Origin of the sequence: Arthrobacter sp. MMS18-M83, from assembly GCF_026683955.1 — a bacterium.
Classification (GTDB): Bacteria; Actinomycetota; Actinomycetes; order Actinomycetales; family Micrococcaceae; genus Arthrobacter.
Window position 1 is genome coordinate 3,787,413 of the sequence record NZ_CP113343.1, and the last position, 115,343, is coordinate 3,902,755.

Here is a 115,343-nt window from a genome sequence, read left to right on the forward strand (position 1 = left end):
GTCGACGAGGACCAAAGCAAAGAGGATGCATCCGATGGCGATGAGGACGAATGCAGATCGGAATGCTGGCGCCCGCATGCTTGGGAGATTGTCATGGCAAACCCGTGCGATATCGAGGCAGATCCACATGATGAACGCGGACCCGCTCCAGAGGAACACGGCCATCCCTGGTTGGTCGCCGTAGGTCAGAGGCAAGTTGGAATCAGTGGCATCGGCGCGGCTCGTGAGAAATCCTGCTGTCACTGCCGAGCAGACGGTGACCGCAGCCCACCTGCCGAAGCTGAGTCGGTGACGTCGTGCTTCAATGCCTTCAACTGCCGCTAGCAGGATGGCCGTCCGGAATTGCCAGAATCCCAGGAGCAGAGACAAAAGAGTGACCAGACCGACGTGGTTCTGGCCGCCGAGCAATGGATCGACCGCGTAGTAGACCGCCGGGACGTACAGGGTGCAGGCGATTGCAGCGAGGATAGTCGCGCGGAAGACGCTCCCGCGGTGTGGATCGAGCGCGGCGGGCAGCCGGAGGATGGTCAATACCCAGAGAGTGGCTGCCGGGACGTACTCCATCAGCCGAACACTTTGCGGAACGCCAACGGCTCCGACTGGGCGCCGGCGTCGCTGTTGATGATGCGTGTTGCGAGCTGATCGGCGAGGGCTTCGGCGGCGAGCTCTGCGTCGTCCGTGTAACTGCTGCGGGCGAGGGTGCGCAGCACCTGTGCGGGGTCGAGGTCGGGGAGGAGGCTTTTGACGAGCGCGCTGTTTTGGCTATCAAGATCGTGTTCGAGGATCATGTGGCTGAATTCGTGGAGGATGATCTGTTGCCGGTGCCAGTCTGATTTGGTCGGTGCGTGGAGGACGATGTCTTGGTCCTCGCAGATGAGCCAGACTCCGCACAGTTTTTCTTTAGCTAGCTCGGGAAGTTCCGTTACCGTGATGGTTCTTCCGCGTTTTCGCTCGAGTTTCTTGTGGATGAGCTCAAGCGTGGCGTCATCGGGCAAGCTGAACGCATGTTCTGCTTTCCGCGCTATTTTGCGGGCTTCACGGTAGTTCATTGCCGGACGGGACAGGGGAGGACGGAACGTTGACCGGGCCGATCTGGTCCAGTGTGTACCCGCTGGGGTACAGGGTCGAGCCGGCGTGCCCAGGGGTGAAATGTGGTTTGGTTTTCAGCGGACGACTGCGGTGGATCGCGTTGCGTGCGGCGAGTCCGGTTTTGAGGGCTGTTCGGGAGATCCGGCCCGCTCGGGGGAAGCCGAGCGCGTCGGTGAGGCGGTCGTCGTCGAGCATCGTGCTGATGAGCTGTTTCGCCAGGGGGCGCAGGGGCGCTGGTAGTCGGCTCTGGAAAACTCGGACCGTGCTATCCATGAGAAGTTGGCCTTCGGCCGACGGAGCGACGTGGGTGGCCTCGTAATGGTCGAAGAAATCCTCGGCTTCCGCGTAGGAGGCGGGCATGCCGATGATATTCATGCGGGTGCCCAGTTCGGTGAAGAAGCGTGAGGCTGCCGCCAGCTCTGCTGGTGTGGGTTGGCGCCAGGCATGTTTTTGGTTCCATCGGATCGGTACGACCAGCAGCGTGAGGAGGACGTAGAGGAAGTCGTCCTTGCTTCCGGGTACCTTGCGGTGCACGCGGTTGAGCAACTCGACCATGGTGCGGCCGCGGTCGCTGTCCAGCCCGCCGGAGATGAGCTCATAGATGACGATGGCCGTGTCGTACGAGCGCTTCATGGGGCGCTGCTGGATTTCGGCGTTTGCGTGAAGGGTCGCTGCGATGCTTGGGATGGCGAAGTTGCGGTAGTACGCGAGGAAGAACCCGAGCTCCATGTCCGCAGCGAGATCGAAGAGCACCATCTGGCGGAATGTGGCCTCCCAGTCATCCGGCGATGCGGTTTCCTGGCGGTGGAGGCTCGCACTGAGGGTGGCGTTGATGTTCAAGGTTCCCCCGTTCGCCGTGCTGAAATGTCCGCGCTGAATGTGGGGCTCGCAGCCCCCAGTCCGGCTGACTTCTTCCATGGTAGGACCGTTGCGATCAAGTGGCTAGTTAACCTGTAGACGGGTCTACTTTGGTTGTTTGGCGGTGCCCTCGGCCAAGGCTCGTCGGAGGCCTGTTTCACCCCGGCGCATCATTAGGGTGTGGGCTGCGGTGAAGGCCCGAGCTGCGATCGGTGTAAGGACGTTCATCCAACGTTGAGTGGGTCGAATCCGCCATTCGATGTCCATACGGGTGGCTGAGCCATGTGCTTCTGGACTGAGGGTGACCTTGCCGTTGCCTTCGAGATGGCCGCCGGCGTCGAACTCAATTTCCTTTGGGGTGACGACCATTGTTGGGTGGATGCTGATCGTGAGGGTGTAGCCCAGGACAGCTTTGAAATTGAGATACGAAGTGGTGGCCTTCAGGATGTCCTCTTGGGAGTTGCTCTCCGGCTCGGTGCGGACGAGCGGTGCGGCAAAACTGCAGTCTGGCCACCAGTTGGGCCAGCTCATATTGACGTCGGCGATGATCGCCCACACTTCTTCCGGGGTGGCGGGGAGGTGCCATGTGGAGCTGAGGTCGAAAAGGCGTGGAGTCATGGGTGACATTTTGGCACGATGCGCAATTCAAGCTCAGAAAGGTTCGTCCCCGTCCACTCCTCAAACTTGAACAGAAATGGTCGTGGTTAGAACACTGGGGCTGGGCGCCGCTATGGCTTATCGTTCAAGTGGCCAAACTCGCCTGTTGTTTTAGGGCCGGACATGCTGAACTAGTCCCCATGGGGGCATACACAGATTCCTACACCAACGCGACGATAATCTTGCGCCCGGCGCGTGTTGCGGTCCTCTTCCGAGGGGACGATCGTTGGCGTTCGTGGGCGCGGCTGGCTATTGCCGTTGCTGGAAAATACTGGGGTGGCGGAGGCTTTATTCTGGTCCCGTATCGCGAGGACGGATCTGTCGTGTCTCGGATGCTCGACGTTGTCGCAGCGTACGACCCCGACCATGTGGTGACGGTGCCGCTGACGCCGCATACACGAGAACGAATTGCGCCCGGGCACGACAGGTTCACCGACGCCAACGGTCGCTCTCTTGTCGATCCAAACGAGCGTCAAGAGTTCCTTGCTGACCTTGTCGCGCTACCCCAGCCCGAACCAGTCGCGATGAAAGCCCGGAAAGCCGTCGCGGCGGTCTGCACTCCTCTTCGGAACGCGCACGATCCGAGCGGGGAGGTCGAAGGTGAGAGCGTCGAGATCTTGGAATTCGAACCTAGTCGAGCGGGCGGCTGGCTTGCCCCGGCAGCCAGGGTGGCGCAAGACGGCGCCGTATTGGCTGGCTCGGAGGTATGGACTAATGATGCTTCATTGTCTGCTTCGATCCGCACGGGAATCTTCCCGTATGAGCTGGACCAGGAACTCAGAGCCGCTCGACCGGAGCCTGACGGAGGACAGGCGCTTAAGTTTGCTCTGAATCCGGAACGTTGGAAACGCGAGGTTCCGGCCGTTCTGACATCGAGTATGAACGTCGGTACGGATGCACTCATTGGGAATCAATCGTTCTGGTTTGACGAGCCAGGTAGCGGACTTGTTTCCATGAGGAACCGATGGGGATCGGATGGCGGCGCAATCGTCATCGGTGGAACTGCTGAGGACTTCGCTCTCGCATACGCACATGAACGTCTTTTCGGTTATGGCGTATGGCTGACCAGCGAAATGCTGGGAAATGAGGCGCTGCTCCCCGTGATTCGAACAGCGGCAGACTGGGCGGGCCAAGTGATCAACGGGGAGAGTAAGCGTCTTTCGATCACCTCATGCTCGTTGAACCCAGAGGAATTGGCCGCTGCGGCGATGTCCTTGAATAAACGGATCCTCAACACCAACCCGATTGCTGCCGCTGAAACGGGGACCCTCAGTGTCGCCATGCGTTTGCCTGATGGGCTGGAGATACGAGAACCCGCACTCAGACTTGGCCTGACCGGACTCGCGGTCCACGATCCCTTCGTGACGTCAGTTTCCGTCCCCGTCGAGGTCGGTCAGGATGGAACGACGACTATGCGCGCGCCAGTTCCAACGCCTATGCCCGCCGAACCACTATCGGTGGACGGTCGAATCAGGCCTTATTGGTACGTCGAAGTTGACCTCTCTGAGACCGCGATGCCGAAGTCTCGTGGGGTGCCGCAGAGCTTTGTAGTAATGGACCGGCAACACTATGCGAATCAGGCGGTGAGGAGCAGCCGGATCGGACTAACATTCCATTCACAATTAGGTGGCCTGATCCCATCAGGCACCCCTTTGAACAGCCAGATCTTTAAGCCCACGCTTAGAGTTCTGGGGATGCAGCCTTGGATTCAGTCCATGGCAGGAAAGTCCGGCTTGGACGCAGTCCCTTCACTTCCCGGTCGACATGCCCAACTGTTGGCCCGTCTCCTCGGTGGGCGAAACGAGCTCACCTCTATGGTGGCAGGCGTCTTCCACCCCGCACTGCACCTGTTCACCAAACCGGAATCGAACAAAAGGAAAGACATCAGGCCTCGTGATGTTTTTCCGGACGGCGACGGCGTGCTCATAGACAAAGAGTTGCCATACCCAAGATTCGACGCTTTTCGCCGAGTACTGCCAGGAATCTCCGTCAGGGGCATCCAGGCTTGGATTGACAGATTAGCCGCCTCCAACCTGTTGCGTCGGGGCTTTATCTTGGACTGCTCTGATTGTTCCCGACCGTCATTCGTTAGCCTCGAGAAAATAGGACAGCGATTCGAATGCGTCAGGTGCGGTGCCGCGAACGACCTTTCGGTAGCGAGGTGGAAGCATTGCTCGGACGAACTCGAGTGGCATTACGACCTTCACGCAACGTTTCGTGAGCTGCTGGGCTCGCACGGCGACGTTGGCCTTATTGCAGCCGAACGCCTGCGTCGGCAAGCCTGGGAGTACGCCGATACAACTGAGCTCGAGTTCCTTGAGCAGAGGACAGGGAAGCGTGTCGCTGAAATCGATCTGATCGCCAACATTGACGGTGACGTCGTTGTAGTTGAAGCCAAGTCAAACGGGCGACTCGGCAACTCAAAGAGGGAAAAGGCGTCGACTGCAGCCAAGAAGATCCAGGTCGCCGAAGCGCTGCGCGCTGACCGAGTCTTAATTGTCACATCCGCGGACAAGCTGGCAGACGATGCGCTCGAGATTCTCCGCGAAGCGGCTGACTTTAGGCGGCTGCGATCGCTGCAAATTGAAGGCCTTGCGGGCCTCGGACCTGACACTATCGACCTACCTGACCCGACACCAGACGAGACTCATGTGTGGCAACCGACATAGTGAATGCAATCGGTTTGGGCGGAAGCCTTGGTTCGCTCCGACAGCGCCAAGGTTCCACGGACCGGCCCGCCCGAACGGGACGGCCGCCCTCACCTGCACTCCGTGTTTCGGCGTCCAAAACAGGCCCAAAGCCCCCTACCGATTGTGTCCTTAATCGATGCTGACCGTTTCAGCGACCCTGGTAACCTAAGGCCGCTAAAACATACGACGGCGTGTATTTTGATGAAGCCTGTTGCTGAAGGCTCGACCGTCGACCTTGGCCTCGATCTTTGATGAGGGCGGGGCTTTAGGTGGGGCCAACCTTATTGGTTGTCCCCACGCCAAGGTCTCCGGGCTAATTGTTCGCCACACGTTTACCCCACGGAAACGTTGAAAAACGCTGACACGCCCCCAGTGAGACGTCGGCCTCATAGCGCAGCAGGCTCCTGAGCAGCATCACCGGGGCCGCTGACGCCCATGCCTGTGGAGAACATGCTGTGGGATAGGGGACGGGTTCAGGGTAATCGGACCGGCTGAATCCACAGAATAGTTCGGGTAGCCGGTTGTCCGTGTATTCGGCGGCCTCGATGAGCACTGAGGACAGCAGTTGGGCTTGCCTGACGAAGCCGTAGCGCATGAGACCGGCAACTATCAGTGCATTGTCATGGGGCCAGACGGATCCGTTGTGGTAGCTGACCGGGTTGTACGCTCCCATGTCTGTTGCCAGGGTTCGTACGCCCCAGCCGCTAAACATCTCCGGGGACATTAGTCGGTCCACAACGTGTGGTGCCTTATCTTGGTCAACGATGCCGGACCACAGGCAGTGGCCCATGTTGGAGGCGCAAGCGTCAACCGGCCGCTTGTTCCGGTCAAGCGCAATTGCGTAGTATCCGCGGTCCGGCAGCCAGAATTGCTCGTTGAACCGTTTTTTCAGCTGTTTCGCACGGTCCCGAAACTCGTGTGCTAGACCGAGGTCGCCGGCATCGCGGGCTATCCATTGAATACTGGCTTCCAAGGGAGCCACTTGTCGTGCGCTTCAGAGCCACCTGGCCAGATCACGGATAGTGTCGTTCAGAGCCATGATTGGCGTGGTTGAGAGCCACCTGAAAAGCTCCTCCCACGATGTGATGGCCACGTGGTGGGAGGAGTACCGGTAATGGTACGGAAGATCAAGGCGAAACTTGTCTTGCAGTTACGAAATCAGGGTTTATCAGGCAGGTCGATCGCCTCGGCGCAGGGCATCGCGCGCAATAGCGTCCAGGCGGTGCTCGATGCAGCGGACCGGCTCGGCGTCGTCTGGGATGACGTCGCGGAGCTGTCGGAAGCCGAGGTGTATGCGGCCGTGTTCCCCGGCCGCGGCGTTCATGAGAGCGTCTTCGCGCAGCCGGACTGGCCCCGGGTTCACACTGAGTTGGCCCGGGTCGGGGTGACGTTGAAGCTGTTGCACCAGGAGTATGTCGACGCAGCGTCCGTGGCGCAGGCAACGATGAGCTATGACCGGTTCTGCCGCCTCTATGGCGAACACGCCGCCGTCTCGGGGGCGACGTCAAGGGTCGGGCACCAGGCCGGCCGCAGTATCGAGGTCCACTGGTCCGGACCCACGATGCAGCTGTTGGATCCGACGACGGGTGAGCTGTCGAGGGTGTATTTGTTCCTCGTGTGCTTGCCGTTCAGCCGGTATGCGTTCGTGGAAGCGAGCCTGGACATGAAGCAGGAGTCGTGGCTGCGCGCCCACACGGCGATGTTCGCGTTCTTCGGTGGCAGCGTCCCGCGCCTGGTCCCGGACAATTTGAAGACCGGGGTGATTTCCCACCCGAAGGAGGGCGAGGTCGTGCTCAACGACGCTTACCGGGAGATGGCGGCGCACTACTGGGCCGCGGTCCTCCCGGGCAGAGTTCGCCACCCTCGAGACAAGAGTGGTGCCGAGAACACGGTCTCCCATGTCGCGACCTGGGTCATCGCCGGTCTCCGGCACGAGCAGTTTACGTCGCTGGCGCAGCTGCGCCTGCGGATCCGGGAACAGATCGATGCCTATAACCGGGAGCCGTTCCAGAAACGTGACGGGTCACGCCTCAGTGTGTTCACCGCGGAGGAGAAGCCGTTGTTGCAGGCGCTGCCGGCGGCCCCATTCGAGATCAGCACGTGGGTCTATAAACGCAAGGTGAACGCCAACGCTCACGTGGTTTGGGCGAAGAACTTTTATTCCGTCCCTTTCAGCCATATCGGCGCCCTCGTTGACTTGCGCGTGACGGAGACGATGATGGAGGTTTACCGGCGTGACGAGCGCCTGACCAGCCATTTGCTGCTGCCGGCCACGGCCAGCAACCAGTATCGGACGAACGAGGCGGACCTGCCCGAGGGGCGCAGCTTCCAGGCCTGGGACCGGGGCCGGATCCAGGAGTGGGCGGCGCGGGTCGGACCTGCGACGGCGGCAGTGACAGCCAAGATCTTCGAGACCGTGTTCATCGATGAGGCCGGCTTCGACGCGGCGCTGGCGGTGCTGAAACTGTCGCGCCGATTCTCCCCGGCACGCCTCGAAGCGGCCTGCGCGCTGGCGCTGCGGGGCCCGATCCGCTCACCCCGCTATGCGCACCTGCGGCCGATCCTCGACACCGGACAGGACAAAACCGGACACACCCCCGAGCCCGAGCCGGATGATGGCGGTTATGTTCGTGGCGGCGCCTACTACGCCGGAGGCACCCGATGAGCGTCCTGGATGGGGAGACCAAACGCAAGCTCCGCGAGATGAACGCCGGCGAGCTGGTGGAGGCCATCGACCTCCAAGACGACACCCTCAGCATCAGCTTGTCGTTCGAGGAACGGGTCCGCCTGGTCGTCGACGACGCCTACTCCACCTTCATGCACTCGAAAGTGGACGGGCTGATCCGACGGGCGGGGCTTCGTTACCCCAACGCGGACCTGCGGCGCGTCGACCTGCTCGACGAGCGCGGCCTCAACCGGCAGCTCCTGACCCAACTCGGGACCTGCTTGTTCGTCACTCGGCAGCAGAACGTCGTCTTCCAGGGGTTCACCGGGTCGGGGAAGTCGTATCTGGGCTGCGCGATCGCGAAACGCGCCTGCGAACATCGGATCCGCGCCCATTATGTTCGGATGCCCGACCTCGAAGAGGCCTGGGTCGCAGCTCAAGACACCCCCGGCGGCGCCGGCAAGTTCCTCCGGAAATACGCTGCCTTCACCCTGCTCGTCATCGACGAGTGGTTACTTGATCGGCCGACGGAATCGATGCGGACGATGTTGCTGGAGTTGATGGAGCGCCGTTACGGCGAGACGTCGACGGTGTTCTGCACCCAGTACCAGCAGAAGGACTGGCATCACCGCCTCGGCGCCGGCGTCCACGCCGACGCCATCATGGACCGCATCATCCACAACACCACCTGGGTCGACACCGGCACCTACAACATGAGGGAGCAGACCGCCCTGGCCAGCGCCTAACGATGAGGTCGAGGGCCAGTGGCTCCCAAGCACACCACCACTGGCTCTCTTCCGCACGATCGGTGGCTCTGAAGCGCAAGATTGGGTGGCTCTCAAGGAATCAAATACTCAATCCATGCACGGGCGATATAGGCGCTATAGACGTAGCCTTGGACCTCGCATAGCGCGATGGGCGTCTCTGCGATGCGGCCATCGGCAAAATTGATTCCGTCCCAGGAGTCTTTCTATCCCTGGTTGATAAGGCCTTGGTCGTTGAGTCGTTCGTACTCGACAAACCCGTCGCCGTCGCGGTCTCCATAATCTCGAATCCAGTCCAAGGCGCGGTCTGCATGGGGGGCAAGCGTAGCGATGTCTGCCGAAGCAAGTCCCCAGCGGCTCGCTTCACCGAGCAGGGTCACGAACAGGGGAGTGGCATCTGCAGTGCCGTAATAGGCTGATTTCCCGCCGAGAGCCAGGCCCGTTCCGACGCCAAGGCGCACCTCATGGAGGATCCGCCCGGGTTGTTCCTCCGTCAATGGGTCAACAGCAGTCCCTTGCCGGTCGGCCAGGGTCTGCAGCGTGCCTAGTGCCAGCGTTGGGTCCAACGGCACGATCATAATAGAGGCCAGTAATGAGTCTCGCCCGAAAAGTGCCATGAACCATGGTGCCCCGGCAGCGACGACCATACGGTCCGGATGTGCCGGGTCGACGATTCGGAGCGCGCCCAGATCCTGATGACTGCGAAGCAGGGTTTTGTCGACGGATGGATTGCTCAATCGGGTTGATGGAATGCCGGCATCCCAAGCCTTCAGGCGCTGTTCTTGCGGCGAGACGGTCACCAGTGGGGCGTGGAGAAGCGGCGCCAGTGACTCGGTATCGCCTGCGACAGGGACGGCGCTCACCCGGACGCTCCACTCCGCGTGGGCAGGGATCGTTGTGCGGAAGAGAAGACCTTCAGTACCTGCTTCCGCGCCCGGCGCATGCACGAGAATGTTCTTCTTCGTCCCCTGCCAGAGTGCGTCTATACGTAAGGAGTCGCCCTGGGGCCGCCTTATCTGTTCCCACTGTCGACGGACCCGCCCATCCTTGACCTCAAAGAGGTCCGCGAAGTCAGCATCTACCGAGAGCATCAGCTCGCAGAATGCCGGTTCGAGGCCGTAATTGTGGATTGTGATGCATTCTTGGATGCCGGTGCCCAGTTCGCGCTTGCGTTCCACCGTTAGTGGACTGTCAGCCCCGCCGTCGGCTTGTGCCGCCCTGCCAATGTGGGTTCCTTGGTACGGCGCGGGCGTCCACGCGCCCAGTGGTTCCAGCGGTCTGCCGTTGATGGCCAGAGACCAAAGAGAAAGAATTCTGGTGTCCTCGTAGAACACACCATGGGGGTGAGCGGGGAGAATGTCCCCGTTTGCTTGGGAGATGCAGAACGATGATCCCTCCACTAAGGTGACGGCGCCTTGCCCGGTAGGTCCCGCTGCGTTATCTGCATTCCATCCAGTCACCGCTGGCTCCTTTGAAGCAACCCGCCATGCTGAATCGAATTTACGCCTGTGGAAAGGTGGTGGCCATACCTGTTTAGCGGACCGAAGCAGGGGTCTCCTCAAATTCGTTCTCAGCTGCTCCTCGATAGCCGGGCAGCTCCGTTCTGATGCGACTGCAGCGAGACTTCACCGCCCTAGACCCATCACCCTCAAACCGCTAGAATATAAATGGTTCGACCAATAGCCCTTTATGAAACTCTCGGTCGGTGACAGTGGAGTCCCGCCCGTTGGAAGGTGAAGCCATGAGATCTGTTGTCTTGGTCAAGCAGGTGCCCGATGCATACGGTCGCCTCGAGCTCGATTCCTTGACCGGCCTTCTCGACCGGAACTCCGGCGAGCAGGCTTTTGATGAAATTACCGAGCGCGCGCTTGAGGTAGCCCTGCAGCAGAGGGAAGCGCACGGAGGGGACGTCGTCGTTCTCTCCATGGGTCCCGCGCAGGCGACGGATGCCCTCCGCAAGGCCCTCGCAATGGGGGCAGACAGCGGTGTGCATGTTCTTGACGACGCCCTATCCGGCTCGGACGCGATCCGTACTTCCGAGGTCCTGGCAGCGGCCCTGCGTCGGATCGGTTTTGATCTCGCCATAGCGGGCGACCGTTCCAGTGACGGGCAGGGCGGCGTGGTGCCCGCCATGATCGCCGAGCACTTGGGCGTTGCGCAAGCCACATATCTGTCCTCGCTGGACACGGACGGCCAGTCGCTAACGGGGGAGCGCATCACCGAATCGGGCACCCAAGCGGTCAGGGCCGTGCTTCCAGCAATGGTCTCAGTTACCGAAAAGATAGCCGAGCCGCGCTACCCCAACTTCCTCGGGATCATGAAGGCCAAGAAGAAGCCTGTGCAGGTCTGGACCACCGTTGAGCTGGGCATGGATGAGGGCACCCCGGCAGGCTCGAGGATCACGAGCGTGGCCGAGCGTCCTCCCCGGGAGGCTGGCGTGCGCATTGTCGACGACGGTACCGCCGGGCGCCAGTTGGCCCGGTTTCTGTCTAAATCAGGTCTCGTCTAGGAGGAGAAACCATGCGTGAAGTCATAGTCCATATCGAAATGATTGATGGTCGCGTTGCCAATTCCGCGAGTGAGCTTCTCGCCTTCGCGGCAAGGTTGGGCGAGCCGGTCGCCGTCGTCACGTCGGCAACTCCGGCACCGGCCGAATCCGTCGCCCAATTAGCCACGTGGGGCGCGGCCAGGGTGGTGTTGGTCACGACGCCCGACGCCGGACGCGTGCTGGTGACGCGCGCCGTCGATGCGCTCGAGGCCGTTCGAGGGAGGTGCCCAAACGTGGCAGCAGTCGTGTCACCGGACACTGCGGAGGGTCGGGAGGTAGCGGCGCGGCTCGCGGTTCGCTGCGGGCTGCCATATCTCGGTGACGTCGTCGGCGCAGAATGGGCCGACGATCGGTTGCTTGTGGCCAAGTCGGTGTTCGGGGGCAACTACAGGGTGGAATCCGCCGCCAATGCCGCAATCCTGGCCATCCGTCCGGGCCTCGGCTACGACAGCCCGGCGCCCCGCGAGACCGTGGTGGATGTGTTCGAGGTGGGCGCCAGCGTGGCTGAGCGGACCGAGATCCTGGACTTCAGGCCCGCTTCGGGCTCGGGCTCCCGTCCCCGGCTGGTCGAGGCCGACGTTGTGGTCTCGGGTGGCCGTGGGCTGGGGTCTCGTGAGCGCTTCTCCGTGGTGGAATCGTTGGCCGACGCGGTCGGCGGTGCCATCGGGGCCTCCCGTGCAGCCGTCGACGCCGACTACTGCGATCCGCAACTGCAAGTGGGGCAAACCGGCGCCAAAGTATCGCCCAAGCTGTACATCGCCCTCGGCATCTCCGGTGCAACCCAGCACCTGGCGGGCATGCAGGGAGCAAAGACCATCGTGGCGATAAATAGCGACGCCGATGCCCCGATCTTCGAGATTGCCGACTTTGGCGTGGTCGGTGATGTGTTCGACGTCGTGCCCCAACTGCTTGAGGAGCTGGCCGCGCAACGCTAACTTTGTAGGTCTAACGGTTAGACCAAAACGTTGAAGAAGCAGTTAGCATAGTGACGAGCGGTAACAGTAATTGCTACGCGGCCTGGTCCGCAACAATTCAGGAGGAATGACGGATGGCTGAAGTCGAGCAGATTGCAGCACGGGAGGGTGCGGATCCATTCACTGCCAAGAAGGACGCGGATCAACCAATGTTCACCCGTGTCCGTCCCCGGCGGGGTTTCGAGTATGTCTCTGAGCAGATTCGTGACGCCGTGAGTGAAGGTCGGTTGAAGCCGGGCGGGCGGCTCCCTGCAGAGCGCGAGATGGCGCAGATCTTCGGCGTCAGCCGCCAGGGTGTGCGCGAAGCCCTCCGTGGCCTTGAAATGAGCGGCCTGGTCGAGTCCAAGCCCGGGGTCAACGGCGGTGTCTTCATCTTGCCTGGCGACCCGGGCGTGGTAACGCGCGCGGTCAACGACCTTGCGTCGCTTGGCGTGCTTTCTGCGGAAAGCCTGCTCGAAGCCCGGATCCTCCTGACCTCGGACGTGCTTCGCCTGGTGTGCGAGCGCGCCACGGAGGAGGACTTCAAGCGGCTCGAGGACGATATCGCCACGGTGGAACAGTTCGAAGACTCGATCGACGAGGTGGGGGCAGTGCGCACCATCCGCATCACCCACTTCTACAGCCTGCTTGCCGAGGCTACGCACAACGAGGTCCTGGTGATGCTGATGAACTCGCTGACGCACGTTGTACAGCTTCGCCTCAACCGCGTGGGTCCGCGGCCGCTGACGAATGTCGGAGCGGTACGCCGGAAGCTGCTCAAGCATCTTCGCAACGGTGAGGCCGAGGCCGCCGTAAAGGAGCTGACGGCCCACCTCAAGCGCTTGGAGGCCCGGCTCGAGGAGCGCGAAGGTCAACTAGCTTCTGCTGCCAGTTAGGTAGAGCGAGCAAAGCAGGAGGGACGCCACCGGTAACTGGTGGCGTCCCTCCTGCTTTCTGGTTTGTGAGCCGATCTCAGCGGGCCACGAGGCCGCCATCGACCGGCAGCGCGACTCCGGTGACGTATGAAGCGTCGTCGGAGGCAAGCCACAGCGCCGCGTGCGCGATCTCGATCGGCTGCGCGGGCCGACCCAGCGGGATCCCGGCGACGAAACGGGCTTCGGTCTCTTCCTTGGTGAATCGCGGGTCCGACTTCATGAAGTCGTTGAACAGCATCGGCGTGGTCACCATGGATGGGCAGATGGCGTTGACTCTGATGCCGTCCGCGGCGTAGCGCACCGCCAATCCCTTTGTCAGTCCCACCAGGCTCGCCTTCACCGAGGAGTAAATGGGGCTCTGCGCGGAGCCTACCAAGGCCACGGCGGAGGACGTGAAGACGATGGATCCGCCCCCGTCTTGCTTCATCTGGGTTACCGCGCGGCCCGCCAGGATGACCGACTGCGTCACGTTGACGTCGGCAACGGTGTGGTAGTGGTCCAGGTCGAAATTCTCGATGTCGCTCGGGGCCGGCATGCCTGCGTGGCTCCACATGGCATCCAGGCCGCCGAGCCATGCTACCGAACGGTCAAACACGTCATTGGTCGCAGCGTGGTCGGATAGGTCCGCGAAGAAGCCCTCAACCTTTCCGCCGCGCTCGCTGACTTCCTTGACGAGCGTTTCCAGCGCGTCGCCGTCTCGGTCAATGGCGGCTACGGTGGCGCCCTCTTGCGTGAAGAGTTCGACGCCGGCACGTCCCATTCCGGAGGCCGCGGCGGTAATAATGATTCTCTTGTTTGCCAGACGCATTGCTTCGACTCCCTTGTCGGTTTAGATTAGTTATAACGGTCCTACCATTAGAACTTTAGCAGGAGTGACGTCCGGCTCAAATGGGCCAAGCTGAGAAGATCAAGGAGATCCAAACATGAGCGTTGCGGTACACAATGAGGTGGAGGCGCTCTCCACAGTTCCCAAGGAACTACTGATCGGCGGGCAATGGCGGCCCGCCGCGGGCGGTGCGACATTCGACGTCGTCGATCCCTCAACGGGCGAGGCGCTTTGTGCGGTGGCCGACGCGGCCGTTGAGGACGGCCTGGCGGCCCTCGACGCGGCCGCGGCCGCGCAGGCATCCTTCGCCGCGAAAACACCCCGCCAGCGCGCCCAGATACTGCGCCGAACCTGGGAACTCCTGGGGGAGCGCAAGGACGAATTGGCCGTCCTGATGACCCTCGAGGCGGGCAAACCGGTAGATGAGTCCAAAGCCGAAATCGAGCTTGCGCGCGAGTTCGTGCTCCACTTTGCCGAGGAGGCCGTCCGTATTTCGGGCAACTACCAGGAGAACCCCAATGGAGGGGGTCGCATGCTGGTGCTGCGCCAGCCGGTTGGCCCGACCATCTTGATTACCCCCTGGAATTTCCCGATGTCCATGGGCTGCCGCAAAGTGGCCCCGGCCATCGCCGCGGGCTGCGCAGTGGTGGTGAAACCCGCCAAGGAGACGCCGTTGACCATGCTGGCACTTGCGGAGATCTTCCGAGAGGCGGGCGTGCCTGAAGGTGCCCTCAACGTCGTAACCACCAGCTCGTCATCGTCAGTCATTGAAGCCATGATTGCCTCCGGTAAGGCGCGCAAGCTCTCATTCACCGGCTCAACAGGCGTGGGAAAGAAGCTTCTCGCCCAGGCCGCAGACCAGGTCATGAAGACCTCGATGGAGCTGGGCGGCAACGCGCCGTTCATCGTATTCGAGGACGCGGATGTGGACAACGCACTCAACGCGCTCATGCTGACCAAAATGCGGAACGCAGGTGAGACCTGCACCGCCGCAAACCGGGTGTTCGTGCACCGCTCGATGATCGACGACTTCTCCACCCGCCTGGCGCAGCGCATGGAGGGCTTTACGCTCGGCCGCGGCGTTGACGAGGGCGTGACTCTCGGTCCGCTGATCAATGCCCGCCAGCAGGACACCGTCGATTCATTGGTCCAGGACGCCTTGGCCAAAGGGGCAGAATTGGTGACCGGCGGACACAAAGTGGACCGTCCCGGCTTCTTCTTCGAGCCGACCGTGTTGAAGAACGTCCCCGCCGACGCACGGATCCTCCGTGAGGAGATCTTTGGCCCCGTGGCTCCCTTGGTCGCCTTCGACACCGACGACGAAGTCATCGCCCGGGCCAACGACACCGAGTACGGGCTGGTCTCGTACCTGTTCACCGAAAACCTTCGCCGCGCCATCCGAGTCTCTGAGGCCATGGAATCCGGCATGGTGGGCCTGAATCAAGGCAGCGTCTCCAACGCGGCGGCGCCGTTCGGCGGAACCAAGCTGTCGGGACTCGGCCGTGAAGGCGGTCCGCAGGGCATCGACGAGTTCCTAGAGACCAAGTTCATCGCCATGCAGTTGTAGTCGCCTGCAGCGTTACGGGCTCAAAAGCAGGGGGGCTCGGGCACAAGGGGAAGGGCGGGAACCTTTGGTTCCCGCCCTTCCCTTAGCCGTTTGGCTGAGCCGCCCGCTTCGGGTGCCTCAGCCCACCGGAGCCGCGATGCTCTGTCCGGCCAAGCGGCGGATAAAGCCCACAGCATCCGACGTGGGCTCATCGCCCCGCCAGGCCACCTGTCCGTCCGGACGGACAATGGCGAGCCTGGCCCCGTACAGCTCGAGCGCTTCCGCATTGTCAATGTCCGCCACGCGCATCGGCACTTCCGCCTGCTCCGCCGCGGCAAGCAGCGAACTTACGTCGACGCGCGGATCGAAGCGAAGAATCACGAATTCCCGGCCGAACTCATCGAGGATCGAGCGGTCTGCATCGAGCCACACGTGCGGAGCCCGGGATCCGGGGCGGGCGGTCGGAACGTACGTGGAGACCGTGAGCGGCGGCAGGGGAGTGCCGTCCGGAATGATCACAGGGGAGCCCTCGTAAACGTAGCCCAGATGGATGCCGATGCTGAACCACTCGCGCTTCATGGCTTCGGTGTAGGCGTCGCCGTACTCGCGGCGGGCGGCCTCGGTCTCCGAGCTGTCATCATTGAAGACCTCCGGGCGGGGTTGGGCAACACGGGGGCCCAGCATACGCCTCAGGTTGTCCCCTGCTTCGGTGACGTTGCGGATAGCAACCGGCCGCTGCTCGAACTCATAGCTGTCCAACAATGTCTCGCCACCCCAGCCCTGAACGCTGGCCGCGAGCTTCCACGACAGGTTCACGGCATCCAGGACGCCGGTGTTCATGCCAAAACCGCCGGTAGGCGAGGTCAGGTGCGCAGCATCCCCGGCAAGGAATACCTTGCCCTTGCGGTAGCTGTCGGCCACCAACTGGCGCCGCACCCAGGGCAGCATGGAGAGGATCTCGAAGTCGAATTCACGGCCGACGGCGCGCACGATCGCCGCACGCATCTCCTCCTCGCCCACCTCGTGCTGAGTCTCGTCGCCGATGAGGGAGAATCGCCACTGGTCCCGGCCATTGATGGCTACGAGGGTGGCCCATGTGCCTTCAGGACCAATGAAGATATAACGGTAGGCTGGCTTTGTGGTGTGCAGCTCTTCCAGTCCGTCGCAGCGGAAGATCGCGTTTGAAGTGTAGGTGAGGGCACCCTCGCCGCTCATGCCGACCCCGAGGATTTCCCGCACTGTACTTTGGCCGCCGTCGGCGCCCACCAGGAAGTCCGCCTCCACCTGGTACTCCGTACCGTCGTCGCGATTGCGGAGCGTCGCCGTGACCTTGTCGCCGTTATCCACTATGGACACCAATTCCGTCCGATACCGGACCTCCGACTCCCCGGTTGAGGCTGCGAAGCGGGTCAGCACGGGGTCGAAGAAGTTCTGCGGGCAGCGCTCGCGGTGCTGCGGGCTCTGCGGGGGAGTCTTCTCGTCCTTGGGGGACGCGAACTCCTCGCGACCGAACTCGTAGCCGTTGAGGTGCGTCACCCAGGCGCAGTCCTGGATGTATTCGCGGTTATAGCCGGCGGCCTCGACGTCAGCCGTGATGCCCCACCGCCTGCAGAACTCCATGGTGCGGATTCCCACCATGTCCATTTTGGGCTGGAAGACCGCGCCGTTGCGAGCTTCCACGAGCACGGACTTTACCCCCCGCCAGCCGAGATCACCAGCAAGGGCCAGGCCAACTGGCCCTCCGCCGACGATGAGTACGGGAACTTGTTCCACCATGGTCTTCACCTTTCCTTATGGTCTACTGCTATCTTATGGTCGAACCATTAGACCGTGTCAAGGATTTTACCAATTCGACCTCCGCTCTTGACCACGGAATGACGCGGGTTTAGTGTCGATTGTGAATGGTTCGACCATTTGATGAAAGTACACCTCAAGGAGAGGAGAAGACGATGTCTGAGAGCACGTTGGTGGAGAGCGACGTCGAAGTGCGGCGCCAGCTGCGCGAGAGGCTGGGCAAAGATGGCCTGAAGATTGCGCAGCCGGATGAGCCGCCGCTCTTCACGCGCACTCCTGAATCCCCAATGGTCCCCATGCATTGGCGCTGGGAGGACCTGCACGCATACCTCGAAGAACTGGGCCAGGTGCTGAGCCTGGAACCCGGAGGTGACCGCCGAACCCTGCGGCTGGCCAACCCCGGGTTGGAGTATGGAACAACTCCCACGTTCTGGGCATCCATTCAGTACATTAATCCCGGCGAAGTGGCCACGGCACACAGGCATACGCCGGACGCATTCCGCTTCATCATGCACGGCAACGGCTGCACCACGAATGTGGAGGGCGAGAAATACGACATGAACGAGGGCGATCTGGTCCTCACCCCGAACTGGATGTGGCATGACCATGTCCACGAGGGCAAGGAGCCCATGATCTGGCTGGACGTGCTGGACGTGTCCGTCATGAAGAAGCTCCACAACATCTATTTCGACCCGTACGAGCAGGGCACCCAGCCGGTCAATGACTACCCGGAGACGTCATGGCGGGAGTTTGGATCAGGCTTGATGCGGCCCGTGGGCCCGGCTCCCCGACCGGAACGCAACCCGCTTCTCGTCTACAGCAAGGCGCAGGCGGATTCCGCCATGGAACTTGCCAAGGGCCTGCGCCCAGATCCGCTGGATGATGTGATCCTTGAGTACCAGAACCCGGCCGGCGGCGGTTCAGCGTTGCCCTCAATGTCCATGAAGTCCCAGATCATCCGCCCCGGCTTCCAGGGCAAAGCCCACCGGCATGGCGGAAGCAAGGTCTACTACGTGCAGGAAGGCTCGGGGACCACCATTGTCAACGGCCGCCGGTTCGACTGGAACAAAGGGGACTTTATGTCCATCCCGCCATGGGCAACGCATCGCCACCTCAATGAGGGAACGGTCGAGGGCCGCCTGTTCCGCGTGGATGACAGCCCCATCCTGCGGTACCTGAACACGTACCACGAGGAAGTCTTGGCAGACGCGAGCGAAGCCGAGAAGCAGCGGTGAGGCTCGCAGTCTTTGATGACTACTGTGTTGGCCTCGTTGAGGGTGATTCCGTTCGCGACGTCACTTCCGTGGTGCCGGTGGAGTTCGACGATTGGCCGGAACAGCGTGTCAATTGGATCATCCGTCACTGGTCGACCGTGGGGGCCCGGCTGCAAGGCGTAGACGGGGCCATCCGCCCGCTGGCGGAGGTGGCGCTGCGAGCCGTGAACCCGGCACCGCCCCAGGTATTTGCCATTCCGGCCAACTACCGCGCCCACTTGGGCGAGATCGGCGAACGCTCCATCACGAAGGGTGGCCGAACCGCCCGGGAGGTGGGGTTCTTCCTCAAGGCCGCGGGCTCGGTTTCCGGACCTGCCGACGGGATTGAGCTGCCCGCGGGCTCGGCCCGGCGTTTCGACCACGAATGCGAGCTCGCCGTGATCATGGGTTCAGGCGGTCGGAACATACCGCGTGCCCACGCCATGGAGCACGTCTTCGGGTACTCGTGCTTGGTGGACCTCACGATGCGGATCGAACCGGGTGAGCACGAGGAGGACCGTTCGCTGCGGAAGTCCTTTGCAACCTTCACTCCGGTGGGGCCATGGCTCGTGACGGCAGACGAGATCGACGATGTCGACGCGCTCCAGTCCCGGCTGTCGGTGAATGGGGAGGTCCGGCAAAAAGCCAGGATCGAGGACATGATCGTGGGCATTGCGGAGGCGATCGAGTTGATTTCCTCCGTCGTGGAGATCAAACCCGGTGACATCATTGCTTCCGGGACCCCCAAGGGCGTCGGTCCCGTGGTCCCCGGCGACGAGCTGGAGATCGAGATCGACGGGATCGGCTGCATGAAACTAGACATCATGGAAGCGGCCCCGGCGCCGCGGCCTTTTAAGGACAAACGCCGCGGCCTTCCTGTTGGGGGAGGCCGCGGCGTTTCACGGAAGGAATGTGAGCGTATGCGTCGCAGGATCAGGGCGGCATTCATTCGCGGCGGCACAAGCAAGGCGTTGGTGTTCCGTCTTGAGGACCTGCCCGGAGATTGCTCCGAATGGGATGAGCTGTTCCTGCGCGCCATGGGCAGCCCCGATCCCTACGGGCGGCAGCTGGACGGGATGGGCGGCGGGATCTCCTCCCTGTCCAAGGTCTGCGTGGTGGGCCCGCCTACCCATCGAGAGGCCGACGTCGACTATTTGTTCGCACAGGTCCAAGTGGACCAAGCCTCGGTGGACTACGGAGGTAACTGCGGCAATATGTCCTCCGCCATCGGGCCGTTTGCAGTGGACGAAGGCCTGATCCAGCTTCCCGACGGCGACGCGCGTGTACGGATCCACAACGTGAACACGGGCAAGATCATCGCCGCGACGTTCGCGGTACGCGGCGGGCGCAGCGTCGAGGACGGCGACTATGTCATCAAGGGCGTGGCCGGCTCAGGAGCACCCGTGCGCCTGGACTTCCTGGATCCGGGAGGGGCCGGGACTGGCAGCCTTCTGCCGACCGGCAGGGAGCTGGATGGGTTCGCGCTCACGGAAGGGTTCGACGGCGGCAACGGGCACGTTCTGCAGGCTTCCTTTATTGACGCCGCGAATCCGTGCGTCTTCCTTCGCGCGGAGGACATCGGCATCCGCGGGGATGAGCTACCTGATGAGCTCGAGGCCGACGCCGGGCTCCTGGCTCGATTGGAGGATGCCCGGAGGCACGCTTCTGTCGCTATGGGTATCGCAGAGTCGTTGGAGGCCGCCGGGAAGAATCGCCTTGTTCCCTTCATCGCCCTCGTAGCCCCTCCGGTGGCGTACACCACACTTTCGGGGGAACGCGTGGAGGAGGGCGAGGTGGACTTGCTGGTCCGTTTCCTATCCAGCGGGCGTCCGCACCGCGCCGTGCCCGTTACAGGGGGCCTGTGCACAGCGATCGCCTCCCGGATCGAAGGCACCATCGTCAACTCCGTCACCCGGCGGTCCGCTGCCGGTGCCCCCATTCGGCTCGGCACGCCGTCGGGAGTTCTTGATGCCAACGCCTCAGTGAAAACGGACGGCGGCGCCGGTGGCTACAGCGCTGAGTACGCCTCGACCTACCGCACCACCCGCCGTCTGTTAGACGGCTTCGTCTACGCCTGAAACCCAAAAAGGTGGCCCGGCTTCCCAAAGGAGCCGGGCCACTTCTGATTATTCGGGGCTGCTTTTTGCCTTCAGGTTGATCAGACCGGCGTCGCCGAACGATCCTCGGTGGCCTGTCGCTCACCAGTGATCGAGTCGCCGATGACGGGGTCGCCGAACTTGGGTACGCGCCGCTCGTTGTAGGCGGCGATCCCTTCCTGGAAATCCGGCTGGCGCATGAAGTGGCCGATGATTTCCTTAGAGCCGTCGATTGCCTGCCGGGGGTGCAGGTGCAGCAGTTCGCCGTACATCTGGCGTTTGGCCGACGTCACGGAAGCGGGGGAGACCTGGGATGCGATCATTCGGGCCACCTTGTAGACCTCGTCCATAAAGGTTTCGCGCGGGAACAGGCCGTTGAGGAAGCCCATGTGCTGCAATTCCTCCGAGTAGACGATTCGGCCCGTGAACAGAATGTCGGCCGCATGGGTGGTCCCGACGATCCGGGGCAGGATCCAGGACAGGCCATACTCAGCAGGCAGGCCAAGACGCGGAGTCGACGTGGTGAACTTGATGCCCTCTGCCGCGTAACGGAGGTCGCAGAAGCTTGCGATGGCGGCGGCTATTCCTGCGCAGGCGCCGTTGATGGCCGCGATCACCGGGAGGCGGAGGCCCCAGTGCCAGATCACGTCGGTTTCGAACTCCGGATTCACGCCGGTACCCGGCTGGGCGGCTTCGCTGGCGTCGACGGTGTCGGCGTAGTTTTCGTCCGTCTTCGTGTAGAAGTTCAGTGCCTTGGTGTCGGCGCCGACGCAGAACTGGTTGCCCGTGCCGGTAAGCACCACGACGCGTACTTTGGGGTCCTTGTCCAAGGTATCCATGATCCAGCGGTACTCGGAGTTCATGAGGTTGGTCCACGAGTTTCCCCGGCCGGGGCGGTGGAACCATACAGTGGCGACGCCGTCGTCGTCGATCTGGTACTTGGTGACTTTCAATTCCATGTCTTGTCCTTTAGGCGGTAGTGGCTGATATGAACGCGAGGGCCTGCGGCCACGAAAGCTGGAACGCGGTGGCGTTCACTTCCTCGTCATGCCGGCGTTTGTCGCTGAAACCGTGCTTGGCTTCCGGATACAGGTGGATGAGCGTGGGGGCCGTTGTGCGGGCCTGGAGGGCTTCCTGAAGGCGCAGGAAATTCTCACGGGGAACGATTGAGTCCTTGCCCGGGTACGCCATGAAGGTCGGCGCCTCTACCGCGCCGGCGAGGTCGACGACATCGTACGTGTGGGTCGCGGCGGGTTCACTAGGGACGGTGGGGTGAAAGGCCAGGACATTGACCAACTTGTTGTCCAGTCCGCCGAGGATGAAGGCGAAGCGCCCGCCAAGGCACCAGCCAATGACCCCCACGCGCTCCAGGCCGAGACCCTCGCGCAAATGGTTCAGCAGGGTGCGCTGCTCCGCGACGGCGGTCTCGTCCTTGAGTTCGTCGAGCATTCCATGCAGCACGTCGAACTCTGCGTCATCGGAGCTCGTGCCGTGCCAGGGGTCCCAGCTCAACGCCACTGCTCCCGTTTGGGCGGCGATGGTTTCTGCGAATTCGCGCACTTGTGCGCCGATCCCCGTGATCATGGGCAGCAGCAGCATCCCGGCCTTCGGGGCATGGCCTCCATCAATCGCGGGCGTGGACTGATAGGCCCGAAGGCCCTCGATGGTGACGAACTCTGAATCGATGGCAAATGGCACTTGCGGAGTCTCCCTGTCTTCTCGACGGTACCGGGCTGGGTCCGTGGCAGGCACGAGCGAGCAACGGTGCCTGCATGGTAATTCTCACGATAGGCGAAGAATCCAACTATAGGAAGGTCATACCATTTGCCTTTTTGGGAAAGTTGCCTGAAACAACGTTGACAAGCCCTCCAAGCCCGTTGTCAAATGGTTAGACCGATTGCAAAGACACCGGATTGCAAAGACGCAGTGTAGAGGGGTTTATCGTGACGACAGCAGGATTCGAGCAAGCAGCCCAAGGGGGAGTCCTCCCCCTGAGTGGGGTGAAGATCGTCGACCTCTCCCAAATCGGAGCAGGGCCCTACGGAACCTCCATGCTGGGTGACCTGGGTGCCGACGTCGTCAAAGTGGAGCCGCTCCAAGGCGACAGCTTCCGCTACGTGGACAACGCCTACGGCCCGGGCGAGAGCGCCTACTTCTACGGTGTGAACCGCAGCAAGCGGTCCATTGCGCTGAACCTCAAGGACCCTGCCGGATACGACGTGCTGCTGCGCCTGGTGCGCGAGGCCGACGTGTTCGTGGTCGCCTTCCGGCCTGACGCCGTCGAACGCATGGGCATCGATTATGCCACGCTCAGCAAGATCAACCCGCGGCTGGTTTACGCCTCCATCACCGCTTTCGGCGAGGACGGCCCCCGCGCACACCAGCCCGGCATGGACATCCTGGCCCAGGCCCTCAGCGGAATGATGGGAGTCACGGGCGAGGTGGGCGGCGGACCAGTTAAGGTGGGCGTTCCAATCGCCGACTTTGTGGGTTCCTTCTTCCTGGGCTTCGGAGTGTGCGCCGCCCTGCGCCAGCGTGACCAGACCGGCCGTGGCGACAAAATCAGCATCAACCTGCTCGACGGCCAGGTGGCGGCTTTCGCCAACTACATCACGGCCTACGACAAGACCCGCGTCGCATTCCGGCCGCAGGGAGGCGGGCACCCGCAGCTGGTGCCGTACCAACCATTCCTCGGTTCAGATGAGAAATACTTCATCCTTGCGTGCCTGAACGACCGCTTCTGGGAAAGGCTCGTGCTTTTCCTGGCCGAGTTCGATGACTTCAGCGACCCCCGCTTCGCAACCAACACGGACCGCATCGCGCATCGCGACGAACTCTGCGGCCGGCTTCAAGACCTCTTCGGCACCCGCCCGGCGGACTTCTGGCTGCAGAAACTCGAGGACGCCAGCATCCCCTGCAGCCCGATCCACCGTATGGAGGAAGCCCTCGAGGATCCACAGGTGGTGCACAACCAGTCCGTCGTCGAACTGGAACACCCGGTCTTCGGCCCCTACAAGGTGCCCAACAATCCAATCCGTTTCGAGCACGCAGCCACAGGCCCGCGTGGCTACGCACCTGGCCTTGGCGAGCACACAGACCAGATCCTCGCGGAGGCCGGCCTCGGCCCGGAGGAAATCCAGGACCTGAGGTCCCGGGGAATCGTCAACAGCACGTTTGTCCCCCAGACGGCCTAGCAGCATGCATTCAGAACACACAAAGACTCAGAGCAAGGAGCCCGAATTGACCACCAGCCCTGAACTGACCACGACCCCCGAGACGCCGATGCCTCTCCGGTGGGGCCGCGACGTCGTCGAATCAACCGTCAACGGCTACCCGGTCCGCGTTTACCGTGACCGGCCGCACTCCGTCGGCCAGCTGCTGCTGGACGCCCGCCGCTGGGGTGACCGGGAGTTCCTGGTCCAGGGCACGCGCCGGCTCAGCTACGCCGATCACGAACAGGCGGTTGCAGCCGTCGCCAACCGGCTTGCTGCCTACGGGATTGCGACCGGCGACCGGGTCCTCATTCTGGGCTTCAACAGCATCGAATGGTTCGTCAGCTTCTGGGCCATCGAAAGCCTTGGAGCCGTGGCCGTGCTGGGAAACCCATGGTGGGGGGCCCACGAGCTGGAGGTCATCCTCGGCCGGATCCAACCGAAACTGGCAATTAGCGACGTCGAAATGAGCCAGGTCTCGCGCGTTTCCATCGCCGAGATCCGGCAAATCGTGGACGCCAAGGAGCCCGCCACCCTGCGCCTGGCAGAAGTCGATGAGGACGACCCGGCCCTGGTGATGTTCAGCTCCGGTACTACGGGCATTCCCAAGGGAATCCTCGTGTCGCAGCGCTCCGTGGTCGGCAACCTGCAGAATCTGCTCAGCATGACAAGGCGGCTGCCGAGCGAGCTCGAAGACTCCCACCCTGGCACTGCCAGCCTGCAGACCGTGCCGCTGTTCCACTTGGCTGGGGTGCAGGTCAGCTGCGGGACTATCCTGCAGGGTGGCAAGCTCGTCATGCTGGACGGCAAATTTGATCCGGCCGAAGTGCTGCGCCTCATCGAGGTGGAGCAGGTTAAGTCTTGGGGCGCGATCCCCACCATGGTGTCCCGTGTCCTGGACCATCCGGACCTGCAGACGAGGGACGTTTCCTCGCTTGGCTCCATCCCGTTGGGCGGCGCCGCCGTCCCCGATGAACTGCGTGCCCGGATTGCGGCGACCTTCCCGAAGGTCAACAAACGCGTGGGCAGCCTGTACGGCCTCACTGAAACAGGTGGACTCCTTGCGGCTGCGGCCGGCAGCGAAATCAACGGTCACCCCGGCCGCGTTGGCAAGCCGCTACCCGTGGTCGATATCAAGATCGTGGGCGCAGGTGAGGATGGCGTCGGCGAAATCTACGGCCGGACTCCTAATGTTCCCCTTGAAATCGTGGGGGAGGGTCCGGTAGCGGACGGCGAAGGATGGGTGGCAACCGGTGACCTTGGCCGGATCGACGACGAGGGTTACCTCTATGTCACGGGCCGGGCCAAGGAGATCATCATCCGCGGTGGAGAGAACATCGCAGCCGCGCATATCGAGAACACGCTCCAGCGCCACCCTGACCTGTCGGATGCCGGCGTGCTTGCCCTGCCGGATGCGGACCTGGGCGAAATCGTGGGCGCCATCGTGGTTCTGGCACCCGGGGCGGACTTCGACCGGGACAGCATCCTGGCCTTGTGCCGCGAGTACTTGGGCAAGTTCGAGATACCCGAGCGCTGGTGGATCCGCCGCGACAAGCTGCCCATGACTGCCGTAGGAAAAATGGACAAGAAGCTCCTCAAGGCGCAGTGGATCGAGCGCGGAATCGTCGATCTTGACGACTCCGGCCCCGCCGACGCGTAAGGACCATCGAGAGGAAAGGGACGGCATGGGCGGCGTTCTTGAAGGACTGACAGTGGTGGAGTTCGCAGGACTGGGGCCTGCGCCCTTCTGCTGCATGTTGTTGGCCGACATGGGAGCGGAGGTAATCCGCGTCGAACGGCCCCAAAGGCCGGAACGTTTGGCGCAGGCCCGCGCGCGTGACACCTTCGGCCGAGGCCGGCAGTCTGTCGTCGCGGACCTGAAGGACGACGCCGGCAAGCGCCTGGCGCGGGAACTGGCAGTCCGCGCCGATGTGCTCGTGGAAAGCTTTCGTCCCGGTGTGATGGAGCGGCTCGGGCTTGGGCCCGAGGACTTGATGCCGCACAACCCGGCCCTGGTCTATGCGCGGATGACGGGGTGGGGCCAAGATGGGCCCCTGGCCGCCACGGCAGGGCACGACATCAACTACATCGCCATGGCCGGGGCCCTGGAACCGATGGGCCGGGCGGGCCAGGCGCCGGTAGTGCCGCTCTCCCTCGTTGGTGACTTCGGCGGCGGCGGAATGTTCCTGGCCCTGGGTATCGTTTCCGCGCTCTACGAGCGCTCACGCTCAGGCAAGGGCCAAATTGTGGATGCGTCCTGCGTGGACGGCGCTTCAATGCTCATGTCCGTTGTGCACCACATGCGCTCCCTGGGACAGTGGCGGGACGAACGGGGCACCAACTTGTTCGACACCGGCGCTCCGTACTACGACGTCTACGAAACTGCGGACGGACTGTATGTCTCGTTCGGCGCCGTGGAGCCAAAATTCTATGAAGCGATGGTGGAGACGCTCGGGCTTGACCCTGCCGGCATGCACCCCCAGAACGACCGCGCTGCGTGGCCGCGGCGCCGTAGCATAATCGCCGAACGCATCCGGACGCGTACCCGTACCGAATGGGGGCAAACGTTCGATGGCGTCGAAGCCTGTTTCGCTCCCGTGCTCAGTCCGGCGGAGGTGCCCTCCGCTGAGGCCCATCGGGCGCGGAAAGCGTTCGTCAACGTCGACGGCTTCCCGGAACCGGCTCCGAGTCCGCGGTTCAGCCGGACGCCGTCGTCGACAAAACCGCGCCCCGAGCCTGGCGGTCACACCGCCCAAATCCTCGAACGGTTCGGCCTGGCCGAGACCGCCGCAAGCAACTGACATCCCCAGGAGGAACGAACATGGTGGAAACTGCCTATATGGGCGAGAAAGCAGATCAGCACGGTATCGGCGGTCCGGAAAGCATTGAGCAATTCGTTGCCCGGGCCACGGCATTCCTCGAAGCCAATGTCCAGGTGAAACCGGCCCGCACCGCGTTCGAATGGGGCTTCGGCGAGGACACAGGGGTCAAGCTTTGGGAGGAGCCGGACTCCGAGGAGGAGCGCGCCCGCCTGGCCGAGGCCAAGGAATGGCGACGCAAACGGTTCGAAGCCGGCTTCGGCTGGCTTGACGGTCCCGCGGAGCACGGTGGCCGTGAGCTTCCCTCCGCGTACTCTCGGGCCTACCGCCGCCTTGAATCCCAATTCGAGACGCCCAGCGAGACGTACTTCAAACTTGACCATGTCCTCGGCCCGGTGCTGCTGAGCCGGGGAACCGAAGAAGTGCGCCGGAGCATCCCGCGCGCCCTGCAACGCGGAGACCTTGTGGCCTGCGAATTGTTCAGCGAACCGGATGCAGGATCGGACATGTTCTCCGCGCGTACCCGCGCCACCCGGACCGAGGGCGGCTGGCGCCTTAACGGGCAAAAAGTCTGGACCTCGGATGCGCACCTGGCAGACATCGGCGTGATCTTCTGCCGGACGTCCAACGAACCCGGAAAGCGGGCCTTCTCTGCTTTTGTTCTCGACATGCACCAGCCCGGCGTCAAGGTGGTTCCGCTGCGGCAAATGACCGGGGGCGCCGCCTTCAACGAGGTATACCTCGATGACGCGTTCGTGCCGGATGCTCACCTGCTGGGTGAAATCGGCCAAGGCTGGGACGTCACCGGGGAGATCCTTGCACGGGAGCGGGCCGGCATCGGCGCCGGCCTGAGCCGCTCCGGCTCGGGACTCGCCAACGGCACCCGGCTGACCGCCCTGGTGAAGGCCATGGGGCAGGAAAACGACCCGCTGGTCCGCCAGGCCCTGGTCAAGACCATCACGGGTTTCTGGGCCACCAAACAGTTGACCCAGAACGGGACGGACCGTGCCGGGGCCACCGGCTACCGCACGGATCCGACGCCCCTGGTCAGCAAGCTCGCGCTGAGCTTCAATCTGCGGCGTGCTTCCCTGCTGGCCGGGCAGGTCCTGGGTCCGCGGCTCACTGCCGACAGCGGCGAGTGGGGTACCTTCTCATGGAACTCCCTGGTCCTCGGCGAGCCGGGGGTCCACATCTTCGCCGGCACGGATGAGATTGTCCGGAACTCCCTTGCGGAGAAGGTACTTGGACTTCCGCGCGACTAGCGGCGCAATCAGAGGGGAAGCCCATGAAAACCACCACCATCCAGGTTGACGGCCTCGCCGTCTCCAGCATTTCGGATCCTATGGTTTCGCAGCCATTGAGCGGCGCCACACGCATTGTGCTTGTCCATGGCGCCATGGACACGGGCGGTAGTTTTTCCCGGCTGATAGATCATCTGGCAGGGTTCGACGTGGTCTCTTATGACCGCCGAGGCTATGGCGCCTCGCCCCTGACGAGCAGGCAGCCCGCCCGCCTGGCGGAGCATGTGGAAGACCTGCTGGCCATCCTTGACGGCCACTGCTCCATGGTGCTGGCCCACAGCTTGGGCGGGGTGATTGCGCTCGCTGCTGTGGAGCGCGCACCGCAGTTGTTCAAAGGCGTTGTGGCGTACGAATCGCCCATGCCGTGGGAGTCGTGGTGGCCGCCGGTTCCCTTGCCGAACGACGGCCGGGACCCACAGCAGGTCCTCGCGGCTGCGGAGCGCTTCCTGCGCCGCCATGTGGGCGACGCCCGCTGGGAAGCGCTCGACGACGGCCGTCGTCAGGATCTTCTGGCACAGGGCCCTGCATGGGCTGCTGAGTTGAGGGACGCGCGCGACGGCGGGCCCGTCTACCTGCCGGAGTCCCTGGAGGTTCCTGTCTTGGCTGTGTACGGGACGGCCACCGACGACCGGCACAGGCAGGCAGCCCTTGAGCTTGCACGACGGGCGCCCAACGCGCGACTCGCAACCATCGAGGGCGCCAACCATGTCGGTCACCGCCGCGAGCCGGCCAAGCTTGCCGAACTGCTGCGCGGCCACATCGCGGCCACGGCCGTGAACTGAACCTATGCCCTTACGAGCCACAGGAGAGACATCATGCAATTGCAAGGAAAGCGGATCATCGTCACCGGAGGCGCCCAGGGAATGGGCGCCGCCACCGTGAGGGCTTTCGCCCGCGAGGGTGCCGCCGTCGTCGCCATGGATCTCAAGGAGGAGCAAGGCATGGCGACCGCGGAGGAAATCGCCCGGGAGACCGGGGCGGATGTCTCTTTCGCCGCCGTCGACGTAGCCTGCCGTGAGCAGGTGTTCGACGCCGTATCCGCCGCCACGCAGCGCCTCGGCGGACTGGATGTGCTGGTCAATGTGGCAGGGGTGCAGAGAGCCAAACCGGCAGAGGAGCTAACGGACGCCGACTTCGACTTTCTCCTGAACATCAACCTGCGCGGGACGTTCTATACCAGCCAGGCAGCGTTCCTAGCCATGAAACCCTCAAAAGCCGGGCACATCATCAACTTCGGCTCTGACGCCGGTATGTCGGCCATCCGCGGCCTGGGCGGCTACTCGGCCACCAAGGGCGGAGTCCATGCCTGGACGCGAACCATCGCGCTTGAATTCGGACCGCACGGCGTCCGGGCCAACATCGTCGTCCCGGCCATGAAAACCCCGATGACGGAGTCCGGGCAGTCTGAAGGTCGCGGCAACGTGTACGCCAAGACGCCGCTGGGCGGAGAGCTCGGCGACCCGGACCGCGATCTGGCGCCCGTCATGGTATTTCTCGCGGGGGATGGCTCCCGCTTCATCACCGGCCAGACTATCTCGGTCAATGGCGGGCTAGGCATGGTGCGCTAGCCGGAAAGGATGTCCAATGCTCTACTCAACCATCACCGCTGAACAGAAGCGCGTACGCTTCCGCGAACTCCTCGCGAATGGCTCCATCCATCAGTTTCCTGGGGCCTTTAATCCTTTATCCGCCCGCCTCATCGAGGAGAAGGGATTCGCGGGGGTCTACATTTCAGGAGCTGTGCTGGCCAACGATCTCGGGTTACCGGACATCGGACTCACCACACTCACCGAGGTGGTGGGCCGTGCCGGCCAGATCGCGCGAATGACGGGCGTGCCGGCCATCGTGGACGCCGACACGGGCTTCGGCGAACCCATGAACGCGGCGCGCTCTGTCCAGGAACTCGAAAATGCGGGGCTTTCAGGCTGCCACATCGAGGACCAGATCAACCCTAAGCGCTGCGGGCACCTTGACGGGAAAGGCGTCGTTGAACTCGATGTGGCGACGCGGCGCATCCGCGCTGCCGCCGATGCGCGCCGGGATCCGAACTTCCTCATCATGGCCCGCACGGACATTCGCGCCTCAGACGGACTGGAAGCCGCGCAGGACCGCGCCAAGGCGCTCGTTGATGCCGGGGCGGACGCGATCTTCCCCGAAGCAATGCGGGACTTGGAAGAATTCGCCTCGATTCGCCAGGCAGTCGACGTGCCGATCCTGGCCAACATGACCGAGTTCGGCAAGTCGCGCCTGTTCACTGTCAACGAACTGCGGGACGTGGGCGTAAACATGGTGATTTATCCAGTCACTCTCCTGCGCATGGCCATGGGTGCCGCAGAGCGAGCCCTGGACACGCTTCGGGACCACGGGACGCAGGAGTCCGAAGTGCCGAATATGCTGACGCGTACGCGGCTGTACGATCTGGTCGATTACGAGGGCTACAACCACTTTGATAGCGGAGTATTCAACTTCGCCGTTCCGGAAGTTTTCCGCCAGCAGGCTTGACCTGAAACACCTTCCGCCCGGATAACACGGCCGGGAAAAGCGTCGGCGGGGCACCGGGCAATCACCCGGATTGCACTTATCGCAACAATCCGTTGCCCCGCCGCGACCATTGGCATAACAAAAGACCCGCACTCCGAAATTCAAACTCTGAATTTCGGAGTGCGGGTCTCTGTCTCTCTTGTCGTCCCGTGGCGCTAGGGCACCGGGACGTCGTCCAGCGTGTTTCCGTCATCGAACTGGAGACCGCTCTTATCCACAGTTGAGACGACCGCCATCTCACGGGCGTTTGGAATGCCGAAGATTGCCACCAGGATCCCGATCAATGCCACGGCAGCAACGTAGTAGGCGACCGACATCGAGGAGAGCGAGGACGTCAGCCACGTTGCCAGATAGGGCGCGCTGCCGCCGAAAATCGCAAATCCGAGCTGATAGGGAACGCCGCTGGCGCTCGCCCTTATGTCCACAGGGAACAGTTCCACAACCGCGAATCCGGCAACAAGGTTCATGGGATACATGATGATGATCCACACCGTCAGGGCAATACCGGCACCAATTGGACCTTGTCCGACGAGCCAAAAAGCGGGCAGCGTCCAAAGAAGCATCGCCACGGCGTTTGCGGTAGCGAAGACTTTGCGCGGAAGATGGTCCGCCCAACGGCAAATGGCCAAGACAGCCGGAATACCGATCAGGAAGCTGACGGCCAGGATACCCAGGGCCGCCGACATGTCGTAGCCTTCGAACTTGACCAGCAACGTCACCATAAAGCCGATGAGAATGTAGCCGGCGAGGGATACCAGGGCTATCCAGCCGAAGAGGATCAGCATCTCCTTCGGCACGGTTCGCAGAGCCTGGACAAGTGGACTGTGCCGTCGTGGCTCGTTGGCGATAGTGGCATGGGCGTCCTTGAAAACGTCCGAATCCTGCAACTTGATCCGAAGGTAGAGCCCGAGCAGGCCAAGGGGCACAGCCACAATGAACGGAACACGCCAGCCCCAGGCCTCCATTTGGGCGTCGGAAGTGACGGATTCCATCAGCAGGGACAAGAGAATCCCGGCGACCACGCCCAACATCACCGATACTACGAGCCACGAACCGTTGCGGCCGCGCTGCTTCACTGGCGAGTGCTCGATCACCAGCACGTATGAATTGCTTTGCTCGCCTCCGGCGGAAAACGCCTGTGTCAGGCGGCACAGCAACAGTAATGCGGGCGCGAAAACGCCAATCTGGGCGTAGCCGGGCAGCATCCCAATGAGGGCTGTCGAGAGGCTCATCAGGACGACGGAAATCATGAGGGCGCGGCGACGGCCGACCCTGTCGGCGATGTGTCCGAAGACGATGGCGCCAACCGGCCTCATCACGAATGCCCCACCATAGACGGCAAACGTGGCCAGGAGCGCCGCGACGGGGCTGATCGTGGGGAAGAAAAGTTTGGAGATCATCACGGCGAAGAAGCCGTACAGGCTGAAATCGAAGAACTCGATCAGGTTTCCGATGGCGCCGGCACGGGTGGCCTGGCGAATTTTGAGGCGGGATTCATGATCCGCCGTTGCAGTGATGGACATCTTTGTCCTTTCGATGCGGGGGAGGCCCGGTGGGCAGCCCGAACGACAAAACGCTTATCGGTCTAACCATTCGACTATGGTGTAGATCACCTTGTCAATGAGTTTTCGATTATTTCTAAAATGGTTTGACCTTATGTAATTTTTGCTGTTTCCTAAGGGAAACCTCACTCCAACGGAGTCCGTGAAAGGACAGCTATGACTGAGATGACAAACGGCGTAGGCGGGGGAGCGGAGCTGACCCGCCACATGGCCCGGTTTGTAACCAGCACGCGCTACGCCGACCTGCCCGCAGCGGTGGTGGAGGAGTCCAGACGCCTTTTGCTGGACACCGTGGGCTGCGCTCTGGGCGCAATCAACACGCAGAGCGGCCAAATCGCCCGCCAATACGTCGAAGATCTTGGCGGTAACCCGAAAGCAACGGGGCTCGGACTTGGCGCCAAGACGTCGGCGACCAGCGCGGCTTACCTTAATGCCCGGCTCGCCAATGTGCTGGACGCTGATGATACTTTTCCCACCTCGGCCCATTTCGGCAACGCAACAGTCTTTGCGGCCCTCGCTATGGCCGAACACTTCGGGCGAAGCGACCGCGATCTGATGACTTCGATAGCAGTGGGGTTCGACGTCGGCGCCAGGGTCGGGAGCTGGATGGGGGCTCCGTTTCAAGTCCGCGATGGCGAGGTTGTCGGATGGAACGAACTCGGCGGGCCTTCCTCGTCCGTTGTATGGGCGGCCGTCGGGGCAGCGGCCAATATTGCGAAACTGGATCCGATGCAGGCCAACCACGCGTTCGGGATGGCCGCGGCGAATTCCCCCCAGCCCACCATCCGCAAATGGGCGGAAGCGAAGATCCAGCCGATGTACAAGTACGCTGACGCGGGTTGGTGCGCCGACGCCGGGGTTTCAGCGGCCTTGCTTGCTCGGCTGGGTAGTACCGGTTTCCTTGACATTCTCGATGGCGACAATGCGTTCTGGCGTACCTATGGTTCCCCCGGCCATGACGACGGCGTCCTCCTTGCCGGCCTTGGCGAGGAATGGCAGATCCTAAACACCACATACAAGGAGTGGCCCTGCTGCCGCTGGATCCACCACCCGCTGACGGCCTTCGCCCGACTTATCGGTGAGCATGGGCTGCAGGCGGAGGAAATTGAGCGCGTTGTTGTGCATGCCAATCCCCTTGCACTAACCGGAATTTTCAGGGAACAACAGCCGGCCGATCCCTTGACCGCTGAATTCAGCCACCCCCATGCCATGGCGGCGCTTGCCCATGGGATACCCGCCGGCCCTCGCTGGTATGAAGATGAGGCCATGACGGCCCCTCACATGGTGGATTTTCGCGGTCGCGTCAGGGTTCTGCCCGAGCCGAGTTCGTCAAACATTGCCGAGTGGATGGGCGGCGGGCAGTGGCGAGGCATCCCTGGCGGGGTGGAGGTCCACGCCAGGGGCACAGTATTCGAGGCGACGGCCGACTATGCGCTTGGTGATCCGTGGTCCGAAGACACCCGGTTGTCCAACGGTGGCCTGGTCGAAAAGTTCGTCCGCATGTGCAGGGCGGACAGTGACTCCCACCTGCGTGAGCAGGCCGAATCATGTGCCGCGGCGATCCTTAACGCTGACAGTGACACCGGGCTCTCCCCCTGGGTGCGGAATATCGGGGCGCTCGCGCTCGAGCTACGGCAATCGGCTGACGCGCTGCCGCTTTAGCGGGCAGCCGGACAGAGGAATGCGGCTGGAGAAATGATCGAGTGAGGAAGGAGGCCAGTGGGAGTATCAAACATCATGGTGACAGGCCACGCACAAAAGGCCGCCTGGCAGGACAAAGTGCTGCCAGGCGTGGAGCAAGTACGCAAAGGGGTCTGGTCAATTCCGGTGCCGTTCCCCGGCCATCCGATTCGCTACACGCTCAGCTACCTGCTGGCGGGCCGGGACGGCTACGTGCTTATAGACACCGGCTGGAACGGCGAAGTGGGCTGGCGGCATCTTGTGGAGGGAATCGCCGCGGCGGGGGCTGCATTGGCGGACCTTGCGGGCATAGTCGTAACGCACCACCACGCCGACCACCTCGGCCTTGCGTCCCGCCTGCGGGAAGCCTCGGGCACATGGGTGGGTATGGGAGAACTGGAGAATGTCCGGGCCCTGGACTCCGATGAGATCGCGGCGCAGGCCCAAGCCGACCGCCACCGCTTGGTATCCTGGGGCGTGCCTCCGGACAAAGCGGATCAAATCGCCGTGGATGCCCTGCAGATCCCGTCCAATACCCGCGGACTGCAGCCTGACCTCCGGCTCGCGGACGGGGAGCTGATTCCAGTGGACGGGCTTCGACTGCGCGTGGTGTCCACGCCTGGCCACACGCCCGGGCACGTCTGCCTGGTGGACGAGGAGCATGACCTTGTCTTCAGCGGCGACCACGTCCTGCCTCGCATTTCGCCGAATGTCTCCCTCCAGCTGCATGGGCCGGCCAACCCCCTCGCGGACTATCATTCTTCGCTGGCCAGGCTGGCACACGACGACCAGATGGAAGTCTGCCCCGCCCACGAGTACCGGTTTGTCGGCATGCGCAGGCGCGTGGACGAGCTGATGGAACTAAGCCGCCGCAGGTCGGAGGAGGTCCTTGAAGTTCTCGGTTCCGGCAACGTCCGCACCGTCTGGGAGCTCTCACGCCAGCTGCATTGGTCCAGGGGCTGGGAGTCGCTCCAGGGCCCTTCCTTACGGCTGGCTTTGGGCGAGACCGCCAGTCACGTGGTCTATCTACAATCCGCGGGCCACGACATTGACGTCCCGGTCAGGCCCGCGCTTCAGGCACTCGCCTCCGAGTCCTAGGAACCGGCGAAGATAGGAACCGACAAAGAGAAAGAGTACGACGACGGAAGTCGCCCCTTGGAACCGAGGGGCGACTTCCGTCGTCATGTTCTGGTTTTCTGACCGGAAACTCCTATAACCCTAAGTGCCGCGCCGCGACTTCCCGCTGATGATCCGGGGTCCCGAAGAGCAGTTCGTTGCTCTTGGCGCGGCGGAAATAGAGGTGCGCGGGGTGCTCCCACGTGAATCCGATACCGCCGTGCACCTGGATGGCTTCGTAGGCGGCCTTGACGAAGGTGTCCGCCGTTAGTGCATGGGCCATCGCGGCTTCCTGCGGAAGAGCGGGGTCGTGCTCGGAAGCCGCCCGCGCAACGCGGTGGGCGGCCGCCCGGGCCAGCTCGACATCGAGCAGTACGTCGGCCAGCTTCTGCTTGATCGCCTGGTAGCTGCCGATGACCTTGCCGAATTGCTCGCGGGTGCGGGCGTATTCGGCGGAAAGTTCCAAGAGCTTAAGGGCTCCGCCGACATTCTCGGAGGCCAGCGCAACCGACGCCGCGAGGAGCATCTGCTCAAGGGCTTCCCAGCCGGCTCCTTCGCTCCCGATCAATTCCGCTGGGGCGTTGTCCAGGACGACGATCGCCTGCTTGCGGGTCAGGTCGAGTGTTTCGACAGCGGTGGCGCGGACTCCGGCGGCGCGAGGATCGACGCGGAAAACCGAGATGCCCTTTGACGTGCGCGCCAGTACCAGGAGGAGGTCTGCGGTGTGCCCATCGATCACGTTGGTCTTGGTACCGCTGAGCGCCCAACCATCCGCGCCCCGCTCGGCGCTCGCTTGAATTCCGTCCTCATCCCAGTTCTGGGAAAGCTCCAAAAAGGCGACGGCCGCTCGGCTTTCTCCGGCCGCGATTGCCGCTAGGATCTCCTCCTTGGCGGGGGCGTCATCGACGGCTATCAGTAGGTTTGCCGCGAGCACCACCGTGGAGAGGAACGGAGTGGGGCCCAGGGACCTGCCCAGCTCTTCCATGACGATTCCCTGCTCGGCCAACGAGAAGCCGGCGCCGCCGAACTCTTCCGGGATGGCCAGGGACTGCAGCCCCAACTGTTGAGCCATCTGCTGCCAGGCAGCGGCGTCGAAGCCCTCATCGGTCTCCATGACCCGCCGCACTACGGCTTCAGGAAACTTCTCCTCGCAGAATCTCCTGACAGTCTGACGCAGCTCCGTTTGTTCTTCGCTGAATACGGGAACCATGCCGCTCCTCTTCCGTTTGGGCCAAAGGCCAATCGTAAATGTCTATTGGTCTGACCGTAATCTATGCCAGTCCGCCGGACTCGGTCAAGGCTTTCCTTGACTGCGCTCCGACATAATTGTACTTTGGTCAAACCATTTGAAACTGGAGGCGTTATGACCGAGACACTACGTGCGGAGGCACCGGCTCTGCCGGACATCCCGGCACTTCCCGAAACCCCCGAAGAGAGCGCGCTCGCCGAGTTCGCCGCGGAAACCTGCCGCCGCCTTTCAGCTGGCATCCTCGGAAACACCGGGGAGGGACTCAAGGCCCTCATTTCAGCGGAGGTAGACAGGTTGCAATCTGTCCTGCGGGATCCGTCCCTGCTGGAGGGCATGCAGGCGCAGACGCCGCCACGATTCGACCGCAAGGGCCGCCTGCAGGTCACGACGAACCCGGTGGTGAGCCACCGGAACCCCTTGGCACCGCCACTGGTGCACCATCACGACGGCGACGAGAGCGAATTCCGGGTCACCCTGCCGCTCCAGTACCAAGGGCCACGGAACAACCTGCATGGCGGCTATTGCGCGGTGCTCCTTGACGATGTCCTCTGGCATGCTGTGCGCTATGCAGCTCCGGGCATTAGCTTCACGCGCGAACTGACCATTACCTACGAGCGTCCGGTGCCCCTGTTCGAGGAACTGCGCATCGTCGGCCGTGTTAGCCGTATTGAGGGGCGCAAGACCTTCGCGGACGGGGAAATCATTGCCGGCGACGTCGTCTGCGCACGCGCCACGGGTCTCTGGATCTCGCCCAAACCGACTGTGTAGGCCGCGGATTTTCGCTGAGTGAAAGCGGTGGATGTGGCCCGGCTCATAAGTGCCAGCATTGCAGCAAGCCCGAAGCGTTAGCGGAAACAAATGCAGGCAGTAGACGCAGTCACAAGGAAGTGAAGAGATGTCTGAAGAATCAATCGTCATCATCGGGGCCGGACACGCCGGCGTACAGGCCGCAGTCCGGCTAACCGAACTCGGCTGGCCGGGACGCATCGTCCTCGTTGAGGAGCAGGATGGCCCCACGTACGAGCGGCCCCCGCTGTCGAAGGAGTACCTCAAGGCTGGAGCCTCGGATGAGATCCCGGCCCTGCGCAAGGAGCACTACTTCGATGAAAAGCGGATCGAGCGCATCAAGGGATCCGGGGTGGTAGGCCTGGACCGTGAGGCCCGTAACGTCACACTCTCCGATGGAGGGCAAGTCCAGTACTCAAAGCTGATCATCGCAACCGGCTCACAGGCCCGGCCGCTGACGGTTCCGGGCTCGGACCTCCCCGGCATCCACCTGCTGAAGACCCGGGCCGACGCCGAGGCACTACGGACGGCTATGCAGCCCGGAAGCGAGGTTGTCATCATCGGCGCCGGATACATCGGCTTGGAAGTGGCTGCCGCCGCGGCAGCCCTGGGCTGCGCGACGACGGTCTTGGAGTTCCAGGACCGCGTCATGAGCCGGGTGACGTCCGACGTCGTCTCCCGCCATTTCGAGGAACTGCACCAGGAGCACGATACCCGGTTTGTCTTCGGCACCGCCGTGACCGAAGTTCGGGGCGATGGCCGGGTGCAGGAAGTCGTCACGGCCGACGGCGCCACCTATGCCGCCGACGTCGTGGTCGCCGGCATCGGCGTCGTGCCCCGGCAGGAACTTGCCGAGGCCGCGGGAATCACCGTCAAAGACGGCATCGTCGTGGATCTCGACAGCCGTACCTCCGACCCCTCCGTCTACGCCGTCGGTGATGTAACCCGCCTCATCGACGAGGAAAACGGCATCAACCGGCGGCTGGAGAGCATTCAGAGCGCCCTCGCCCAAGCCATCAACGCCGCCAACCACATCATGGGCCAGGCCCCGGCGCGACATGAGGTGCCCTGGTTCTGGACGGTCCAGCACGGCGTCCGGCTCCAGACCGCAGGCTTGCGTTCCCCGGACGACGACGTGGTCGTCCGGGGAACGCCGGAATCCGGCCACTTCTCCGTTCTCTACCTCCGCGGCGGGAGGTTGGCCGCGATCGACACCATCGCCGCGTTAGGTGACTTTACTGCAGGCAAGAAACTGGTGGCTTCGGGGGCGCACATTGACACCGACCTCGCAGCCGACCCCGCCAACAAACTCACTACAGCTGTACGCGAGCTCGTCGACGAGACCCGCTGAGAACAGGAAAGGAACAACAGCCATGAGCAAGACCTTGATCAACGTCATCGACCGCGAGGGCGCAGTCCGCGAGGTGGAGTGGGAACCGGAGCAATCCCTGATGGAGACGCTCCGGGACAACGACTTCCCCATCCTGGCGTCCTGCGGTGGCACCGTCTCGTGTGCCACCTGCCATGTGTTCCTCGAGAAGCCGGTGGTTGAATCACTCTCACCCCGCACCGAGGACGAGCTCGAGCTGCTCGAGGACGCCGAGGCCTACAACCCCGAGGCGTCGCGACTTTCCTGCCAGATCAAACAGTGCAGCAGCTTGGCGGGCATCAACGTGACCCTCGCCCCGGAAGAGGACTGAGCCGCAAGCAGAATTGATCGACCGGGGGTGCCGCCACGGCGGCACCCCCGGGTCGCCACCTGACTTACGGCGCCGGCTGCCCGAAAAGTGGTTCGGACACCGAACCATCAGGATCACGCACGAAAGGAAACACATGGGTGAGGAAACCAGACATCAGGCGACGGAGGACCTCGCCGGCTTGCTGCGGGTTCCAGTCACCATCCTGGGCGATACGCTCCGGCGGGCCAGCAGTGGCAGGGCGTTACCTCCGTCGCAAGGCCAGGCCCTCAGCCAGCTTTCGGCGGAGGAATCGCTGACAGTTTCGCAGCTGGCGCAAGCCCAGGAAGTCGCAGTGTCATCGATGACCGAGACCGTCCAACGGCTCGAAGCCAAGGGACTCATCACCAAAACCGGCGCCGAGCAGGACAGGCGCCAGGTGCGCGTCGCCATCACCGCGGAAGGCCGCTACCGGCTGAAGGAAACGGTCCACGCCCGCGACGAACTGTTGCGCGGACGGCTGGAAAGACTGGCCAGTGAGGACCTCGAGCGTCTCGCCGCCGCGGCGCCGGTCCTGTGGCGCCTGGCCCGGCTTGATTCCGGAATCTGGCCCCGCATCCCGTCACGACCCCGCCGTCCGCGTTCCCGTGAAAGCCAGTCACACGAAAACCCGCCACGCGGTACCTACTAGACCAACCACGCCGGCCCATGCCGGTCGTAGGCAGCAAATCCAAGATTTCGCAAGAACAGAGGAGAACAACAAATGGGTATTTTAGACGGAAAAGTCGCATTGATCACAGGTGCGAGCCGCGGCATTGGCGCCGCGATCGCGGAAGAATTCGCGCGCGAGGGAGCCTCGGTGGTCCTCACCGCCCGGTCGAGCACAGAACAGCCGGGCAAACTTCCCGGAACACTCGAAGAAACTGCGTCCGCCGTGGAAGCCGCTGGCGGCAAAGCTCTGAGCATCACCGCGGACTTGACCAACGGGGAAGACCGCGAGCGGATCGTCCGCGAAGCCTTGCAGCACTTCGGCAAGATCGACATCCTGGTCAACAACGCCGCTGTTACCTTCTTCCAGCCCGGCGCCGAGCTCAAGCTCAGCCGGTCCCAGCTGATGTTCGATATTCAGGTGCAAGCACCCATGCATTTGAGCCAGTTGGTGTTCCCGGGCATGCGCGAACGCGGCCAGGGGTGGATCCTGAACATCACGTCCGGCGAGTCGCGCCACCCGGAAATCCCGCCGTCACGATTCAATGCCAAGGGAACCACCACGGTCTACGGCATGGTCAAAGCCGGGCTGGAGCGGCTCACCACGGGATTCGCGGCGGAAGGATTCAACGACGGCATCACGGTCAATGCCCTGCGGCCCACAAAGCTCGTAGCAACTCCTGGCCCCGTATTCCACGGGGTCCTCAAGGCGGACGACCCCAACGCCGAGAGCCCCGACGTCATGGCGCGAGCCGCCGTCGTCCTCTGCTCAGCAGCCCCCGACCGTGTGAGCGGGCGGATCCTCGAATCGGAGGAGGTCCTCGCCGACTGGACCCCCCGGACCCAGCACCAGGCTGGTTCCCGTGCCTAGCGACAACCCCGGCGAAAACATGCAGCCACCCCTCGCGGACGTGCAGTGGCTCAGCGGGATCAAGGTTGTCGAGGTAACTACGGCTGTTTCCGCCCCGCTCATCGGCAGGGTCCTGGCAGAGCTCGGGGCCGAAGTGGTCAAGGTGGAGTCTCGCGCCAAGCCTGACGTCAACCGGGCGCGCCTGCCGCGGCCCACCGACCCCGAGGGCTTTCCGGCCCACGAGGCCTTCCAGCTGCTGCATGAGTCCAGCTCCAGCAAGAAGAGCGTGACCCTCAACCTCAAAACCGAAGAAGGCCAAGGGCTTTTCCTGGACCTGCTGGGTGACGCCGACGTCTTCATCGAAAACTTCGTTCCCGGCTGGCTCGACAGGCTGGGACTGACCGTGGAATCCCTCCGGGAGCGTTTCCCGCGGCTGGTGATCCTGTCCGCCAGCGGCTACGGGCAGACCGGACCGTTGCGGACACAGCGTTCGTACGCGCCTGTCATGTCCGCACTTGCCGGAGTCGAGGGACTGATCGGCTACGACGACGGACAGGTCATGGGGTGTTCCGCGCTGGCGCTCGCAGACCTGAACTGCAGCTTCACCGGCGTATTCCTGGTGGCGGCGGCCCTGCGCGGACGCGAGGAAGCAGGGGAAGGAGCGCACCTGGACCTCTCCCAGATCGAAGCTGCGTCCACACTGGTGGGAGAAGCGTTCGTCGAGGCACAGTGCGGCCAGGACTTGCCAGGACCTCGCGGGAACGCGGACCCGGACGGGACGCCTTGGGCGCTCATTCCGACAGATCGCCCCGATCGGTGGGTGGCCGCCGTCGGGCAGGATCCTGCCGACGCGATGCCGCGGGAGCTGCCGGCGGACCGGCGTCCGTCCCGTGAGGAGGTCCTCCAGCGGCTACGATCGCGCGGAATCGAGGCGGCCTCCGTGCTTACCCCGGCGGAGGTTGCCAAGGACCCCGGCTCCGCCGCCCGAGGCTTCACCCAAACGTTGGAACACCCGCACCCCATGGTGGGGGAGATCAAGGTAACCAGCGTGCCGTGGTACCTCGACGGCGGATTGCCCCGGGTCCGGACCTTGGCGCCCCTGCTCGGCGGCGACAACGCCGCTGTGCTTTCCCGCTTCAAAGACGCCGACACACTGGCCAGCTTTGAAGAGAAGGGTGCTCTGCGATGAGCAACGGGATGTTGCAGGGAACCCTTACGGTGGAGCTTGGGTGGACCCGGGCGGCCGCCTTTACGGCCAAGCTGATCGCCGACGCCGGCGGCAGCGTCGTGACGCTCGAGGACGAGTCGCGACGTACCGCCCTCACAGACGAGGCGCGGATGTTCCTGGACCCGCACAAGGATGTTGTCGCCTTCGTCGAAGACCAGGACACAGTAGTGCTTGAGGAACTCATTCCCTTTGCGGACCTCCTGGTCACAGACCTTCCGGAGGAAGAACTGGCGCGCCGGGGCTTTGATTGGGACGCGATCCGGGCGCTCAACCCGAGTATCAGCTATGTCCGGCTCTCCGCCGTTGGCGGGAGGCCTGGCGGGGGACCAGGCGCCGCCGGCCCGGACACTGCTGCGTTGGACACCTCGGGGAGTCCCGGCGAACTGACCATGCAGGCGCTGAGTGGCTTGATGGAAATGGTGGGCGACCCGCAGCGTGAGCCCCTCGCGCTCCCGTACGGCATCGGATCCCTGCAGCTTGGCCTGCACGGTGCCGCCGCCGGGACCGCCGCTATGTACACCGCTGCCCGCAGTGGGCAGGGACGCCTCGTGGAGATCGCCGGCGCCGAAGTGCTCGCCTCCTATGTGCGTATCTACGGAGCCGTGGCGTCGTACTACGGCATTCCGCTGCAGCGGGACGGGCGGCGGGCGCCGGGCTCGGGCGGACGCTATCCTTTCGGGATCTTCCCCTGCCGGGACGGCTACGTAGCCATGATCTGTCGCAGCGATCGGGAGTGGACCAGCCTGCTTGGCATGATGGGCAACCCGGAATGGTCCACCCGCGACCGTTACCGGGACCTCTACGCCATCGCCATGGAGTATCCGGACGAGGTGGACGAACTCATCGCCCCCTGGCTCATCGAGCACACCCGGGACCAGCTGTTGGACCTGGCCCAGGAGTTCGCCATACCGGTGGCACCCGTGCGTTCAGTTGCCGAGGTCCTGGAGGACGCCCAATTGCGCGACCACCGCTCCTTCTTCGACATCCTGCAGAACGATGATGGCGACACCATCCAGGTTCCAGGCCGTCCCTGGGCAAGCCAGGAGCGGCGTACAACCCTTTCCAATCCCGGTTCTTTGGACGACGTGCTGCAGCACCGGCCTGCATCGTCGCAGCAACTCGTACTCACAAAAACGGAGGCATCATGACCACGGCAGAAGATCCCGTACTCGTTGAGCGGAGCGGCCCCATTGGCCGACTCATCCTCAACCGGCCGGAGAAGAGCAACGCGCTCACGTTTGATGACGCGCAGTTCCTCGTCGCCAAGCTCCACGAGCTCGAAGACGACGACGACATCAAGGTGATCATCCTCAAAGGCAAGGGACGCTCCTTCTGCGCCGGCCATGACCTCGACGACGTCGTCCGCGTCTTCGGACTCGACCGCAAAGGTCCCGACGGCAAGCCGTTCAAGATGAGCCAGCGGGCACGCCTGCAGTTCGACCGCCGCCTGGCCGATGAATACATGGCCTTCCAGTACTCGCAGAAGCCCGTGATCGCCCAGGTCCAGGGTGCCGCCGTCGGCTTCGGTATGTACCTGACTGAACTCGTGGACCTGGTGGTGTGCGCTGACAATGCCCGCTTCAGCCACGCCGAGCAGCGCCTGGGGTTCGCTGGGAACACCTGGCACCTGAACATGCAGATCCTCACGTACGGACCCAAGAAGGTGCGCGAACTGCTGCTCTTCGGCTCGCAGTTCGACGGCAAGGACGCTGAACGGCTGGGCTTGGCCAACATCTCCGTCCCGGAGGACGAGCTGGACGAGACGGCGGAAAAGTGGGCCGAGCGCGTGGCCCGGAACCCCAAGGACGCACTGGTCCTGGGCAAGGCCATGCACCAAATGGCCTTGGACTCCCTGGGTGCCTCGCAACAATTCATCCGCGGAGTCGTAGGGCACACGCTCGGGACGGGTCTGTCCTTCGAGAAGGACGAATTCAACTTTTTCCGGGAACGCCGGGACAAGGGAACCAAACAGGCCTACCAGAACAGGGATGCCAGCTACGAAACGGAAGTGGTGTAAACAATGACTGACCTACTGAACTATGCCGGCAAAGTCTGCGTCGTTACCGGCGCCAGTTCCGGCATGGGCAAGGCAACGGCCAAACTCCTCGCTGGCCAGGGAGCCACGGTCTACGCCCTGGACATCAACGAACCCCGGGAGCCCCTGGGCACCTTTATCAAGGTCAACCTCGGAAACCGTCTCTCCATCGACGAGGCTCTCGCGGCCCTGCCGGCGCACGTGGACGCCGTCTTCAGCTGCGCTGGAATCGCGGGGGAGATCTACTCCGGCCGCAATTTCTCCGAGCTGGACGTGCTGACCATCAACTTCATCGGCGGGCGATACCTCATCGAAGGCCTCATCCCGCGCCTCCCGGAGGGCGGCTCGATCGCCGTCATTGCCTCCACCGGCGGTATGCGCTGGCAGCAGCGGGCTGAGAAGCTCCTTCCCTTCGCCACCACGGCCGGCTTCGAGGAGGCGCAGCAGTGGTTCAAGGAGAATCGTGACGCCTTGTTCGAGGGCTTCCCCGGCGTCAACGTTCCCTACATGATTTCGAAGGAGGCGCTGATTGTCTGGATGAAGCACCGCGCCTACCAGCTCTCGGGCCGGCGTATTCGGCTCAACTCCATCTCGCCGGCCTCCACCGCTACGCCCATGAGCGACGATTTCAGCCTCAATGCGGCAGGCCTGAAGGGCTCGCACATTTCCTTGGTGGGGAAGCCGGCCACCCCGGCCGACCAGGCCAAGGCGCTAGTGTTCCTGAACTCAGACCTGGCCTCGTACGTGAGCGGGCAGGATCTCCAGGTGGACTACGCCTTTACTGTCCGCGGACTGCACGGGCTGGACTGAGTGCCGGCATGTCGAGCACAGCTCCGATTGAATTCGATAACTCTCGTGAGAAGGACTGAGAAATGACAGTTTCCCCAACAAGCATCGATGAAATGGTGATCTCCTTGGTGCCCAAGGACCTCCTGATCGATGGACGATGGATGACGGCCGACGGCGATCGCACCTTCGACGTCATCGACCCCTCCACCGGCGAGGTGCTCTGCGCCGTCGCCGATGCCTCGCCGGCTGACGGCCGGCGCGCCCTGGAGGCCGCGGTAGCCGCCCAAGCGACGTTCGCCCGCACGACGCCGCGCTCCCGAGCGCAGCTCCTGAAGAATGCACTGGCCCTGCTACAGGAGCGCACCGAGCAGATCGCGGCGATCATGAGCCTTGAAGCGGGCAAACCGCTGGCCGAGGCGCGGGCCGAAATCGCCAGCGCCGGCGATTTCATCCTGCACTTTGCCGAAGAAGCCGTGCGGATTGAAGGCAACTACCAGGAGAACCCGGTCAGCGGCGGGCGGATGATCGTGACGCGACAGCCGATCGGCACCGCCATCCTCATCACGCCCTGGAACTTTCCGTTGTCCCAGGCGGCCCGCAAGCTGGCTCCCGCGATCGCTGCAGGCTGCACCTCCGTGGTCAAGCCCGCCAAGGAGACACCGCTGACGCTGCTGGCGTTCGCGGAAGTCCTGAAAGATGCCGGCGTCCCGGACGGCGTCGTCAACGTGGTTACCACCAGCGATTCCAACGGGGTCATGGAGCCGCTGATCCGCTCCGGCCTTGCCCGTAAGCTGTCCTTCACGGGTTCCACGCCTGTGGGGGTGAAGCTCCTGGAACAGGCGGCGGAGCAGGTGTTGAGCTCGTCGATGGAACTGGGCGGGAACGCCCCCTTCATCGTCTTCGAAGACGCGGACCTGGACGTTGCGATCGACAGCCTCATCCTGAACAAGATGTGGAACGCCGGCCAGACCTGCACTTCGGCCAACCGGATCTACGTTCACGCATCGGTGATCGACCGCTTCCAGGTGATGCTGACCGAGCGGATGTCCGGCTACGCGCAGGGGCGCGGCGTGGACGACGGCGTGACGCTGGGGCCTCTGATCAACGCCAAGCAGCTAGCGTCTGTCCATGCGATGGTCACGGATGCGCTCGACGCCGGCGCGAAGCTGGTGCTCGGAGGCGCACCGCTTGATCGTCCCGGGTTCTTCTACCCGCCAACGATCTTGCGTGACGTACCGGCGGACGCTGCCCTCAATCGGGAAGAGATCTTTGGGCCTGTTGCCGCGTTGATTCCGTTCGAGACGGAGGAAGACGTCGTGAAGCGGGCCAACGACACGGATTACGGGTTGGTCTCCTACATCTTCACCGAGGATCTACGCCGGGCTGTCCGGGTTTCTGAGGCCATGGACTCCGGCAACGTCGGCCTGAACCGAGGGACGGTGGCGTACGCAGCCGCTCCGTTCGGCGGAGTCAAGAAATCGGGCCTTGGCAGGGAGGGCGGCAAGGACGGGATCGAAGAATTCCTCGAAACCAAGTTCATCGCCCTGCAGCTCTGAACCATTGCACCTCCGGTCACAAACGGAAGGCCCCTGGATCTGATCCAGGGGCCTTCCGTTTGACGGGTCCTGCGGGTCCTTTCTATGCCTCCTGGCGAGGCGTCACCTTGACTGTGAGGGTGTCCACGCCGTTGGTGAGGCTGTTGCCTTTCAGGAGCGTCAGGTCCTTCTGCGGATCGAACTCCACGCTCTCCACGTCCCGGGCGAGCACCTGGAAGAGGATCTTGCTCTCCAACCGGGCAAGCGGGGCGCCCACGCATGCGTGCACACCGTGTCCAAAGCCGAAGTGGCCGTCGGTCTCCCGGTCGATGTCGAACTGGTCCGCGTGCGGCCACTGGGACTCATCACGGTTTGCGGACGCGAGCAGGAGGCGCACGATCGAACCTTTCGGGATCATGACCCCGGCGAACTCGAAGTCTTCCGTGGTACGGCGCGGAGCCTTGTGGACGGGGCCGCGGAAGCGGACGAGTTCTTCGATGAACTTCTCGCTGTCCTGTTCGGGGTTGTCGCGGAGGCGGCGCAGAAGATCCGGGTTGGCCTCGAGCTCCCGGAATCCGGCGGCGATCAGGCGCTCCGTCGTTTCGAAGCCGGCGACGAACACAAACGCGCACAGCTCGGTCGCTTCGTCTTCCGTGAGGACTCCGTCATCGAGCCATGACCTCGCGATGTGTCCGGCAACTGATTCGCTCTTCTCTTCGTGCAGGCGCCTGAGCGTCATGTTGAGGTACGCGAAGAATTCCTTGGTGTATTTCTCGTCGTCGTCCGTGCCTGGAGCCATTCGGGACAGCCGGGCGAAATAGACGAACATCTGGTCGGACAGGAAATGAATCTTGTCCAAGTCCTCAACTGGTACGCCAAGGATGCCGCTGATGGTTGCGATGGTCAGGGGACGCGAGACGTCATTGACAACTTCGCCGCCGCCAGCATCCACGAGGGCCTTGACGCGCGCCTCCGCGACCTCGCGCACACGGTTAGTGACCAGCGCGATTGTCTTCGGAATGAACGCGGAGGCGATGACCTTGCGCAGCTTCACGTGCGCAGCGCCGTCCAGCAGCGTGGGGAAGGCGAACGGCGGGACATTGTTGACCTGGTTCAGGAAGATTTTGGGTGAGCGCATCCCCTTGCGAACGTCCTGGTACCGGGAGAGGAAGTAAACATCTTCGGACGGATGGTGGACGCGGAGGACGGGGTGGTGTTCGCGCATCCACTTGAAATGGGCGTAAGGCTCGCCTTGGGTGCCTTTTTCATCGATCACGGTCCAAGGGGCCAGGCCGTCGGGCCAGTCGATTTCATGGGAATAGGGCAGCTGTGCTCCCGGGATTGGTGGCGTTCCCTTCGGGGTTGCAGGGGTGTTCGCTGTTTCAGCAGTAGCGGACATCGTCGTCCTTTCGGTCAAGAATGGCGTGATGACTCCACCGTGCCACGCGTCACACGCCGCACACCCGCGATTTTCGTTCAGTGAAAACCGCTGCCATCCTATGACGTTCCGTACCAGCGGTGACTTTCAGTCCCGTCTTGGCGGTTGTGCGCCGAGGGCCATCGAGATTCCGAAGGATGCGGCCTGCATCGCCGGAATGGCTTCTGTGGGACGCTCCGTGCCGAGTTCGTAGACGACGCTCAGGGCTGCAGCCACCCGGTTGCCAGGGCCAAAGACGGGTACCGCCATCCCGGTCCAGCCGGCGGTGCCAATGCCCGGTGCTATGCAACACCTGCGCTGCCTGATGTCGGCAAGCATCTTTCGCAGCACGTCGGGGTCCGTGACCGTGTCCGGGGTGTACCGGGCCAGAGGCCTTGAGAGGAATTCCGCCTGGAACTCGGGAGTGGCATACGCCAGGAGTACTAGCCCGGAGGACGCAGCGTGCACAGGGTGGCGCTGGGCCACCAGTGCCCGGTTCAGGTTAAGGCCTCCGGGGGTGAGTCGCTCCACGTAGAGGAGAGTCCGGCCCTCAAGGACCGACAGCGTTGTGAGCTTACCCAGGCTCTCGAAGAGGTCTTCCATGTAGGGCAGGGCCGTATCGCGGAGCGACAATGTGTCGCTGCCCCGAGTGGACAGCTCCCACAGGCGCAGGCCAATGCGGATCTGCTTCGATTCGTCGCGCTCCAGGAGTCCATGGCGCACCAACTCAGTGACCAAGCGGTAGGCAGTGGGCACCGGTAGGCCTGCCCGCTCCGCCAGGACGGTAAGGGGCATGGAACGGTTTTGGCGGTCGAAGGACGCCAGGATCCGGGCCACCCTGGTGATGACCGATTCACCCAATGGCGTGGTGGTCACGCTGCTACCTACCTTCCAATGCCTCCCATAGATTATGGCCCTAAACGCGTCGATTGCTCCGCGGGTTCCCTCATAAACCTTCAAAGGGAACCTACGGAGCAACCGATGGCCTTACAGCGCGTTCAGTCGGTGGCGTGGGCGCTGAGCGGTGTTGTCGCCGTCGGGCCTGAATTTGACGGCGACTGCTGCTCCAGCGGGTCCGCGATCACGTCCATTTCGCGTGCGTTGGGAAGCCCGAATCGAGCTACTAAGATCCCGATGACGGCGAAGACGATCACATAGTAGGACGGTGCTGTGGCGCCGAAGTTGGCAGAAAGGTACGTGGCGACGAAGGGGACAGTTCCGCCGAATACCGAGAAGGCAACTGAGTAGGCGAAGCCGCTGGCGCTTGCCCGCACATCCACAGGGAACAGTTCAACGATGGCAATACCGGCCGAGATCATCGTGGCGTACTGCATCGAGGCGAAGATCCCGAGGCCGATTGCCGCCGGAATCGGCCCCCAGGACATCATGACGAAGGCAGGAAAGACCCAGATCGCCAGGCCGACCGAAATCATGATTGCAAACTTCTTTCGTGAGATGCGGTCCACGAGCCGGCCGAAGAGGCTGCAAGCGAGCATGGCGATCACCATGCCGGAGACAAGCACACCGAGTGCCGTTGCCATGGGTAGCTTCTCGAACTGGACCAAGTGCGTCACCATGTACCCGACTGTGAGGTAGCCGGCGACGGCCTGAAGTGCCACCCAGCAGAAGAGAATGAAGAGTTCCTTCGGCACACTGCGAAAGGCCTGGATCAGTGGCGCATGCCGGTGGCCAGCTGCGGCGTTGATGACCGCGGATTCCTTCGCGGCCTCCTTGAACGCTTCCGACTCGTCGATATGAAGGCGAAGATAGAGGCCCACGATACCAAGGGGCACCGCGACGAAGAACGGAAGCCGCCACCCCCAGGCCGTAAGGGCTTCGGCAGAAAGAACGGAGGTGGTAATCATTGCCAGAAGGGCGGCGCTGGCTGCGCCCGCGATGGAGGAAACGATGAGTGGCGCTGTATTCCGGCCGCGCCGGCCTGCAGGTGAATGCTCGACGACAAGCACGAAGGCGCCCGTTGATTCGCCGCCGACAGAAAAGCCTTGCAAAAGGCGGCAGACCAGAAGGAGCGCCGGGGCGAGCACGCCCACGGTTGCGTAGGTGGGCAGCAGGCCGAGGATTGTTGTGGAGACACTCATGAGCAGCAAGGCAAGGATCAACTGGCGCTTGCGTCCGAGACGGTCGCCAATGTGTCCGAATACGACCCCGCCGACGGGCCTGATGAGGAAGGCCACGCCAAAAACGGCGAAGGTGGAGAGCAATCCTGCCACTGGGTCGACGGTCGGGAAGAACAGCTTTGCGATGGTGACGGCGAAGTAGGCGTAGAGGGCGTTGTCGAAGTACTCGATGAAGTTGCCGATCGCGCCGGCCCTGCGGACTTTTCGCATGCGGGCGAGCTCGGATGGGGCAGGAGAATGGGTTGTTGCCATGTTGGGTTCCCCTCAGGTGATGTGGTGTCGGCTGGGCTCCGGGTCATCCGGAGAGGCCGCCTTTCTGGGTTTCGTACATCGAGAGGAGCACCGTTGCCCGTCACGCTGTGCGAGGTATTACAACTCTAAAAGTCAATTGGTATGACCTTTATCACATTCAACGTACTGCTGGCTGGATTGTCAACCCTTTTCGGGCGATCCTTTCTTGGTTCATCAACGACCCCTGCTAGCGGCCGACTTTTCCCATCAAAGACGCGATCGGACGAAGGAAGAGTGGCCGCGCCAAGAACCAGCTGCCAACGATGACCACGAGCGAGGCGGCGAATAGTGCGAAACCCAACCAGCCGTCGTCGTCCGCTGCTGCGTACATGTGGTTAAGGTTTCGCAATGCTCCGGTGCAGAGTACGAGCGTCACGTGCACTGCGATGAAAACGACGAAGTAGATCATCACGGGAAAATGGAGCCTCCTGGCAAGTTCGATGGGGTAGGCCTTGTTCAATCTTGGCGAGCGCGGCCAGGCATTGGACATGCGGAGTCCGGACAGGAAGGCCAGTGGTGCTGCGATGAACACCGTGGCGAAATAGCTCAACAATTGCAGGCTGTTGTAGTTGTTCCAGCCATTTTCCAGGGGCCAGTCCAGGGAGGTGTATTGGAGCACGGCGGATAGGGCGTTTGGCAGTACGTCCCATGATGTGGGGACGACGCGCATCCATTGACCGGTCGCAAGGAGCAGCACGAGGAACGTGGCGCCGTTGAGTATCCAGAGTGCGTCCAGCGTCAGGTGAAGCCAGAGATCCAAGCTGATCTTCTTTGGCGGACCCGACGTCTTGATGAGCCCGTTGTTTTTGCGGGTCCAGTAGGCGGAAGGGCGTTGCGTAGTTCGGACCTGCCAGCCGGTTCGAATGATCAGCACCATAAAGAACACGTTGAGGAAGTGCTGGAAATTGAGCCAGGGTGGCAGTCCTGAGGGGGCGTCCATGCGGACGCTGCCATATCCCGGGTATTCAACTATGAACGCGTGGACTGCTGGCAATGAGACGAGCCAGCGTGCAAAGACGATGATTACTGCGAGGCTCCCGATGGCGGCAATTGTGATGGCAACGAACCTCAACAATTGACTCTTCTGGCTAGGTTTTTCCGGGCGTTGGGGCTTGTCCGGGGCGAGCGTCGACATCGTCGTCGGCTCCTCTCGTGTGGTGCGGCAGTGCTCTGGGAGCGGGCGTCTTCACGCTGATGAGTCGAGATTAGACGTCATTCCGCGATAAGGTCAATAGGTAGGACCAAATAAATGTTCCTCCTTTGGGTGATTCGACTGGTGAGTCGAATCGTCGGAAGTAGCCACGGTCCGGTAAGGACAATCGCGGTCGTGTCGGGGCCGGCTCTAGCCCTAGGCAGGCACTCCTGGGCGTCGCCTGGTTCGTCTCGCCGTTGGGACGTGGGCGGGGTGGCCGTCGTCATGCAGTAGTTCGGTGACAGGATCATGAATGCTCGAGGGAGGTGATCTGGTGATGGAAAGCGTCCAGACTGTCGCGGCGGATGGGCATCGCGGGCTTCCTGCCGGACTGAATGCGGGCAATTGCGATGTGCCCCGGTTGAGCTCGGCAAAGAGCTGCGAGGGCACAGAAAAGAAGGTGTGTACAACGTACACACCTTGGGGTGTCGGACTGGGCCGTACCCGTGCCGGAATGGCTCGTATTCAGTATGTTTTCGGGAGAGGGGCGGATTTTCAAGGGCGGGAATGCGGTTCGAGTCCCACCTCGGGCACGGCATTCCCCCTCGTCAGAGGGGGTTTTTGCTTTAACGTGTCTACAAAGCTTGCGTTGGCGCGCCTCTGACGCTGGTGGTGCGGCGGGTGCCTGGCCGCCGCGGTGGCCGATTCAGGTGTGTGGGTGGCGGGTTCAGGGTCCTGGCTGGTGGGCCTTCCGCCTGCTGTGATTGAGTTTTGGGGTCCTCGTTCCGGTTCTGTCGGGTTGGTCGGGGTGGCTAACACCTGTTCATGGTTCGGGGTGCAACATGATGAATCCGACGTTGGCGCGGAAGTCTCCGGGGGAGTTACTTCGAGTCCTAAGGGGGAGCTGTCCCTGTTCGTTTGTCCTGCCAAAGGGGGGTGTGGACAGTGTCCACACTTACGTCAGCTTTATGGAACTGCCTATGGTGGTCCGCCCCTGGGCCTTTTCTATGCATAGGCCCGCACTGCGGGTGCGGGCCGGGGGTACCTGCCAACACCCCAAACCACCGTGGACACGTCGCTGTCGCACGCGCAGCTAAAACGAGTACCCGGCACTCAAGAGCCGGTCGGTTCCGCAGCCTAGTATCTGCTCGTGGGCATTTCCACGGAAGATGCTCTCGACGGTAGCTGCGCCAATGCCCCGTACCAGGTGACACCGGGCATTGGCGCGTTACCTTGGCTCCGGTCCACCGGTCCATGAAAGGCAAAGACAATGAATATTCCCGTGATCCTCGCAGCGGCTGTCCTTGCACTGTCAGGATGTGCCAGCCAGCAGCCAGGCGCGGTGCCCAGCACTCCGAGCAACAGCCGTCCTGCACCGACACCCTCGACCGTAATCACGACGCCCCGGTCGGCCCCTCAGCCGCCCGTTCAGCAGCCGACCCCACAGCCGCCTGCCGGGCTGCGGTTCGTGCATTCGCCGGGCGTTGTCGCGTGGGACGAGCATCTGCAGCCCGGCCAGTGCGCAGCCAAGGTCATAGACGCCGCGGCAGGCCTCGTGCTGCCGGATCCGGCCTGCACACCCGGCGCCGTTGATCCGGACGTGACGACAGCGACGCTGCAGACAACCATCTGCAAGACGGGGTATACGGCCACGGTGCGGCCACCCGCGTCGGAAACGAACAAATTCAAGGCCGCCGCGCTGGCGGCATACGGCATGGCCGCCGATCCATCCATTGAGCTGGACCACCTGATCCCGCTTGAGCTTGGCGGGGCCAACTCGGCATCAAACCTGTGGCCTGAGATGAACCGTGCCGGGGCAACCGGGACCACAAACCCGAAGGACGCCCTGGAAAACCGGCTCCACATGGCCGTGTGCTCCGGGGCATTGACGCTTGAAACAGCACAGCAGATCATCCTCGACTGGGCGCATAATCTCTAGAACGACAAAAGAAGCCAGGAGAAGCGTGCGCGGTGCAGCTTGGGGATATCGACTTCCTGTGCCGTACCTTGGCCGTCGGGGGCATTGGAACACATGGCAGCCACGCCGGATGACAGCCTAACGATGCGGTTCAGTCGGGCCCTTCGCCGGACCCGTTTCCATGAGGGTGGTTAGTCGTCCCACTTGCTCGGAAAGCCGCTGGATTTCGAGTCGAAGGGGTTCTTCCGCTTTCACGGTCGCGCTGGCGGCACCCACCGACACCTGCTCCACCAGCCATGAAGCTACCGATGCAGTTATCACTCCGAGGACTGCGATGCCGCAGACCATGAGGCCGGCCGCCACGCATCGACCGGTGAAAGTAACGGGATAGCGGTCCCCGTAACCAACAGTGGTGATGGTCACCAGCGCCCACCACAGGGCGTCACCGAAATTACGGATGTTCGCGCCGTCGGCATTTTCTTCGGCGTCGAGAACGGCCAGCGCTCCGCAATATGTCAGCAGAAAGGCGGAGCCCAGGACGTAGGTGACAATCCGTCCTCTGAGCGCGTTCCCGGCTGTCTTGTGGAGGACACGCAATAGGGTCACCAACCGGAGTAGGCGCAAGGGCCGCAGGACTGGCAGGGCGAGGATCACGAGCTCGTGAATGTTCCGGACGAACCACCGCCGGCGATCCGCAGCCAGATAGAGGTTTGCGGCATAGTCGACGGCAAACACAGCCCAGGTAGCCCAGATGATGACGTCCACGAACACCGTTTCCGGACCGGACGGGTTGGCTATCACCTGGACTGAATAGGCGGCAAGGAAAAGAACTGCGGCCGCGACGAGAGGCCATTCGGCGGTACGGCGCCATTTCTCTTGACTCATGCGGCCGATACTAGACGGCCGCATCGCCTCTGTCAGTCACAGGAGCTCGAGGACGTGTTACGGAGATGCACTAATTTCCGGGCCACACGAAGCCTCGTGAGGTGTCACGCGAACGATCTTTTAGCGGACCGGACGGGAGTTCATTGCCCGGGTAGGTGTAACCCGGCCCATCCCTCAAGACATAGACGCTGACGGAGAACACTAGAGCTTCGGATATATGCCGTCGCGAGTTGTTACTACTTGTCTCCCAGCGGTCGCGATGGACCTGCCGGCCTTCCTTGAGCGCGTCAGGCTCGGTCATAATTCGCTGAGATTCGATGATCCGCTTTACGGTGGCTGCGTACCAAGCTTTGGCGGGCGTTGCCGAACACGAACCCGTCGGGGGGATTCCAGGCTCAGGCGTTGAGGTACACGCCGCGGGCCGTATCTGCCTTTCGGAGCGTTTGAATGGTCCCGGTGGACCACACCTTGCCGCCCGCGGGCCGACGGCACTCCTTCTGCAGTTAACCGAGCTGCTATTCCGGCGATGGTCATCCCGGCGCCGCGCATGTCCACAACGCGGCGGACCAGCTGGGGGTCGAGGGTGCGGGGCCGGCCTACGTGCTTTTTCCTTGGCAACCTCAGCGAGCGCTTCTTTTGTGCGCTGGCGGATCATTCCGCGTTCAAACTCGGCCATGGAAGCAAGGACGTTGGCCAGCATGCCGCCGGTTACAGTGCTGGTATCGCTTGAAAGATCCAGGAGTGCGATGCTCCAGTGTTTGCGATCTGCCATGGGCATGATGCCGGAGAAGTCGCCGACGCTGCGGCTGACGCGGTCGAGACGCACTGCCATGAGGATCTGCGCCTTGCCGGTGTTGAGCATCGTCAACGCCTCCTGCAGGGCAGAGCAGTCAGTGTTCTTGGCCGAATAGCCCTCGTCCGTCTTTGCTACGAGATCCCATCCGCGCCCTTCAGATTCTGCACTGAGCGTCGCGACCTGGAGTTCGGATCTCCTCATCCCAAGTCTCGTTGGTACTGGTTTGGTACCATGGGTATGGTCATGAATCTGCGCGTTCCCGAAGACCTCGACCGCCGTCTCGATGAGCTTGCCGCCCAGGAGTCAATGAGTTGTGCAGCGGACGACCCGGAGCCCCCAAAGTCAGCGCGCTCCCCGACGGCTGGCTGGTTCCGGACCGTCGGGGACGGCAAATCTGGTCCATACGGTCGAAGAGCTGTGGGCCGGCGTGATCGCCTGTTTCACCGACGGGGCCCCTCTTCGGGGCCTTCTAAAGGACCAGCTTTCCTATGCAGCTGATCCGGAGAACGCCGGACTGCCGGCGCGCACAGCCCGTACTGGCATCGGACTTACAGCGCTAGCAGTACAGTTCATTTAGCCAATGTGTCCTTGCAGGACGCACGTTCCGGGCTGAACTGGCGCCGTGGTCGCGTGCCATCACGGCCCCGGCTGTGCGGGGACATCATGTACCTAAGACGGCGGGCAAACCTCATGGCCGCCGCTAACACAGGACCGGTGCCAGCGGAGATGCCTCGTACCCTCCGTCCTTTGGCCGGGACCAAAGGCTCAGTGGCTCCCGTTCGCGGTTAGGAGGCGATGGGTGAGTGATCGGGTCGCTGTGTAGAGGTCTTGGTAGAGAGCGAATATCTCGGAGTAGCCCGCGTCTTGGCGCCTGTCATCGGAATGTCCTTACTCATGTGGCGCTTAACTTCATGATCGGCGGTGGGGCCGGTTTCCTCTGCTGGCTGAGCAATCGGCAGAGGATGACTCGATTCAGCGACTCCGTGCAGAGGCTAGGGCGCCCTCGACGTCGGCCAGAAGTTCCTTCCAGCTGGCGACGAACTTGTCCAGGCCCTCGGATTCGAGGATTGCGACGACGTCGTTGTAGGAGATGCCCAGGCCCTCGAGTGCGTTGAGGACGTTGTTTGCTTCTTCGTAGGTACCGGAGACGGTGTCACCGGTGACCACGCCGTGGTCGAACGTGGCGTCGAGGGTCTTTTCCGGCATGGTGTTGACCACGCCGGCGGCGACCAGTTCGGTCACGTACAGGGTGTCCGGGTAGGCCGGGTCCTTGACGCCGGTCGAGGCCCACAGCGGGCGCTGCGGCAGCGCGCCGGCTTCGGCCAGGACTGCCCAGCGCTCGGTGGAGAACAGCTCCTCGTAGACCTGGTAGGCGAGGCGGGCGTTGGCAACGCCTGCCTTGCCCTTGAGGGCCTTGGCTTCATCGGTGCCGAGGGCGTTGAGGCGCTTGTCGATCTCGGAGTCCACGCGGGAGACGAAGAAGGACGCCACGGAGTGGATCTTGGAGAGATCGTGGCCGTTTTCCTTGGCCAGCTCCAGGCCGGACTGGAAAGCGTTGATGACGGCACGGTAGCGCTCCAGGGAGAAGATCAGGGTCACATTGACGCTGATGCCCTCGGCCAGGGTTGCCGTGATGGCCGCGAGGCCTTCAAGGGTTGCCGGGATCTTGATGTGGACGTTGTCCTTGTTGACCTTCCTGTACAGGTGCTTGGCCTCGGCGATGGTGCCTTCGGTGTCCCATGCCAGGCGGGGGTCCACCTCGATGGAGACGCGGCCATCAACACCCTTGCTTGCTGCGGCGACCGGAGCGAAGAGGTCGCAGGCATCTGCGACGTCGGTGGTGGTGATTTCGAAGACGGTCTCTTCAACCGTGGCGCCCTTGGCGGCCTCTTCGGCAATCACAGCGTCGTAGTCGCTGCCGGAAGTGATGGCGGCATGGAAGATGGACGGGTTGGTGGTGACACCAACCACATTCTTCTCGTCGATGAGCTTCTGCAGGCTGCCGCTGGACAGGCGTTCCCGGGAAAGGTCATCAAGCCAGATGGACACGCCGGCGTCGGAGAGCTGCTGGGTGGGAGTCGTAGTCATTTTCTTTTATCTCCTTGAAAATCTATTCGTTGCAGTCGAATTCGTCTCAGGCGCGTGTTCAGCTACCGAGTCCCGCGAGTGAGTCCTTGGCGGCTGCGGCGACTGCTTCCGCTGTGATGCCGAACTCCTTGAAGAGGCGCTTGTAGTCTGCGGAGGCGCCGAAGTGCTCAAGGCTGATGGAACGGCCGGCGTCGCCGACGAATTCCTTCCAGCCCAGTGCCAGGCCGGCTTCGACCGAGACGCGGGCCTTGACGGTGCCCGGAAGTACGGACTCGCGGTACGCGGAGTCCTGCTTGTTGAACCACTCGACGCACGGCATGGAGACGACGCGCGTGGCGATGCCGTCGGCCTGGAGCGCTTCGCGGGCGTTGACCGCGAGCTGGACCTCGGAACCGGTTCCGATCAGGATGACGTCGGCCGGAACCGTCGCACCGTCCTTTGAAGCCTCTGCCAGGACGTAGCCGCCCTTTGCGACGCCAGCGGTGGAGCCGAAGGTGTCACCCTCGGCGATGCCCTCGCCGCGTGCGTAGGTCGGGATGTTCTGGCGGGTCAGCACGATGCCTGCCGGGTTCTCGTGGTTCTCCAGCATGGTCTTCCATGCTGCAGCAACCTCGTTGGCGTCGCCGGGACGGACAACGTCCAGGCCCGGGATGGCGCGCAGGGTGGACAGCTGTTCCACCGGCTGGTGGGTGGGGCCGTCTTCGCCCAATCCGATGGAGTCGTGGGTCCAGACGTACAGCGACGGAACACCCATGAGGGCGCCGAGGCGGATCGCGGGACGCTGGTAGTCACTGAAGATCAGGAACGTGCCGGAGAACGCCCGGGTCCGGCCGTGCAGCGAGATACCGTTCACGATCGACGCGGCGGCGTGCTCGCGGATACCGAAATGCAGAACCCGGCCGTACGGATTGCCCTTCCACGCGGCGGTGGAGCGCGAGGCCGGGATGAACGACGGCGATCCCTCGATGGTGGTGTTGTTGGACTCGGCGAGGTCGGCGGAGCCGCCCCACAGTTCCGGAAGGACCGGGCCGATCGCGTTCAGGACCTTCCCGGAAGCGGCGCGGGTGGAGACTTCCTTGCCTGCCTCGAACACCGGGAGCGCGGCGTCGAGCTCGACGGGGAGCTTCTTGGCCTCGATGCGCTCAAGCAGTGCCGCGCCCTCGGGGTTGGCGGTCTGCCACTCCTCGAAGGATGCCTGCCATTCGCTGCGCTCGGCTGCGCCGCGTTCGACGACGGCACGGGCGTGTGCCAGGACGTCCTCGTCAACCTGGAAGGAACGTTCGGGGTCGAAGCCCAGGACTTCCTTCAGTGCTGCGACTTCTTCGGCACCGAGGGCGGAACCGTGGATCTTGCCGGTGTTCTGCTTCTTGGGGGCCGGGTAGCCGATGATGGTGCGTAGCGAGATGATGGACGGCTTGGAGGTCTCGGCCTTGGCGGCGAGCAGGGCGCCGTAGAGTTCCTGGACGTCTTCGACGTATTCGCCGGTCTTGGTCCAGTCCACGCGCTGGGTGTGCCAGCCGTAGGCTTCGTAGCGTTTGAGCACGTCCTCGGTGAAGGCCACGTCGGTGTCGTCTTCGATGGAGATGTGGTTCTCATCGTAGATGACTACGAGGTTGCCCAGTTCCTGGTGGCCGGCCAGGGAGGAAGCCTCCGAGGTGACGCCTTCCTGGAGGTCTCCGTCGGAGGCAATGACCCAGATGGTGTGGTCGAACGGGCTCTCGCCGGCGGGAGCATCGGCGTCGAACAGGCCGCGTTGGCGGCGCTGCGAGTAGGCGAAGCCCACCGAGGAGGCCAAGCCCTGGCCCAGCGGACCCGTGGTGATCTCGACGCCGGCGGTGTGCTTGTATTCCGGGTGGCCCGGCGTCAGCGATCCCCAGGTGCGCAGGGCCTCGAGGTCCTTCAGCTCCAGGCCGTAGCCGGAAAGGAACAGCTGGATGTACAGGGTCAGCGATGTGTGCCCGGGGGACAGGACGAAACGGTCGCGACCGATCCAGTCCGGGTGCTTCGGGTCGTGGCGCATCAGCTTCTGGAAGAGAAGGTATGCGGCGGGTGCAAGGCTCATGGCCGTGCCAGGGTGACCGTTGCCGACCTTCTCGACGGCGTCAGCGGCCAAAACGCGGACAGTGTCCACGGCGCGCTGGTCCAGGCTTGTCCAAGTCAGGATGTCACCGTTCTCATGATTGCCTTGCAGTTTCGGGTCTTCCAGTTCTGACACTGTGTCGGATCCTCTCGTTTTTGGCGCCGCGGGCGCGGTATTGGTCGGTGGTGCGGCGGCAGGTGGCTTCAGAATGAGACTCCGCAGCGCAATATGACGTTGGCGTAGGGTGTCGCTTCTCCGGACCGGACGACGAGTTTGGCCGTCCCGGTGAGTTGTTTGAGTTCTTCGTGGGGGATGTACTCGACCGCGGGGAACCTGTCCTTTATCCATTCGCCGGCTTGACCCACAGTTGATTCCGCTGCTGCGGTGCAGCCTTCGAAGATCACGTCGTTGCGCAGGGCGTCGAGTACCTGGAGGAAGCCGGGGGTTCCCTGGACCAGGGCCAGATCCACGGTGGGGGTGCCAAGGGGGATGGGGAGGCCACAGTCGGCGACGACGACGAGATCCCCATGGCCCAGGGCGGAAATCGCGGCGTTGAGGGCGCCGTTGAGGATGCCGTTCTTCTTCACTTCATACCCCCGGGAAGGTCATCCGTGGACGTTGGGTAAGACTGCTGCGTTCCGAACCGCTGTACTGCGTACGCGCCCACCCGGACAGCAAATTCCACTGCTTCGCCCAGGCCCGCTCCTGCTGCAAGGCTGGCGCTTAGGGCGCCGACGAAGGCGTCTCCGGCTCCGGTGGTATCCGTCACGCGCACCTGGGGGAAGAAACGGAGTGAATGCCGTTTCCGTCCGCGAACATGGCACCCCGGGCCCCGCGTGTCAGAACCACGGTCACCGGGCCGGATACCGCGAGGGCCGCTATGAGGTCTGCGTGCTCGACTGGCACCGGCATCTGTGGTCTGAGCTGGCGCAGGACGAGTGCTGCCTCGTGTTCGTTGACGACGAGGGGGTCTGCTGCCCGGAATGCTTCGGGTGAGAGGGCGACCACGGGTGCCAGGTTCAGGACAACCCGTCCGGTGGCAATCGCGATGGCGGTTTCGGTGGCGACCGGCGGAATTTCGCCTTGGACCACGAGAACCGCGGCACCGGCGATACTCTCCCTCCACTTCAGGACTGATTTGGCGTCCATCCGTGCGTTGGCACCGGCAACAACAACGATGGTGTTCTCACCCCCATCATCCACGGTCACCATGGCCATGCCGGTCGCCGTTCCGCATCCCAGCACCCCGCTCAGGTCCACCCCCGCGGACCGGAGACTTCCCAAAGCCACCACGGCATTGGCATCCTCGCCAACCGCGGCGATGAGCCTCGTTTTCGCTCCCAGCCGGGCTGCAGCGAGAGCCTGGTTGGCTCCCTTGCCGCCAGGAAGGATCCGCACTTCCTTTCCCTGGACCGTCTCTCCGGGACCGGGGTGTCTGGAGACGGTGGTCAGCAGGTCCACGTTGACCGAACCGAGGACCACGACCTCCCTTTCGACCGGCGTCCTCTTCGGTCCATTCACACGTTGATTCATCACGTTCTTCCCGTTGTCTTGGTTGGAGGGGCTGGGTAAAGACGGTGGTTGACAGTGAGCAAACTCACAGCTAAGTTTTATTTATAACACGGTTCAGCAACAAAATCACAGATATCTAACAAGCTGGACCGTCAATCAACTTTCCTCCGAGGTGGTACTTGGCGGAAAGAAGCGACCGCCCCGCCTCGCAGCCGAGTCGGAGCACTCTTCCGATAGGAGCGTCAACGCAGATGCGCGCAATAGTTTTTGAAGGTCCAGGTCAGCTCGCACTCGGTGAAGTGCCGGATCCGGTTCCGGGTCCCAAAGAAGTAGTCATCAAGGTCGCGGCAGTCGGTATCTGCGGCACCGACACCCACGTGCTTGACGGTGAATTCGAAGGCACCGTTTTCCCGCTCATCCCCGGCCATGAAGCCACCGGAACGGTCGAGGCAGTCGGAGAGGGCGTCACCAGTCTGGCGGTCGGGGACCACGTCGCGGTCAACCCCAGCACCACCTGCGGCGAATGCGAATACTGCCTCACCGGCAGGGGCAACCTTTGTCGGAACTGGAACGGCCTGGGAGTCGTGGCAAGCGACGGTGCAGCGGCGCAGTTCCTGAAGGCCCCGGTAAGCAACGTCTTCAAGCTCAAGCCTGAGACGGACCTGTATCAGGCAGCCCTCATCGAGCCCTTGGCATGTGCGATCCGCGGCTACGACATTCTTCCCCGCAAAATGGGCGAGCACTACCTTGTCTACGGTGCCGGCACCATGGGTCTGCTCATGGCTCAGCTCGCTCCCCGGGCCGGTGCTGCCAGCGTGACGATCGTCGATCTGAACGAGAGCCGGCTGCAGGCCGCCCGGGACGTCGGAATCGAAAACGTCTATTCGAACGCGGACGAAGCCGCGAGGCACCAGTGGGACGTCGTGATCGACTGCACCGGCGTCATCCGTGCCATCGAGGACGGGCTCCCACGGGTGAAGGCCGGCGGAACCTTCCAGCACTTCGGCGTCGCCCCGGCAGAAGCGAAGGCCGGTTACTCGCCCTTCCGCGTCTATCGCGACGAACTTAACATCGTCGGGACCATGGCGGTGCTCAACACCTTCGGCAGGGCAGTGGAGATGTTCGAAGCCGGGGCCATCAAGAGTGTGCCGATGATCAGCCACGCGTTCACCCTTGACGATTACAGCGAGGCCCTGGAGATGTTCCGCAAGGGCACCGGCCGCAAGCTCCAGATCCGGCCCAACGACGCGATGTCGCACGTCCTTTAATGTTTGCGCCGGCATACATCCACCCCGAATCAAACACAGCAAAGTTGAGCTCATGAGCACTCGCAAGTCAACGGCCAACAGACCCGGCCGTCTTATCGGCATAGGCGCGATCCTCGTTCTCCTGGTACTGATGTTCTTCAGCACCAAGATTTTCACTGGTTCCCAAGCCACGCAGGCGGCGCCCGGCGCGTTCAGCCCGCAAGGGTTCGCACAGGAGAAATATGAATCGGAAATCGCACCCGACATCGTAAAACGCGCCACCGACATCGCCACCGTCAGCAAGGCCATCAAGGCCGATGCTGGTGCGGCCGCAAAGCAGTACGGGGTTGTCAGCGGGACGTCGCCGGCCGTGTATTCGGTCAAAGTGACGGGAATCGCCGGAGCCCCCGATGCTAACGGGCTGGTGCCAGTGAAAATCGACGGTGTTCCGGCCGACATCAAGGTCTTGGTGCAAATGGGCCCGGCCGTCAACGGCACCGCCATTCGCGATGCCACCGGAAAGGTCGACTTTTCCCAGTTCAAGAACCAGATTGACTATCAGAATGTCGGTGCTGAACTGAACAACCAGGTCAAAAAACTCGTACTCGCCAACGTGGACGCGAAGGCGCTGGAGGGCAAGACCGTCTCCGTGATCGGGGCCTTCCAGTTGATCAATCCGGCCGCGTACATCGTGACCCCCGTAAAGGTTGACGTGACGAAATGACTGCCAACGTGATACTTCGAGCCAAGAATGTCACCAAGCGTTACGGCGGCACGCACGCCCTCAAGGGCGTCGACTTTGAGGTCATCGAGGGCAAAGTGACCGCTCTGTTCGGGGAAAACGGTGCAGGAAAATCCACCCTGATGAAGATTCTCTCGGGGATTGAAATGCCGACTTCCGGCAGCCTTGAGCTGCGGGGCGAGGCGGTCGAATTTTCATCAACCGTTGACGCCCGGGACCAGGGGATCTCGATCATTCATCAGGAGTTGAGCCTCTGCCCGAACCTGAGTGTGCGGGACAACATCTTCATGGGCCGCGAAATTACCGGCAAGACCGGCGCCGTGGACTACCCGGCCGAACGCAGGATCGTCAAGGAATTGATGGAGCGGCTCGAAGAACCCATCGATCCCGACACGCTGGTCGCAGACCTGCGGCTTGGCCAACAGCAGATCGTCGAGATTGCGCGTGCCCTGTCGGTAAACGCGCGGATCCTGATCATGGACGAACCGACGTCGGCACTGAGTGCATCCGAGGTCGAGGTGCTCTTCAAGGTAATCCGGGATCTCACCGCCTCCGGCGTTTCCATCGTCTACATTTCACACCACCTCGAAGAAGCCATCGAGATTTCCGATTACGCGGTGGTATTGCGGGACGGCTCGATGGTCGCATCGGAGGACATGGCAGACGTCGACCTCGAATGGATTGTCGGAAACATGGTGGGCCGCAACTTCAACCTCGGCGAGCCGCCGACAGCCGACTTCGGAGAAGTCGCCCTGGAAATCGATGACGTGAAAGTAGCCGATCCATCGAACCCTGAACGCCTGTCCGTCAACGGGGTCTCCCTGGACATCCGGGCCGGGGAAATAGTGTGCATCTATGGTCTGATGGGCGCCGGCAGGACGGAGATGCTTGAAGCCCTCGCCGGGCGCGTGCCCCTCATGGACGGCCGCGTCGTCGTTGACGGCCGGGACCTGGCCGGTCTCTCCATCGCCGAGCGGATCGGCTGGGGACTGGGACTGGTACCGGAGGACCGGCAGCGGGACGGGCTCGTGCAGACAATGTCGGTGGGCCGGAACCTGTCCCTGGCAAGTCTCGGGTCCTTCGTCAAGGGAATGCTTCTCTCACGCCCGGTCGAGGACACGCTGGTTGCGCAGGGCATCCAGGACGTCAGGGTCAAAACGGCCGGAGCTTCGGCCGCGATAGGTTCCCTCAGCGGCGGCAACCAGCAGAAGGTCGTCATCGGCAAGATGCTCGCCACCAAGCCCAAGGTGATCCTTCTTGATGAACCAAGCCGGGGAATCGACATCGGGGCCAAGGCGGAGGTCTTCGGACTCCTCAGCGAACTGGCCGGAAAAGGGCTGGCGGTACTTTATTCGACCTCCGAGGTCGGCGAATGCTTGAGCATCGCCCACCGGGTGATTGTGATGAGCAAGGGCCGCATTTCCGCCGAATTCGACGCATCGACCACAACAAAAGAGCAAATCATGGCAGCCTCTGGCGAGTCCGCCACCACATCGACGACGAATGGACACGAGAAATGAGTTCAACACGGACAATGGCCGGAGCATCCAGGCCGGGATGGCTGTCCGGAGGCCTTGACATCCCCCGATTGCTGCTGGAGGGACGGGCGTTCATCGCCCTCATCATCATCACCGTGATCTTCTCCTTCCTGTCGCCGAACTACTTCAGCGTTGAGAACCTCCTCACCATGTCAGCTCACGTGGCCGTCTTTGCCATTTTGGCAATCGGCATGCTGCTGGTGATCCTCAATGGCGGCATTGACCTCTCCGTCGGCTCCACCGTCGGGCTTTCAGGGGTCGTGGCGGGCTTCCTCATGCAGGGAATCCAGATCCCGGCCCTGGGACTTTCGCTCTACCCCGCCGTCTGGGTATGCGTCGTGATTGCGGTGGCGGTCGGTGCGTTCGTGGGCTGGCTCAATGGCATGCTCGTTTCCCGATTCGGCGTCGCACCGTTCGTCGCAACGCTGGGTACGCTCTATGTCGTTCGCGGAGCCGCGCTGCTGATTACGGGCGGTCTGACGTACCCGAACCTGCGCGGTGATGATGCCCTGGGCAACACGGGATTCGACTGGCTTGGGTTCAACCGGATCCTCGGCATCCCTACCGGCGTGCTTGTCATGGTTGTCATTGCGGTTCTGGGCAGCATTCTCCTGACAAGGACACCTTTTGGACGGTGGCTGTTCGCCTCCGGCGGCAACGAGCGTGCAGCCGAGCTGTCGGGCATCCCGGTCAAGAAGGTCAAGGTCCGCATTTACGTGATTTCCGGCGTCTGCGCGGCTATTGCCGGCGTCATCATCGCCTCCGAACTCACCTCGGCGAACCCGACGGCAGGCAATTCCTTTGAGCTGACCGCGATCGCCGCCGTCGTCATCGGAGGCGCGGCTCTCTCTGGAGGCAGGGGCAATATCCGGGGCACGCTGCTGGGCGCCTTCGTGATCGGTTTCCTCTCAGACGGGCTCGTCATCATCGGCGTCTCCGAATACTGGCAAATGGTCTTCAAAGGCGCCGTCATCGTCGTCGCCGTGATGTTGAACCGTGTCGAATACCGCTCCAAGAGGGTCAAACCGACCGCCGCGGGAGCCCCGCACGGCTCCGTCAACGTCCCGCGCGGTCCGGTCCTGAACGCGAAGGAACCGGCAAAGTAGCGGTGCAGATCAATCTCTTTCCAAACCTGAACAAACCACTGAAAGGCACGTCCATGAATCGAAAAGCTGCTGCCATTTTTGCTGCAGGCGTCACACTCCTTACCCTGGCCGGCTGCGGGTCCTCTGCGGGATCAAGCACGTCTTCGCCGGCTGCTTCCGGCGCGGGCGGCGCGGGCGGGGCGGGAGGCAAGGTCATGACGGTGATCGTCAACGACCCGGCCAACCCGTACTGGGCGACAGAAGGCAATGCCGCGAAAGCTGAAGGTGAAAAGCTCGGATACAAGGTCAACGTCAACGCGCACAAGGGCGACACGAAGACTGAAAGCGACCTCATCGACGCTGCCATTACGAACAAATCGGCAGCCATCCTACTGGATCCGGCCAACGCCGACGGATCAATCGGGGCCGTGCAGAAAGCAACAAGCGCCGGCATCCCCGTGATCCTGGTCAACGCCGAGATCAACAAGCAGGGCCTGGCCAAGGCACAGCTGGTCTCCAACAACGCGCAGGGCGCGGCATTGGGCGCCCAGGAGTTCGTCAAGGCAATGGGCAGCAAGGGCACTTACGTTGAACTCAAGGGAGCCCCTTCGGACAACAACGCGGCGACCCGGTCCAACGGGTTTGCCACCGTGCTGTCGCAGTACCCGGACCTGAAGCTGCTCGAGTCCCAGGTCGCCAACTGGGACCAGAAGCAGGGCCATGACAAGATGCAGTCGATGCTTCAGGCCCACCCCGACATTCAAGGTGTACTCGCCGGCAACGATCAGATGGCCCTCGGTGCGATCGCGGCATTGAAGGAAGCCGGCAAGCTGGCCTCGGTCAAGGTCGGCGGCTTCGACGGCGCACCCGATGCCGTTGATGCTGTCAAGGCCGGGTCCCTCAGCTACACCGTCCTCCAGCCGGTTGCTGCGTTCTCCGTGAAGGCGGTCGACTACGCGGATCAGTACATCAAGACCGGAAAGACCGGAGCCAGCGATGAGAAGCAGGCCTTTGACTGCACGCTGATCAACAAGGACAACGCTGCTTCGTACACGTCCGCATTCACCCTTTCAAAGTAGGCCTGAAGTAGTCGGGCCGGCTGCTGATGTGGCCGGCCCGACGTACCCGGATCTACCGGCTTCCTGGGTCAAGGAAACAAGGAACTCATGGCATATCTTTTCAATAACCCGATTGATTTCGCGGAGCAACTCACGGACGGCTTCGCCGCCGCTTACCCCCAATGGATCCGGAAGGTCCCCGGTGGAGTGGTGCGTGCCAACGGGGCTGCTCCGGGCAGCGTCGCTGTCGTCACCGGCGGCGGGTCCGGTCACTATCCGGCCTTCGCAGGCCTCGTCGGTCCCGGCCTGGTTCACGGCGCAGCGATGGGGAACATCTTCGCGTCACCGTCGGCGCAGCAGATCTACTCCGTGGCAAAATCCGCCCATGCCGGGGGCGGAGTCCTGCTGACCTATGGAAACTATGCCGGAGACGTGCTGAACTTCACGCTGGCGATGGAGCGGCTGAACGCCGAAGGCATACGGACCCGCATGGTCGCCGTCACCGATGATATTTCGAGCGCTTCCCTGGCCGAGATCGACAAAAGGCGCGGAATTGCAGGCGATCTTGCCGTGTTCAAGGCAGCCGGAGCCTGCGCGGACGCCGGAGGGGACCTCGACGAAGTTTTCCAGGTGGCCACCCGCGCCAATGAAAGAACCCGTTCCTTCGGGATCGCGTTTTCGGGGTGCACCCTTCCCGGAGCGTCGAAGCCGCTCTTCACCGTCCCTGCCGGAAGAATGGCAGTGGGCATGGGCATACACGGCGAACCGGGCATCAGCGAACAGGCTCTTCCGACGGCCGATGACGCCGCAGAACTGATGGTCCGCTCCCTGCTCGCCGAGGCTCCGGAAGATCGGAACGGCCGCAGGGTCGGAGTCATACTCAACGGTCTGGGGGCCGTGAAGTCCGAAGAATTGTTCGTTGTTTACCGGAAGATCGCCCAGCTGCTGGACGATGCCGGGGTCATTGTGGTGGATCCCGAAGTCGGTGAGCTGGTGACCAGTTTTGAAATGGCAGGCGTTTCCCTGACGCTTTTCTGGCTTGACGATGAACTTGAGAAGTACTGGACGGCTCCGGCGAGCACCCCGGCCTTCCGGAAAGGCGCAGCAAGCGACGCCGGTGCCGGATACGCCCCGGAAGCCGTGGGAGACCCCGCGAAGACCGAACTGCCGGACGCCTCGGAATCCTCCCGGCAGGCAGCTGTGCAGATCCAGAAGCTTCTGGAATCCGTAAACGCCGTCATAGATGAAAACGCGGACGATCTGGGACGCCTGGACTCCATTGCCGGGGACGGAGACCACGGGATCGGGATGCAGCGAGGTGCCGCCGCAGCGGCGGCCGCCGGCCGTGCGGCCCTCGCTGCCGGCGCCGGCGCCGGAACCCTGCTGTCCCTGGCGGCAGATGCGTGGGCGGACCGGGCCGGCGGAACCTCGGGTGTTCTGTGGGGGCTGATCATCAGCTCAATCGGCCAGAGCGTGGGCGACAACGAAGCACCTACTGCAGCAAGTATCTCCCGGGGCGTCGTCGAGGCCGGGAAACGGGTGATGGAATTCGGAAAGGCAGAGCCCGGGGACAAGACCCTTGTGGACGTTCTGATTCCCTTCAGTGATGCCCTGAGCGAGGGGATCCGGTCAGGGCACCTCTCGGACAACGGGTGGCACGCCGCAGCGAACGTGGCCGATGAGGCCGCCAAGTCAACGGCCTCCCTGGCACCCAGGATGGGGCGTGCACGGCCACATGCACAAAAGAGCATGGGATCTCCGGATCCTGGTGCCGTATCCATGGCAATGATTATCAGAACGGTCGAGCGCGACCTGGCCCTCAAAGGAGAGAACGATGACTGACAGGCTTCGAATCGTCATTGGCAGCGACAACGCCGGCTACGAATACAAAGAGGCTCTCAAAGCAGACCTCGAAAAAAACGAATTCGTCGCATCCGTCCGCGACGTCGGCGTCGATGAGTCCGGCCAGACCGCGTACCCCACAATTGCCATCGCCGCAGCAGAAATGATCGCCGACGGAACAGCCGACAGGGCGCTACTGGTCTGCGGCACCGGCCTGGGTGTCGCCATCGCGGCCAACAAGGTCCAAGGCATCCGGGCCGTGACGGCCCACGACAGCTACTCGGTCGAACGTTCCGTCCTCAGCAACAATGCCCAGGTACTGACATTCGGTCAGCGCGTCGTGGGGCTGGAACTCGCCCGCAGACTGGCACGGGAATGGGTCACCTACCGGTTCGACGAGACCTCGCCCTCGGCAGAAAAAGTCCAGCTCATGAATGATTACGAGGCAGACCGCGATGCCTGATCCCTACCCGCCGTCCCGCACCTTCCGGGCGGCCTCGTGATGGACCACTCGAAGCCAACACTCCTCGGAGTAAGCCTCAAGATGTACTTCGGCCACGAAGAAACACTGGAATGGTGCCGGCAGGTGGCTGAAATGGCCAAGCATCACCAAGCCTTGCAGGACGGTGGAGTGAAACTCTTCGTTCTCCCGAGTTTCCAGGCCCTCGTCCCTTCCCGGAAAATCTTTGCCGACACCCCGGTGGCAATCGGAGCCCAGAACCTGCATTGGGAAGACCGGGGCGCCTTCACCGGAGAAGTCAGCGGGTTGGCCCTGGCACAAACGGGCTGCCGCTACGTCGAGGTCGGGCATGCCGAACGCCGCAGACTGTTCGGCGAGGACGAGGCGATTGTTTCCGCCAAAACCAGCGCCGCGCTCAGGAACGGCCTTGTTCCCGTGATCTGCGTCGGCGAGGCTGAGCCGGGTCCGGCGGAGGACGCGGCGGCCGTCTGCCTGGCTCAACTCAGCTCGGCACTCCAGACCGATCAGGGCAGACCGGTTTCCGGCATCGTCGTCGCCTACGAGCCCGTCTGGGCCATCGGCTCGACGGACCCCGCATCTTCGAAGCACATCAGCGAAGTATGTGCCCGTCTCAGGGAATGGCTAAGCACCCAGGGTACCGTTTCCCGATGGGCCCTCGTCTACGGGGGAAGCGCGGGACCAGGGCTCCTGACGCAGCTCGGATCCGAAGTCGACGGACTCTTTTTGGGTCGGTTTGCCCACAAGGTCCAGGCACTGTCGGACATCATCGAGGAGGCCTCCCGCCTGCGCGATGACTACGTCGTGGCCGAATAGTACGGTGAGAAGCCCGGTACTGCCGTGAGGACAGAAAGTTTCAGGAGCACGAATGAGTTCTGATATGGACCACCAGACACCGCGTCTTTCCCGTCAAGGGGAAAGACAGCGCGCGATCTCCGAGGCCGTAATGGCCGAAGGGGCCGTGCGTATCGACGAGCTGGCGGAGAGGTTCGGAACCAGCCAGATGACGGTCCATCGCGACCTTGACGAGCTGGAGGCACGTGGCCTGCTTCGAAAGTCGAGGGGGATTGCCACCGCGTTGTCCTCGAGCCTCGTTGAATCCAGCGACGTCTTCCGGACAGGGCAACAGCAGAAGGAAAAAAAGGAAATCGCCCAGGCCGCCATTGAACTCATAGAGGCAGGCCAGGCGGTCTTCCTGGACGACTCCACCACAGTACTCGAAATGGCAAGACTGATCCCGTCACGGACACCCCTGACAATCATCACCAACGTGCTCACTCTCATCAACGAGCTGAAGGGCACCAGAGGAGTCTCGCTTGTAGCACTAGGGGGAAGCTACTACAACTGGTGCAGTTCATTCATGGGCGGCACCACAATTGAAGCGATCAACAAGCTCCGTGCAGACGTATTCATCATGTCAACCGCGGCCATTACCGATGACATCTGCTTCTTCCAAAGCCAGGCAACCGTTGACATAAAGAAGGCCATGTTCAACGCGGCAGCCAAAAGAATCCTTCTGGTCGACCACACAAAATTCGAAAAACGTGCCCTCTACGCACTGGCGCCCCTTTCGGACTTCGACGTCGTCGTCGTGGATTCTAGAACAAAACCCGAGGACATCAGCCGGCTCAGGTCCCACAACGTGCACGTTGTCGTCGCCGATAGCCACCCCGGCCATGCCGAAGACCGTGGCCATGGATAACAGCATCCCGCCCCGCGGGCGGTCAATATGACACGGCCGGTCAGACATGCGCGCAGGTCCAGGACATTTCCGGGACAAGGAAACCCGCCAGAGGATGACATCGGCCAGCTCGACGACCCGAATCCAGAGCCCCCAGCGCGAACTGGAGACCCATCGGAAATACCCGGAAACCCGCCCCGTACCAGCAACCCGGAGGAAACAACCCCATGACCACGAAGAACAGCACCCTGACTACCGGAACCATGCGGGCCAGTGTGCTCGTCCGCCCGGGCACCGTCGAGGTGCAGGACGTCCCCGTCCCGACGCTCAACGATAACCAGGTCCTGGTCAGAATCTCCGCCGTCGGCGTCTGCGGATCCGACACGCACTTCTTCCATGAAGGCCACATCGGCGACATGGTCGTGACGGAACCCCTGATCCTGGGACACGAATCAGCGGGCACAATTGTTGCCGTGGGCGCCGCCGTTTCACCCGACCGCATCGGCGAGAGGGTTTCCATCGAACCGCAAAAGCCTTGCCGGGTCTGCGAATACTGCAAGAGCGGTCAATACAACCTGTGTCAGAACATCGAGTTCTATGCGGCGCCGCCCATCCACGGCGCGTTCGCAGAATTCGCTGCCATCGAGTCCGACTTCGCCTACGCCGTTCCGGATCATGTAAGCGATGAGGCCGCGGCGCTGATGGAGCCGCTGTCGGTCGCGATCGCCACCTGCCGCAAAGCCGCCATGCAACCCGGATCCAGCGTGCTCATCGCCGGAGCCGGGCCCATAGGAATTCTCGTCGCAAAGGTCGCCCGGATCTACGGTGCCACGGACATCACCGTGTCGGATCCAGCCGCACACCGGCGCGATTTCGCCCTCGGAGCAGGCGCCACACGGGCAGTAGACCCCCGAACCGAAGACCCCGCAGCGTCCGGCCCGTTGTTTGACGTCTTTGTCGACGCATCGGGAGCGCCGGCTGCGATCCAGGCCGGGATACGTGCCGTCAAGCCCGGAGGAAAAGTCGTGCTGGTAGGGATGGGAACCGACACGGTGGCGTTGCCAGTATCACTCATCCAGAACCGGGAAATCGAGCTAACGGGGATATTCCGCTACACGAACACGTGGCCGATGGCAATCAACCTAGTGGCATCCGGTTTGGTGGACCTTGACGCGCTGGTCACACATCGCTTCGCACTCGAGAACGTCGAAGCAGCCCTGCTCACCGGCGGCACGGATCCTCACGCCATCAAGTCCGTCATCAACCCCAGGTCGTAACGGTCCCAGGGGACACCTGACCGTTGCCAGAAACTCCGGCACGACGCATGCTCTTGCATCCGACCGGAGTCCTTAAGTATTTCACCCGAAACCATCGAAAGGTCCCTCCAAATGACTGAAACCACAACCGTGATGAAAACGCTGACCTTGAATGTGCCCCCGGACACGCAAACGGTTACCGTCCATCTCCAAATAGAGGCGCAGTGCACATGCGCCTCCAATCAACCCCCACGCCCTGGTTCATACGTGGACACCCAACCGTCCCAACTGCAGCGCAAGACGACCGCAGCTAAGCGGGAATGACTATGGCGGCTTGACGGTCAATCGTCTAAGGAAACGCAGTGTTCACCACACAATCGGAAAGTGCACTTGGGGATTACCCAACCTCGGACAGGCCGACCAGATCCTGATTGGATACTTCATTAGCATGGTCCACCGCTAGAATCCGGGCCGAGGGCGCTGATTCAGGCAGACATGGGCGTCTGGAACAAGAGTGGTTCAGCGCTTTGCACGGGTCCCAGAGATCATCACTTTTAGGGCGCCGAGAGAGGTGATGAGCTGGATGTCCGAGAGAGGGCTGGCTAGCCTGCGAGCAATATTTTCAGCACGACGGCTGTTAGCCACGGACGCTTGTAAGGCTCGATCTCGGCCGATGCCTGCCACACGATTACCCCACGGAAACGATGAAAAGCGATGACATATCAGCGACCTTGTGCAGAACGGAAAACCCCTAGATTCCGCGGATTTTCAAGACAACACCAGCCTTTGGCAGACGACAAAATGTGCCGTCCCATGAGAAGAGGTCAGGAGTTCGAATCTCCTTAGCTCCACAGTGAAGGCCCTCCTGCGGAGTCAGTCGCCGGACGGGCGGGGTCAGGTTGGCTGATTCTTGCGCAGGTACTCCCGCAGTCCGGCGAAGTCGGTCTTTCCGTGGCCGATTGATTCGATGAGGCCTGCGGCCAGGAGTCTCGTCCGGTATTTGGCCACGAGGCTGGGCCGCGAGCCGGTCCGATGGACGATGTCCCCGGCCGTGGAGGGTCCGTCATCGATGGCCATGGCGTGCAGGATCTCCTGGTCTTTCGCTGATGCCGCGGCGAGGGCCGCTTCGATTACCACCCGTTCGTTGCGTCGGACGGCGGCGGCAATTGCCCGGTCGACGGCCGCGGGGGAGAGGGTACCGTTGTTATTCTCGGCCTCACGCCAGAGGAAGTAGCCGACCAGTTGGATCAGGAACGGGTAGCCTCCGGTGGTTGTCGCTGCCTTGTGCACCAGATTGGGAGAGATGGAGATCCCGGCGGTGGCGAACGTTTCCGTGAAAGATGTCTCGACATCGCGCACCGCGGCGGCATGGAGATCGATCTTGTCGGCTCTGCGAAGGAATGCTGCCACGCCCTCGTTCAATAGGTCCGATACGGCTGAGGACAGGCCTGCGAAGATCAGTGCGATGGGTAGACTGTCCTGGATGAAGTGCTGGACGTTGGCCGCCAGCTGGGCCAACTCGGCGCGGTCGGCCGGATGGATCTCATCGACGGTGATGAGGAGCCCGGTCCCGCGTTCGTCCAGAAGCCTCAGGAGCGTTTCCCCCAGTTCCCACCAGTCCACCTGGCGTTCGGGCGAAAGCTGCGACGTGACACTGAACCCGGCAACCGAAGTCCCCGTGATACGACGACGGGATTCGGGTTGGCCGTCAAGCTCCTGGATTAGTCGGCGCATTTTTTCGCCGATCCGGCCCGGAAGGTTCCGGTCGCAGTCTCCGCCACCACGGCCCATCCGTGCTCCAGAGCCACGTCATGGGCTGCTCCAAGCATGACTGTCTTGCCGATGCCGCGAGCACCGGTGAAGATGGACAAGAGCCCGGGGGCTCCGGAGCCGAGCCGCAGACCATATTCGAATTCGTCCAGAAGCCCGGACCGGCCGATGACTTCCGGTGGGGTAGCTCCGGCCGTGGGCCGGAACGGGTTGTCTATGTCGTGCACGCCACGTCCCTCAGGTGAATCTGGGTGAATCTTGGTGAATTTGGGAATCCGGGTGAATTTGGTGAACTTAGGACGATAATGCTGGCGCTTGCCGGACCGCGCCACCGACGAGTCTTCTCTCCGTTCCTGTCCCGTCACCCGTGTTTACCGACGTCTTCTCGCTGAATACAGAACTTCAAGACCCCTTCGGGACGGCGGGTGTTCGGGGCGGAGCGGAAAAATTTCGAAGAAATGTTTCCCGGCCCGTGACTTTTCCGGGTGGTGCGTCGATTACCGGGGTGTGGGCCGCATGGGCGGCCGCGTCCGGAACGTCGACAGACCGAATCCATGGAGGGTCTCATGTCCTTTTTCACAGCGCTCACGGGCAGCAAAATAGCTGCCGGAGTTTTGGACGCAAAACCATGAACGCCGTCGGGATAGGGCCCGTCACCACCAAGGACACAGGCGAGGTAATCCCCGCCGTCGTGGTCCTACGCGATTATCGCATTCACGATGGATACGGCTGGATGGATCTGATCAGGGAACACGGATGGGATGCCATCCCAAACTGGGGGGCCGATGGGTGGAACCTGGGCCAGTGGCCCATTGTCATCGTCGCAGCCACCCGCACCGCAGACGGCGCCGGCAATCTGTTTGGGGTCGCCAGCTACCGCGACGGCGACGTGACCTGTACGTACTACAGGACGGAAGCCAGACAATGGGATGAGATCACCAAGCACGCTCACTACTGGTGGAGGAACGGCCAGGCACACGCCCCCGCTGACCTCCCCGAGGACGCCGCCGAGCTCCTGGGTCGGTACCGCCAGCCCTGCACCGGCCTTTTCAGCTGACCCACCTCGAAGCCGTTGCACTCCCCACTCACCAGGGCCTCTTATCAAAAAAACGAACGCAGTATTCCGACACGCCGCTGGAATTTCACCTGCAGGACAACTTTGCAGGTGGTTTAGAGCCCTACGATAAATCGTCATCACTCGTCTATAGAGGAGATCCATTGTCGTACCAGCAGCAACAGACTGTCCCTGCCGGCAGCGCCGTCCCGCTTTGGGCACCGTACTATGGCGCGCCCATCGGTGAGGCCGCACGCCGGTTCTTCAAGAAATACGCCACCTTCACCGGCCGCGCCAGCCGCAGCGAATACTGGTGGTGGACTCTCATCGCCGCTGTCGTGAGCATCGTGCTGAACATCATCATGTCCGTGGCCGGCTCCGCTGGCGCTACCGTCACCGACTCCGGAACGATGGTTCCGGGTCCCGGCGCGATCGTCGGCGTCATCCTCTTGGTCATCTGGGGCCTGGCCGTCATCGTCCCGTCCCTGGCCCTTGTCGTCCGCCGCCTGCACGATGCGAACTTCAGCGGCTGGATGATCCTTATCGGCCTTGTTCCGTTCCTCGGGGGACTGGCCCTGCTTATCTTCATGCTCCTTCCGGCTAAGCCGGAAGGCCAGCGGTTCGACGTCCCCGCCTAGCCTCAATTCAGCGCCATACTGAGGGCCACCGGCATCACGCCGGTGGCCTTTTGTTGTGCACGCATGGGCCGAATGCGTAGGGAACGGTTCAGGTAGTTGGTCGGAAGGCAGTTGGCCGTAAGAGAGGGCCGGTGGACGCACGGATGGTCAGGTGAGTGGGTAGCTCGACTTTCATGCGAAGTTGAGACTGGCCATGGCGCAGCCTGCTGACGAGCATGTCTGATGCGACCCGTCCCGCTTGTTCGATCGGGGCGGTAAGCGTGGTCAGGGGCGGTTGGCAGAAATCGGCCCCGAAGATGTCGTCGCATCCCACGACGCTTATCTCATCGGGGACGTTGATGCCGCGTTCCCTGAGCCGGACGAGCATGCCGATGGCGACCAGGTCGTTGAACGCAATGCAGGCGGTGGCGCCGCTATTGAGCAGGGTGTCGGCAGCAGCGGCGCCGGACCGCTTACTGGGGTGGTAGTGCCCGAGGCGGCGGATGGTGACGCCCAGTGACTCGGATCTCTCCTGCAGCGCATCCCATCGCCGGCCGTCCGACCAGGAGTTCGGTGGGCCGGCGATGTAGGCAATATCCCTGTGGCCAAGTGAAAACAGATGCTCCATTGCCTGTTGGACCCCGGAAGCGGTGTCAATGATGACACTGGGGACGCCAGGGGTGCTGCGGTTTATGGTCACGAGGGGTGATTTGGCGGCAGCGCTGATGAGCTGTTCGTCGCTGAGCCGGGTGGCGGGAAGAATGAAACCGACCGCAGAGCTTCGGAACTCTTCCAGGTATGTTGCTTCCAGCTCAACGTCCTCTTCGGTATCGACGAGCAGTTGCGTGTAGCCGGCAGTCTTGAGTTGGTGCTGCGTGCTGCGGATGAAGTCAAAGAAGTACGGGTTTGTGATGTCTGGAACCAGGACGGCAACGGCGCCTGACCTGCCCGGGGCCGGATTTCTGGGATGGGCGGAGGGAATGTATCCCAGTTCATGCGCCGCCGCTTCGATGCGTTCCCTGGTCGCCTGGTTGACTCGGTGCGGCTGAGTCAAAGCCCGCGAGACCGTTGAGGCGGCCACGCCACTGAGAGCGGCGACATCCCTGATGGTCGGTCCCCGTCCCAGCGGGCTGGCTCCAATGCTGGCCTCGCTAATGCTCATAGTGCTCCCTCATGGCCGCGCAATCCGTTCCTAGACTCCATAATCTCTCATCTGCGAAGCCCCCTCCCATCTGTGACGGTGCAATCCCCGAAAGCAACAATGGCAATTTTTGGCAACCGTTGCACATGTTGCAGCAACTGTCATAGTGTTCCAGCTAACATCCGGCCTGTCTGGCTGGTTCCCCCGAAGATCTCGGGGCGACTCAACGAGGAGCACGAAAAGACATGAACAACTCAAGGACCCGACTTTTTGGCGCGGTCGCTCTCATTTCGCTGGGAGCATTGGCGGTGTCTGGATGTGGCGCCGACAACAACCCCACAAGCGCAGGCGGAGCAGTCAACGGCCAGGGCAAGACACTGGACGTCCTGGTCGGTGCCAACACCAACAAGGCCGAGCAGTTCAAGGCCTGGCAGACTCACATTGCCGAGGCCTTCAAGAAGCAGACAGGCGCCGACTTGAAATTCGAAACTTTCGCTAACGCCAACGATGAGCTTTCCAAGATCCAAACCTCCGTTGTTGCGGGCCAGGGTCCGGACGTCTACGCGGTGGGTACGACCTTCACCCCGACGGCATACTCGACGGACGCTTTCGTGAAGTTTGACTCCAAAATGTGGGACAAGGTAGGCGGCCGCGACCGTTTTGTTCCGGCGACCTTGGGAATTTCCGGTCCCGACGCCCAGAACGAAGTGGGCGTGCCATTTACCTCTAGGCCCTACGTTCTGGCCTACAACACCGAACTGTTCAAGCAGGCCGGGTTGGATAAGCCGGCGAGCACTTGGGACGGACTTCTGGACCAGGCCAAGAAGCTCACCACAGGGTCCACGTACGGTTTCGCGACAGGATACGCAGACAACTACACGCCGTGGAAGTTTGCCTGGACCATGGCGAACCAGTCCGGCAACCCCCTGGTGGATGGAAAGACGGCCCGCATCGATGACCCGGCAGTGCTCAAGGCGTATCAGACCTACTTTGGCTGGTTGACCAAGGACAAGGTTGTCAACCCGGCCGCCGTCGGCTGGAACGACACCCAGGCTGCCGCGGACTTCGCAGCAGGCAAGTCCGCGATGATGTTGATGACCACCGCATCATCGAAAGTCACGTTCGATGCGTCCGCGGTGAAGGGCAAGTACGCCTACGCCGTGATGCCGACCGTGCCGCCGGGACAGAGTTCGGCGCCCTCCGGTGGCCAGCCGGTCAGTTCCATCATTTCCGGCGACAACCTGGTGGTCGCCAAATACTCCGAGAACCAAGACCTCGCAGCCGCGTACATCAAACTGCTCACCAGCGAAGACGAGCAGGTCAATTACAACAAGCTGTTTGGGGATCTCCCCACCAACGCTACGGCGGCAAAGAAGGTCCAAGACGCGGATCCCTCGCTGTCACCGATCATTGATTCGGCATCCAAGGCTAAGACCACCCCGTTCACCGGTGCATGGGGCGACATCCAGTTGGCGCTGACCAACGTCGTCGTTCAGGCCCGCCCCGATCTTGGCAACGGCAGCGTCAGTGAGGCCACCCTCAAGACCTCGCTCGCCAAGGCCCAGAAGGACGCCCAAGCCTCCCTCGACAGGGCGTCGGCAAGCAAGTGAGCATCACGATAAAGAAAGACGCCGCCCTGCGGCGCGCCGCGGAGCCTGGCGGGCAGCCGCCCGCAAAGCGCCGGCGGACTGTGAGCGAACGAAACCGGCCGCTGTGGATGCTCACCCCCGGTGCGCTTCTGATCGGCCTGATTATCATCGTCCCCCTGATCCTGGGCATCTATATCGCGATGCTGCAACTGGATCAGTACACCATCCGTAAGTGGATCAGTGCCCCTTTCGTAGGATTGAACAACTTCGTCGAAGCGTTCACATCCACTGATCTGGTCCACGCCTTCGGCAACAGCGTCGGTTTCTCGGTGATCGCCACCGTCATCACGGTACCCATCGGTATTTACGCCGCATTGGCGACCCAGAATGCCTATCGTGGCAGGTCGTTGGTGCGCTCGATGTTCCTGATCCCCTACGTCCTTCCCTCATTCGTCGTGGGAAGTTTCTGGCGCACCATGCTGCAGCACGACGGCATCATCAACAAGGCACTGACCGGGTTGGGGCTCCCTGCCGGCCAATGGCTCACCGGTCCGGCCAGCTTCTGGGTCCTGATCCTGGTCGAGGTGTGGGCTGCATGGCCATTTATCTACCTGATGGCACTGTCGGGCCTTCAATCCGTGGACCAGGAAGTCCACGAGGCCGCGGCCATCGACGGCGCCCTGTGGTGGACCAAGCTGCGCTACGTGATCTTTCCCTATTTGCGCGGGCCGGTCGCACTGGCGTGCCTCATCGCGACCCTCCACCACATGAACAACTTCTCCCTTGCCTTCTTGCTGTTCGGCGTCCCGGCACCGTTTGACGTGCAGGTACTGCCCACCCTCGTGTACAGCATGAGCTTCACCAGCCTGCGGTTCGGCATGGGGGCGGCTATGGCGCTGATCTCGCTTCTGCTGATCGCGATACCGCTCTACTTCTACCTGAAAGCCGTACGACTCGACACGGGCACCGACGCGGGAGGCAAGAAATGAGCAACCAGACTTCCGACGTCGTCAATGAACTCCCGCTGGAGACTTCCAAGGTGCTTCCCTCCAAAACCGCGATGCGAAAGACGGGACGGCAGACCGCCGCCGTTTACCGCCTGCTGCCGACCCCCTTGCTGGTTGGAGGCACCATCGTGCTGTGCGCGATGGTCGCAATTCCCTTGCTTTATATCGTGTTCTCGTCCATGAATTCGGATGTGGAAGTGGCCCGTGGGGCATATTTCCCAACGGAATTCACCCTGGCCAACTACACGAAGATCTGGAGCACCCTGCCTTTGGGGAACGGCCTCATGAACAGCGTCATGATCGCCGGGCTGGTCGCCGTCGTCTCCTCTCTGCTGGGAATCATCACCGCTTACGTGCTGGTCCGGTTCGAGTTCGTCGGTCGGATCACCATCCTGCGGGGACTCATCGGCCTGCAGAGTGTTCCAGGCGGCCTGCTCTTGCTCCCGGTGTTCGTACTCTTCGCGTCAGCGGGCAACTATCTGGGGATTACGGTCATTGGCACGTACTGGGGCCTTTTCCTTGCCTACCTGACGTTTGCGCTACCTTTCTCGACTTGGGTCATGGTCACGTACCTGCGGGGTCTGCCCAAGGAACTTGAGGAAGCAGCCCGCATTGACGGTTCCTCCTCGCTCGGGGTGCTCTTCCGAATCATCTTCCCGCTCAGCTGGCCCGGACTGGTCGTCTCCGGCGTCTTTTCTTTCCTGCTCGGCTGGAACGACGTCATGTTCGCTTCGGTCCTGACCCGTCCCAACACACAGACCGTTGCGGTTGTGCTGCAGATATTCGGCTCCTCGGCAGAAGGGGGAGCACTGCCCCTCTACGGCCAGATGATGGCAGCTTCCCTGGTCTGCGCTGCTCCCGTCGTCATCCTCTACCTGATTTTCCAGCGATTCCTCGTCGGCGGCATGACTGCCGGCGGAGTCAAATAGACCCGGCACACAGGCCGCCACCATGTATCACCCCAAGGAGAAAACGACGTGACCGTCAAGCAAACCCAGTGGACATTGTCCGGATTCGGCGACGAAATAAGTCCGGACCCGCTGATCCAAGTTGCCGTTCTGCAAGCTTTGGGCGCGAACCATATCGAAGTCCGCAGCGCCTGGGGCACTAACATCGTTGAATTGTCCGAAGAAGACCTGACCCGGTTGGACCAGATCCTGCGGGAACAAGGCATGGGCGTGTCAGCTATAGCCTCTCCGATCGGGAAGGTCGACGTCACCATCCCCGTCACAGTCGAACTGGACCGTCTCCGCAAGGCGATCCATGCGGCTAAGGTCCTCGGCACACGCTACATCCGGATCTTCTCCTTCTACCGGGCCGAAGGCACCGGACCCGAAGAGGTCCGTGACGCCGTCATGGACCGCATGCGTGCCCTTGCCGCAGAGGCCCAGGCACACGACGTCGTACTGCTGCACGAGAACGAAAAGGACATCTACGGCGACACCCCTGAACGTGTCCTGGACATCATCACTACGGTCCATTCGCCAGCACTGAGGGTTGCATGGGACGCCGCGAACTTCGTTCAAGTAGGTGTCAAGCCCTTCAGCGAGGCCTACGACATGCTCCGCCCCTACCTGGAATACCTTCAGGTGAAGGATGCCCGCGCCGATGACCGCCTCGTGATGCCGGCGGGGGAAGGCGACGGAGAACTTCGCGAAACCATCAAGGCATTGAAGGAAGATGGCTTCGAAGGATTCGCCTCCCTGGAACCCCACTTGGCAAACGCCCACCACCTCGGAGGGTTCTCCGGACCCACCGCGTTCGGAGTTGCCGGGCGCGCTTTCAACCGCCTCCTCGAAGAAGCCGGAGTGGGGACCAAATGACCAACGCCAACACAGCGGGCACGCCCGCACACCGTCTGCGCACTGCGATCGTCGGTTGCGGAGTCATCGGGCGCCAGCACGCCCAGGTGGTCACTGCCAACGGGGACCTGGAGCTCGTCGCCCTCATCGATGTAGTGGAGTCAGCCGCGACCGCATTGGCCGGCACCGTTGAGGACCAGACGCACAAGCAGCGTCCCGCGACCTACGCAACCCTCGCCGCTGCCCTGAGGGACTCGGACATCGACCTTGTCGCCATCTGCACACCAAGCGGGCTGCACTCCGACCTGGCGGTTGAGGCACTACGGGCCGGTAAGCACGTCATTATCGAAAAGCCCATCGACGTGGACTTGCCCAGCGCCAGGCGCGTTGCGGAAGCAGCGGCGGCTGCGACCGGGCAGGTCACCTCGGTGATCAGCCAGCACCGCTTCGACCCGGCCAGTGTTGCTGTTGCCAGCGCGGTCAGGTCGGGACGCTTCGGCAAGATCACTTCCGGCGTGGCTTCGCTGGCTTGGTGGCGGGCCCAGAACTACTACGACTCCGGCGAATGGCGCGGCACCTGGGAACTCGACGGCGGCGGAGCCGTGATGAACCAAGGCGTCCACAGCGTGGACCTGCTTCTTTGGTTCTTGGGAACTCCCGTCCAGATCCAGGCCCATACTGCACTCCTGGCTCACGAGCGCATTGAAGTCGAAGACACGGCAGTTGCCACCGTGCGTTTCGCCTCGGGTGCGTTGGCAGTGATCCACTGCACCACCGCGGCCTACCCCGGGCTCACTGCCCGGATCCAGGTCCATGGCGAGAGAGGATCTGCAGTGGTAGACAATGACCGGCTACAGTACTTCCACGCCGCCGACAACGCGCCTGCAGGAGAGTCAGGGTCCTCCTATGGCCTCGCCGGGGCCGGGAACCAGGCCGAACTTGAGGTTGGGGCGCACGACGCATCAGCAAACACAAAGGGGGCCGACGACCTGCAGACCGCGCACCAGAAGCAGTATGCCGACGTCGTGGAAGCCATACGCACCGGAAAAGAACCCCGGGTGGGAGTCAACGAGGCAACGGCGGCCCTGGCCACAGTGCGGGCCCTGTACGTTTCGGCAACCCTCGGAACGGCGGTGCACTTCGAAGACGTCCTGGCTGGCAAGTACGACGATGTCACCGTTCACACGGGCGGCGACGCCTAGGAGACTGCTGAACTAATCGGCGGTTGCGGGGCGCGTCGGCTGGACTGGTGAGCCTGGTGGTTAAGACTGGTCTTATGCAGGGACGCGAGGACGCGCAACGGGGGTATTTGGATGTGGAGGCGCTGGCCGGAGAGTTGTTGGCTCCGGGCAGCGTCTTCGCTTTTCTGGCCAAACATCGGGGGCGCCTGTTTCCGGATTCAATGATGGAGGACCTCTTCCCGTCGCGGCGGGGCCGGCCTTCGGTTCCGGCGCCGGTCATCGGCTCGGTGCTGGTGTTGCAGGCATTGCAGGGGCTCTCTGACCGGGAAACCGCCGAGGCTTTGACCTTCGACCTGCGTTGGAAAGCCGCGTGCGGATACGGGCTGACCGATACCGCGTTCCACCCGAGCACGCTGACGTACTGGCGACGACGTCTGGCCGGGTCGGGAAACCCGCACCGGATCATGGAGGCCATCGCCGAAGTCGTGGCGGAAACCGGAATCCTGAAGGGCAAGCGCCGCAGAGCTGTGGATTCAACAGTCCTGGACGACGCGGTCGCGAGGCAGGACACCATCACGCAACTGATCGCGGGGATCCGCCGCTTCGGCCGTGATATCCCTGCCGGCCAGGAACTGCTGAGCACCCACGCTACGGGGTATGACTACACGCGCACCGGCAAACCGGACATCGACTGGGAGGACCAGGATGCCAGGGACGGGCTGGTTTCGGCGCTTGTCACCGACGCGCTGGCGCTGCTGGCCGCGGTCGATCCCGAGACCTTGGACGGCAAGGCGGCCGATGCGTACGCGCTGCTTGCACTCGTCGCCGGGCAGGACGTGGAACCGGCCGAGGATTCGGACGGGACCGACGGGCGGTGGCGTATCGCCCGCAAGGTCGCCCCGGACCGGATGATCTCCACCGTGGATCCGGACACCCGGCACGCGCACAAGACCCAGTCCCGGCAGCAAGACGGATTCAAGGCCCATATTGTCATCGAGCCCGACACCGGGCTGGTCACCGCCGCGGAGCTAACCAAGGCCTCCGGACCGGAGAACAGCGACGGAGCCGTCGGTGCCCGGCTGATCGGCATGGATCCCACGATCGCCGGCACCAGCGTGGACGTCCTGGCCGACTCGGCCTACGGTTCCGGGGAAATGCTCGCCGCCCTGGCCCGCACCGCACATACCCCGGTGATCAAACCATGGCCGCCGCGCCCTGCAGTTGAAGGCGGGTTCACCCTCGATCACTTCACCGTCGATGAAGCGGCCGGCACCGTGACCTGCCCGCGCAACATCACCCGCACCATCACCGTCAAACGGCGGGTCACGTTCGGCGCCGCCTGCACCGAATGCCCCTTCAGGGCCCGGTGCACCACCTCACCACGGGGACGCAAGCTCGTTCTCCACGAACACGACACGTTGCAGCGCGAACACCGCCAACGCGCCGCGGATCCTGCCTTCCAGGACGACTACCGCACCCACCGGCCCATGGTCGAGCGGTCCATCGCCTGGCCCACCCGCGGGAACCGCCGCGTTCCCCACCGCGGCATCAGCCGGAACAACGCCTGGCTGCAGCTACGGATCGCGGGACTGAACCTGCGACGCCTGCTCACGCTCGGGCTGACCGTGAACGAGGAATCATGGGCGCTGGGATAACCCACCGCCCGGACCCCGGCCAATCAATCCCACCACTGGATGACGCCCCACATCTGGGTGCAGAATGAACCCAGCGGGCGGAACGACCCCGTTGTCGCACCTAGGGTGCTGACCAGAACACGCCGCTTGACGGCCATTGGTGGCGTTCCGCCCGCCCCACAATCACGTTGTTCAGCAGTCTCCTAGGCGCTAGGTATAAGACGGGCCACGGAGGTCCGGTCCCTGTGCTGGTGCCGCGCGCGGCACCAGCACAGGGACCGTTATCTCGTCAGGATATACTGTTGCCAACTTTTGGCAATCGGTTGTCAAGTCGGGGCGGTCTGGCTAGACTCAGGGAAGCGCATGCCCGTGAACAACGATTCAGCGCCGATTGCCGCCTTGCGGGCGACGGATCCAAAGGAGATTTCCGTGACTGAAACAAATGCCGTATGGAACCTGTCCGGTTTCGGCGACGAAGTAGACCCCGATCCCAACGTGCAGGCAGCCGTCCTGCTGGCCCTCGGAGCCAGCCACATCGAGGTGCGTAGCGCGTGGGGCACCAATGTTTCAGAACTCGAGCCGGAAGATGTTGAGCGGCTCAAGGCAATCCTGGACCAAAATGGTCTGAAGGTTTCTGCAGTCGCAAGTCCCATCGGCAAGATTGACGTCAGTGTGCCGGTGGAGCGTGAGCTAGCCCGGCTGCGCCAGATTATTTCAGTAGCCAAGGGCCTGGACACCAAGTACATCCGCATCTTCTCCTTTTATCGGGCTGAAAGGCAGAGCCCTGAAGACATCCGCGACTCAGTCATGGAGCGCATGACCGCACTTACGAACGAGGCGGCAGCGTCCGGCGTCGTCCTCCTGCACGAAAACGAAAAAGGCATCTACGGCGACACTCCGGAACGCGTCCTGGACATCATGGAGACCGTCGATTCACCCGCACTGCGCATCGCTTGGGACAACGCCAACTTTGTCCAGGTGGGCGTCAAGCCGTACACGGAGGGTTACGCCACGCTGCGCCCGTACCTGGAGTACCTCCAGGTAAAGGACGCTGTCGCCGGCACGGGTGAAGTGGTTCCTGCCGGTGAAGGCGATGGCGAACTGGATGCCACCATCGCCGCGCTCAAGGCCGACGGTTTTGACGGCTTCGCTTCGCTGGAGCCGCATTTAGCCAGCACCCACGAACTGGGCGGATTCTCCGGGCCCCTCGCCTTCGGTTCTGCAGCTCGTGCCTTTGCGGCACTCGCGGCCAAGAACGGTGTTGCCTTGGCCTAAGGGCCGGTACGTTCAAAGGAACACATCTTTCGAGGGAGCAAGAATGCCTACAGCAGCAGTCATCGGTTGCGGTGATGTATCGAGCGTGCACTTCGGGGCGATCGCCAAGATCAACGACGTCGAACTCGTGGCGGTCTGCGATACCGATCCGGTGCGTCTGGAGGGGGCAGAAGCCGCCCATGGCGTTGAGGGGTACGCGAACTATCTGGAGATGCTCGAGGCGGTGAGGCCCGACGTCGTGCACATCTGCACTCCACACCACCAGCATGCCTCGCTAGCGGTCGAATGCCTCGAGCGCGGCGTCAGCGTGATTGTCGAGAAGCCGCTGGCCCACACTCTCGAAGAGGGGCGACGCCTGGTGGAAGCGGCTGAACGGACCACGGCGAAGATCGCCGTATGTTTCCAGAACCGCTACAACGCGACGTCGCAAGCGATGCGGAGCATGCTCGACGACGGCGGGCTGGGTCAGGTTCTGGGCGCCTCGGCCACCGTGATGTGGCACCGGACGGCCGAGTACTACCGGGACCGGCCGTGGCGCGGCACCTGGGCTGAAGGAGGCGGTGGCCTCATGATGAACCAGGCCATCCACACAGTGGACCTGCTCCAATGGCTGGTAGGTGACGTGACAAAGGTGGAAGGCCATGCCTCCACGCGTTCCCTGGGCGGTGTGATCGAGGTGGAGGACACAGCGGAATTCATCGCCGGGCACGCCAACGGCGCAACCAGCGTCTTCTACGCCACTCTGGCGAACGCCACCAATGCGCCGGTGACGCTGGACATCGTGACCGAAAAGGCCACCCTCAGCCTTCGCGGCGACCTCAACGTCACTTACGCTGACGGCACCGTGGAAACCATCCCCGAACGAGCCTTGGAATCAGGTGGGCGCGCGTACTGGGGCGTATCCCACGAACTCTTGATCAAGGACTTCTACGCCAAGCTCGAGGATCCTGCTCCGTTCTGGATCAGCCCTGCTGAAGCCGAAAAGTCACTCAGGATCGTGAAAGACATCTACGCGCAGAGCTACCCGGAGATTTCCGGGCAGGTGCGCTAACTACATGGCCCACGTGGGCCCGGAACACAACGGAGGACACAGTGGCCAAAATTGGCGTACAAGCGATGATGCTGAAGGGCAGTTTCGCTGAACTCGGAGCGTTTGAAACGCTCCGCAAGGTAAGTGCGATCGGGTACAACGCCGTCGAGATTTCCCAGATCCCGATGACACCGGACAACGTTGCCGAACTGGACCGCTCCCGCAGCGAACTGGGCATGGACATCGCCGCGCTGTCCGTGGCAATGGAAACCCCCAAGGGCATGCCGGGCGATTCGCTCAAGGACCATTTCGACAAGATCGTGGACGACGCAAGGCGCTTGGACACGAACCTCCTGCGGATCGGCATGATGCCGTTTCCCGCCATGAAGTCGATCAACGCCGTGGTGGACTTCGCGAAGCAGGCCAACGAATACGCGGAGAGGCTCCGGGAAAACGGCATCGGCTTGTATTACCACAACCACCACATTGAGTTCGCGAAATTCGACGGCAAATACATGCTGGACATCATTGCCGAGAACTCCCCGGCCATGGGCATGGAGATCGACGTGCACTGGGTGCAACGCGGCGGACTGGACCCTGTCCGGACCCTGGCCAAGTACGCCGGACGCACAGCTATGGTGCACCTGAAGGACTACCGGATCGGCGAGTTGCCGGAGTCGGCCTTCGGGCTCCTCGAAACGGGAGACCTCACGGGCTTCATGGCCGAGTTCAGAAACGTGGTCCAATTCGCCGAAGTGGGCGAAGGCAACCTGGACTTCCCCTCGATCATCCCGGCCGCCCACGCCGCCGGCGCAGAGTACATGCTCGTCGAGCAGGACGAGCTGTACGGACGCACTGTCTGGGAAGCCTTGCAGACCTCCCACGACAACCTGGTGGCCATGGGCCACGCAGACCTCTTCTAGGATCGCTCCGCGGGACCCGCAAGACTCCCCACCCCATCGAATATGGAGAATCACTCATGAGCACGAAAGTCCGCCTTGGCATCATCGGCCTGGGCCAGCAGGGCGGCATGTACGCCAAGTTCATCACGGACGGAATGGTCCCGAACATGGTAATTGGCGCCATCTGCGACACCGATCCCGCAAAAAAGGAGTTGGCGGCCACCCAGTATCCTGATGCACCGTTCTACGACGACTACATCGCCATGCTTGAAAGCGGCGACGTCGATGCGATCGTCACGTGCGTGCCGCACTTCCTGCACCCGGAAATGGGCATCGAATCGCTCAAGCGCGATATACACGCCCTAGTGGAGAAGCCTGCCGGCGTCTATACCAAACAGGTCAAGGAGCTGAACGAATTCGCGGCCAGTAAGCCCGAGCTTTCCTTCGGCATCATGTTCAACCAGCGCAACAACCCGCTCTACAAAAAGCTCAAGGAGATCGTCGACAACGGCGAGATCGGCAGCATCCGCCGCACCAACTGGATCATCACCAACTGGTGGCGTCCGCAGGGCTACTACAACTCCAGCGAATGGCGCGCCACGTGGGGCGGCGAAGGCGGCGGCGTCCTGGTCAACCAGGCACCCCACCAGCTTGACCTCTGGCAGTGGATCTGCGGCGTGCCGAAGTCCGTCTACTCCAAGGTGGCCTACGGTTTCCGCCGTGACATCGCAGTGGAGGACGAGGTCACCGCGGTAGTGGACTACGGCAATGGCGCCACAGGGGTGTTCGTCACCGCCACGCACGACCTCGTGGGAACCGACCGCTTCGAGATCTTGGGCGACCAGGGCAAGATCGTCGTGGAAAACAGCAAGACCGCCACAGTCACCAGGCTGATCAAACCAGAGCGCGAACTCAGCGACGGCATGGACATGGACGATGTCCGCAAGCTCTTCATGGGTGAGTTGAAGGCCGAGGACTACTACACCACGGAGGTCATCGAGTTCGAGTCCGTCTGGGGCGGACAGCACGCTGGCGTCTTGGAGAACTTCGCGGCCAACATCCTGGACGGTACTCCGCTGCTGGCCCCCGGCTCGGACGGGATCAAGGGAGTGCGCCTGGCGAATGCGATCCACCTGTCCAGTTGGACCGGCAGGGAGGTCTCCCTCGAATTAGACGAAGAGGAGTACATGCGCGAACTCAACAAGCGCATCAGGGAAGAAGGAAAGTTCCCTGAACGCTACTAGTGAGCGGTGCGCTCGCAGTTAGCCGCTCATTTGGGCAGGACGGTCGCCAGCCGATTGATTGGCAACCGTCCTGCTTATTGTTGCCAAGCACGATTACGATGGAGCCGTGACCCAAGCGACGAACTCCGGAGCAGCAGCTGTCCCAGCCAGGCGTGGACGCGGGGAGAAATCTTCACCGACCATCTACGACATCGCGAAGCTGGCGGGAGTCAACCCCTCCACGGTCTCGCGCGCGCTAAGCAAGCCGGGGCGGGTCAGTGCCAAGACCCAGAAGATCATCGAGGATGCCGCCGAGCAGCTGAACTACCGGGTGAACCCGTTCGCCCGGGCGCTTCCCACTGGCCGCACCCAAACGATCGGGCTGATCGTCGCGGATATTACCAACCCGACGTTCTTCGACATTATCCGCGGCGCGGAGACCACCGGATCCGCCCGGGATTACACCCTGGTGTTGGCTGAATCCGCGGAGTCGTCGGAAACTGAGCTCACCGCGGCCCGCCGGATGTTGAGCACGGTGGACGGCCTCATTCTGGCGAGCCCGCGTATGGACGATGAACAGATCCGTGCTTTGGCCTCGGAGAAGCCGGTGGCCGTTATCAACCGCGAAGTGGACGGCGTGCCATGCGTGGTTCCGGACGTGAACAAAGGCATCAGCCAGGCTGTCCGGAGTCTTGCCGCGAATGGTCATCAAAAGCTCGCCTACGTTGCCGGCCCGCCGCAGTCTTGGATGTCCCGCCGCCGTTGGGAGGGGGTCCAGGCGGCCTGCGAGTGGTACAAGCTGGGGGCGGTCCGTTTGGAATCGTCCAAGCCAACCGTCGACGGCGGTCGCCAAGTAGCGCGCGACGTCCTGTCGAGCGGCGCGACGGCGGTCATCACTTATAACGATCTTCTCGCCATAGGCCTCATGCAGGAATTGCAGGCCGCCGGTATGCGCGTTCCCGACCAGATCAGCATTGTGGGATTCGACGACATCTTCGGGGCGGACTTCACGACCCCCGCACTCACTACTGTCAGGTCACCCTTGGGGGAGTGTGGGTCCCGCGCCGCAGCCCTGCTGCTGGATATGCTGCTCGGCCATGAGGGCCCCGGGGGAGTGGTTCACGTGGATACGGAGCTCGTGGTGCGCGGCTCCAGCGGGCGGCTGCTCGCCTAGCTTCAAGCGATCCTCGAGGATCGTTGCAACGAGATGGCAAAAGATGGCAACCGGTTGACATACCGCCTCCCCGGATCGAAAATTGACCTATGTCACAGTCGATCGCAGCCAACCCTGACCGCCTCCTACCTGCGGATCCCGGGACGCGCAGCATTGCGCGCTCCTTGCTGGAGCGCGTCCAGGACCTGCCCATCATCTCGCCGCATGGCCACGTTGACGCCGCCGTCATCGAGCACAACACCCCGTTCCCTGATCCGGCCGCGCTCCTGGTCAGCCCGGACCACTACGTCACCCGCCTGATCCACGCCAGCGGAGTCTCCATGGACAAGCTGATTTCAGGGGGCGCCAACGCATCCGAATCGCGGGAGATCTGGCGGACATTCGTCCAGGCCTGGCCCCTGTTTGAAGGCACGGCCTCGGGCTACTGGCTGCGCACGCAGTTCGAAAGCGTGTTCAAGCTCGGCGCGGATATCGGCGACATGTCCGCCGATGCCAGCTACGACGCCATTGCCGCCAAGCTCGTGGAGCCCGACTTCCGTCCCCGCCAGCTCTTCAAGGACTTCAACATCGAGGTCCTGGCCACCACGGACGATCCTCTGGACAGCCTCGCCAGCCACAAGGCCATCGCCGAGGACCCCTCTTTCAATGGCCGGGTGCTGCCCACGTTCCGCCCGGATGCCTATCTGAACATCGCGCACCCCACGTGGAGCGCCAACGTCGAGCGGCTTGTCGATTCCGCCGGAGATGGCGCCACCGGCTACGCCGGCTATATCGAGGCCCTGGAAAACCGGCGTCGCTATTTCGTAGACCATGGCGCGGTCTCCGCGGACCACGGAGTCCTCACCCCCGCAACGCTCAAGCTGGACCGTACAGACGCCAAGAGGATCTTCGAACTTGCGCGTGCCGGCAAGGCCACGTCCGAGGACCGCAACACCTTCGAAGCCCACATGATGTACCAGATGGCCCGGATGTCCGTGGAGGACGGCCTGGTGATGACCATCCACCCGGGTTCCTTCCGCAACCACCACCAGCCCACCTTCGATGCCTACGGTGCGGACACCGGTCACGACATCCCGTTCGCCACCAACTACACCGCGGCGATCCGGCCCCTGCTCCAGGACTTCGGCACGGCCAAGGACTTCCACCTGGTGCTGTTCACGCTGGACGAGACCGTGTTCTCCCGCGAACTGGCACCCCTGGCAGGGTTCTACCCGGCCGTGTACCTCGGAGCACCTTGGTGGTTCCTTGACGCCCCCGATGCCATGCTCCGCTTCCGTTCCGCCGTCACCGAAACCACCGGCTTCTCGCGGTCCTCGGGCTTCATCGACGACACCCGCGCATTCTGCTCCATCCCGGCCCGGCACGACGCGTCCCGCCGGATCGAAGCCTCGTTCCTCGCCCGCCTCGTGGCCGAGCACCGGGTCAGCGAAGCCCGCGCCCACGAACTCATCGTCGACGTCGTCGACGCCTCACCCCGAAGGGTATTCAAGCTGTGACCACCGAACCCAAGCAGCCCGCGGACCTGCCCCGCTTGAGCCGTGCCGTCAGGCCCACCGAGAAAGCTCCTGTGCGCATTGTGCACATGGGACTGGGGGCCTTCCACCGCTCGCACCAGGCGTGGTACACCCAGCACGCCAGCGACGCCGCGGAGTGGGGCATCGCCTCCTTCACGGGCCGCCGCCCGGACGCCGCACAGGTCCTGGCTACCCAAGATGGCCTCTATACCTTGGTGGAGCGTTCGGACGCGGGTGACTCTTTCGAGGTCATCAGCAGCATCGTCGAGGCCGTTGACGGCGCCGACGTCGAGCGTTTTGTCGAGCTTGTCGCAGCCCCGCTGACTTCCGTGGTGACGCTCACTGTCACCGAGGCCGCCTACAGGCTTGGAGCCGACGGCAAGCTGGACAGCCAGGCGCCGGACGTCGCGGCTGACCTCGCTTTGCTCGCTGGCGGCTCTGCTTCCGGCGAGCCGTCGACGCCGTTGGGCCGCCTCGTGCTGGGCCTCGCCTCCCGTCGCGATGCCGACGCCGGCCCCCTCGCCGTCGTCTGCTGCGACAACCTTTCGAACAACGGGACCGTGGCCAGAAACGCCGTGGTGGGGATGGCCAAGGCGTTCGACGCCGGACTCGCCGCCTGGATCGATGCCAACGTCAGTTTTGTCAGCACTTCCGTTGACCGCATTACGCCGCGTACCACGGAGGCCGATATCGACGCCGTCGCTGACGCCTGCGGATACCGCGACGAATCACCCGTGGTCGCCGAGCCCTTCCGCGACTGGGTCCTCAGTGGGGACTTCCCCGCCGGGCGCCCGCACTGGGAAGACGCCGGCGCCATTTTCGTGGACGAAATCGAGCCGTACGAGAACCGCAAGCTGTGGCTCCTCAACGGCGCCCACTCGCTCCTCGCCTATGCCGGCCAGCTGCGAGGCCACAAGACCGTGGCGGAGGCCCTCGCTGACGAGTCCTGCCGCCGGGCGGTGGAAGACTTCTGGGGCGAGGCCGCTGCCAACCTCGACGGCGACGAGTTGCGCATCCCCGAGTACCGGGCTGCCCTCCTGGAGCGCTTCGGGAATTCCCGGATCGCCCACCATCTGGCCCAGATAGCCATGGACGGCAGCACCAAACTGCGCATGCGAGCCGTACCGGTCCTCCGCGCCGAACGTGCCGCCGGTCGAAGCGGCGAAGCGGCTGCGCGCATGATCGCCGCCTGGTCTGCCTACACCGCCTCGGCAACTGGACTTCAGGATCCGCGGGCGGCAGACATCGTTGCGGCTAACGCGCTTGGGGGCCGTGCCCGGCTCGAGGCGCTGCTGGGCCTGGTGGATCCGGAATTGGCCGCCGACGCCGGGATCGTGGACCTCGTCGAAGCCTTGGCCGAGACCTTCGCGGCCGCCGGCAACCTCAGCTAACACGGTTCGAATACTGCCCGGACCGCCGGAACAACCGGCTGCCCGGGCAGCGGCCTTAACGCCGGACGCCTGAAGGGGCAGCGGAATCAGCTGCGTCAGGAAAAGTCTCGACGAAATAGATACTGCAACCGGTTGCCAGAAATTGTCATCCAACCTAAGATCATCAATACGCAGCCTGTGGTGCACGTCGCACCCGGGCCAAGGCCAGCCCTCGATCAGCAACCCTGAAAGGACCAGCTGTGAAAATCATTGCCGCTGAAGTCTTCGTGACCAGCCCCACCCGGAACTTCGTGACCTTGCGGATCACCACCGAGGACGGCGTGACCGGCATCGGCGATGCCACACTGAACGGCCGTGAACTCGCCGTGGCCGCGTACCTGAAGGAACACGTCGCGCAGCTGCTGATCGGCAAGGACCCGCACCGCATCGAGGACACGTGGCAGTTCCTCTACCGCTCCTCGTACTGGCGCCGGGGCCCGGTCACCATGGCCGCTATTGCCGCCGTCGACATGGCCCTGTGGGACATCAAGGGAAAAGTTGCCGGACTGCCGGTCTACCAGCTCCTGGGCGGTGCCTCCCGCAACGGGCTCCGTGCGTACGGCCACGCCTCGGGCGCGGACATCCCCTCCTTGTTCGACTCGGTCCGGGAGCACCTGGAATTGGGCTACAAGTCGATCCGCATCCAGACCGCCATCCCGGGCATCAAGGCCGTCTACGGCGTGGCAGCCCAGGCGCAGGCCTCCGGGGAGCGTTACGACTACGAACCTGCCGGCCGCGGTGCGTTCCCGCAGGAAGAGGACTGGGACACCCGCGCTTACCTCCGCCACCTGCCCACTGTCTTCGAAGCAGTACGCAACGAATTCGGTCCGGAAATCCCGCTGCTCCACGATGGCCACCACCGCATGACCCCCATCCAGGCAGCCAAGCTCGGCAAGGCCCTGGAACCATACGACCTGTTCTGGCTCGAAGACTGCACCCCGGCCGAAAACCAGGAAGGGCTGCGCCTAGTCCGCCAGCACACCACCACCCCGCTGGCCATCGGCGAAATCTTCAACACGGTCTATGACTTCCAGACCCTCATCAAGGAACAGCTGATCGACTACGTCCGGGCCGCGTCCACCCACTTCGGTGGAATCTCTCCGCTGAAGAAGGTCATGGACTTCGCCGCCCAGTACCAGATCAAGTCCGGCTTCCACGGCCCCACGGACATTTCACCGGTCGGTTTCGCCGCCCAGCTTCACGTGGGCCTGGCCATCCACAACTACGGCATCCAGGAGTACATGCAGCACTCGGACAAGACCAACACGGTCTTCGAGCAGTCCATGACCTTCACCGACGGCTACCTGCACCCGGGCGACAAGCCGGGCCTCGGCGTCGAATTCAATGAGGAAGCCGCCAACTCCTTCCCGTACCAGCAGGCCTACCTGCCCTACAACCGCCTCGTCGACGGCACCGTTCATGACTGGTAGGAACACCGCCATGGCTGGTGATCCGGAGGCGGCGCCGGAAGCACCGCGCCGCATTGTGGTGATGGGCGTTTCCGGCTGCGGCAAGACGACCATCGGGGACCTTGTGGCCCGGGAGCTGGGGGTTCCGTTCCTCGACGGCGATTCGCTCCACCCCGTGGAGAACGTTGCCAAGATGGCTGCCGGAATTCCGCTGACAGATGAGGATCGCTGGCCGTGGCTGGCGACGGTTGGCACCGAACTTGCGAACGCAGGACGCGGCGGGCTGGTGCTTGCCTGCTCGGCCCTGCGTCGCAGCTACCGGGATGCCATCCGTGAGAAAGCCCCGGACACCATCTTCCTCCACCTGCACGGCAGCAAAGAGGTGCTTAGGGAACGGACAGAAGGGCGCACTGGCCACTTCATGCCGCCCGCGCTGCTGGATTCGCAGCTCGCCACCTTGGAACCGCTCGACGCCGACGAGGCAGGGATGGTCGTAGATATCGCCGCCCCCGTCAGCGAAGTGGTGGCTGAGGCGCTGGCTGGAATTGCCGCCGTCGGCCGTTCCGCGGCTCCGGCAACCAAAGGCGCCGGGGCCGTGGGCACCCAAACGGGCCAGTTCGACGTCGACCTTCAGGCGGCGCCGTTCAACCTCGATGACGACGCCGTTGCATGGGTGGAATCCACGATCGGCGGCATGAGCCTCGAGGAAAAAATCGGGCAGCTCTTCATCAACCACAACAACGATTACTCCCCGGAGTACCTAGACGGCGTACTGGAGAACTACCACGTCGGCGGCATGCGATACAGGCCAGGCCCCTCCGCAGCAGTGCAGCAACACATCCGCTATGCCCAGTCCAAAACGCGCATCCCGCTCTTGGTTGCCTCTAATCCGGAAATGGGGGGAGCAGGAAGCTGCGACGACGGAACTTTTGTGTCGACGCACCTGCAGGCCGGCTCGCACCCGGATAAGTCCATCGCCCGGAAAATGGGTCAGGTTGCTGGAGTGGAAACTGCGGCTCTGGGCTGCAACTGGGCCTTCGCGCCGATCGTGGACATTCATTACAACTGGCGGAACACGGTCATCTCCACCAGGGCCTTCGGGAACACGCCGGAAATCGTGGTGGAGCGCGCCAAGGAGTACTTCGACGGGATCAGCGAATCGCCCACCGCCTGTGCCATCAAGCATTTCCCGGGCGACGGCGTGGACGAACGGGACCAGCACGTGGTTACGTCCTACAACACGCTCGGGTACGCGGACTGGAATGCCAGCTACGGGCACGTTTACCGGGAGATGATCGGCTACGGAGTCCAATCGATCATGGTTGGACACATCGGGGCGCCGGAGCTCACGCGGCATTTCCGTCCGGGGACGGAGGACAGGGACATCCTGCCCGCCACCCTCGCTCCGGAGCTACTCCAGGATCTGCTCCGTGGTGAACTCGGCTTCAACGGCCTGATCCTCACGGATGCCTCACAGATGATCGGCCTCACCCAGGCGATGAAGCGCAAAGACCTGGTTCCGGCCACCATCGCAGCCGGCTGTGACATGTTCCTGTTCTTCCGCAACCCCGCGGAGGATTTCCAGTACATGATGGACGGCTACAAAACAGGAATCATCACCGAGCGGCGCCTCCACGATGCGCTGCGCCGGATCCTGGCGTTGAAGGCCAGCCTGGGGCTGCACAAGAAGCTCCCGCAAGAATTGACGCCGCCGCCCGAGGCACTCCGGGTGATTGGCAGCGACGCCCATCTTGCGGTCGCCGCCGAGATCGCAGACAAGACCGTCACCCTGATCAAGGACACCGCCAGCAACCTGCCTATCACGCCGGAAACGCACAAGCGCATACGCCTGTACGGCATCTCCGGCGGTTCCGATTTCACCAGGGCGGATCCGCTGGCCTACTTGGACACGGTCAAGGAAGAGTTGGAAAGCGCAGGCTTTGAAGTCCATGTCTTCAAGACGGCCGGGCAGCGTGAAGCTGCGGGGGAGTCCGGAGTGAACTTCATGAGCGTCATCGCCGACGAAGCGACCGGCGACTACGCGGACAAGTACGACGCCGCCTTCGTCTTCGCCAATGTCAAGGGCTTCGCCCAGGAAGCTGCCATCCGCATCAAATGGTCCAGCCCCATGGCGGCGGAAATCCCCTGGTACGTCACTGAGGTCCCCACGGTGTTCGTCTCACTGAACCAGCCGAACCACTTGATCGATGTGCCGATGGTCAAGACTGCCATCAACGCCCATGCGGGAACTCGCGAGGCCATTCGGGCGACAATCCAGAAAATCCAGGGTAAGTCCGAGTTCCGGGGAACGTTCAACGAGAACGTGTTCTGCGATTCGTTCGACACCCGGCTGTAGCGGCGGCCAGTTGTAGCTGCGACAGGCTCCAGCCTGTGACTGCCACTCCCCAGCCGCAAGGGGGAGTGGCAGTCACGGTCCGGGCGTCCCGGAATGGTCGAGAATCTCCTGAGCTGCACACATTGTCGATGCCTCGCAGTAGTATGCGGGCATGCCTGACCAGCCCGAGTATCCCGCGCCCCTGAACTCAGTTGGCGCCCCGCCTCCGCGTCAAACGGAACCCCTGTCAACTGTTTCGAGGGTGCCCGTCATCGCCAAGCTCGTGTGGCCGAAATACCTTCAATACGTTCCGGCCATGGTCACCCGGACGGCAGAGGGCAAAGTGTTGGTGCAATGGTGGCCGAACCCTTTCGGATCGGCCACGAGGTTGACCTGGCTGAAAGATACGGACGTGCGGGCCGAACTGCGCTACGAGAGATGAATCAGGCGGCCGGGTTCGCGACGTCCACCAACTTGGTGTTGTCGTCCACCAGCTCTACGGGCCTCATCGTCCATGACGACGCCAAGCCATACGCATCTCCAAGCACCACATCCAAGAGGGCCTGGCCCCGGGTTTCCTTGGGGTCGATCCAATCGTCGATCATGTCCGCAGAAATCGGCACCGGGATCCGGTCATGCAAATTGTGCAGTCTTTCGTGAACGCCTTCCGGAGGGGAATCCATGGTCAGGATCGAGCAGGACAAACGCCACGCTCCAGGCGCGGACTTGTCTAAGATGCTCTCGTCACGCCACGGCGCAAACAAACCGGCGAAAGTAATCAGCTCGTCCTGCGGTTCGACGATGTAGCGCTGCTTGGGATCTTTGCGGCCCGGCCCCGACTTCTTCCACTCGTAGTAGGCAGAAGCCGGGACGACGGCCCGCCACTTAGGCAGGGAAGCTTTGAACACCGGGATTGCCCCAGCGGTTTCCGAACGCGCATTCCATGTGGGTACCTTCGAATCGAAGGACTTTGAAAATGATGGAACCAAGCCCCACCGCCCGGCCGCGAGCTCCCGTCCGACTGAACCGTCTCCTGCCCGCCCCCTCAGGAAGACCACAGGGTCAGTCGGATTGATCTGGAGCGTTGGTGAGGGGTAGTCGGTATCACCCCGCAGCACAGCACCGAGCTTCCTCGAGAGATAGTCTGCCTCGAAACCGACACTGAACCGACCGCACATATCGACATTCTCGCCCAGCGCTTGGGACAACGCCAGTCTTCGGCGACCATACTGGAGCAAGATCGAAGAACCCATATCCTGACAACCCGGACATTTGGAGGGCCCCATGAGCAACCCCCGTGGCGAGGACACGCCGCTGGCCAAGGGCAGCCCCACCCGATTGACCGGGCCTGTATTGGCAGGGGTGCTCCCGAATCAGCCTGCCATGGTGGTTGAGAGGGCCGCGGAAGTAGCACTTACGGGCGGATTGGAACTGGTCCTGGCCTTCGCTGATGTCACCCGTTTTCCTGCGGCTGGGGACCGGGACGGGCATCTGGCGGCCCAGCCGATCGATCCTGACGGAATCGACGACGACGCCGCGGCCATTTCGGAGTCGCTGCGGTCCCGCATCGCGGATCAACTCAACGGATCGGGTGTGCAGTGGTCATTTGTCGCACTCGCGGGCGAGCCTGCGAGGTCATTGGGCCGCTATGCCGCGAGTATCAACGCCTCCATGATCGTCGTGGGAACCAAGGAACATGGCCTCGGTCCGAAGTTTGAAGGATTAGTCACTGGATCGGTAGCGTTGCACTTGGCCCATCGCCAAAACTGCCCCGTGCTCATGGTTCCCTTGGGCCATCACGACGCAAGCAGGGATCAATGAAGGAAAGCAGCACGGCCGCGCCCGGCGCTAAAACGCAGGCGGCGCGACCAAAGGATGAGCGACAGCACCGCCCGCTCCATCTGCATGGGCGGTTCGTTCTCCTCGTGGCGGCTGGAGGAATCCTCGGCGCCCTAAGCCGCTACTGGTTTGGCATGGCCGTTCCGGCGCCGGACGCGTGGCCGCTGCCCACTTTGCTTATCAATCTGTCCGGCGCGCTCGCGCTCGGCTGGCTCCTCGAAGCGCTTGCTCGGAGCGGGCCCGACGCCGGACTCCGCCGGGTTGCACGGCTCGGCATCGGGAGTGGTTTCCTCGGGGCCTACACCACTTACAGCACCCTAGCGCTGGACTCCTTGCATCTCTTCGGCGCCGGCCGGGGAATGGACGCTCTGTGGTACCTGGCAGCCAGCCTGTTCGGCGGTGCCGCGGCCACAACCCTGGGTATCTGGCTTGGAGCGTTCCGGCACAAGTCCGCCCAACAGATGCAGAAGGCCCAACCATGACTGTCCTCCTGATCGCACTCACGGGCGGCGCAGGGGCGGCCGCCCGGTTCGTGGTGGATGGCCTGGTCCGTTCCTGGGCCCGGACCGCCCTGCCGCTGGGCACCATTTTCATCAACGTCTCCGGCTCACTGCTCATGGGGATCTTGGCAGGACTGGTCATGGCCCATCAGGCTCCTGAATCCCTTCAGTTGATTCTCGGTACCGGATTCCTGGGTGGATACACGACCTTCAGCACAGCAAGCCTGGAGACTGTCAGGCTTGTCCAGAGCGGCCGGACGGGCCTGGCCCTCCTCAACGGAGCGGGCACAATGGCCGCTTGTGTCGGCGCCGCAGCAGCCGGTGTCGGGCTAGTTCTCTTGCTCTGAAGCGGCGTGTCAGCTGTAAAGCCCCGCCAGCAACTCAACAATGCGTTCGCGCTCCCGCGGCGGGTCCTTCTTCGACCAAGCCGCATAGACGGGGACGGGCGGGCATCGCGCACCGGACGGTAGACGAGGCCGCGCCGTCGATACTGGTACACCGTCGACTCGGCGGTGATGCCGCGCGCCGCACCGCTGCCGATGAGCGTCAGCCAGTCGTCGACGTCGTGAATGGCGATTACCTCCTGCGGGCGAGCCTGCTCGGGCCAGAGCTCAAGGGTGGTGCTGCCTGTACGGAGATCCATCGCCACCGGCCGCTGGGCAATCTGCGCAAGCGTCACCGTCCGTCTGGGCGCCAGAGGATCGTCCGAGGACATGACACAGTAGCGCTTCTCCGCACCAATGCGGATGTGCTCGACGGCGGCCGCTTCAGGCAGGCGCCGAAGGATGGCGAAGTCGGTGGTCCCGTCGGCGAGCCCCGCCGTCGGGCTGTTGGAGTGGATGAGCCGAAGTTCCGTGTCGGCGAACGTGGCGGTCCACCGTCTCTGGAACTCGGTGGTGTGCTCTCCCAGGGCGGACCACGCGTAGCCGATCCGTATTTTGTCCGTTCCGGCCCGCGCCTCCTGTTCCAGCTCGGCAAGGAGCGTGAGCAGGCGCCGCGCCTTGGCCAGCACCCGCTCACTGCCGGGGGTCAGGGCCACGCTCCGAGTGGTGCGTTCAACGAGCTTCACGCCGAGAGTGTGCTCCAGTGCGGCGATGTTGCGCGACACGGCCGCCTGGGACATCCGGAGCTCAATGGCAGCGTCGGTGAAGCTGCCCTCCTCGGCTACCGGCACCAGGCAGCGCAACTGCCTTAACTCCACGCCCATGCCCCCATCATATTCATGCATTCACCGTATAAATTGGGCGGTCCATGCATTTTTGGTGATGCGGGCTGGGGCGCAGAATTCCCTCATGAGCGAAAGAAGCGCAGTCATCGGGTCCGGAGGGTCGCCGTCGCAAAAGGCGGGCGGCGTGGCAACGCTTGTGGCCAGTTCGCTGTCCAACCAGCTGGGTGCCGCGAGTGGCTCCCTCGCATTCCCCATCATTGGACCCCTGGGGGTTGTTGCGGTCCGCCAACTCGTGGCCGCCGCAGTTCTCTTGCCCATCGTTCGTCCGCGGTTGCGCGAATTCAGTTGGCGGCAGTGGTGGCCTGTGCTCCTCCTGGCCGTGGTGTTCGGGACCATGAACCTCTGCCTGTGCGCATCCATCCAACGGATCGGGCTGGGTTTAGCCGTGACACTGGAATTCCTGGGACCCTTGGCTGTCGCACTGCTCAGTTCGCGCCGTAAGAGCAGCGCCGTGTGTGCTGTGGCCGCGGGTGCCGGCGTAGTGGCGATTACCCAGCCGGACGCATCAATGGACTATGCCGGCATCGGTCTCGGACTCGTCGCCGCGTGCAGCTGGGCTTTCTACATCCTGCTGAACCGAACCGTCGGAAAACGCATCCAGGGTATCCAGGGGACAGCTGCCGCAACGGGGGTGTCGGCAACGCTGTACTTACCGGTCGCCGTCGCGATCTTTGTGGGCCAGCCGCTGGACGGCTTTGCCATCATCTGCGCTGTCAGTGCCGGCATCCTGGCCTCCGTGCTGCCTTACGTTGCAGATCTGATCGCGCTGCGCCGGGTCCCGGCCCAGCTGTTTGGTGTGCTCATGAGCATCAATCCGGTGTTCGCAGCGATCATTGGATCGCTTGCCCTAAACCAGGAACTCAATGTTGGGCAGTGGGCCGGGATTGCGCTGATCATCGCGGCCAACGCCGGTGCGCTGCTGCTGCGGGGCGGAAAGCAGTAGGGCAGCGTCAGGCCTCAGCCTCCCTAAGAGCCTGCTCCTCGTGTCGGTAGCCGACCGTCTCGTAAGCGACGACGATGAGCGCGGGCGATGCAGCGACGAGGAGCAGCGCGGCGCCCACACTCGCGCCGAGGCCCACCGCGACTACCGCGGATACAAGGGCGAGCGCGGCCGCGCTGAATATCCAGATGTGGTAGCGGTCGGCAGTGCGCAGCAGGAGTGAGTAGATGGTCACGAGGGTCAGTTCGAAGACGAACACTGGAAGGGCGACGGCGAGCACTGTGGCGGTGGCGTCGATGTGGCTCCCACCGGAGATGAAGATCGCCGCGCCATGGAGGCCGGCGCCGGTGCAGACGACCGCGGCGAACACGACGATGTGCAGGTAGCTCCATCCGAACGCGCGACGGCGATGATGTCCCAGTACCCGCCCGGATGGGACAGTGAAATACAACCACCACATCGCGAAGGCGAGGGCGGTGCCGCCGGAGGCGACGAGCACGACCTCGACCGACCAACCCGACCGGTCGACGACGGCCGAGATCGCGAGCACAGCGCCGAGGATCACCTCGCCGAGTGTGATGATCACGAGCAGCGAGTACCGTTCAGCGATGTGGTGCGGATGCCAGGGGGTGCCACCGTCCTTGCGCTCGGCGAGGAGCGGGCCCAACAACTCGACACCGACGAGAGCCGCGATGATCCACGACGTCGACCCGATCGGGAGCGAGGCGAAGATGAGTACCACCCATCCGACCTGGGCCACCGAAACGGCAGCCACGTAGGTCAGGCACGCCCGCCGATGCTCAGGATCATGGCGCGCAGCGCGCAGCCAGAGAGCGACCGCGGCGACACGCATGATCACGTACCCGCTTACCATGATCGCGTTGTTGACATGGCGGCCTTCGTCGATCGACCGGAAGAAGGGTGGCATGCCGAGGGCGATCACGAGCACCCCGATCATCTCGATCAACGTCGCGATGCGGAAGAACACGTCGTCGTTGTCATATGCGGAGGCCAGCCACGAGTAGTTGACCCACGCCCAGCTGATCGCGAAGACCCCAAGAACGAACCCGGTGACCGCGGCCGACCAATGTCCTTTCTCGAAGAGCAGCGCCGTCTGCGTCGAGACCGCACTGAAGGCCACGACGAAGACGAGGTCGAAGAGAAGCTCGAGCGGCGTCGAGGTCCGGTGTTGCTCGGCTGGATCGCGCCCCGACATACGTCCGAGCCGATGAGTGAGGCTCATACATGAAAGTTACTCCGATGGGGCGCTGCCGGGGAGGACTATCCGCCCCACGGGCAGGATCGGGCGCATGGCAAAGAAGACATTCCGCCGACGCTGACGGGTTGCCTACGCTCCCGATCCCCTTCCAAGTCAGGATTAACTTCTATAACGTCAAGGCCATGAACACGGTCCCGGAGGCTGGCGAACCCGTGGAACCGTTCCGTGTCGTCATCGGCTTCAACAATCAGGAACTCTCGACTTTGGTGTTCCGGCCATCCCCTTCACCAGCACCACTGATGCGGTGGATCATGTCGCCGCGAAGACCTGCTGCTTCGCCGTCACCTCAGATGAGGCGGGCGCCCCCACAACGTGCGCCCCGCACGGCTACGACGACCTGTTTGCGCGGAAGATAGTGCCGAACCCGGTGCTTGTTCCCCAAGATGTGTACGAGACGAAGACCAGACGGTGGAGGACGGAATGGCCCACGCTGACGGTGCTGCCATGGCCCACAGACGAAAAACCGCGTTAACCCACCCACGTACCCTCACTAGTAAGTATACTTACTAGTGAATGCCCGAGGCCGCCGGCCAGGGCACGCAAACAAACAAGGGAGACTCACATGTTGCTTTGGATAGCCATCGTTATCGCCGTTCTCTGGCTTCTCGGCTTTATCGGCAACATCGGCGGCGGGCTCATTCACCTGCTTCTGGTTATTGCCGTGGTCGTTTTGATTTTCCACTTCATCCGCGGCAGGTCACGCGTGTAGGGGTCTATGCCGGTTTCGATGACGGCGCCGTTGGCCGGCGAAGGACCGACCAACGGGCGAGGCTTGCGCCGGAGCTTTCCGCCCAGAAGCTTATGGGTTTGAATTGGTGTTCCTAGCCGTCCGGGTGGATTTCCCTCGCACTCACCCGCCCAGACTACGGCGTGAGGCCACCCACGTCGGGACCTAGCCTTCAACTGCCCCCGGCCTCTGCTTCTTCAAAGGGCGCCGGGGACTCTACCCTGCCTAGGAGCGACAGCCGACTTGCGATTCTGGCCAAGTCAACGGGCTGGGCACTTGTATGGGGGGAGCCTGTTCGGTGGGCCGGGTCCTGGGTGAGATCAGCGGCTAAGTCCCAATCCAGGGGGCCATGGCCTACGAGGAACAGGGTGATGTCCTGGTCGTACAGGACATCCACCAGGTTGCTGAACCTATGCCACGCGGGGGCGGAACCGGCGGCCGACTCCACCGTTGGCGAGGGGACGCCGTCGACCACCCAGGTCTTGTAGTCCATTGCCAAGGCCAGGTAGTCAGCCGTCGACGTCAGCCCGCCGCATAACTCGGAGAAACTGATCCAGAGCGTATCGTCTGCCGCTTTGGCGGTGAGCCGTTGCGCCGTGGGGGAGAGGACCCGTTCTTGTGACCTCGACGGCGGGAACAAACCGAAGGCGCCCAGCTGCGCCGTCGTCCCGGGTGTGATGATCCTGCCCCTGCTGAAGGCCTCCTGTCCGGGAATCACTTGAGCCAGTTTTTCCGCGTGAAGATGACGTACATGAGCAAGCCCGCCGCGCTCGCTTCGTTTTGCCGGTTCGCGGTCAGCGTGCCATCGAGGGTCAGGGCGTTCTGCAGCAGGTCGCGGAACCCATTGGCGCGGGAAATCACTTGTTCGACAGTCCGAACTCGGCAGCCACTGCCGCCATTTCCGTCTCGTCCGGCCGGTACAGTCCAAGCCACACCATTCCGCCGTGGGCGGCCAGTGTTTCGACACTCTGCTCGAGGCTTCCCGGAGTCGCGGTCCGGATGCCGTTGACGTAGACGGCGTTGTCAATGATGGTCACGAGGCTATTCTCCTCCCGTTATTGCCATGCCCCGATGATTGATCCGGCCACAGTCATGGCCACGATGTCATGGCCGGAATCGATGAGCGTCAGGGCGGACGGCCTACCCGCGAAACCGTTATGGATGACGTGGCCTCCGGCGCGGAAAACCATGGCAACTACCAACGCGAAGAAACCGCCGGACACGCTTCCGTGCACCCCCAACTTGCCGATGAGAACTGCCAGCAAGATGCTCGTCAGAGCTGCGGCAATCATCATGGGGATCCAGATCCGGGCGCCGCCGTCGATCTTCTTGAGGTCTTCCTCGGTCTTGCCGATGGCCTGCATCCATCGCCGGCCGAGGACTGCCGGCATGTACCAGACAAATCCAATGACCATGCTGGAAACGAAGGCCACCAGTATGGCCAGCCAGTTGAGTTGCGCTAGAGAAGAGAGCCAATTCATTCTGGAATCCTAGTCGGCTTCGCTGAGGGGCGATTCGGCCGCAGGCTGCCCTTTGCCCCGTTTCGCGGTGCTGGCCGTTTCGGCAGCGTCCACGAGCCTGCCGATGAGGGGTTCTGTCCGGTAGGGGATGTGGGTGTGCAGGGCGAGGACTGTTTCCGTTCGGATGACGCCCTTGATTCTGAGGATGGAGCGAAGCGCGGTTTGCAGGTTGTGCGTGTCGGTGGCCACCACCCTGCACAAGAGATCGCCCCTTCCGGAGATTTCATGCACCTCGAGTACCTGGGGGATGCGGCGCAAGGCTCCGATCACGCCGTCGAGTTCCCGGTGTGTCACCTCCAGGGTGACGAACCCGACGACGTCGTACCCCACCTTTTCGAGGTCGACTTCGCGGCCGCCGTCGTTCAGTACGCCTGAGCGAACCAGGCGGCGCATCCTCGATTGAGCGGTGTTGCGCGCAATCCCCAGGGACTCGCCGAGTTCGCCGATCTGAACCCTGGGATCACGGATCAACTCCAGGAGGATTTTCAGGTCCGTCGGGTCGAGGGTGCTCACGTCATCGCTCCAGATCATTCGTGGTCATCAGTGGTGATCACTTTTGACTGTTTTGATCAATTGTTGCATGCCTAGCTGCCCTATGTAGCAGGTCTGCGGAATCCTATTGCCATCAATGTTTGGGCCATGACCGTCCCGGCCCACGAGGCCAGGTTTCGGGATGGCCGCTGAGGCGAAGGCACGGAAATGACTGTCTTTAGCGAACTGCGCATGCGCCCGGCCACCGCCGAGCGCTGGGGCTGGGATGCTTCCATTACGGCACGGCTGGTCTTGGCCGGCGTCGTCATGTTCACACTGCTGGTCGGCGCCAACCTGGCGAGTCCGCTGTATTCGCTGCTTCAAGCGGAACTGGGGATAACCTCGCTGGGTGTGACCATTGCCTTTGCGAGCTACGTGCTGGCGCTCGTGGCTGTGCTGATGCTCGCTGGCCACTGGTCGGACCATATTGGCAGGCGCGCGGCCCTGGTGCTGGCTGTTCTCGTCGGCCTGGTGGGCGGACTGGTCTTCGCCAACGCGCACAACCTCTTCATGCTCTCAGCTGGACGCATGCTCCAGGGCGTCGCCGTCGGTCTTGCCACCGGGGCGAGCTCGGCAGCGCTGCGGGAATTACTCCCGTACCGGCCGGAATGGGCCTCGCGCTTCACCTTGCTTTCGTCTTCCGGCGGGGTGGCCGCCGGTCCTGCCATCGGCGGACTGCTTTCGCTGCTCCCGGGTGCAACCTCTACGCCGTTCATCATCCACGCCGCAGTGCTTCTCCTTTTGCTGGTGCCACTGTGGCTTCTCAAAGCGCGGCCTGCGATTCGGCCTGCCGAAGGTCCGCGGCCCTACACGGTCCTCGCCCCTCGCAGGCCCTCGGTGTCTAGGGAGGCAAGGGGAGCGTTTTGGCTCGCCTCGAGCGTGGGATTCCTGAGCTTTGCCGTGTTCGGATTCTGCCTTTCGCTCGCGCCCGGCTACTTCGCCGTCGTCGTGCACGCCGATTCGCGCCCTATGACCGGGCTGCTCGCCGGGCTGACGCTTGGTGCGTCCGCGCTAAGCCAACTGCTGACCGCCCGCGGCCGGTTCGCAGTGCCCACAGGACTGGCTGTCTTGGGGGTTTCCATTGTGCTTGTAGGTGCCGCGGGGTCTCTGTCCAGCCCGGTGCTGCTGGTGGCGGCGAGCTTGTCTGCCGGTGTTGGGCAGGGCATCGCGTTCCGGCTGGTGTTCAATGACGTTGCAGGAAAAGTGGAGGCATCGCGGCATGCCCAGATCATCAGCACGGTTTACGTCATCACCTACCTCGGCAGCGCTGTGCCCGTCATCGGGCTGGGCCTGGCGGCTTCGGTACTTGGACTGGATGTCGCGGCCAACTATTTCACCGTGGTGTGCGGATTGGCAGCCATGGCGCTCGCGTCCGTGTCCTTCCGCAGGGTGCTCCGGAAGGGCTGAGGGAAGGCTCATCGGGCGAGAACGACGGCGAAGCCGGCAACCGCTATTCGGGCAACGGTCCGTGGTTGCCCTGGATGTGCGCAAAGACCAAGGTGGTCTCGGTGTGGCCCACCACGGGGTCCGTAGCGAGGTTGTCCAGGACCCAGTCACGCAAGTCGTCGGTGTTGGCCACTGCGATGTGCAGCAGGTAGTCCACAGAGCCCGAAGTGTGGAACGTGGAGATCACTGCGGGGAGCGCCGGCACGCGGGCCGTGAAGCGGTCAATTTGGTCGCGGTCGTGGGCGCGCAGGCGCACGGCGATCAGGGCCTGGACCGAACGCCCGATAGCAGGCAGGCTGAGAACAGCTTCGAAGCCCTCGATGATGCCGCGCTCTGAGAGTGACCGCGTGCGCATGAGAGCGGTGGACGGGGCAATTCCAACCAGTTCGGCCAACTGCTTGTTGGAGATCCGGGCATCGTCAACCAAAGCCGCGAGGATGCGTTCGTCGATTGCGTCCAAGGGCTCGCTCATGCCGACGGGCCGAACGTTCTTCGGGCTGGTGCTCACGGATCCTCCTGAAAGTGCTGTCTGTTCATCATAGGTGCCAGTTTCCACTCAATCCATTCATTTGCACTGTCAATGTCCGAATTATTGCCAGATACTTACCGAATTCAACGGTGAATAATTCAAGGAGAGCAGTGACAGCCATCGACACACTTGCAGTCCACGCAGGCCGGGCCGGACTCACGGAACAGGGCGTACACGCCGTTCCGATCGACCTCTCAACGACTGCGCCCCTGCCATCTGTTCATGACGGTGGACTGGCCTACGAGCAGATGGCCACAGGAGGCGTCCACATCGAAGGTCAAAGCACCGTTTACCAGCGTCTCTGGAATCCTACGGTAGCGAGGTTCGAAGATGGCGTTGCGGCGCTCGAAGGCGCCTCGCAAGCGGTCGGTTTTGCCTCCGGCATGGCCGCCTTCACTGCCGTTTTGCTGGCAGCGCAATCGGAAGGCAAAACGCACGTAGTCGCGGTGCGGCCCCTGTACGGCGGCACGGACCACGTCCTGGCCAGCGGCCTCCTTGGCAACCAAGTCACCTTCGTGAAGGCCGACGGCGTGCGGGACGCCCTTCGCCCGGACACCGGCCTGGTGGTGGTGGAGACGCCAGCGAACCCGAGCTTGGACCTCGTGGACCTTGTCCGCTTGGTGGCCGACGCCGGGGACGTTCCGGTGCTCGTGGACAACACCTTCGCCACTCCGATTCTCCAGCAGCCGCTCAAGCATGGCGTCGCGATGGTGCTCCACAGTGCCACAAAGTTCCTGGGCGGCCATGGCGATGCCATGGGCGGAGTGGTGGCAACGAGTGCGGAATGGGCCACCCGGCTGCGCCGGGTCCGTGCGGTGACCGGAGGCATCCTGACTCCGTGGCCTGCCTACATGCTGCACCGGGGCCTTGCGACCCTACCCATCCGGGTCCGGGCCCAGCAGGACCATGCCCACAAGGTCGCAGCCGCGCTCGCCAGCCACGAACTCGTCGCCAAGGTGTACTACCCGGGGCTTCCGGAATGCGATCCCCTGCATTTGGTGGGTACTCAGATGAGCGGTCCGGGCTCGTTGATATCCTTCGACCTTGAATCCGCCGAGCACGCGGAGCGTATTCCAGGCGCGGTCCGGCTCATCACGCACGCGGTGTCACTGGGTGGAATCGACACGCTTGTCCAGCACCCCGCCGGACTGACCCACCGCCCCGTGGCCCCGGAGGCCAAGCCCCAAGCGCGCATGCTCAGGCTTTCGATCGGCTTGGAAGACCCATCCGATATCGTCGACGACCTAGTCCAGGCGATCGAGTCCACTCGGTAGCGTTCGCTATCGTCCCTGCCCAGCCGGTTTCACTGAGGAGACGACGACGGCGTCCTCCCGCGCCGGGGAGCGGTGCACGACGGCGGTGATCACCGCCGTCGTGCACCCCAGGGCGATGACTGCCCAGGCGAGTGCGCTCCACCCGAACGCCTGGAAGGCGAGCCCTCCGGCCCAGCCAATGATGCTGGAACCCAGGTAGTAAGAGAGGTTGTACAAGGAGGCAGCTTGCGCGCGTCCGCTCGTTGCGATGGTGCCGGTCCAACCCGCTCCGATGCTGTGGGCCGTGAAGAAACCGCCGGTGAAGACCACCAAACCCGCCAGGATCGCGGCGACGTTGTCCCAGAGGGTGAGTCCGAGGCCGGCCGTCATGGTCGCGATGCCGGCGAGCAGGACAGCGCGGCGGCCAAAGCGCATGGACAATCCAGCTCCCCAACGGGAGCTCACTGTTCCGGACAAATAGGCCAGGAAGATCAGGCTTACCACGGTGGCTGGCAGTCCGAACGGTTCCGCGTGCAGGCGGAATCCCAGGTAGTTGTAGACAGCCACGAATCCACCCATCAGGAGGAACGCCTGAACATAGAGGGCGAGCAGCCGTGGGTTGGAGGAGTGGCCTGCCAAGGTCTTCATTGCGCCGCGGAAACCTCCGGCCGAACTAGGGGTGAAGCGGCGCGGCTTCGGGACCAGCAGGAGGAACAGGGCGGCTGAGACCGTGGCAAGGACGGAGACCGCAAGGGCAGCGGCCCGCCATCCCCACAACTCGCCGATTGGCCCAGCGAGCAAACGGCCGGCAAGCCCGCCGAGGGTGGTGCCGGCTACGTAGCTTCCAGCAGCCAGCGCGGCGTGCACCTTGTTGACCTCTTCGTTGAGGTAGGCGATAGCGATGGCGGGAATGCCGCCCAACGCCATGCCCTCAAGTGCCCTCAGGCCCAGGACAAGGGGAAAGGTGGGGGCCATGGGGACGAGCAGGCCCAGGACAGTGGCCGCCGCGATTCCAATGGCCATGGCACGCACTCGGCCGATCCTGTCGGCTACGAATGACCACGGCAACACCGTCGCCGCGAGTCCTACCGTGGCCAGGGAAATGGTGAGTGCTGCCTCGGCTGCCGTGATGTGGAGCTCGTTCGCCATGAGTGGCAAGACCGCCTGGGTGGAGTAGAGCTGCGCGAACGTAGCGACGCCGGCCAGGGCCAGCCCGGCGAGGATCCTCCGGTACGCAGCGGAGCCCTTCAGGTGGCCTTCCCAAGGGGATTCAGTGATGCTCTTGAATGCTGCGCTTGTGCTCACCGTTTCACAGTACGGCGGCCCGAAGTGATGATTCCAATGCATGATTCATTTAGGATTGATAGCAGAACTGGATGATTTGCTCGGTTGGCGGCCTGAAAGTGGCACGTATGCACATTGAACACAAACAATTGGTCCAGCTGCTCCCCTTGTTGCCCCTGCTTGCCGAACTGGGCAGGACGGAACACATCACCGAGACGGCCGAACTGCTCGGAGTACCGCAATCGACGGTGAGCCGTGCGCTCGCCCGGGCTAGCTCCGTCGTCGGGACCGAACTGCTCATCCGCGAAGGTCGCGGCGTCCGGCTCACCCCCGCCGCAAAGACGCTGCTTCCGTATATCGAATCGGCGCTTGCGGAATTCCAGGCGGGGCTGGACGCGGTCCGCCACGAATCCGATGTTGTCCGCGGCCGAATCGCGGTGACCTTCCAGCACACTTTCGGCGAAGCAACGTTGCCGCTGCTCATGAGCGCGTTCCGGAGCCGGCACCCCTCCGCGGCATTCGAACTCAGCCAAGGAGCGCGCGCCGCTTGCCTCGAGTCGCTCATCGCGGGAGATGCCGATTTCGCCTTGACGGCGCCGGTGGCAGCCTCGGGAAGGAGTCTCGGCTCGGCGTCGCTCTACCGGGAGCCCTTGCGGCTGGTGGTCCATCACCGCCATCCGTTGGCCCAGCGGCCCAGTGCGCGGCTTGCCGAACTCAAGCATGAGCCCTTCGTTTCCATGGGTCCCGGTTTCGGCCTGCGCTCGCTGACCGACGCGATCTTCCGCGATGAGGGTTTTCGCCCGAGGGTTGCCTTCGAAAGCCAGGACTCCCACACGATCCGCGGGCTGGTGTCGGCTGGATTGGGCTACAGCATTCTGCCACCCGGAGGACTGGGACCGGGACCTCAAGGCGTTCTGGATTCCACGGATCTGGGCTGGGTGGAGGTATCGCTTGAGTCGGAGCTGGCGTACCGGGAGATTGGGATTGCGTGGCGCGAACGACGCAAGGAACCCGACCCCGTACGTCTTTTCCGTGAGTTGGTGCTTTCCGAAGGCCCCGGGCTGCTCGCGGGACTTGTGAAGGCGCGCTCCGGAAGCCAATAGGATCACCCAGTGCGCCCGCGCTACGCTTTTGGACGTGGAGACTGCAGATAGCGCGACCCCCGACCCGACGACGCATCGGTCCCGGCTACGGTCATCGGCCTGGACATTGGTGGCACGAAGACCCGCGGGGTGCGGTTCGAGGACGGCAAACCGGTCCGCGACGAAAGCACGGGCAGTTCCAACGTCCAGAACGTGACTCGGGAGGTAGCTGCCGCAAACCTCGCGGAGCTCTTCGCCATGATCGGGGGCGGCCATGTGGACCGCGTCCTTGCCGGCGCCGGCGGAATCGACACCGACGCCGATGCCCGCGCCCTCGCCGACTTGATTGAGCCACACGTTCCGGGCGCAGAGGTCACGGTGGTCCACGATTCCCGCCTGCTGCTCGCGGCAGGCAGGGCAAGCACTGGGGTGGCCGTCATTGCGGGGACTGGTTCCGCCGCCTGGGGAAAGAACGCCGACGGCGAAGAAGCCCGTGCCGGCGGCTGGGGCTTTCTCCTTGGCGATGAGGGCAGTGGTTATTGGCTTGGCCGTGAGGCGGTGCGGCACAGCCTTCGGCGGATGAACAAGGGGCTGGAGCCCGATGGCCTCACGGCGGCACTCCTGGAATCCTGCGGGGTGGACGACCCCAACAAGCTCATTGCCTTGTTCCATTCGGAGGACACGGATAGGCGGTACTGGGCCCAGCGGGCGGCTGCCGTGGTGGAGACCGCCCGCGAAGGGGTTGAGATCAGTCGCCTCCTGCTGGACCAGGCAGGACGGGATCTCGCGGAACTTGCGGCGCAGGCCGTTCGGCAACTTGGCCTCCCTGGACCGGTGATCCTCGGCGGCGGGCTCGGCATGAATGTAGAGCCCTTGCAGTCCGCCTTCCGGACAGGGTTGGCTGCGCACGGAATCACGGATGTTCGGGTTCTGGACCAGGAACCGGTGTTCGGCGTGCTGCACATCCTGGCGGAACAGGCCTAGTCCTACTCCCCGGCCCTGTTCCGGGTCCTCGGCTTGAGCTGGACTCCCGGCATGGGCGGTGCGGGAATTCGCCCGGCCTCTGCACCGGCGTCGGGCCCATGGCCATTGATCAGGCCGAACCGCGCTGCGCGGGCATCGTCGTCGCCCAGGAGCGCCTGGGCTTCCCAGTCCTCGCGCGCCTGCTCTACTTCCTCATGCGTCCGGCCCACGAAGTTCCACCACATGAGGATGTCTTCTTCGAAGGGTTCGCCACCCAGGAGCATGAAGCGGGTTCCCGGGGTTGCCTCGAGGCGGAGCGATTCCCGGCCGGTCCCGAGGAAGGCCAGTGGGCCGGGGTCAACTGTTTGGCCTTCGATCACCGCGGAGCCGTCCAAAACCAGGATCGCGTGTTCGAAGACCGGGTTCAGAGGCAGTTCGACGGCGCCCGAGGCCGAGATTTCCGCGCCGACAATCGGGCTGTACATGATGGCGGGGGAGCGCCGCCCGGCGAATTCGCCGACGAGCACGGTGGCCCTGAAACCGTCCGTCGCGACCACCGGCAGGTCGACGATCTGCTGGAACGACGGCGCCCGGTGCCTTACTGCGTCCGGCAAGGCAACCCACAACTGCAGGCCGCGGGACAGCGGCAGGGGCGCGCCGCCGTCGGGCGCGTTCGGGTGAAGTCCTGCCGGCAGGACGGCGAACTCGGAATGCGAAATGCCGCGGCCGGCGGTCATGATGTTCAACTGCCCGGGACGGACTACGACGTCGCTTCCAACACTGTCGCGGTGCCGCACCTCACCCAGGAGCGGCCACGTGACGGTTTGCAAGCCCGTGTGCGGGTGGGGGAGGACGCTCATCGCCACGCGATCCGGGCCGAAGCTATCAAGGAAGCACCACGCGCCCACGGTCGGGAGGCCACGCTGGGGAAGCGTGCGGGAGACCGTCATATTTCGGACGCCGCCCAAGGGAACGTTGCGGGATGGCCAAAGCTGCACACAAGGTCCCTGGCCGGGGTGACCGGCAGGGCAGACTTCCTGGGCCGGGGCCGTTTCCAAGTTGGTCACGATACAACTCCATGTGCTGAAATGTTACTAAATGTACTATTCTGTTTCGCGTGAACAATGCCGTTTTGAGCTACCACGACGCCGTCCTTTTCCGTTCCGGGGAACGCTACCGCATCCTTGCCGGAGCCATCCATTACTTCCGTGTACACCCGGACCACTGGCAGGACCGGTTGCGCAAGCTCAAAGCCATGGGTGCCAACACCGTGGACACCTATGTGGCCTGGAACTTCCACCAGCCTAGTCCCGATATTGCACCGGATTTCAGTGGGTGGCGGGACCTCGGCCGGTTCATTGATCTCGCTGCTGAAGAAGGGCTTGATGTCATTGTCCGCCCGGGCCCCTACATTTGCGCCGAGTGGGACAATGGCGGCTTCCCTGCGTGGCTCACGGGCACCCCGGGAATCGGTTTGCGTTGCCTCGACCCTCTGTTCACGGACCCTATTGAGCAATGGTTCGACCACTTGCTTCCCATCATCGCCAGCCGCCAGGCATCTGTCGGAGGGCCGGTGGTGGCCGTGCAGATCGAGAACGAATACGGCAGCTACGGCGACGATCACCACTACATCCGTTGGAATCGCCGCGCACTTGAAGAGCGCGGAATCACTGAAATGCTGTTCACTGCCGACGGCGGCACGGACTACTACCTCGACGGCGGCGCCATTGACGGGACGTGGGCGACGGCGACCCTAGGCAGCCGCGGCGACGAAGCGGTGGCCACGTGGGCACGACGCCGGCCAGGCGAGCCGTTCTTCAACGTGGAGTTCTGGGGCGGCTGGTTCGACCACTGGGGCGAACACCATCACGTCCGGGATGCCGCGGAAGCCGCCGCGGAGGTCCGGAAAATGCTCGACCTGGACGGCTCAGTTTGCATTTACATGGCCCACGGAGGCACCAATTTTGGGCTCCGTTCCGGCAGCAACCACAATGGCTCCCGCATCCAACCCACGGTCACGAGCTACGATTCGGACGCTCCCATCGCGGAGAACGGAGCCCTCACCCCTAAGTTCCATGCGCTCCGGCGGGAGTTCCTCCGGGCGCAAGGGATCGAGGAACTCACTGAGCTTCCGCAGGAGCTGCTCGCCGAGCCGGCGGTCCTCCCTGCGCAGACTTTGCCGCTGGCGCCCGGCCCGGAACTTCTGGCGCTTGCCAGGGCAGCGGGCGCCCCTGTGCCGAATGTCCGGCCGCTGAGCTTTGAACAATTGGGGCTCGACGCCGGCATGGTGCTGTATTCGGCAGACGCGGTGCTTCCAGGAAAACCCGGGACCCCGACGGAATCGGCACTTCGAATCACCGGATTGAACGATCGTGCCTACATCTGGGTGGATGGCGCCTTCGTCGGAATCCTCGACGACGTCACTGCGGCGGAAGGCTTGAAGGTCACCGGCAAAGGGGCTCCCGTCAAGCTGGAGATCCTCGTGGAGAACCTCGGGCGGATCAACTACGGACCCCTCACCGGGCACGGCAAAGGAATCCTCGGCGGCGTCCTGGTCAACCAGCGATACACCTTTAATTGGACGCAGACGCCTGTGCGGCTCGCAGAGTGGGGCCCTGCGGAGATAAAGCAGCTTGCCGGGGCAGAGTTCGTGGCTGAGCAAGCGGCGGACAGCTACCTTGCCCTGCCGGACTCCGGCAAGGGCTTTGTCTGGATCAACGGGTTCCTCCTTGGCAGGTACTGGGGCATAGGGCCCCAGCAGACGCTGTACGTTCCGGCGCCGCTCATCCGTGCAGGCAGCAACATCATCAAAGTGCTTGAACTTGAAAAGACCGGCACCGTGGTGGAACTTCGTGAAAGCGCCGATCTTGGCGCAACCGACAACTCGGAGATCGCGGCGGCGTTGTTGCCCGCTTAGGCTGGGCTCCATGAGCATCCACTTCGACACCCGCCCGGCCGCATATGGAGTTGTCATCCGCGACGGAGCGATCCTTCTCGCCTATTGGAAGCAAGACGGCAAAGAAGGCTGGACCCTTCCCGGCGGAGGCCTGGACCTGGGGGAGCATCCTGTGGATGGTTGCCGCCGCGAGATCCAGGAGGAAACCGGGTACGACGCCGAGATCGGAGCGATGCTGGGCATCGACGTCGGCCACTGGCCGGGCGAGGAGCGCCTGGACGGATCGGACCGTGATTTCCAAGCGATCCGCTTGGTCTACGAGGCCAACATCACCGGTGGCGAACTGACCCACGAGATAGACGGCAGCACCACCCGTGCTGCATGGGTTCCGTTGGACAAAGTGCCCGGACTAAACCGTGTTTCCCTGGTGGATATCGGCCTCCGTTTGCACAGTGAACGGCCCCTCAACGGAAAACTCCCGACGTCCTGAGCATTGCCGATTCATTACGGTCTTCGCGCCTGCGCTGACATCGTCGGTGGTGCTGGTTAGGCTGTAGAAACATCACGTCACTGTTGATTCATTTCCATCGTTGATATTGCAGCCCAACAGTTAGGTAAGCCCGGGAATGGCTGAAGCCATGATTGAGTTCCAGAGCGTCACCAAGCAGTATCAGGGCGGGCAACCCGCTGTTGACGGATTGAGCATGTCCATCGACAAAGGTGCCATCACAGTGTTCGTCGGGCCTTCGGGCTGCGGGAAGACCACCTCCCTCCGGATGATCAACCGCATGGTGGAGCCCACGTCGGGCACCATCACCGTGGCCGGCAAGGATGTTTCGAACGAACCGGCCGCCCAATTGCGCCGCTCCATGGGCTACGTCATGCAGTCCTCGGGGCTCATGCCCCACCGTTCCGTGCTGGACAATATCGCCACTGTTCCAAGGCTCAATGGTGTTTCCAAAGCGGCGGCCCGCAAACGCGCGGAGGAATTGCTCGACGTCGTCGGGCTGGCCTCCGTACTCGGCAAGCGGTACCCGTCCCAACTGTCCGGCGGCCAGCAGCAGCGCGTCGGGGTGGCGCGCGCGCTCGCGGCGGACCCGCCGGTCTTGCTGATGGATGAGCCGTTCAGCGCGGTGGACCCCGTAGTTCGTGACGAACTCCAACAGGAACTCCTCCGGCTTCAGCGCGAACTGGCCAAGACCATCGTCTTCGTCACCCACGACATTGACGAGGCCACCGTCCTGGGCGACAAGGTGGCCGTCTTCGCCGTCGGGGGCAAACTGGCGCAATATGCGGCGCCGGAAGAGATCCTCCGCGCTCCCGCCAACGATTTCGTGGCCTCCTTTGTTGGCCGCGACAGGGGCTTCCGGCACCTTGCCTTCAATGGCGCCGATGCGGTGCCGGTGCATCCAGTCAAGACCGTGGAAGCGCCGCAGCTTGCCGCGGGCAGCAGCGAATGGGCATTGGTGCTCGACGGCGACGCCCGGCCCATGGGATGGGCCTCGCCACGTGACGGTGCCGGGCTGATACCCGGAGGATCCTTGTTCCGGCGCGGCGACACGCTCCGCCGGGCGCTGGATGCCGCCTTGTCCTCGCCGTCGGGCTTGGGCGTGGTAGTCGACGACGACGGCAGGCTCACCGGTGTCCTCAAAGCCGAGGAAGTCCTGGCGCTGATCGAAGAAACCCGGCACAACCGGGAGGACGCCCCCTGATGGAATGGTTCCTGGCGAACAGCGGGATGGTCTTCGAGCGGGCCGGCGAGCACCTTATCCTGGCTTTGATCCCCATGGTGCTCGGCCTGCTCATTGCCGTGCCACTGGGCCAGTTGGCTCGGAGGAACCGAACGCTCAGGACTGTGGTCACCACCGGAAGTTCCCTGCTATACACCATTCCTTCCCTGGCGCTTTTCATCATTCTGCCGCCGATCCTGAACACCCGGATCCTTGATCCGCTCAACGTGGTGGTTGCCCTCACCATCTATGCCGTTGCGTTGTTGGTAAGGGCTGCCATGGACGCCTTCGATTCGGTGGACGACGACCTCCGGATGGCGGCAGTTTCCATGGGTTTCAAGCCGACCGCACGGTTCCTGCAGATCGACCTGCCCCTTTCCTTGCCGGTGCTCTTCGCGGGCTTGCGCGTGGTCTCCGTCAGCAATATCTCCCTGGTCAGCGTGGCCGCGCTCCTGGGGGTCGGAAATCTGGGAATGTTGTTCACCGACGGCCTTCAGCGCACGTTCGTCACTGAGGTAGTGGTCGGCATCATCGCCATTCTCCTGCTTGCCCTCATCATGGACA

The 115,343-nt window shown here is 63.0% G+C and carries 103 protein-coding genes and 4 pseudogenes (2 of these 107 cut by a window edge); 71 read left to right on the forward strand and 36 right to left on the reverse strand.

The window, feature by feature from the left end:
- The 4 genes in view from OW521_RS17955 to OW521_RS17970 are tightly spaced (at most 45 nt apart) and all read right to left on the reverse strand, a layout consistent with a single transcriptional unit that may run on beyond the window.
- On the reverse strand, positions 1 to 564 hold the 5' portion of the coding sequence (locus tag OW521_RS17955; RefSeq protein ID WP_268020938.1) for a hypothetical protein. Its footprint begins 441 nt before the window's first position; only the first 564 of its 1,005 coding nucleotides appear in the window; it begins with the start codon at positions 562 to 564; its stop codon lies off the left edge, out of view.
- Positions 564 to 995 (reverse strand): hypothetical protein, encoded by a 432-nt coding sequence (locus tag OW521_RS17960; RefSeq protein WP_268020939.1) that lies wholly within the window; start codon positions 993 to 995, stop codon positions 564 to 566. Before OW521_RS17960 ends, OW521_RS17955 begins: the two co-directional genes overlap by 1 nt.
- Positions 996 to 1,035: 40 nt before the next feature.
- Entirely contained in the window at positions 1,036 to 2,007 is a 972-nt protein-coding gene (locus OW521_RS17965) for an oxygenase MpaB family protein (protein ID WP_268020940.1), read from the reverse strand.
- A gap of 45 nt (positions 2,008 to 2,052) precedes the next feature.
- Positions 2,053 to 2,565 carry an SRPBCC family protein gene (locus OW521_RS17970; protein ID WP_268020941.1) on the reverse strand — a complete coding sequence of 171 codons (513 nt, stop codon included), beginning with the start codon at positions 2,563 to 2,565 and terminating at the stop codon, positions 2,053 to 2,055.
- A 2-nt stretch (positions 2,566 to 2,567) separates the two neighbouring features.
- Between OW521_RS17970 and OW521_RS17975 the strand changes: the two genes are divergently transcribed.
- Entirely contained in the window at positions 2,568 to 5,273 is a 2,706-nt protein-coding gene (locus OW521_RS17975) for a hypothetical protein (RefSeq protein WP_268020942.1), read from the forward strand.
- 388 nt (positions 5,274 to 5,661) lie between these two features.
- Here the strand turns inward: OW521_RS17975 and OW521_RS17980 are convergent.
- A pseudogene (locus OW521_RS17980) lies at positions 5,662 to 6,249 on the reverse strand (amylo-alpha-1,6-glucosidase); the annotation flags it as partial.
- A gap of 159 nt (positions 6,250 to 6,408) precedes the next feature.
- Between OW521_RS17980 and istA the strand changes: the two are divergent.
- Together istA and OW521_RS17990 are read left to right on the forward strand one after the other, a co-directional pair.
- Positions 6,409 to 7,959, forward strand: coding sequence for an IS21 family transposase (istA, locus tag OW521_RS17985; RefSeq protein WP_268020943.1), 1,551 nt, complete (start codon positions 6,409 to 6,411; stop codon positions 7,957 to 7,959).
- The gene (locus OW521_RS17990; RefSeq protein ID WP_268020944.1) at positions 7,956 to 8,705 is read left to right on the forward strand and encodes an ATP-binding protein; all 750 of its coding nucleotides are present in this window, start codon (positions 7,956 to 7,958) and stop codon (positions 8,703 to 8,705) included. The genes istA and OW521_RS17990 overlap by 4 nt, the downstream gene beginning before the upstream one ends.
- Before the next feature lie 224 nt (positions 8,706 to 8,929).
- Here OW521_RS17990 and OW521_RS17995 read toward each other — a convergent pair whose 3' ends face one another.
- Positions 8,930 to 10,183, reverse strand: a complete 1,254-nt coding sequence (locus tag OW521_RS17995) for an amylo-alpha-1,6-glucosidase (RefSeq protein WP_442781172.1) — start codon at positions 10,181 to 10,183, stop codon at positions 8,930 to 8,932.
- 281 nt (positions 10,184 to 10,464) lie between these two features.
- Between OW521_RS17995 and OW521_RS18000 the strand changes: the two genes are divergently transcribed.
- The 3 genes from OW521_RS18000 (at position 10,465) to OW521_RS18010 (ending at position 13,120) form a co-directional block, all read left to right on the forward strand.
- Positions 10,465 to 11,232 (forward strand): electron transfer flavoprotein subunit beta/FixA family protein, encoded by a 768-nt coding sequence (locus OW521_RS18000; protein WP_268020945.1) that lies wholly within the window; start codon positions 10,465 to 10,467, stop codon positions 11,230 to 11,232.
- A gap of 11 nt (positions 11,233 to 11,243) precedes the next feature.
- Complete coding sequence (locus tag OW521_RS18005) at positions 11,244 to 12,206, forward strand: electron transfer flavoprotein subunit alpha/FixB family protein (RefSeq protein WP_268020946.1); 963 nt, start codon at positions 11,244 to 11,246, stop codon at positions 12,204 to 12,206.
- A gap of 113 nt (positions 12,207 to 12,319) precedes the next feature.
- The gene (locus tag OW521_RS18010) at positions 12,320 to 13,120 is read left to right on the forward strand and encodes a FadR/GntR family transcriptional regulator (protein ID WP_268020947.1); all 801 of its coding nucleotides are present in this window, start codon (positions 12,320 to 12,322) and stop codon (positions 13,118 to 13,120) included.
- A 76-nt stretch (positions 13,121 to 13,196) separates the two neighbouring features.
- Here the strand turns inward: OW521_RS18010 and OW521_RS18015 are convergent, their stop codons facing one another.
- Positions 13,197 to 13,967: an SDR family NAD(P)-dependent oxidoreductase gene (locus OW521_RS18015; protein ID WP_268020948.1), complete on the reverse strand. Its 771-nt coding sequence runs from the start codon at positions 13,965 to 13,967 to the stop codon at positions 13,197 to 13,199.
- A 115-nt stretch (positions 13,968 to 14,082) separates the two neighbouring features.
- Between OW521_RS18015 and OW521_RS18020 the strand changes: the two genes are divergently transcribed.
- Positions 14,083 to 15,552: an NAD-dependent succinate-semialdehyde dehydrogenase gene (locus tag OW521_RS18020; protein ID WP_268020949.1), complete on the forward strand. Its 1,470-nt coding sequence runs from the start codon at positions 14,083 to 14,085 to the stop codon at positions 15,550 to 15,552.
- 117 nt (positions 15,553 to 15,669) lie between these two features.
- On the opposite strand, the gene OW521_RS18025 is transcribed toward OW521_RS18020, so the two are convergent.
- Positions 15,670 to 17,307: an FAD-dependent oxidoreductase gene (locus OW521_RS18025; RefSeq protein ID WP_268020950.1), complete on the reverse strand. Its 1,638-nt coding sequence runs from the start codon at positions 17,305 to 17,307 to the stop codon at positions 15,670 to 15,672.
- Between the two features lie 173 nt (positions 17,308 to 17,480).
- Here OW521_RS18025 and OW521_RS18030 point away from each other — a divergent pair, with 173 nt between their 5' ends.
- Entirely contained in the window at positions 17,481 to 18,560 is a 1,080-nt protein-coding gene (locus OW521_RS18030) for a cupin domain-containing protein (RefSeq protein WP_268020951.1), read from the forward strand.
- Positions 18,557 to 20,656, forward strand: a complete 2,100-nt coding sequence (locus OW521_RS18035; protein ID WP_268020952.1) for a PrpF domain-containing protein — start codon at positions 18,557 to 18,559, stop codon at positions 20,654 to 20,656. Before OW521_RS18030 ends, OW521_RS18035 begins: the two co-directional genes overlap by 4 nt.
- Positions 20,657 to 20,736: 80 nt before the next feature.
- Here the strand turns inward: OW521_RS18035 and OW521_RS18040 are convergent, their stop codons facing one another.
- Together OW521_RS18040 and OW521_RS18045 are read right to left on the reverse strand one after the other, a co-directional pair.
- Positions 20,737 to 21,633, reverse strand: a complete 897-nt coding sequence (locus OW521_RS18040; RefSeq protein ID WP_268020953.1) for an enoyl-CoA hydratase-related protein — start codon at positions 21,631 to 21,633, stop codon at positions 20,737 to 20,739.
- A 10-nt stretch (positions 21,634 to 21,643) separates the two neighbouring features.
- Positions 21,644 to 22,372, reverse strand: a complete 729-nt coding sequence (locus OW521_RS18045) for a dienelactone hydrolase family protein (protein WP_268020954.1) — start codon at positions 22,370 to 22,372, stop codon at positions 21,644 to 21,646.
- Positions 22,373 to 22,617: 245 nt separating this feature from the next.
- Between OW521_RS18045 and OW521_RS18050 the strand changes: the two genes are divergently transcribed.
- The 7 genes from OW521_RS18050 to prpB are packed head-to-tail and all read left to right on the forward strand — an operon-like array spanning position 22,618 to position 30,508.
- Positions 22,618 to 23,868 carry a CaiB/BaiF CoA transferase family protein gene (locus tag OW521_RS18050; RefSeq protein WP_268020955.1) on the forward strand — a complete coding sequence of 417 codons (1,251 nt, stop codon included), beginning with the start codon at positions 22,618 to 22,620 and terminating at the stop codon, positions 23,866 to 23,868.
- A 46-nt stretch (positions 23,869 to 23,914) separates the two neighbouring features.
- Positions 23,915 to 25,546 carry a class I adenylate-forming enzyme family protein gene (locus OW521_RS18055; protein ID WP_268020956.1) on the forward strand — a complete coding sequence of 544 codons (1,632 nt, stop codon included), beginning with the start codon at positions 23,915 to 23,917 and terminating at the stop codon, positions 25,544 to 25,546.
- A 25-nt stretch (positions 25,547 to 25,571) separates the two neighbouring features.
- Entirely contained in the window at positions 25,572 to 26,687 is a 1,116-nt protein-coding gene (locus OW521_RS18060; protein WP_268020957.1) for a CaiB/BaiF CoA transferase family protein, read from the forward strand.
- A 20-nt stretch (positions 26,688 to 26,707) separates the two neighbouring features.
- Complete coding sequence (locus OW521_RS18065) at positions 26,708 to 27,967, forward strand: acyl-CoA dehydrogenase family protein (protein WP_268020958.1); 1,260 nt, start codon at positions 26,708 to 26,710, stop codon at positions 27,965 to 27,967.
- 23 nt (positions 27,968 to 27,990) lie between these two features.
- Complete coding sequence (locus OW521_RS18070; RefSeq protein WP_268020959.1) at positions 27,991 to 28,788, forward strand: alpha/beta fold hydrolase; 798 nt, start codon at positions 27,991 to 27,993, stop codon at positions 28,786 to 28,788.
- Between the two features lie 33 nt (positions 28,789 to 28,821).
- The gene (locus OW521_RS18075) at positions 28,822 to 29,574 is read left to right on the forward strand and encodes an SDR family NAD(P)-dependent oxidoreductase (RefSeq protein ID WP_268020960.1); all 753 of its coding nucleotides are present in this window, start codon (positions 28,822 to 28,824) and stop codon (positions 29,572 to 29,574) included.
- Between the two features lie 16 nt (positions 29,575 to 29,590).
- Positions 29,591 to 30,508 (forward strand): methylisocitrate lyase, encoded by a 918-nt coding sequence (prpB, locus tag OW521_RS18080; protein ID WP_268020961.1) that lies wholly within the window; start codon positions 29,591 to 29,593, stop codon positions 30,506 to 30,508.
- Between the two features lie 194 nt (positions 30,509 to 30,702).
- Here the strand turns inward: prpB and OW521_RS18085 are convergent, their stop codons facing one another.
- Positions 30,703 to 32,070 (reverse strand): MFS transporter, encoded by a 1,368-nt coding sequence (locus tag OW521_RS18085; protein ID WP_268020962.1) that lies wholly within the window; start codon positions 32,068 to 32,070, stop codon positions 30,703 to 30,705.
- Between the two features lie 195 nt (positions 32,071 to 32,265).
- On the opposite strand from OW521_RS18085, the gene OW521_RS18090 reads away from it, so the two are divergent.
- Both OW521_RS18090 and OW521_RS18095 read left to right on the forward strand, forming a co-directional pair.
- On the forward strand, positions 32,266 to 33,771 hold the full coding sequence (locus OW521_RS18090) for an MmgE/PrpD family protein (protein WP_268020963.1): 1,506 nt from the start codon (positions 32,266 to 32,268) through the stop codon (positions 33,769 to 33,771).
- Positions 33,772 to 33,828: 57 nt separating this feature from the next.
- The gene (locus OW521_RS18095; RefSeq protein WP_268020964.1) at positions 33,829 to 34,887 is read left to right on the forward strand and encodes an MBL fold metallo-hydrolase; all 1,059 of its coding nucleotides are present in this window, start codon (positions 33,829 to 33,831) and stop codon (positions 34,885 to 34,887) included.
- 112 nt (positions 34,888 to 34,999) lie between these two features.
- On the opposite strand, the gene OW521_RS18100 is transcribed toward OW521_RS18095, so the two are convergent.
- On the reverse strand, positions 35,000 to 36,115 hold the full coding sequence (locus tag OW521_RS18100) for an acyl-CoA dehydrogenase family protein (protein WP_268020965.1): 1,116 nt from the start codon (positions 36,113 to 36,115) through the stop codon (positions 35,000 to 35,002).
- Positions 36,116 to 36,268: 153 nt separating this feature from the next.
- On the opposite strand from OW521_RS18100, the gene OW521_RS18105 reads away from it, so the two are divergent.
- From OW521_RS18105 to OW521_RS18150, 10 genes are all read left to right on the forward strand, one after another.
- Complete coding sequence (locus OW521_RS18105) at positions 36,269 to 36,922, forward strand: PaaI family thioesterase (protein ID WP_268020966.1); 654 nt, start codon at positions 36,269 to 36,271, stop codon at positions 36,920 to 36,922.
- Positions 36,923 to 37,049: 127 nt separating this feature from the next.
- Entirely contained in the window at positions 37,050 to 38,291 is a 1,242-nt protein-coding gene (locus OW521_RS18110; RefSeq protein WP_268020967.1) for an NAD(P)/FAD-dependent oxidoreductase, read from the forward strand.
- Between the two features lie 22 nt (positions 38,292 to 38,313).
- Entirely contained in the window at positions 38,314 to 38,640 is a 327-nt protein-coding gene (locus tag OW521_RS18115) for a 2Fe-2S iron-sulfur cluster-binding protein (RefSeq protein ID WP_268020968.1), read from the forward strand.
- A gap of 133 nt (positions 38,641 to 38,773) precedes the next feature.
- A complete protein-coding gene (locus OW521_RS18120; protein ID WP_268020969.1) occupies positions 38,774 to 39,307 on the forward strand; it encodes a MarR family winged helix-turn-helix transcriptional regulator in 534 nt (177 codons plus the stop codon).
- Positions 39,308 to 39,379: 72 nt separating this feature from the next.
- Positions 39,380 to 40,195 carry an SDR family NAD(P)-dependent oxidoreductase gene (locus OW521_RS18125; protein ID WP_268020970.1) on the forward strand — a complete coding sequence of 272 codons (816 nt, stop codon included), beginning with the start codon at positions 39,380 to 39,382 and terminating at the stop codon, positions 40,193 to 40,195.
- A complete protein-coding gene (locus tag OW521_RS18130) occupies positions 40,188 to 41,363 on the forward strand; it encodes a CaiB/BaiF CoA transferase family protein (RefSeq protein ID WP_268020971.1) in 1,176 nt (391 codons plus the stop codon). Before OW521_RS18125 ends, OW521_RS18130 begins: the two co-directional genes overlap by 8 nt.
- Entirely contained in the window at positions 41,360 to 42,550 is a 1,191-nt protein-coding gene (locus tag OW521_RS18135) for a CoA transferase (protein WP_268020972.1), read from the forward strand. The genes OW521_RS18130 and OW521_RS18135 overlap by 4 nt, the downstream gene beginning before the upstream one ends.
- Positions 42,547 to 43,419: an enoyl-CoA hydratase/isomerase family protein gene (locus OW521_RS18140; protein WP_268020973.1), complete on the forward strand. Its 873-nt coding sequence runs from the start codon at positions 42,547 to 42,549 to the stop codon at positions 43,417 to 43,419. The genes OW521_RS18135 and OW521_RS18140 overlap by 4 nt, the downstream gene beginning before the upstream one ends.
- Before the next feature lie 3 nt (positions 43,420 to 43,422).
- Positions 43,423 to 44,247: an SDR family oxidoreductase gene (locus OW521_RS18145; RefSeq protein ID WP_268020974.1), complete on the forward strand. Its 825-nt coding sequence runs from the start codon at positions 43,423 to 43,425 to the stop codon at positions 44,245 to 44,247.
- Positions 44,248 to 44,309: 62 nt separating this feature from the next.
- Positions 44,310 to 45,782 carry an NAD-dependent succinate-semialdehyde dehydrogenase gene (locus OW521_RS18150; protein WP_268020975.1) on the forward strand — a complete coding sequence of 491 codons (1,473 nt, stop codon included), beginning with the start codon at positions 44,310 to 44,312 and terminating at the stop codon, positions 45,780 to 45,782.
- 82 nt (positions 45,783 to 45,864) lie between these two features.
- Here OW521_RS18150 and OW521_RS18155 read toward each other — a convergent pair whose 3' ends face one another.
- The 4 genes from OW521_RS18155 to OW521_RS18170 form a co-directional block, all read right to left on the reverse strand.
- Positions 45,865 to 47,160 (reverse strand): cytochrome P450, encoded by a 1,296-nt coding sequence (locus tag OW521_RS18155; protein WP_268020976.1) that lies wholly within the window; start codon positions 47,158 to 47,160, stop codon positions 45,865 to 45,867.
- Between the two features lie 126 nt (positions 47,161 to 47,286).
- Positions 47,287 to 48,054: an IclR family transcriptional regulator gene (locus tag OW521_RS18160; protein ID WP_268020977.1), complete on the reverse strand. Its 768-nt coding sequence runs from the start codon at positions 48,052 to 48,054 to the stop codon at positions 47,287 to 47,289.
- Positions 48,055 to 48,176: 122 nt separating this feature from the next.
- Entirely contained in the window at positions 48,177 to 49,568 is a 1,392-nt protein-coding gene (locus OW521_RS18165) for an MFS transporter (RefSeq protein WP_268020978.1), read from the reverse strand.
- Positions 49,569 to 49,794: 226 nt separating this feature from the next.
- Entirely contained in the window at positions 49,795 to 50,742 is a 948-nt protein-coding gene (locus tag OW521_RS18170) for a cytochrome b/b6 domain-containing protein (protein WP_268020979.1), read from the reverse strand.
- Positions 50,743 to 52,009: 1,267 nt separating this feature from the next.
- Here OW521_RS18170 and OW521_RS18175 point away from each other — a divergent pair.
- Positions 52,010 to 52,678 (forward strand): HNH endonuclease signature motif containing protein, encoded by a 669-nt coding sequence (locus OW521_RS18175; protein ID WP_268020980.1) that lies wholly within the window; start codon positions 52,010 to 52,012, stop codon positions 52,676 to 52,678.
- A 117-nt stretch (positions 52,679 to 52,795) separates the two neighbouring features.
- Here the strand turns inward: OW521_RS18175 and OW521_RS18180 are convergent, their stop codons facing one another.
- The 6 genes and pseudogenes from OW521_RS18180 to OW521_RS18210 form a co-directional block, all read right to left on the reverse strand.
- On the reverse strand, positions 52,796 to 53,542 hold the full coding sequence (locus OW521_RS18180; protein WP_268020981.1) for a potassium channel family protein: 747 nt from the start codon (positions 53,540 to 53,542) through the stop codon (positions 52,796 to 52,798).
- Positions 53,543 to 53,612: 70 nt separating this feature from the next.
- Complete coding sequence (locus OW521_RS18185) at positions 53,613 to 54,539, reverse strand: recombinase family protein (protein ID WP_268020982.1); 927 nt, start codon at positions 54,537 to 54,539, stop codon at positions 53,613 to 53,615.
- A 771-nt stretch (positions 54,540 to 55,310) separates the two neighbouring features.
- Positions 55,311 to 56,426 carry a transaldolase gene (gene tal, locus OW521_RS18190; protein ID WP_268020983.1) on the reverse strand — a complete coding sequence of 372 codons (1,116 nt, stop codon included), beginning with the start codon at positions 56,424 to 56,426 and terminating at the stop codon, positions 55,311 to 55,313.
- A gap of 58 nt (positions 56,427 to 56,484) precedes the next feature.
- Complete coding sequence (gene tkt / locus OW521_RS18195) at positions 56,485 to 58,632, reverse strand: transketolase (protein WP_268025948.1); 2,148 nt, start codon at positions 58,630 to 58,632, stop codon at positions 56,485 to 56,487.
- A gap of 77 nt (positions 58,633 to 58,709) precedes the next feature.
- On the reverse strand, positions 58,710 to 59,093 hold the full coding sequence (rbsD, locus tag OW521_RS18200; RefSeq protein ID WP_268020984.1) for a D-ribose pyranase: 384 nt from the start codon (positions 59,091 to 59,093) through the stop codon (positions 58,710 to 58,712).
- Positions 59,090 to 60,039: pseudogene (locus OW521_RS18210) on the reverse strand (ribokinase). Before OW521_RS18210 ends, rbsD begins: the two are co-directional and overlap by 4 nt.
- Positions 60,040 to 60,269: 230 nt before the next feature.
- Between OW521_RS18210 and OW521_RS18215 the strand changes: the two are divergent.
- From OW521_RS18215 to OW521_RS18260, 10 genes are all read left to right on the forward strand, one after another.
- Positions 60,270 to 61,286 carry a zinc-dependent alcohol dehydrogenase family protein gene (locus OW521_RS18215; protein ID WP_268020987.1) on the forward strand — a complete coding sequence of 339 codons (1,017 nt, stop codon included), beginning with the start codon at positions 60,270 to 60,272 and terminating at the stop codon, positions 61,284 to 61,286.
- Between the two features lie 52 nt (positions 61,287 to 61,338).
- The gene (locus OW521_RS18220) at positions 61,339 to 61,989 is read left to right on the forward strand and encodes a DUF2291 family protein (protein WP_268020988.1); all 651 of its coding nucleotides are present in this window, start codon (positions 61,339 to 61,341) and stop codon (positions 61,987 to 61,989) included.
- Positions 61,986 to 63,527 (forward strand): sugar ABC transporter ATP-binding protein, encoded by a 1,542-nt coding sequence (locus OW521_RS18225; RefSeq protein ID WP_268020989.1) that lies wholly within the window; start codon positions 61,986 to 61,988, stop codon positions 63,525 to 63,527. Before OW521_RS18220 ends, OW521_RS18225 begins: the two co-directional genes overlap by 4 nt.
- Positions 63,524 to 64,651, forward strand: a complete 1,128-nt coding sequence (locus OW521_RS18230) for an ABC transporter permease (protein ID WP_268020990.1) — start codon at positions 63,524 to 63,526, stop codon at positions 64,649 to 64,651. The genes OW521_RS18225 and OW521_RS18230 overlap by 4 nt, the downstream gene beginning before the upstream one ends.
- Before the next feature lie 53 nt (positions 64,652 to 64,704).
- Positions 64,705 to 65,709, forward strand: coding sequence for a D-ribose ABC transporter substrate-binding protein (locus OW521_RS18235; protein ID WP_268020991.1), 1,005 nt, complete (start codon positions 64,705 to 64,707; stop codon positions 65,707 to 65,709).
- Positions 65,710 to 65,796: 87 nt separating this feature from the next.
- Positions 65,797 to 67,530 (forward strand): dihydroxyacetone kinase family protein, encoded by a 1,734-nt coding sequence (locus OW521_RS18240; protein ID WP_268020992.1) that lies wholly within the window; start codon positions 65,797 to 65,799, stop codon positions 67,528 to 67,530.
- Positions 67,523 to 67,993: a ribose-5-phosphate isomerase gene (locus OW521_RS18245; RefSeq protein WP_268020993.1), complete on the forward strand. Its 471-nt coding sequence runs from the start codon at positions 67,523 to 67,525 to the stop codon at positions 67,991 to 67,993. The genes OW521_RS18240 and OW521_RS18245 overlap by 8 nt, the downstream gene beginning before the upstream one ends.
- 39 nt (positions 67,994 to 68,032) lie before the next feature.
- A complete protein-coding gene (locus tag OW521_RS18250; protein WP_268020994.1) occupies positions 68,033 to 68,824 on the forward strand; it encodes a triose-phosphate isomerase family protein in 792 nt (263 codons plus the stop codon).
- 52 nt (positions 68,825 to 68,876) lie between these two features.
- A complete protein-coding gene (locus OW521_RS18255) occupies positions 68,877 to 69,710 on the forward strand; it encodes a DeoR/GlpR family DNA-binding transcription regulator (RefSeq protein WP_268020995.1) in 834 nt (277 codons plus the stop codon).
- 206 nt (positions 69,711 to 69,916) lie between these two features.
- On the forward strand, positions 69,917 to 70,966 hold the full coding sequence (locus OW521_RS18260) for an NAD(P)-dependent alcohol dehydrogenase (RefSeq protein ID WP_268020996.1): 1,050 nt from the start codon (positions 69,917 to 69,919) through the stop codon (positions 70,964 to 70,966).
- Positions 70,967 to 71,839: 873 nt separating this feature from the next.
- Here the strand turns inward: OW521_RS18260 and OW521_RS18265 are convergent.
- Both OW521_RS18265 and OW521_RS18270 read right to left on the reverse strand, forming a co-directional pair.
- On the reverse strand, positions 71,840 to 72,679 hold the full coding sequence (locus OW521_RS18265; protein ID WP_268020997.1) for an ATP-binding protein: 840 nt from the start codon (positions 72,677 to 72,679) through the stop codon (positions 71,840 to 71,842).
- Positions 72,667 to 72,942, reverse strand: coding sequence for a hypothetical protein (locus OW521_RS18270; RefSeq protein WP_268020998.1), 276 nt, complete (start codon positions 72,940 to 72,942; stop codon positions 72,667 to 72,669). Before OW521_RS18270 ends, OW521_RS18265 begins: the two co-directional genes overlap by 13 nt.
- Positions 72,943 to 73,343: 401 nt before the next feature.
- Between OW521_RS18270 and OW521_RS18275 the strand changes: the two genes are divergently transcribed.
- Both OW521_RS18275 and OW521_RS18280 read left to right on the forward strand, forming a co-directional pair.
- On the forward strand, positions 73,344 to 73,772 hold the full coding sequence (locus tag OW521_RS18275) for a hypothetical protein (protein WP_268020999.1): 429 nt from the start codon (positions 73,344 to 73,346) through the stop codon (positions 73,770 to 73,772).
- Positions 73,773 to 73,933: 161 nt separating this feature from the next.
- A complete protein-coding gene (locus OW521_RS18280; protein ID WP_268021000.1) occupies positions 73,934 to 74,407 on the forward strand; it encodes a DUF805 domain-containing protein in 474 nt (157 codons plus the stop codon).
- A gap of 88 nt (positions 74,408 to 74,495) precedes the next feature.
- Here OW521_RS18280 and OW521_RS18285 read toward each other — a convergent pair whose 3' ends face one another.
- Positions 74,496 to 75,548 (reverse strand): LacI family DNA-binding transcriptional regulator, encoded by a 1,053-nt coding sequence (locus OW521_RS18285; RefSeq protein WP_268021001.1) that lies wholly within the window; start codon positions 75,546 to 75,548, stop codon positions 74,496 to 74,498.
- 224 nt (positions 75,549 to 75,772) lie between these two features.
- Between OW521_RS18285 and OW521_RS18290 the strand changes: the two genes are divergently transcribed.
- The 16 genes from OW521_RS18290 to OW521_RS18365 all read left to right on the forward strand — a co-directional run bounded on the left by OW521_RS18290 (position 75,773) and on the right by OW521_RS18365 (position 95,474).
- Positions 75,773 to 77,137: an ABC transporter substrate-binding protein gene (locus tag OW521_RS18290; RefSeq protein WP_268021002.1), complete on the forward strand. Its 1,365-nt coding sequence runs from the start codon at positions 75,773 to 75,775 to the stop codon at positions 77,135 to 77,137.
- Positions 77,134 to 78,105 (forward strand): carbohydrate ABC transporter permease, encoded by a 972-nt coding sequence (locus OW521_RS18295; RefSeq protein ID WP_442781173.1) that lies wholly within the window; start codon positions 77,134 to 77,136, stop codon positions 78,103 to 78,105. Before OW521_RS18290 ends, OW521_RS18295 begins: the two co-directional genes overlap by 4 nt.
- A 71-nt stretch (positions 78,106 to 78,176) precedes the next feature.
- A complete protein-coding gene (locus OW521_RS18300) occupies positions 78,177 to 79,052 on the forward strand; it encodes a carbohydrate ABC transporter permease (RefSeq protein ID WP_268025953.1) in 876 nt (291 codons plus the stop codon).
- 48 nt (positions 79,053 to 79,100) lie between these two features.
- Entirely contained in the window at positions 79,101 to 79,946 is an 846-nt protein-coding gene (locus OW521_RS18305; RefSeq protein WP_268021003.1) for a sugar phosphate isomerase/epimerase family protein, read from the forward strand.
- Positions 79,943 to 81,127 (forward strand): Gfo/Idh/MocA family protein, encoded by a 1,185-nt coding sequence (locus tag OW521_RS18310; RefSeq protein ID WP_268021004.1) that lies wholly within the window; start codon positions 79,943 to 79,945, stop codon positions 81,125 to 81,127. The genes OW521_RS18305 and OW521_RS18310 overlap by 4 nt, the downstream gene beginning before the upstream one ends.
- Before the next feature lie 74 nt (positions 81,128 to 81,201).
- Entirely contained in the window at positions 81,202 to 82,761 is a 1,560-nt protein-coding gene (locus tag OW521_RS18315; RefSeq protein ID WP_268025955.1) for an IS1182 family transposase, read from the forward strand.
- Between the two features lie 408 nt (positions 82,762 to 83,169).
- Entirely contained in the window at positions 83,170 to 84,015 is an 846-nt protein-coding gene (locus tag OW521_RS18320) for a sugar phosphate isomerase/epimerase family protein (protein ID WP_268021005.1), read from the forward strand.
- A 43-nt stretch (positions 84,016 to 84,058) separates the two neighbouring features.
- A complete protein-coding gene (locus OW521_RS18325; protein WP_268021006.1) occupies positions 84,059 to 85,066 on the forward strand; it encodes a Gfo/Idh/MocA family protein in 1,008 nt (335 codons plus the stop codon).
- A gap of 41 nt (positions 85,067 to 85,107) precedes the next feature.
- Entirely contained in the window at positions 85,108 to 85,968 is an 861-nt protein-coding gene (locus OW521_RS18330; protein WP_268021007.1) for a sugar phosphate isomerase/epimerase family protein, read from the forward strand.
- 56 nt (positions 85,969 to 86,024) lie between these two features.
- Complete coding sequence (locus tag OW521_RS18335) at positions 86,025 to 87,191, forward strand: Gfo/Idh/MocA family protein (protein WP_268021008.1); 1,167 nt, start codon at positions 86,025 to 86,027, stop codon at positions 87,189 to 87,191.
- Between the two features lie 106 nt (positions 87,192 to 87,297).
- On the forward strand, positions 87,298 to 88,344 hold the full coding sequence (locus OW521_RS18340) for a LacI family DNA-binding transcriptional regulator (RefSeq protein WP_268021009.1): 1,047 nt from the start codon (positions 87,298 to 87,300) through the stop codon (positions 88,342 to 88,344).
- Between the two features lie 89 nt (positions 88,345 to 88,433).
- On the forward strand, positions 88,434 to 89,840 hold the full coding sequence (gene uxaC / locus OW521_RS18345; RefSeq protein WP_268021010.1) for a glucuronate isomerase: 1,407 nt from the start codon (positions 88,434 to 88,436) through the stop codon (positions 89,838 to 89,840).
- 86 nt (positions 89,841 to 89,926) lie between these two features.
- Entirely contained in the window at positions 89,927 to 91,249 is a 1,323-nt protein-coding gene (locus OW521_RS18350) for a mannitol dehydrogenase family protein (RefSeq protein WP_268025957.1), read from the forward strand.
- Positions 91,250 to 91,488: 239 nt separating this feature from the next.
- On the forward strand, positions 91,489 to 92,718 hold the full coding sequence (manD, locus tag OW521_RS18355; protein WP_059387443.1) for a D-mannonate dehydratase ManD: 1,230 nt from the start codon (positions 91,489 to 91,491) through the stop codon (positions 92,716 to 92,718).
- Between the two features lie 10 nt (positions 92,719 to 92,728).
- Positions 92,729 to 95,053, forward strand: coding sequence for a gluconokinase, GntK/IdnK-type (locus OW521_RS18360; RefSeq protein ID WP_268021011.1), 2,325 nt, complete (start codon positions 92,729 to 92,731; stop codon positions 95,051 to 95,053).
- Positions 95,054 to 95,204: 151 nt separating this feature from the next.
- Positions 95,205 to 95,474 (forward strand): hypothetical protein, encoded by a 270-nt coding sequence (locus tag OW521_RS18365; protein WP_184740419.1) that lies wholly within the window; start codon positions 95,205 to 95,207, stop codon positions 95,472 to 95,474.
- A gap of 1 nt (position 95,475) precedes the next feature.
- On the opposite strand, the gene OW521_RS18370 is transcribed toward OW521_RS18365, so the two are convergent.
- Entirely contained in the window at positions 95,476 to 96,285 is an 810-nt protein-coding gene (locus tag OW521_RS18370; RefSeq protein ID WP_268021012.1) for an SOS response-associated peptidase, read from the reverse strand.
- A 31-nt stretch (positions 96,286 to 96,316) separates the two neighbouring features.
- Here OW521_RS18370 and OW521_RS18375 point away from each other — a divergent pair, with 31 nt between their 5' ends.
- The 3 genes from OW521_RS18375 to crcB are packed head-to-tail and all read left to right on the forward strand — an operon-like array spanning position 96,317 to position 97,718.
- Positions 96,317 to 96,853, forward strand: coding sequence for a universal stress protein (locus OW521_RS18375; RefSeq protein ID WP_268021013.1), 537 nt, complete (start codon positions 96,317 to 96,319; stop codon positions 96,851 to 96,853).
- Positions 96,850 to 97,353: a fluoride efflux transporter FluC gene (locus tag OW521_RS18380; RefSeq protein ID WP_268021014.1), complete on the forward strand. Its 504-nt coding sequence runs from the start codon at positions 96,850 to 96,852 to the stop codon at positions 97,351 to 97,353. Before OW521_RS18375 ends, OW521_RS18380 begins: the two co-directional genes overlap by 4 nt.
- Positions 97,350 to 97,718, forward strand: a complete 369-nt coding sequence (crcB, locus tag OW521_RS18385; protein WP_268021015.1) for a fluoride efflux transporter CrcB — start codon at positions 97,350 to 97,352, stop codon at positions 97,716 to 97,718. The genes OW521_RS18380 and crcB overlap by 4 nt, the downstream gene beginning before the upstream one ends.
- A 104-nt stretch (positions 97,719 to 97,822) precedes the next feature.
- Here the strand turns inward: crcB and OW521_RS18390 are convergent.
- Positions 97,823 to 98,599, reverse strand: a pseudogene (locus OW521_RS18390) (LysR family transcriptional regulator); the annotation flags it as partial.
- A 64-nt stretch (positions 98,600 to 98,663) separates the two neighbouring features.
- Between OW521_RS18390 and OW521_RS18395 the strand changes: the two are divergent.
- Positions 98,664 to 99,542: an EamA family transporter gene (locus OW521_RS18395; protein ID WP_268021016.1), complete on the forward strand. Its 879-nt coding sequence runs from the start codon at positions 98,664 to 98,666 to the stop codon at positions 99,540 to 99,542.
- Positions 99,543 to 99,549: 7 nt separating this feature from the next.
- Here the strand turns inward: OW521_RS18395 and OW521_RS18400 are convergent, their stop codons facing one another.
- On the reverse strand, positions 99,550 to 100,782 hold the full coding sequence (locus tag OW521_RS18400; RefSeq protein WP_268021017.1) for a low temperature requirement protein A: 1,233 nt from the start codon (positions 100,780 to 100,782) through the stop codon (positions 99,550 to 99,552).
- 280 nt (positions 100,783 to 101,062) lie between these two features.
- Here OW521_RS18400 and OW521_RS24450 point away from each other — a divergent pair, with 280 nt between their 5' ends.
- Positions 101,063 to 101,290, forward strand: coding sequence for a nucleotidyltransferase family protein (locus OW521_RS24450; protein ID WP_442781174.1), 228 nt, complete (start codon positions 101,063 to 101,065; stop codon positions 101,288 to 101,290).
- A 90-nt stretch (positions 101,291 to 101,380) separates the two neighbouring features.
- On the forward strand, positions 101,381 to 101,527 hold the full coding sequence (locus OW521_RS18405; protein WP_268021018.1) for a lmo0937 family membrane protein: 147 nt from the start codon (positions 101,381 to 101,383) through the stop codon (positions 101,525 to 101,527).
- A gap of 190 nt (positions 101,528 to 101,717) precedes the next feature.
- Here the strand turns inward: OW521_RS18405 and zapE are convergent, their stop codons facing one another.
- The 5 genes and pseudogenes from zapE to OW521_RS18430 form a co-directional block, all read right to left on the reverse strand.
- Entirely contained in the window at positions 101,718 to 102,263 is a 546-nt protein-coding gene (gene zapE / locus OW521_RS18410) for an AFG1/ZapE family ATPase (RefSeq protein WP_268021019.1), read from the reverse strand.
- Positions 102,260 to 102,406 carry a hypothetical protein gene (locus OW521_RS18415; RefSeq protein ID WP_268021020.1) on the reverse strand — a complete coding sequence of 49 codons (147 nt, stop codon included), beginning with the start codon at positions 102,404 to 102,406 and terminating at the stop codon, positions 102,260 to 102,262. Before OW521_RS18415 ends, zapE begins: the two co-directional genes overlap by 4 nt.
- A gap of 8 nt (positions 102,407 to 102,414) precedes the next feature.
- Positions 102,415 to 102,582 (reverse strand): annotated as a pseudogene (locus OW521_RS18420) (transporter); the annotation flags it as partial.
- Positions 102,583 to 102,600: 18 nt separating this feature from the next.
- Entirely contained in the window at positions 102,601 to 103,026 is a 426-nt protein-coding gene (locus OW521_RS18425; protein WP_268021022.1) for a DUF1761 domain-containing protein, read from the reverse strand.
- Positions 103,027 to 103,035: 9 nt separating this feature from the next.
- Positions 103,036 to 103,596, reverse strand: coding sequence for an Lrp/AsnC family transcriptional regulator (locus tag OW521_RS18430; RefSeq protein ID WP_268021023.1), 561 nt, complete (start codon positions 103,594 to 103,596; stop codon positions 103,036 to 103,038).
- 168 nt (positions 103,597 to 103,764) lie between these two features.
- Here OW521_RS18430 and OW521_RS18435 point away from each other — a divergent pair, with 168 nt between their 5' ends.
- A complete protein-coding gene (locus OW521_RS18435) occupies positions 103,765 to 105,003 on the forward strand; it encodes an MFS transporter (protein WP_268021024.1) in 1,239 nt (412 codons plus the stop codon).
- Between the two features lie 43 nt (positions 105,004 to 105,046).
- Here OW521_RS18435 and OW521_RS18440 read toward each other — a convergent pair whose 3' ends face one another.
- Complete coding sequence (locus OW521_RS18440) at positions 105,047 to 105,550, reverse strand: Lrp/AsnC family transcriptional regulator (RefSeq protein WP_442781175.1); 504 nt, start codon at positions 105,548 to 105,550, stop codon at positions 105,047 to 105,049.
- Positions 105,551 to 105,681: 131 nt separating this feature from the next.
- Here OW521_RS18440 and OW521_RS18445 point away from each other — a divergent pair, with 131 nt between their 5' ends.
- On the forward strand, positions 105,682 to 106,845 hold the full coding sequence (locus OW521_RS18445) for a trans-sulfuration enzyme family protein (protein WP_268021025.1): 1,164 nt from the start codon (positions 105,682 to 105,684) through the stop codon (positions 106,843 to 106,845).
- A gap of 6 nt (positions 106,846 to 106,851) precedes the next feature.
- On the opposite strand, the gene OW521_RS18450 is transcribed toward OW521_RS18445, so the two are convergent.
- Positions 106,852 to 108,171: an MFS transporter gene (locus OW521_RS18450; RefSeq protein ID WP_442781176.1), complete on the reverse strand. Its 1,320-nt coding sequence runs from the start codon at positions 108,169 to 108,171 to the stop codon at positions 106,852 to 106,854.
- A gap of 65 nt (positions 108,172 to 108,236) precedes the next feature.
- Here OW521_RS18450 and OW521_RS18455 point away from each other — a divergent pair, with 65 nt between their 5' ends.
- A complete protein-coding gene (locus OW521_RS18455) occupies positions 108,237 to 109,211 on the forward strand; it encodes a LysR substrate-binding domain-containing protein (RefSeq protein WP_268021027.1) in 975 nt (324 codons plus the stop codon).
- 93 nt (positions 109,212 to 109,304) lie between these two features.
- Complete coding sequence (locus OW521_RS18460) at positions 109,305 to 110,174, forward strand: N-acetylglucosamine kinase (RefSeq protein ID WP_268025960.1); 870 nt, start codon at positions 109,305 to 109,307, stop codon at positions 110,172 to 110,174.
- A 2-nt stretch (positions 110,175 to 110,176) separates the two neighbouring features.
- On the opposite strand, the gene OW521_RS18465 is transcribed toward OW521_RS18460, so the two are convergent.
- Positions 110,177 to 111,220, reverse strand: a complete 1,044-nt coding sequence (locus OW521_RS18465) for a pirin family protein (protein ID WP_268021028.1) — start codon at positions 111,218 to 111,220, stop codon at positions 110,177 to 110,179.
- Positions 111,221 to 111,270: 50 nt separating this feature from the next.
- On the opposite strand from OW521_RS18465, the gene OW521_RS18470 reads away from it, so the two are divergent.
- The 4 genes from OW521_RS18470 to OW521_RS18485 all read left to right on the forward strand — a co-directional run.
- A complete protein-coding gene (locus tag OW521_RS18470) occupies positions 111,271 to 113,070 on the forward strand; it encodes a glycoside hydrolase family 35 protein (RefSeq protein ID WP_268021029.1) in 1,800 nt (599 codons plus the stop codon).
- A gap of 10 nt (positions 113,071 to 113,080) precedes the next feature.
- Positions 113,081 to 113,539: an NUDIX hydrolase gene (locus OW521_RS18475; protein WP_268021030.1), complete on the forward strand. Its 459-nt coding sequence runs from the start codon at positions 113,081 to 113,083 to the stop codon at positions 113,537 to 113,539.
- Positions 113,540 to 113,675: 136 nt separating this feature from the next.
- Positions 113,676 to 114,761: an ABC transporter ATP-binding protein gene (locus tag OW521_RS18480; protein ID WP_326493974.1), complete on the forward strand. Its 1,086-nt coding sequence runs from the start codon at positions 113,676 to 113,678 to the stop codon at positions 114,759 to 114,761.
- A protein-coding gene (locus tag OW521_RS18485) for an ABC transporter permease (protein WP_268021032.1) crosses the window boundary here: on the forward strand, positions 114,761 to 115,343 show its 5' portion. The gene runs 128 nt beyond the window's last position; the window shows 583 of its 711 coding nt (coding positions 1–583); it begins with the start codon at positions 114,761 to 114,763; its stop codon lies beyond the right edge, outside the window. The genes OW521_RS18480 and OW521_RS18485 overlap by 1 nt, the downstream gene beginning before the upstream one ends.

What these genes read in the sequence shown, in the direction of transcription:
- OW521_RS17965 (WP_268020940.1), bottom strand. Translation starts at nt 2,007, where the DNA reads ATGGAAGAAGTCAGCCGGACTGGGGGCTGCGAGCCCCACATTCAGCGC.
- OW521_RS17970 (WP_268020941.1), bottom strand. Translation starts at nt 2,565, where the DNA reads ATGACTCCACGCCTTTTCGACCTCAGCTCCACATGGCACCTCCCCGCC.
- istA (WP_268020943.1), top strand. Translation starts at nt 6,409, where the DNA reads ATGGTACGGAAGATCAAGGCGAAACTTGTCTTGCAGTTACGAAATCAG.
- OW521_RS17990 (WP_268020944.1), top strand. Translation starts at nt 7,956, where the DNA reads ATGAGCGTCCTGGATGGGGAGACCAAACGCAAGCTCCGCGAGATGAAC.
- OW521_RS18000 (WP_268020945.1), top strand. Translation starts at nt 10,465, where the DNA reads ATGAGATCTGTTGTCTTGGTCAAGCAGGTGCCCGATGCATACGGTCGC.
- OW521_RS18005 (WP_268020946.1), top strand. Translation starts at nt 11,244, where the DNA reads ATGCGTGAAGTCATAGTCCATATCGAAATGATTGATGGTCGCGTTGCC.
- OW521_RS18010 (WP_268020947.1), top strand. Translation starts at nt 12,320, where the DNA reads ATGGCTGAAGTCGAGCAGATTGCAGCACGGGAGGGTGCGGATCCATTC.
- OW521_RS18015 (WP_268020948.1), bottom strand. Translation starts at nt 13,967, where the DNA reads ATGCGTCTGGCAAACAAGAGAATCATTATTACCGCCGCGGCCTCCGGA.
- OW521_RS18020 (WP_268020949.1), top strand. Translation starts at nt 14,083, where the DNA reads ATGAGCGTTGCGGTACACAATGAGGTGGAGGCGCTCTCCACAGTTCCC.
- OW521_RS18025 (WP_268020950.1), bottom strand. Translation starts at nt 17,307, where the DNA reads ATGGTGGAACAAGTTCCCGTACTCATCGTCGGCGGAGGGCCAGTTGGC.
- OW521_RS18030 (WP_268020951.1), top strand. Translation starts at nt 17,481, where the DNA reads ATGTCTGAGAGCACGTTGGTGGAGAGCGACGTCGAAGTGCGGCGCCAG.
- OW521_RS18040 (WP_268020953.1), bottom strand. Translation starts at nt 21,633, where the DNA reads ATGGAATTGAAAGTCACCAAGTACCAGATCGACGACGACGGCGTCGCC.
- OW521_RS18060 (WP_268020957.1), top strand. Translation starts at nt 25,572, where the DNA reads ATGGGCGGCGTTCTTGAAGGACTGACAGTGGTGGAGTTCGCAGGACTG.
- OW521_RS18065 (WP_268020958.1), top strand. Translation starts at nt 26,708, where the DNA reads ATGGTGGAAACTGCCTATATGGGCGAGAAAGCAGATCAGCACGGTATC.
- OW521_RS18070 (WP_268020959.1), top strand. Translation starts at nt 27,991, where the DNA reads ATGAAAACCACCACCATCCAGGTTGACGGCCTCGCCGTCTCCAGCATT.
- OW521_RS18075 (WP_268020960.1), top strand. Translation starts at nt 28,822, where the DNA reads ATGCAATTGCAAGGAAAGCGGATCATCGTCACCGGAGGCGCCCAGGGA.
- prpB (WP_268020961.1), top strand. Translation starts at nt 29,591, where the DNA reads ATGCTCTACTCAACCATCACCGCTGAACAGAAGCGCGTACGCTTCCGC.
- OW521_RS18085 (WP_268020962.1), bottom strand. Translation starts at nt 32,070, where the DNA reads ATGTCCATCACTGCAACGGCGGATCATGAATCCCGCCTCAAAATTCGC.
- OW521_RS18090 (WP_268020963.1), top strand. Translation starts at nt 32,266, where the DNA reads ATGACTGAGATGACAAACGGCGTAGGCGGGGGAGCGGAGCTGACCCGC.
- OW521_RS18100 (WP_268020965.1), bottom strand. Translation starts at nt 36,115, where the DNA reads ATGGTTCCCGTATTCAGCGAAGAACAAACGGAGCTGCGTCAGACTGTC.
- OW521_RS18105 (WP_268020966.1), top strand. Translation starts at nt 36,269, where the DNA reads ATGACCGAGACACTACGTGCGGAGGCACCGGCTCTGCCGGACATCCCG.
- OW521_RS18110 (WP_268020967.1), top strand. Translation starts at nt 37,050, where the DNA reads ATGTCTGAAGAATCAATCGTCATCATCGGGGCCGGACACGCCGGCGTA.
- OW521_RS18115 (WP_268020968.1), top strand. Translation starts at nt 38,314, where the DNA reads ATGAGCAAGACCTTGATCAACGTCATCGACCGCGAGGGCGCAGTCCGC.
- OW521_RS18120 (WP_268020969.1), top strand. Translation starts at nt 38,774, where the DNA reads ATGGGTGAGGAAACCAGACATCAGGCGACGGAGGACCTCGCCGGCTTG.
- OW521_RS18125 (WP_268020970.1), top strand. Translation starts at nt 39,380, where the DNA reads ATGGGTATTTTAGACGGAAAAGTCGCATTGATCACAGGTGCGAGCCGC.
- OW521_RS18135 (WP_268020972.1), top strand. Translation starts at nt 41,360, where the DNA reads ATGAGCAACGGGATGTTGCAGGGAACCCTTACGGTGGAGCTTGGGTGG.
- OW521_RS18140 (WP_268020973.1), top strand. Translation starts at nt 42,547, where the DNA reads ATGACCACGGCAGAAGATCCCGTACTCGTTGAGCGGAGCGGCCCCATT.
- OW521_RS18145 (WP_268020974.1), top strand. Translation starts at nt 43,423, where the DNA reads ATGACTGACCTACTGAACTATGCCGGCAAAGTCTGCGTCGTTACCGGC.
- OW521_RS18150 (WP_268020975.1), top strand. Translation starts at nt 44,310, where the DNA reads ATGACAGTTTCCCCAACAAGCATCGATGAAATGGTGATCTCCTTGGTG.
- OW521_RS18155 (WP_268020976.1), bottom strand. Translation starts at nt 47,160, where the DNA reads ATGTCCGCTACTGCTGAAACAGCGAACACCCCTGCAACCCCGAAGGGA.
- OW521_RS18165 (WP_268020978.1), bottom strand. Translation starts at nt 49,568, where the DNA reads ATGGCAACAACCCATTCTCCTGCCCCATCCGAGCTCGCCCGCATGCGA.
- OW521_RS18170 (WP_268020979.1), bottom strand. Translation starts at nt 50,742, where the DNA reads ATGTCGACGCTCGCCCCGGACAAGCCCCAACGCCCGGAAAAACCTAGC.
- OW521_RS18175 (WP_268020980.1), top strand. Translation starts at nt 52,010, where the DNA reads ATGAATATTCCCGTGATCCTCGCAGCGGCTGTCCTTGCACTGTCAGGA.
- OW521_RS18180 (WP_268020981.1), bottom strand. Translation starts at nt 53,542, where the DNA reads ATGAGTCAAGAGAAATGGCGCCGTACCGCCGAATGGCCTCTCGTCGCG.
- OW521_RS18185 (WP_268020982.1), bottom strand. Translation starts at nt 54,539, where the DNA reads ATGAGGAGATCCGAACTCCAGGTCGCGACGCTCAGTGCAGAATCTGAA.
- tal (WP_268020983.1), bottom strand. Translation starts at nt 56,426, where the DNA reads ATGACTACGACTCCCACCCAGCAGCTCTCCGACGCCGGCGTGTCCATC.
- OW521_RS18215 (WP_268020987.1), top strand. Translation starts at nt 60,270, where the DNA reads ATGCGCGCAATAGTTTTTGAAGGTCCAGGTCAGCTCGCACTCGGTGAA.
- OW521_RS18220 (WP_268020988.1), top strand. Translation starts at nt 61,339, where the DNA reads ATGAGCACTCGCAAGTCAACGGCCAACAGACCCGGCCGTCTTATCGGC.
- OW521_RS18225 (WP_268020989.1), top strand. Translation starts at nt 61,986, where the DNA reads ATGACTGCCAACGTGATACTTCGAGCCAAGAATGTCACCAAGCGTTAC.
- OW521_RS18230 (WP_268020990.1), top strand. Translation starts at nt 63,524, where the DNA reads ATGAGTTCAACACGGACAATGGCCGGAGCATCCAGGCCGGGATGGCTG.
- OW521_RS18235 (WP_268020991.1), top strand. Translation starts at nt 64,705, where the DNA reads ATGAATCGAAAAGCTGCTGCCATTTTTGCTGCAGGCGTCACACTCCTT.
- OW521_RS18240 (WP_268020992.1), top strand. Translation starts at nt 65,797, where the DNA reads ATGGCATATCTTTTCAATAACCCGATTGATTTCGCGGAGCAACTCACG.
- OW521_RS18245 (WP_268020993.1), top strand. Translation starts at nt 67,523, where the DNA reads ATGACTGACAGGCTTCGAATCGTCATTGGCAGCGACAACGCCGGCTAC.
- OW521_RS18250 (WP_268020994.1), top strand. Translation starts at nt 68,033, where the DNA reads ATGGACCACTCGAAGCCAACACTCCTCGGAGTAAGCCTCAAGATGTAC.
- OW521_RS18255 (WP_268020995.1), top strand. Translation starts at nt 68,877, where the DNA reads ATGAGTTCTGATATGGACCACCAGACACCGCGTCTTTCCCGTCAAGGG.
- OW521_RS18260 (WP_268020996.1), top strand. Translation starts at nt 69,917, where the DNA reads ATGACCACGAAGAACAGCACCCTGACTACCGGAACCATGCGGGCCAGT.
- OW521_RS18265 (WP_268020997.1), bottom strand. Translation starts at nt 72,679, where the DNA reads ATGCGCCGACTAATCCAGGAGCTTGACGGCCAACCCGAATCCCGTCGT.
- OW521_RS18275 (WP_268020999.1), top strand. Translation starts at nt 73,344, where the DNA reads ATGAACGCCGTCGGGATAGGGCCCGTCACCACCAAGGACACAGGCGAG.
- OW521_RS18285 (WP_268021001.1), bottom strand. Translation starts at nt 75,548, where the DNA reads ATGAGCATTAGCGAGGCCAGCATTGGAGCCAGCCCGCTGGGACGGGGA.
- OW521_RS18290 (WP_268021002.1), top strand. Translation starts at nt 75,773, where the DNA reads ATGAACAACTCAAGGACCCGACTTTTTGGCGCGGTCGCTCTCATTTCG.
- OW521_RS18300 (WP_268025953.1), top strand. Translation starts at nt 78,177, where the DNA reads ATGCGAAAGACGGGACGGCAGACCGCCGCCGTTTACCGCCTGCTGCCG.
- OW521_RS18310 (WP_268021004.1), top strand. Translation starts at nt 79,943, where the DNA reads ATGACCAACGCCAACACAGCGGGCACGCCCGCACACCGTCTGCGCACT.
- OW521_RS18315 (WP_268025955.1), top strand. Translation starts at nt 81,202, where the DNA reads ATGCAGGGACGCGAGGACGCGCAACGGGGGTATTTGGATGTGGAGGCG.
- OW521_RS18325 (WP_268021006.1), top strand. Translation starts at nt 84,059, where the DNA reads ATGCCTACAGCAGCAGTCATCGGTTGCGGTGATGTATCGAGCGTGCAC.
- OW521_RS18335 (WP_268021008.1), top strand. Translation starts at nt 86,025, where the DNA reads ATGAGCACGAAAGTCCGCCTTGGCATCATCGGCCTGGGCCAGCAGGGC.
- uxaC (WP_268021010.1), top strand. Translation starts at nt 88,434, where the DNA reads ATGTCACAGTCGATCGCAGCCAACCCTGACCGCCTCCTACCTGCGGAT.
- OW521_RS18350 (WP_268025957.1), top strand. Translation starts at nt 89,927, where the DNA reads ATGGGACTGGGGGCCTTCCACCGCTCGCACCAGGCGTGGTACACCCAG.
- OW521_RS18360 (WP_268021011.1), top strand. Translation starts at nt 92,729, where the DNA reads ATGGCTGGTGATCCGGAGGCGGCGCCGGAAGCACCGCGCCGCATTGTG.
- OW521_RS18365 (WP_184740419.1), top strand. Translation starts at nt 95,205, where the DNA reads ATGCCTGACCAGCCCGAGTATCCCGCGCCCCTGAACTCAGTTGGCGCC.
- OW521_RS18370 (WP_268021012.1), bottom strand. Translation starts at nt 96,285, where the DNA reads ATGGGTTCTTCGATCTTGCTCCAGTATGGTCGCCGAAGACTGGCGTTG.
- OW521_RS18375 (WP_268021013.1), top strand. Translation starts at nt 96,317, where the DNA reads ATGAGCAACCCCCGTGGCGAGGACACGCCGCTGGCCAAGGGCAGCCCC.
- OW521_RS18380 (WP_268021014.1), top strand. Translation starts at nt 96,850, where the DNA reads ATGAAGGAAAGCAGCACGGCCGCGCCCGGCGCTAAAACGCAGGCGGCG.
- crcB (WP_268021015.1), top strand. Translation starts at nt 97,350, where the DNA reads ATGACTGTCCTCCTGATCGCACTCACGGGCGGCGCAGGGGCGGCCGCC.
- OW521_RS18395 (WP_268021016.1), top strand. Translation starts at nt 98,664, where the DNA reads ATGAGCGAAAGAAGCGCAGTCATCGGGTCCGGAGGGTCGCCGTCGCAA.
- OW521_RS18400 (WP_268021017.1), bottom strand. Translation starts at nt 100,782, where the DNA reads ATGAGCCTCACTCATCGGCTCGGACGTATGTCGGGGCGCGATCCAGCC.
- OW521_RS18405 (WP_268021018.1), top strand. Translation starts at nt 101,381, where the DNA reads ATGTTGCTTTGGATAGCCATCGTTATCGCCGTTCTCTGGCTTCTCGGC.
- OW521_RS18425 (WP_268021022.1), bottom strand. Translation starts at nt 103,026, where the DNA reads ATGAATTGGCTCTCTTCTCTAGCGCAACTCAACTGGCTGGCCATACTG.
- OW521_RS18430 (WP_268021023.1), bottom strand. Translation starts at nt 103,596, where the DNA reads ATGATCTGGAGCGATGACGTGAGCACCCTCGACCCGACGGACCTGAAA.
- OW521_RS18435 (WP_268021024.1), top strand. Translation starts at nt 103,765, where the DNA reads ATGACTGTCTTTAGCGAACTGCGCATGCGCCCGGCCACCGCCGAGCGC.
- OW521_RS18450 (WP_442781176.1), bottom strand. Translation starts at nt 108,171, where the DNA reads ATGCATTGGAATCATCACTTCGGGCCGCCGTACTGTGAAACGGTGAGC.
- OW521_RS18455 (WP_268021027.1), top strand. Translation starts at nt 108,237, where the DNA reads ATGCACATTGAACACAAACAATTGGTCCAGCTGCTCCCCTTGTTGCCC.
- OW521_RS18475 (WP_268021030.1), top strand. Translation starts at nt 113,081, where the DNA reads ATGAGCATCCACTTCGACACCCGCCCGGCCGCATATGGAGTTGTCATC.
- OW521_RS18480 (WP_326493974.1), top strand. Translation starts at nt 113,676, where the DNA reads ATGGCTGAAGCCATGATTGAGTTCCAGAGCGTCACCAAGCAGTATCAG.